This is a genomic window from Kitasatospora sp. NPDC127035 (assembly GCF_042726075.1).
GTDB lineage: Bacteria > Actinomycetota > Actinomycetes > Streptomycetales > Streptomycetaceae > Kitasatospora.
The window spans coordinates 1-110,734 of record NZ_JBHXDN010000013.1 but is presented as its reverse complement, the minus strand read 5'-3'; the positions used below and the strand labels follow the sequence as shown (position 1 = coordinate 110,734).

Below are 110,734 nucleotides of genomic sequence, written 5' to 3'. Positions count from 1 at the left end.
CCGGCCGGGCTGCCCGCAGGGCCGCCGGAGGGGGCGCCGGTCGGGCCGGAATGTCCTTGACCGACGGGCGAGTTGGACGATCCGGGGGAGCCGGGCGCATGGGCGGGGGGCATCGCGGGCTCCGTCCTCCGGTGGGCATTCTGTACAGCGGTCCGGTCGATTCTCCCGCCCCGGAGCACACCTTGACCAGGAGGAAACGGAACAGTTGCGTGGAGGTCGACTCGGCGCCACCCTCCAGCCACAACCCCGTGAGCCGGTCCCCGTACCGGCGGACGGGACCGTCAACCGTGGTCCGTACACCTACCGGGAGGGCCGACATGACCGACACCGCCATCGAACCCGTGCTGCTCACCGCCGGCCTGGGAGAGCCCGAGCTCCTCCCCATGGGCCATGCCGACGCGGTGGTCTTCGCGGTCGGCGACGCCGAGCGGGCGGCCCGCCGGTACGCCGTCGCGCTCGGCCTCCGCTGTACGGCCTACGCAGGACCCGAGACCGGCGAGCCGGAGACCGTCTCCTACGTCCTGCGGGCACCCGGGACGCGGTTCGTGCTCACCTCCCTCGTCCAGGTGATCGGCCCGCGCGGCCGGGAACTGGCCGGGTACCTGGCCCGGCACGGCGACGGCGTCGTCGACCTCGCGGTCTCCGTGCCGGACGTCTGTTACGCGTACGACTTCGCCGTCGACCGGGGCGCGGCCTCGCTGGCCGAGCCCTACGAGGTGCGGGACGCGTACGGCACGGTGGTGCTCGCCGCGATCGGTGTGCCCGGCGGAACCCGGCACACCCTGGTCGACCGGTCCCGGTACGCCGGCCCGTACCTGCCCGGCTACGTCCCCTTCGACCGGTGGTGACGGCTGCCGGGGCGCCCGCGGTCAGCGGGTGACGGTGTCGACCACCGGCGGGTGGCCGTTCCAGTAGACGAACACCGAATTGGCCTGGTTGTCCTTGGTGAAGTCCACCCGGATCCACTGCGGGCCGTTCCAGACCTGCATCTTCCACCCCTGGTCCGGCGCGGCGGAGATCAGCGAGGCGTTGTCCGTCTTGAGGTCCAGGGCGACCTTGCCGCCCGGGACGAGATAGCTGCGCACGGAGGACGTGGTGGAGGTGACCGGCGAGGGTCGGTGCGGGGACGGAGCGGCGGCGGAGGGAGCCGCGGGCGTCGCGGGGGGCGACGGCGCCACGGGGGCGGTGGGCCGCGGGGAGCTCGCCGACGCGGTCGGCGGCGCCGCGGGCGACTCCGACCGGGTCGCCGACTGCTGCTGCGTCACCGTGAGCGTCGGCGTGGGTCTCGCCCCGTCGGCCGACGCCGGGGACGGCAACGGCAGCGCGGTGGGCTGTTCGAAGGCGGCGCCGGTCAGCACCGCGTGCACGCCGAACCAGGACAGCGCCACCGCCGCCCCGGTGGCCGCCGCCCAGGCGCCGAGCTGTACCAGTCCGTTCCGCATCGTGCGCACATCCTGCCGTACTCGCGGGCCGGGCAGACGGGCGCCCCGGTACTTAGGCAGGGAACTTGCACAAACCCCCGGCGGCCCGGCCGAACCGGTGCCGACCTGGCCGGCGGTCCCGTCCGGAGCCACCCCGAGGTACAGACCATTCGGGGGCGATGGCGTACCGTGCAGCCCCATGGCAACAGTGCTCGTGGTCGAGGACGACCCCTTCGTGCGATCCGCCCTCATCCGCCACCTGTCCGACACCGGCCACGCGGTTCGTAGCGTGGGCACGGCACTTGAGGCATTGCGCGAGGTCGCCCAGGTCGGCTGTGACCTGGTGATCCTCGATCTCGGACTGCCGGACCTGGACGGCAGCGAGGCCCTCAAGATGATCCGTGGACTGACCAACGTCCCGGTGATCATCTCCACCGCCCGCGACGACGAGGCCGAGATCGTCCGGCTGCTCAACGACGGCGCCGACGACTACCTGGTGAAGCCGTTCTCCGGGGAACACCTCAGCGCCCGGATGGCCGCCGTGCTGCGCCGGCTCGGCGGCGGCGCGGCGCCGGTCAGCCAGGTGCTGCGGGTCGGCGGGCTGGCCATCGACCTCCAGCGCCGGGAGGCCTCGCTGGACGGCAGACCGCTCGACCTGACCCGTCGGGAGTTCGACCTGCTGGCCTTCCTCGCTGCCAGGCCCGGCGTGGTCGTGCCGCGCAAGGAGATCCTGGCCGAGGTGTGGCGGCAGACCTACGGCGGGGACCAGACCATCGACGTGCACCTCTCGTGGCTGCGGCGCAAGCTCGGCGAGACCGCGTCCAGTCCCCGTTACCTGCACACCGTGCGCGGCGTCGGGGTCCGGCTGGAGGCCGCCGGGCACCCCGCCGGGCCCGGGCCCGTCCCCGGGGAGCGCCGGACATGAGGAGGTTCGGACACTCGCTGCGCTGGGCCCTGATCAAGGCCGCCGTGGCCGGGACCACCATGGTCGCGCTGGCCTTCCTCATCCCGCTCGGCCTGATGGTCCAGCAGACCGCCCGGGACCGGGCGTTCACCGCGGCCGAGCGGCAGGCGGCGGCGCTCGGTCCGGCGCTCGCCATCACCACCGACCAGGACGCCATAGCCCGGGCGGTGGCGTCCACCGACGCGGGTGCGCAGGGGCGGATGGCCGTGCACCTGCCGCCGCCCGAGGGGGCGGGGACCAAGGCGTCCACGGGGTCGGGGCCGGGTGCGACCGCCGGTCCGACGGGCGGTCCGTCAGGCGGAGTTCCGGGCCCGGCGTCCGCCGGTGCGGGCAGCGGCGGCCCGGGCGCGGTCGCGAGCGGGTCGGCGGCGAGCGGGGTGGCCGCGGCGCAGGCCGGGCCGGGTCCCGCGCCGGTGGGATCCGGGGCGGCCGGGCCCGGGCCGTCGGCCGGTGCGACCATCGGCGAGGTCCGCGCCCTGGGCGCCGACGTGACCACCGCGGGCGTCCAGGGACGTTCGTTCACCGTCGAGGTCCCGGGCGGGTACGCGCTGCTCCAGCCGGTTGCGGTGGACACCGTCCGGACCGCCGTGGTCGAGGTGTTCGTGGCCGACGGCGACCTCACCCGGGGTGTCTCGACCGCCTGGCAGGTGCTCTCCGGGGTCGCGCTGGCCCTGGTCGCCATCTCGGTCCTGGTCGCCGACCGGATGGGTGCGCGGATCGTCGCCTCCGCCCGCCGGCTGGCCGCCGCCGCCCGCTCGCTGGGCTCCGGGAACCTCACCGTCCGGGTGCCGGTGGAGGGCAAGCAGGCCGCGGGCAGCCCCGAGGAACTGCGCGAGGCCGCCCACGCGTTCAACGCGATGGCCGATCGTGTCGTGCAACTCCTGGCAGCCGAACGCGAGTTGGCCGCAGATCTGTCGCACCGGCTGCGTACCCCGCTGACCGTGCTGCGGCTCAACGCGGCCTCGCTCGGCGAAGGGGACGCGGCGGACGCCACCCGGCACGCCGTCTCCCAGCTGGAGCGCGAGGTCGACCAGATCATCCGGTCGGCCCGGCGGGCGCCGGAGGACGCGCCCGTCGTCCTGGTCGGCTGCGACGCCGCCGAGGTGATCCGGGAGCGGGTCGGCTTCTGGTCCGCACTCGCCGAGGACGAGGGCCGCCGCTGGCAGCTGGCGGGCGCCGAGCGGGAGACGCCCGTCCCGGTCCAGCGCGGGGACCTCGCCGCCGCCGTCGACGCGCTGCTCGGCAACGTCTTCCGGCACACGGCGATCGGCACCGCCTTCTCGGTGGACGTGATGGCCACCGAGAGCTCGGTGATCGTGCTGGTCGGCGACGCCGGTCCCGGTTTCACCGACCCGGCCGCCGCCCTGAAGCGCGGTGAGGGCCACGGTGGCGAGGGCTCCACGGGTCTGGGCCTGGACATCGTCCGCAAGCTCGCCGAGGCCACCGGGGGCGACCTCGCGCTCGGCAGCTCGTCGGTGCTCGGCGGCGCCGAGATCCGGCTCAGGTTGCAGAGCCGGCAGGACGGCATCGTGCCGGCCCGGACCGGGCGGACCAGCCGGCGTCGCAGCCGCGGGGCGCTGTTCTCGCGCTGATCGCCCGCGCGATGACTTGGCGAAAGGTTTCGGCACCGGTGCGGTGAGACGTCCGCTCCTCTTTCTTAAGCGCACCGTAAGAGAGCTCTACCCCTGGCTCAGCAGGCGGGTTTCGGCCATCCGGCGCCGCTAGCGTCGTCCGCGCCGGTCATCCGACCGTGCCGGTCACCCTCGACCGAGCCGGGTCACGCTCGCCCGCGACGGGTCCACGCACCCACGCGTCCGGCGGACACCCGTGACCCCACCCGGTCCCCACCTGCCTGCCGCGGAGGTACGCCCCCATGACGACCCAGCAGCCCGACCGCCGTCCAGGACGCCGCCGTCGCAGCCGCAAGGGAGCGGTCCTCGCCGCCTCGGCGGTCGCCGCGGCCCTGGTCGCCGGGGGCGTCGTCGTCCTCGCCTCCTCGGCCAGCGCCGCCTCGCTCGGCGCCGTCTACAGCCGCACCAGCAGCTGGGACGCCGGCTACACCGGCCAGTACCTGGTCACCAACCCGGACAGCAGCGCCATCGAGGACTGGACGCTCACCTTCGACCTGCCGGCCGGGGCGAAGATCGACTCGCTCTGGAACGCCGCGTTCACGGTCGAGGGCCAGCACGTCACCGTCAAGCCGGAGTCGTGGAGCAAGCGGCTGGATCCGGGCAAGAGCATCGTGATCGGCTTCGTCGCCCAGGGCGCCGGCGCCGCGCAGGGCGAACCGGGCAACTGCCTGATCAACAAGGTCTCCTGCAAGGCCGGTGACGGGACGGCGCCCACTCCGTCGGGGCGCCCGACCTCCACCGCCTCCGCCACGGCGTCGGCCACCGCGTCGGCGTCGGCGTCCGCCTCTGCCTCGGCTTCGGCGAGCGCCTCGGCCACCGCGACCAAGCCCGGCACGCCGAGCCCGACCGCCACCACGACCAGGCCCACCACCCCGGCGCCGACGCCCACCGCGACCGCGACCACGCCGGTCCCGACGCCCACCGCCACCGCGACGGACACCCCCGTCCCGGTCACCGGCGCCGGCTTCGCCCCGTACGTGGACACCTCGCTGTACCCGCCCTACGACCTGGTCGCCACCGCCAAGGCCACCGGCGTCAAGAACTTCAACCTGGCCTTCGTGGTCTCCGGCGGCGGCTGCACCCCGAAGTGGGGCGGCGTCAGCGACCTCGCCGCCGACGCCGTGGCCGCCCAGATCGGCGCCCTGCGCGCCCTCGGCGGCGACGTCCGGGTCTCCTTCGGCGGTGCCAACGGCAGCGAGCTGGCCCTCGCCTGCTCGTCCACGGCCGACCTGACCGCCGTCTACCAGAAGACCGTGGACACCTTCGGCCTCACCAAGGTCGACTTCGACGTCGAGGGCGGCGCGATCGCCAACGCCGCCGCCAACACCCGCCGCGCCCAGGCCATCGCCCAGCTGCAGAAGAACGCCGCCGCCAAGGGCAAGGCCCTGGACGTCTCCTTCACCCTGCCCGCACTCCCCTCCGGCCTGACCCAGGAGGGCGTCAACCTGGTCGCCGACGCCAAGAACAACGGCGTGGCGATCGGCGCGGTCAACATCATGGCGATGGACTTCGGCGACGGCGTCGCCCCGAACCCGCAGGGCCAGATGGGCAAGTACGCCATCGCCGCGGCCACCGCCACCCAGGCCCAGGTCAAGAGCGTGCTCGGCCTCGACGACGCCGCCGCCTGGCGCAAGGTCGCGGTCACCCCGATGATCGGCGTCAACGACGTGGCCAGCGAGATCTTCACCGTCGCCGACGCCAAGCAGCTCGCCGAGTTCGCCAAGTCCAAGCACCTCGCCTGGCTGGCGATGTGGTCCGGCACCCGCGACAAGGCCTGCGAGGGCGGGGCCAAGGCCTACGCCGACGCCAGCTGCAGCTCGATCGTCCAGCAGCCGCTGGACTTCACCCGGGCCCTCGGCGCCTACACCGGCTGACCTCGCCGGGTACCGGTCCGGTACCCGCCCCCCGGCTCCGGCCGGCCGCGCCCCGACCGCAACAGGGCTCGGCCGGCCGGCACCACCGTCACTCCCCGTCACCGTTCGCGGCCGGGTCCGGTCGACGGGCATCGGGTATCGTCGCTGGTTGGCCGAACGGTGGACGGAGCGAACAGTGACAGCGGTGCAAGACGAGCGCAGCGCGGTGCGAACCGTACCGGAGCAGGCGCCCGCCCCCCTGTCGGAGCGGCTGCGGACCGCCCTCGGCGCGCCCGCCCGCGCCCTGCGCGAGGCCCCGCGCCGGCCGCTGCTGGCCGTCTCCGCACTGGCGCTGTTCTCCCTGATGGCCTACGCGGTCGTCCGGCACTTCGCCCACACCTCGATGGTGGACATGATCGTCTACCGGGCCGAGGGCGCGGCCGTCGCCAACGGCGACGACCTCTACGGGCTGCGCGTCACCCAGTGGAACCTGCCGGCCACCTACCCGCCGTTCGCCGCGATGCTCTTCGTGCCGACGACCTGGTTCCCGGTGCCGTTCCTGCGGGTCGCGATCACGCTCGGCAACCTCGGACTGCTCGCCCTGTTCACCCACCTGTCGTTCAAACTGGTGGGCTGGCCGCGCCGCGAGCTGCGCCCGATCGGCGTGATCCTGGTCACCGGCGCCGGCGTCTGGCTCGAACCCGTCTACACCACGCTGCGCTACGGCCAGATCAACCTCGCCCTCGCCTGCCTGATCCTCTGGGACCTCACCCGGCCCGACGGGCGGCGCAGCAAGGGCATCGCCATCGGCATCGCCGCAGGGATCAAGCTCACCCCCGGGCTGTTCGCCGTCTACCTGCTGATCACCGGCCGGGTCCGCGCCGCCTTCGTCGCCGGCGCGACCTTCCTCGGCACCTTCCTGATCGGTGCCCTGTTCCTGCCCGACGCGACCTGGGGCTTCTGGACCAAGTACCTCTACGACTCCTCGCGGGTCGGCAAAACCGAGATCGTCGACAACCAGGCGCTGAGCGGCGCCGTCGCCCGCCTCCTGCACACCGCCGAGCCGGGTGCGGTGGGCACGCTGGCCTCCGCCGCCGTCGCGGTGGCCGGTCTCGGGATCGCCGCCTGGGCCGCGAACAGCACCCGCTGGCTGCCGCGCGCCGAGGCGTGGGGCGTCTGCTGCGCCGCCGTCACCGCGGTACTGATCTCGCCGATCAGCTGGACCCACCACTGGGTCTGGTGCGTGCCGATGATCGTCCTGCTCGGCTGCGAGGCGGCGGTCGAACACGGCCGTCCGGCCGCCGTCCGGAAGGTTCGCTGGCGGGCCGCCTTCTGGGCCACGCTGGTCGCCTTCGTGTCCTTCGCGATGTGGGCCGCCAAACCGCAGGGCGCGCTGGTGCTGGAGCTCTCGCCGCTCCGCCAGATCCCGACCTCGGTCTACCCGCTGGTCGGGATCTGCTTCCTGCTGGCCGCCGCGCTACGCATAAGGGCCCGGCGGCTGGCCGCCGGCGCGCCGCTCGTGGCGCTGCCCGGCCAGCGGGGCGGCGACCGGCCGGATCCCGCGCGCGAACGTCAGCAGGCCCCCGCGGCCAGCTGAGTCGCCGGCTGCCGCCGGTCCGCCGGGGGCGACCGGGCCGCCGCGCGCGGTCGGGCTGTCCGTGGCGGTCGGGGTGCTCGGGACGGTCGAGGTGTTCGGCGCCGTCGGGGTGCTCGGGGTCGTCGCGCTGTTCGGGCCGGGCCCGGACCGGTGCGCCCGGGCCGTGCGGCTCACGCGAGCAGCTCGGCCAGTGAACCGTCCATGTCGAGCGCGGCCATCTCGCTGCCCGGCGGCACCAGCCGGTGCGCCCGCTCCAGCCAGGCGGCCACCGCCGGCAGCGGCGCCTCCAGCAGTGCGTCCCCGGCCGGCGAGCTCAGCGCCATGCAGAGCACGCTGCGCCGGCCCGAGCGGGTCGGCCAGATCCGGACGTCCCCCTGCCCGCAGGGCCGGAAGGTGCCCTCCACCAGCAGCTCCCGCGCGAACACCCAGGTGACCGGCGAGCCGGTGTCCAGGTGGAAGGTGATGTAGACGGCGTACGGGTCGTGGCTGCCGTAGGAAAGCCGGGCCGGGACGGGGACGCTGTGCTCGGGGGAGAGCACCAGGTTGAGTTCCAGTTCGTGCTCGACCACGCTCGTCGGGCGCTCCATGATCGGTTTCCTCTCTGCCTGCGCTTCATGCCCGGTATCGGGCCCTGTGACCTTGGAGAGCGCGGTCCGGGAGCGCTCTTACACGTGTTTTCGAGATTTCTTGACGGGGGCCCTCGGTGAGGGTTCGGAACCGGGACCGGGGTGGGGGGTTCGGGGCGGGCGTCGGGGAGTGGTGAACGCGGAGAGAACGGGCGCGCGCTCCGGCGTTCGCGCCGTCTTCCTTACCGCGGGCGGGCCGGGGCTGTCCGGTGAACGGCCAACTTCACACCCCGGGTCCGCCGAGGCACTACCCTTGGTGACTGTCCGGCGACTGTCCGCCCACCCGCCGACGCCCCCTCGCGCGCGCCGCCACCGCCGCCACCCGGTGCCGCCCGAGCCACCGTCGCGCGCACCCCTCGCCGGGCGAGCCGCATCGGCCCTGCCAGGAAAGAAGACCCCCATGACGGACCGGCCTCTCGCGGGCGGCAGCACGGAGACGGCCGCGGGCCCCGCGCCGGGCTACTACCCCGACCCCTCCGTGCCCGGTTTCGTCCGCTACTGGGGCGGCACCTCCTGGGTGCCCGGCACGACTCGGCCCGCCCCGGCGGCGGGCGAGGTGCTGGAACCGCCCCGGTACGCGACCCGGCGGTCCGGCGCGGCGGCCGGGGTGGGCGCGCGGTACATGCCGCCGCCGACAGCCGTCGAACCGGCCGCCGACCCGGTCGGGGAGGCTGCGGCGGACTCGGTTTCGGTGCCGACGTCGGAGCCGGTACCGACGTCGGAGCCGGTGTTGATTTCGGAGCCGGTGCCGGTCTCGCCCGGGGACACCGGGCCCGTGTACCTGGACGAGACGTCGGGCGGCGCCTCGTTCACCTTCTCGGTACCGGAGGGCGGGCCGGTGTTCCGGACCGTCGTCCGGTCGGCCTACGCAGCGGCGGCAGACGTGGCGCCGGACCCGATGGTGGAGCCGGCCGGCGAGGGCATGCTCGGGGCGGTCCCGGAACCCCGGCCGCACGGGGCGGTGCCCGTCGCGGCGCCCGGTTCCGTCGCGGCGGTGGAACCGCCCGACCGGCAGGCGGCCCCCCGGGCACCGCGCGGCCCGATGGAGCAGGGCGCCGCACCGCGCTGGGTCTCCTGGGGGGTGGTTCCCGGAGTGGAGGCGCCTGCCGGGGCGGCCGTTCCGGCGCCGGTGGAGAAGCCGGTGCCGCTCCGGGCCTCGGCCCCGGCGGTCGCTCCGGTGGCCGCCCAGGTGGCCGCCCCGACGTCCGCCTCGGCGGAGGGGGAGGCGGCGACGGCGGCGGCGTCGGCCGGGCCGGAGGAGGCGCCGCTGACCGGGCCCACACGGTCCGCCCGGCCGGCCGCTCCCGTACCGGCCGCGCCCGATCCCGCTGCTCCCGTGCCCGCCGCCACCCGTCCGCCCGCGTCCCGCTCCGCGGGGAGTGCGTCGGCCCCGCCCCGATCGTCCGCGACCCGGACGGCGGGGGCCCGGGCGGCGGGGACCCGGCGCCGGACGATCAGGCCCGCGCCGCAGCCGGCCGGGCCCGGCCGGCGGCTCGCCGCCCGACTGGTGGACACCGCCGTCCTGGCCGTCGTCGCCACCGCCGCCGGGATCCCGCTCGGCACGTCCGTCGCGGACCACCTCCAGGAGAAGCTCGCCCAGGCGAGGATGGCCAGCCGGCTCACGCGCCGTCAGGTCGACGTCTGGATGCTGGACGGCGTGGTGGTCGGCAAGGTCGCCGTCCTGATCGGCATCCTCCTCTTCGTCGGCCTGCTCTACGAGGTCCTGCCGACCGCCCGTACCGGCCAGACCTTCGGCAAACGGCTGGCCCGGATCCGGGTGATCGACGCCGCCGCGGCCGTCCCTGCCGCCGCTCCGTCAGCCGCCTCGTCCGCCGCCCGCGCCCGGTTGGGCCTCGGCCGGTCGCTGGTGCGATGGCTCGTCAGGCAGGTTTCGACGCTGCTGCTGGTCGGCCTGGTCTGGCCGCTGTTCGACCGCCCCGCCCGGCGCGGCTGGCACGACCGGGCGGCCCGCACCCGCGTGGTCCGGCTCTGACCCGGGTCCGCCCGAGAGCCAGGTCGGACAAAATCGACCAAATATCCCAAGTTCATAGAATGTGTGATGTTCTACTCGGGGGATGAGCACCCACGACCCCTCAGGCCCCGAGCCGGAGGGGGGCGGCCAGCCCTCCTTCGACAAGAAGCCCCCGCAGCAGGGCGGCGGCACGCCGGAAGGTACGCCGTCGGACCCGTACGGCACCCCGCCGCCGTCCGGCACCCCCTCCGACCGCCCCGGCGCGTACGGCGGCACCTACGGCGGCTCGCCGTACGGACAGGGACAGCCCCCGCCCGGCCGGTCGCCCTACGACCAGCCCCCGCCCGGCCACGGTCCCGCCGGCCACGGCACACCCGGCGCCGGCCCCGTCCCGGGGATGCCGCCGCTCGGCAGCTGGCCCAACCGGATCCTCGCCCAGCTGATCGACTACCTGCTGGTGCAGGCCGTGGCCGTCCTGCTGGTGCTGCCCTTCGCCAGCCTCTCCGACAGCTCCGGCTCCGCCGGTGCCTTCTGGGTCGCCTGCGCCATCTACCTCGTCTACGACGGGGTGATGCTCGGCCGGGACGGCCAGACCCTCGGCAAGAAGGCCATGAAGATCCGGGTCGCCATGCTGATCGACGGCAGCCCGCCGACCCAGTCCGCCGCCTGGACCCGGGCCGCGGTCTTCATCCTGCCCGCCGTCCTCTGCTGCGCCTGGCTCTGGTGGCTGATCGACGGCATGTTCGGCGTCTTCGACAAGCCCTACCGCCAGTGCATCCACGACAAGGCCGCCAAGACCGTGGTGGTCTCCACCGTCTGAGCCCCGCACCGTCTGAGCCCCGCCGCGCGACCGCCCGGCCCGCTCGAACCCGCACCTCGCACCCCGGAACACCCGGTACGCCCGGTGGCGCCGCCTCAGCGCTGCCGGGCGTAGCCGTGCCCGGCAACCGCCCGATCCGCACGACCGGCGGCGGCCCGCAGCGACAGCACCGTCACCAACGTGCCGAGGGCGAGCGAGAAGACCACCACCACCGCCACCTCCGGTACCTCCTCGGCACCGGTGGCGGCCAGCAGCGCCACGGTGGCGGCGACGACGGTGAACACACCGAGGACGAACTGGGCCGGGGTCGGGCGGCGCGGCATGGCGGAGTCCTTCGCACGTCGGGGGGAACGAGCGGGTCGCACCGGAAGCCAGAAGGCCCGCCCGGAAAGGGAGTTCGGGAGGACCGGCCGGTCCTCCGGCATTCCGACCAGGCTAACCCGCCCCACCCGGGGCACAGGGGGCGCACGGGCTCACCCCGGGGTCGTCCGCCCCGCTGGATACGGTGGGCCCGTCCCGCTCGCTCCGTGCGACCGACCGATCCGCTCCGTACTCCCAGGGGGGAACCGCCGTGCCCATCCCCGCCGACTGGCCGACCACCGAGGCCCAGGCGCTCGCCGAACAGGAGCGGCTGCGCCCGCTCGTCCAGCCGTACGGCGCCGCCGACGCCCCTGGCCCGGCCGGCGCCGACGACCGGCTCATCGCGGGCGTCGACGTCGCCTACGACGACGAGCGCGACCTCGTCGTCGCAGCCGCCGTCGTCCTCGACCGCACCACCCTCGACGTCGTCGAGGAGACCACCGCCACCGGCCGGATCGCCTTCCCCTACATCCCCGGTCTGCTCGCCTTCCGCGAACTCCCCGCCGTCCTCGACGCCCTCGCCGCCCTCACCCACCGACCCGGCACCGTCGTCTGCGACGGCTACGGCCTCGCGCACCCGCGCCGCCTCGGCCTCGCCAGCCACCTCGGCGTCCTCACCGGCCTGCGCACCCTCGGCGTCGCCAAGACCCCGTTCACCTTCGACCACCGGGACCCCGGCCCCGCCCGCGGCGACTCGACCCCGCTCACCGATCCGGCCACCGGCGAGGAGGTCGGGCGGGCCCTCCGCACCCGCCCCGGCGTCAAACCCGTCTTCGTCTCCGTCGGCCACCGCATCGGCCTCGCCGAAGCCGTCGACACCACCCTCGCGCTGGCCCCCCGCTACCGGCTCCCCGAGACCACCCGCCACGCCGACTCGCTCTGCCGCCGCGCCCTCACCACAAGGCAGCAGGCGCACATCAGTTGACGGACCGCCAGACGCGTCCGGACGTTCCGCCGAGGACCGTTCTGCTCGCCCGGACCGTGTGTTAGACATGACTCACCGGCCGCCACCCCACGGCGCCGCCGCACCAGCACCGCGCACGACACACCGGACGGACGCACGGGGGAGGCGCCGCACGTGGCAACGGGAACCGGAACGGGCACCGGGTCGACAGGCGGGGGCGGACGCGGCTACCGCGTCGAGGTCGAACAGCTGCGCGCCTTCGCCGCCCAGGTGCGGCTGCTGCTGGCCGAGTTCCAGCACCACGCCGACGGCACCACGACACACGGACGCAGCGGCATCGGCCGGAACGCCCTCGGCACCTTCGCCGAGGCCACCGACCTGCACGGCCGCTACCAGACCATGCGGGACGGCCTGCGCGACGTGCTCGACCAGCTCCAGGACGCGGTCGACGAGGCCCAGAAGAAGGCCGAACTCACCGCCACCAACTACGAGGAGCAGGAGCGCCGCACCCGGAACAAGCTGAAGCTCGGCGACGACGGCTGGTCCGTCGCCAACCCCTCCGCCACCAGCGCCGCCGCCTACGCCCGGACCGTGGCCCCCGCCCGGCACGACGACGGAAAGGGCGTCCGGTGAAGTACACGGACTTCAGGCACTACAGCCACGCCGAACTCCGCACGATGGCCCAGGCCCTCAACCCGGGCGAGGTCATGGCCGCCGCCGACCCCTGGCGCCGCGCCGCCGACACCCTCAAAGCCATCCGCACCACCCTCACCCGCGCCAGCACCGAGGCCGCCACCTCCTGGGAAGGCACCACCAGCGACGCCTTCCACACCCGCATGCTCCACCTCGCCGCCACCATCAACAACGCCGCCTCCTACGCCAACGACGCCGCCATCACCCTCAAGGCGGTCTCCGAGGCCATCGCCAAAGCCAAACGCGACATGCCGGAGGAACCCGGCGGCTGGGACCAGCTCACCGACGGCGTCGGCGACACCTTCTCCGCCCTCTTCGGCGCCGACGACGAGGACAGCCGCACCGCCCTCGCCGACCAGCGGAAACTCGAAGCCGCCACCGTCATGCAGACCCTCGCCATGCACTACCGCACAGCCGCCCCGATGCTGAAGCCCCCGCAGCCGATGGGCGCGCCGACGAAGGGCAAGAGTAATGAGCGTGACGACGCCACAGGGATCGTTTCCGATGAATCGAGTGGGTTTGCGGCGCTGGGAGGGGTATTCGGCGGCACCGGGTTGGGTGGTGCGACTATCGGCAGCCGTCCGGTCGGCAGCGCAGAGTTCGGGAATCGCTATGCTCGGGTGAACCCAGGTCAGGGACCGGACCCAGGATCGATGGCGGGTTCGCAGGTGGTCTCTGGGGCAGTAGCAAGACCCCTAACAGGGCCAGAGGTCGTGCCGGCGCCGTCGGATCCTGGAGTCAAGGGTGGAGTGCCACTTCCGCCACCTACCGCTACAGGCTCGCCCAACTTTGGGGCTGGAACCGCTATTGACGGTGTCAGCCTCCCCCAATCGCGGCCAGCCTCGCACTCCAGCGACGCGATGGGGCCATTGAGCACCAGCCAGCCAAACTCTGGCTTTTCTATAGGTGCAGGGAGTGCCGCTTTGCCCGGCGGAGTCGGCAGATCGGTTCATCAGCCCGAAGTTCCGGGGTCGGGTCGCATGTCAGGCCCTATCGGCGACCGGGGCACGCCGATCCGGCCCGAAGAGCACGGAGCCGGCAGCGGGCGTGGTCCCGCCGGTGCTCGCGGTGTCGCCGCCTTCGGTGCTGACGGCTTCCCGGGGGGCGGTGTGGTTTCAGGAGGCCGGGGTTCTTCGGCTCCTGATGCACGAGGGGCCGGGACGGTCGTAGGGGTGGGGGATCGATCCGGTCCTGGATCCGGTAGCAAGAAGGCTCTACCGGAGGGGGGCTCCGGGGTGGGAGTCTCCCTCAACCGGGTTCGGACCGAGCCTGCGGCGGGCGTGTCGATGCCGTCAGGCCCGGTGGTTCCGCTGGGTAGCGCACAACGGCGGAGAAACGAGGCGGCGGGGTCTGGGCGTCCCGCGTACCTGGTCGAAGATGGCGAAACCTGGGCACCGGAGGAATACGTCAACCCGCCCGTGGTGAAGTGACCGTCGACCTTCAGGCTGACTAGTCGACAGTGCTTCTTGTAGCTGGCAGAACCGTGGACAACCGCTGAGAGTGGAGTGACTGGGCTTGAGGACTTGGCGGCTCAGGTGCGGCACGGTTGTGCTGCTGGCAATGGGGCTCCTCGCGGCCTCGAACGGCGGACCGGCCATGGCGGACAACATCAGGGATTCACAGTGGACGCTTGTCGGCTACCAGGCCGATTTAGCGGTCTGGCCGGTCTCGCAGGGTGAGGGCGTAATCGTCGCAGTCATCGACAGCGGTGTGCTGAAAGAGCACGTCGATCTGATCGGGCAGGTTTTGCCTGGGGCCGATTTCTCAGGAGAGAACACCGACGGCACGGTGGACGGCAGTGGCCATGGAACGGGAATGGCAAGCCTCATTGCCGGACATGGCCATGGCAGCAAGGCCGGGGTCATGGGGCTGGCGCCGAAGGCGAAGGTTCTTCCGATTCGACTCAAGTGGGACGAGGGTGACCCGGCCTTGACCCAGGGAGTGGCCAAAGCCATCAGGTTTGCGGTAGACCACGGCGCCAAGGTTGTGAATATGTCGATTGGCGGCTTCGAGGGAGACGATCCGGACACGCGCGCGGCCGTGAAGTATGCCATCGACAAGGACGTGGTTCTGGTGGCGGCCACCGGAAACGGTGGTGATCGGGTTGAGCCGGTTGAATACCCGGCGGCCTTTCCCGGCGTCGTGGCGGTCGGCGCAGTGGACCGCAACGGTCTTCTCTGGGGGAAATCGACGTACGGGCCAGAAACCACGCTGGTTGCACCGGGTGCCGAGGTCCCGCGAGCGAGTGCGACGTCCTCGGCGGGATATGCGATCGCCAATGGCACGTCCGACTCCACCGCCTACGTGTCCGCCACAGCCGCGCTCATTCGCGCGAAGTACCCCAGCCTCTCGGCCGGCCAGGTCATCAACCGGATGATCCGGAGCGCCACTCGGCCGGCGGATGCCTCGAACCTGCCGAACGAGCGCTACGGGTACGGGATATTGGCCCCGAGCAAAGCGCTGGAACCGAATCCGGTCGTGGACGACGGCCCACGGGCCAATCCCCTGGTCGGGCGACCCGAGTCCCAACGGAGCGCTCCTCCCGCGGTTCCTGCTGCGGAGGAACCGTGGGAGGAGCCTGTGGCGGGGCAGGGGGGCGGGGGGAATGCGGGGGTTGCGTACACGGTGACGGGGGCGGCGGGGCTGGTGGTGGCCGGGGGGGCGGTCGGGGCGGTGCTGGTGGTGCGGGGGCGCCGTCGGCGGCTGGGGTAGTGGCCGTCCGGGCTACAGGGTGCGGTGCATGAGGTGGAGGCCGACGGGGCCTTCGGTGGGGTGGTCGAAGGCGGCGGGGACGGTGGCGAGGACGTCGAAGCCGAACGACTGCCAGAGGGCGACGGCGCGGTGGTTGGTCTCGACGACGGCGTTGAACTGCATGGCGCGGTAGCCGTCGGCGCGGGCCCGGTCGAGGACGTGGGCGCAGAGGGCGCGGGCGACGCCGCGGCCGGCGTGGCGGGGGTCGACCATGAAACCGGCGTTGGCGACGTGGGCGCCGGCGCCGGCCTGGTTGGGGTGGATCTCCGCGGTGCCGAGGACGGTCCCGGCCGTGTCCTCGTCGACGGCGACGAGGACGCGGCCGCCGGGCTTGAACCAGGTGGCGCGGGCGAGGTCCTCGGGGGTGTCGCGGTCCCAGCAGTAGGTCTCGCCGGCGGCGACGATGTCGCGCAGGAACGGCCAGATGGCGGGCCAGTCGTCGGGGGTGGCGTCGCGGATGTGCATGGTGTCCAGCATGGACCGGAGTGCCCCGTTCCGACCAGGGGCGATGTCCCGGTGCGAGGTCTCCCCGAGCGGTCCGGACGGCGGCCGGACCGCCCGGGCTACTCGGCGACGGCGATCTGCTCGCGGTGGCGGGCGGCCGGTCCGGTGAGCTGGTCGGCGACGGCGACGGCGAGGTCGGCCTGGGCGATCCGCCGGCCGAGGACCTGCGGGCCGCCGAGCCGGTAGCGGCCGGTGCCGGCGGCGGTGCGGTCGAGGTCCAGGGGCGGGGTGACGGTGACCCAGTCGAGCGTGGCGGGGGAGGCCCGGAGCAGGTCGAGGGCGGCGGCGTGGCCGAGCGAGAAGGCGCGGTGGGCCTCGGGGAAGGCGGGGTCGTCGTGGACGGCCACGCCGGGGGCGGTCTCCAGGGTGGTGGCCACTCCGACGTGGACCAGCCGGCGGACCCCGGCCGCGGGGAGGCCGGCGACGAGGGCGCGGGCGGCGGCGGGGTAGAACTCGGCGGAGGGCACGTCGGGGGTGTAGACGGTGCTCACGGCGGCGGAGTGGCCGCGGGCCGCGCCGGTGACGGCGGCGGGGTCGGTGACGTCGCAGGACACCAGGGTGACGCCGGGGCCGGTGAGGTCGGCGTGGCGTCCGGGGTCGCGGACGGCGGCGGTGACGGTCAGCCCGCGGCGCCTGGCCTCGGCGACCACGGCGCGGCCGACCTGGCCGCCGGCGCCGAAGACGATGACGTCCACGGGTGCTTCGATCGGGCTGTCGGTGCTGCTCATCGCGGTCTCCGTCCGTTCGTCGGGGGCGTCGTCGCCCGCCGTTGCCGTGACGGTAGACCGGGGGGTGCCGGTTACTTCAACGGTACCGGCGGCCGACGGGGCCTGGCCGGCGGACGGGGGCCTGGCCGCGGACGGGGCCGTAACGCGGCCCGGACCGCGCGGGCGCCGGGTCCGTTACCGTCGGGGCATGACGCAGACCGGGGGAACGACGCGGACCGTGCCCGTACCGCTGCCGGCGGACTTCTTCGACCCGGACTGCCCGGTGCAGACGGTCCCGGTGCTGGGCGGCCGCAAGTGGGCGTGGAAGATCATGCGCTGCCTGGAGGGCGGCCCGCGCCGCTTCTCCGAGCTGCGGGTCCCGCTGGCGGGGATCACCGCGAAGGTGCTCGCCGAGTCGCTGCGCGCGATGGAGTACGAGGGCGTGGTCGTCCGGACCGAGTACGACGAGAACCCGCCGCGGGTCGAGTACGCGCTGACGCCGCTCGGGCGGACGCTGCTGGGGCCGATGGACGCGGTCTGCGACTGGAGCCGCGCGAACCTGGCGGAGCTGCTGGCGGCGCGCGAGGCGTACGAGCGGGAGCCCTCCGCGTAGGGGTCCGCCGGAGCGGCGCCCGGTGGCCGCGGGCGGACGGCGTGGCAGCATTTCGGCGACCGCTGGCGCGGACGCCGCTGGTGGGGCGGGTGCGGGCCCGGCCATGCTGGGGGCATGACCACTTCTGAGCAGGCCGAGGCCGCCGCCGACGGGATCGTTCCGGACTCCAAGGACTGGACCTGGGTCCTGGAGCGCCCCTGCCCGGACTGCGGGCTGGATTCCGGGGCGGTGGACCGCGAGGACGTCGCCGGAATGATCCGGGCCAACGCGGAGGGCTGGACGGCCGTGCTGGCGGGGGACCCGGGGGCGCTGCGCCGTCGGCCGCGTCCGGAGATCTGGTCGGACGTCGAGTACGCGTGCCACGTCCGGGACGTGTTCCGGCTGTTCCGCGTGCGGCTGGACCTGATGCTGGACCGGGAGGACCCGCTGTTCCCGAACTGGGACCAGGACGGGACGGCTGTCGCCGAGCGGTACGGGGAGCAGGAGCCGGCGGTGGTGGCGGTGGAGCTGGCGGAGGCCGCGGAGCTGCTGGCGGTGGCCTTCGAGGGAGTGGTGGGCGCGCAGTGGGCGCGGACCGGAAACCGCAGCGACGGGGCGCGTTTCACGGTGGAGTCGTTCTCCCGCTACCTGATCCACGATCCGGTCCACCACCTGTACGACGTGACGGGCGAGCGGGTCTGAACGGGATCCGGCCGGTCCCTCGGACGGGTCCTTCGGGTGGGTCCTTCCGACGGGTCGCTCCGGCCGGGCCGCCGGGCGGTCGGGCCGGTCGGCCGGTGGTTCGGGTCGGGGTGCGGCGGTGACGGGGGGCGCGACGGGCAGGGCGACGCGCCCCGGGTCACCAGCCGGAGGCCTCGCGCAGCATGGTGCGGCGCAGTCGACCGGCCACGCTGGCGGTGTCGGTGCCGATGACGTCGGCGATCTCGGGTGCGGCGAGTCCGACGACGTAGTGCAGGATGGCGAGGTCGTCATCGGCGGCGTGGCCGGGGCGGTCCGGTGGCGGGCCGCTCTGCCGGGTGTGCTCGCCGACGGTGTTGCGCAGGATCTGCCAGGCGCGCGCGGTGGGGTTGGAGCTTCCCAGTAATTCGCGCCAGTGGACGGCGATTTCGGCGAACGCCTGCTGGACGGCGCCGACCGCCTGGGTGTGGTCGGGCAGCCAGACGTGGGCGTAGCTGAGGTACCGCGGTCGGTGGAGTTCGCAGAACGCCGCGAACTCCAGCGGTACGGCGGGAGGTGCGCCGGGCCCCGGGGGTGGCTCGGCGGTGCTGTCCTGACGATTGGTCATCTCGGCTTCTCGGCAAGTGAGATGGGCATCTGACGGTCGATCATCTGTGCTCACTCTACGGTAGGCGCTCGGTGCGCTGGGTTACCAATCGGATGGAATGCCCGGAAGGCGCCGACGCGCGGCCGGTTCCGGCGGTGGCCGGGTGGGGGCCGGCGGGTGGCGCGGCGGTGGTGAGCGGGGGGTGAGCGGTGCGCAGTGATGTCAGAGGCGTTGCTGCTGGTGCGTCGTGGCCGGTCAGCGGGGTGGCGCGGCCGGGGCGGCGGGCCGGTCGGCGCGCCGTCGCGGACGGTGTGATGTGCCACCGTAAGCGGTTCGGCGGCTCTCGTCCACGCCTGCGGCGCGAAGCTGATTCCGCACCACCGTCCGCACCACCGTTCATGCGCTCGGCGGGCCCGGTGGACTGGGGTGCGGGGCCGGGGGCAGTGGCTCCCCGGGTGGGTTGATCGGTGGGCCGGCCCCGTCGCGCGCGTTCCGCGCGCCCGGCCCGTTGTCGGCCTGTAGCCGCGTACCAGAAGGAAATTGACTGAGCGTCAGTAAGGTTGGCGGGTCTCGGCGGCGGCGACCCGGGCGTCCGCCGCGGTGCTCCGTTCGAGTTGGGCGGGGAACGTCTCGACGACCCGTCGGCGGGCCAGTCGGGCGGCGGAGGCCGCGGCGGCCTCGGCGGCGGCCGCAGCGGCGCCGGCGGCCTCCAGCCGGCCGCGGTCGGCGCGGCCGATCGCGTTGCCGTGGCCGCCGTGGCCGCCACTGACGTCGACGGCGCCGGCGGCGGCGTCGTGGGCGGGTCCGGGTGCCTCGCAGACGGCTCCACCGGGTTCGTGGACGGCTTCGTGGTCCGTCCCGTCGGTGCCGCGCCGGCCGCGTCCGTGGACGGCGCGGGCGGCGTGTTCCTCGGCCGCCTGTCTAGCGGCGAGGTAGGCCTGGACGGCGGCCATCCCGTAGACGGGTTGGATCAGCTGGTGGCCCTTGAAGAAGGGTCTGGCGGGGGCGAACCCGGCGGCGACCACCAGATCGCGGATCTCCGCTATCTCCGCCTCGCTGCGGGCGGTGAAGCGGACCTCCCAGCCCTTCTTGTAGGTATGGCCCTGTTCACCGCTGCGGCGGGCCGGGTCTGGCCGGCGGACGTATCCGGGCAGGCGGCCGAGGCGGAGCTGGGCCGCGCGGAGGCCGGCGGTCTCGTCACGTGACATGCACTAAGGGTAGGCAATGCGGAGGGCGGGAGTGACGCCCGGAGGTGACTTCGGCGTATGTGCTTGGTCACGCACGGTCAGACATACTGGTGACTCGTCGACGAGGACCGGTTCTGACAAGCATATGATCACCCATTCCTCCGAATGGGTGAGGGTATGAGGACTTTAGTGCGGGCTGGTCCCGGTTTCGCGACGGTTGGGTAACAGTGCGTCAGGCGGCCGGTCGACGTTCCGGGCGGTTGGGGATGGTGTCGGCATGAGCTACCGGATTCCCACGCCGCCGCCTTCCCTGGAGGAGCTGGCGCGCCGTCAGCAGAACGTCGTCACCGCAGGCCAGCTGCGCGCCCGGGGCGTGCCGAGCCGGGTCGTCAGTGAACACTGCCGCCGCGGCGGTTCCTGGCAGCGGCTGCTGCCCCGGGTCTACCTGCTGCAGTCCGGCGAGCCCTCGCCGGAGCAGCGGATGTGGGCGGCCCTGCTCTACGCCGCGCAGAACGGCCGCGAGGAGGGGCGCCGCGAGGGGGCGGTGATCACCGGCGCCGCCGCGCTGGCGCTGTACGGCTTCACCGCGGTGCCCCGACTGCCCGCCGTCACCGGTGTGGACGTGCTGGTGCCCCGCCAGCGCCGGCTGAAGGACGCGGGCGAGGTCCGGATCCGGCGCACCGAACGGGAGCTGGTGGCCCGCTCGGTGCACGGCCTGGCCTGCGCGCCGGTCGCCCGGGCGGTCGCGGACGCGCTGCGCGAGTGGACGTCCGGTGCGGGCCCGGCCGGTCCGGTGCCGGTCCGGGAGGTGCTGGGCGAGGCCGTCGGCCGCCCCGAGCTCCGCTGCACCGTGCGGGAGTTGACCGCCGAGCTGGTCGAGTCCGGGCTGGTCGACGACCCCCGGGTGCGGGCGGTGCTGGACGGCTTGCTGGCCGCCGAACGGGACGCGGTGCTGGGCCGGGTCGGCGAACTGGTCGACGAGTGGCTGCTGCCTGCCCCGCTGACCGGCCCGGAGCTGCGGATGCGCGGCGGCACCTACATCGCCGTACCCGACCTGTACTGGCCCGCGGCGGGCGTGGCCGTGGAGGTGGACTCCGAACTGCGCTGCGTCAGCGAGGGGGAGGCGGCCTGGGTGCGCGGCGGCCAGCACCGGATGGAGTACCTCGGGGTCCGGGTGGTCTACGTCTCCGGCACGCGCCTGGCGGACGACGCGGACGCCGTCGGCGCCGAGTTGCGCGAGGCGTTCCGGCTGGGCGGCACCGACGTGGTGGAGCTGCTGATCACCGAGCGCTGAACCCGCAGGGCGGGACGCTCAGCCCCCGACCACGGGCGTTCCGATCAGCTCCACCCCGGCCGCCCGCAGCTCCGCCAGCGCGGCGGTGGTGGTCGGCTCGGAGACCCCGGCCGTCAGGTCGAGCAGGACCCTGGTGGTGAACCCGGCCCGCACCGCGTCCAGGGCGGTGGCCTTGACGCAGTGGTCGGTGGCGAGGCCGACCACGTCCACCTCGGTGACCTGCCGTTCGCGCAGCCACTCGGCCGGCCCGCGGTTGTTCTCGTCCACGCCCTCGAAACCGCTGTACGCGGCCGCGTACGCGCCCTTGTCGAAGACCGCCTCGATCGCGCCGGAGGTGACGGACGGGGCGAAGTTGGGGTGGAAGCCCACCCCCTCCGTGCCCGCCACGCAGTGCACCGGCCAGCTGCGCACGTAGTCGGGCCGGTCGGAGAAGTGGTCACCCGGGTCGATGTGGTTGTCGCGGGTGGCGAGGATGTGCCGGTAGCCGGGGGCGGACTCGGCGATGAGGTCGGTGATCGCGGCGGCCACCTCGGCCCCGCCCGTGACGGCCAGACTGCCGCCCTCGCAGAAGTCGTTCTGCACGTCGACGACGATCAGTGCCCGGTGCATGGCTCGCATTCCTCGGTCTGGTGGGGGCGGCGCGCCGGTTCGGGGCGCGTCCGACAGGTTCGGTGGGCTTCGGCCGGGCGCCGGTGGAGCTTCTCCGGTGCGGGGACTCGGCGGTGGTCGGCGGGGACCGGGCGGGGCTCCGTGCGGGCCCGGCGGTGGGGACTTGGGGGGAACTCTACGGTCGACTGTAGGCAGTGGCATCCGGGGGCGGAAGGCCCGGTGCGGGCCCGACCGTCCGCCCCGTGTGCGAACGGTCGTCAGACCTGCAGTTCGGTCGCCAGCACCGGGTCGCCCTTGGAGAGCTGGGTGGCCGACAGCGGCAGCGCGGCCCGGGCCCGGACGTGCCGTTCCCGCGCGGCGGTGAGCGGCTCGCGGCCGACCACCTCGCCGCCCTTGACCAGCGGCACCTGGACGAGGTGCGGCTCCAGTTCGGCCGGGATCCGCCCGGTGCCGACCACCTCGGCCTCGGCGACGCCGTCCGCGTCGGGCCGCCGGGCCGCCCACTTGCGCCCGCCGGTGCTGGTCTTGCCGCCGGCCGCCCGCTTGGCGACCGGGAGCAGGGGGCCGTCCGGTTCGGTGGCCCGGGCGACCAGCTTGTAGACCATCGCGCAGGTCGGGTGGCCGCTGCCGGTGACCAGGCTGGTGCCGACGCCGTAGCCGTCCACCGGGGCGGCGGCCAGCGCGGCGATCGCGTACTCGTCGAGGTCGGAGGTGACGATGATCCGGGTCTCGGTGGCGCCGAGCTCGTCGAGCTGGCGGCGGACCCGGTGGGCGAGCAGCGTGAGGTCGCCGGAGTCGATCCGGACCGCGCCCAGCTCGGGGCCGGCCACCTCGACGGCGGTGCGGACGGCCTCGCGCAGGTCGTAGGTGTCGACCAGCAGGGTGGTGCCCCGGCCCATCGAGGCGATCTGGGCCCGGAAGGCGTCCCGCTCGCTGTCGTGGACGAGGGTGAAGGCGTGCGCGGCCGTTCCGGTGGTCGGGATGCCGTAGGTGAAGCCGGCCTCCAGGTCGGAGGTGGCCGAGAAGCCGGCCACGTACGCGGCGCGGGCGGCGGCGACGGCGGCCTGCTCGTGGGCGCGCCGGGCGCCCATCTCGATCACCGGGCGTCCGCCGGCGGCGGAGGCCATCCGGGAGGCCGCGGCCGCGATGGCCGAGTCGTGGTTGAGGATCGAGAGGATCACCGTCTCCAGGATCACCCCCTCGGCGAAGCTGCCCTCGACGGTGAGCAGCGGCGATCCGGGGAAGTAGACCTCGCCCTCGGGGTAGCCGTGGATGTCCCCGGTGAACCGGTAGTCGGCGAGGAAGCGCAGGGTCTCCTCGTCGACCACGTGCTGGTCCGACAGCCAGTCGAGCTGGGCGGAGGTGAAGCGGAAGTTCTCGACGGCGTCCAGGACCCGGCCGGTGCCGGCCACCACGCCGTAGCGTCGGCCGCCGGGCAGTCGGCGGGTGAACACCTCGAAGACGGAGCGGCGGTGCGCGGCTCCGCTGCGCAGGGCGGCCTGCAGCATGGTGAGCTCGTAGCGGTCGGTGAGCAGCGCGGTCGAGCCGGCCGCGGGCACGGAAGTGGCGTCCATGAGGATGATGCTACTACCCCTTAGCGTCAGATTGACGATTTCTCGTCGGGGGAGATCGTCCGGCGCGTTGCGGGCGCCGGGGCGGAATCGCCCGCCGGTCCCCCGGATGGCAGCATGGGGGCTGAAGGGGCCCGTGGCGGCCCTGTGGGATCAGAGTCGTGAGGAGGGACCCGTCGGTGAGTGTCGCGCCCGTGGAGATCGAGCGCCCGGAGGTCGAAGGCCTGCCGGTGGTGGAACCCGACACCCCCTGGGTCACCATCGTCCACAACGACCCGGTCAACCTGATGAGCTACGTCCAGTACGTCTTCCAGGCCTACTTCGGCTACCCGAAGGACAAGGCCCGGAAGCTGATGATGGAGGTGCACACCAAGGGCCGGACGGTGGTCTCCAGTGGATCCCGCGAGGAGATGGAACGCGACGTGCAGGCGATGCACGGCTACGGCCTGTGGGCCACGCTGCAGCACGACTGACACCGCCCGACCGCAGTACACCACCAGAGACGACGAAGACGGGCTGACCGATACCGATGGCTGGGTTGTTCGAGAGTGCCGGCGGCGGGAGCGCGGCGATCGCGCTGGACGAGCTGGAGGCCTCCATCCTGCGCTCGCTGGAAGTGCAGATGCTGGAGCTGATCGGCCCCGGCCCGGGCGGGGAGAGCGACGACCCGCTGGCCGCCCTGTTCGCCGAGGGGCCGAGCGAGGCGCCCGACGACCCGGCGCTGGCCCGGCTCTTCCCGGACGCCTACGGCGATCCGGCGAAGCCCGCGGACGACGAGTCCCGGGAGGCCGCCGCCGAGTTCCGCCGCTACACCGAGCTGGACCTGCGGGCCCGCAAGCGCGAGGACGCGCTGCACGTCGTCCGGGCTCTGGACGGGCTCGACGGCGAGGGCGGGGTGCTGAAGCTGGCCGCCGCCGAGTGCCTGCGCTGGCTGGGCGCGCTCAACGACCTGCGGCTCACCCTGGGGGTGCGGCTGGAGATCACCGACGAGGACGAGCAGGGACTCTACGACCTGCCGGACAGCGACGAGCGCAAGCCGCTGGTGATGGCCTACCTCTGGCTCGGCGCCCTCCAGGAGTCGTTGCTGGAGTCGATCTCCGACTGATCCGCGCGACGGCCGGGCGCTCCGGTCGTGTACGCCGGCCGGGTGCTCCGGACCGGCCTCCGGGCTGCCCGCGCGCCCATCCGAAAGGCCCCGACCACCCGTCCAGCATGCGGACGACCGGTCGGGGCCTTTCCGGTTAAAACGGGCGAAACCCTATCGGGACATGCTCAAATATCGCTCAGATGGACACCGCTGTCCGGATCCCGCGTGGTACGACTTCTCCCCACCCCACGAGACCACCCATCCAGGACGGTGCCAGCATGGCCGAGCAGGTTTACGACGAAGTCGTCGACGCCAAACCGGACGAGGAGGGCTATCAGCGGGGGCTCGGCAGCCGCCAGATCCAGATGATCGCGATCGGCGGCGCGATCGGCACCGGCCTCTTCCTCGGCGCCGGCACCGCGATCTCCAAGTCCGGCCCCAGCCTGATCCTGTCCTACGCCGTCGCCGGCGTGGTGATCTTCGCGATCATGCGGGCACTCGGCGAACTGCTCACCTACCGCCCGGTGTCCGGGAGTTTCGCCGAGTACGCGCGGGAGTTCCTCGGCCCGTTCGCGGGTTACGTGACCGGCTGGACGTACTGGCTCTTCTGGGTTGTCACGGGCATGGCGGAAACCACCGCCGCCGCCGTCTACGTGAAGTTCTGGGCGCCCGGCATCCCGCAGTGGCTCAGCGCGCTCACGTTCCTGGTCATCCTCTACGGGGCCAACCTGATCTCGGTGAAGCTCTTCGGCGAGATCGAGTTCTGGTTCTCCATGATCAAGGTGACCGCCATCATCGGCATGATCCTGATCGGCATCGGGGTGCTCACCCTCGGCTTCAGCGACGCCGGTGACACCGCGTCGATCACCCACCTCTGGGAGAACGGCGGCTTCTTCCCCAAGGGCATCGGCGCCACCGTGATGACCCTGCAGATCGTCATGTTCGCCTACCTCGGCGTCGAACTCGTCGGCGTCACCGCCGGCGAGAGCGAGAACCCGAAGAAGACCCTGCCGCGCGCCATCAACACCCTGCCGTGGCGTATCGCGCTCTTCTACATCGGCGCCCTGGTGGTCATCCTCTCGCTGGTCCCGTGGACCGAGTTCCAGCCCGGCGTCAGCCCGTTCGTCGCCGCCTTCGGCAAGATCGGCATCCCCGCCGCCGCCGGCATCATCAACTTCGTGGTGCTCACCGCAGCGCTCTCCTCCTGCAACTCCGGCATGTACTCCACGGGCCGGATGCTCCGCGACCTCGCCCTGCGCGGCCAGGCCCCCGGCCGGCTCACCAAGCTCAACTCCAGCCGCACCCCGGCCGCCGCGATCACCCTCTCCTGCCTGCTGATGGGCGCCGGCGTGGTGCTCAACTACCTCGTCCCGGCCAAGGCGTTCGAGTACATCACCTCGGTCGCCACCGTCTGCGGCCTCTGGACCTGGGCGATGATCCTGATCTGCCAGATCCGCTACCGGAAGGCCTGGAGGGGCGGCCACCTGCCGCCGCCGAGCTTCAAGGCCCCCGGCGGCACCTGGACCAGCTGGGCCGCGCTCGCCTTCCTCGTCCTCGTGGTCGTGCTGATCGCCCTGGACGAGAGCAACCGGATCTCGCTGTACGTCTTCCCGGGCTGGGCCGTGCTCCTGGTGATCGGCTACCAGGTGCTCAAGCGCCGCCGCCCGGAGGCCGTCCACGCCGTCGCGCACGACCACCTGCACGCCCGCAACGGCTCCGGGGGCGGGGCCGGCGGCCCGCACTGACCGGCCCGCGAGACCCCGGCGGCCCAGGCCGTGGACACCACGGCCGACGGCCGCCGGGGCGTGGCTATCCTGGCCGCATGTTGACCATCACCCGAGAACTGCGCGACGCGATCCTCGCCCACGCCCGCGCCGACCACCCGGACGAGGCCTGCGGCGTCGTCGCCGGCCCGGAGGGCAGCGACCGCCCCGAGCGGTTCGTCCCGATGCTCAACGCGGCCCGCTCGCCGACCTTCTACGAGTTCGACTCGGGTGACCTGCTGAAGCTCTACCGCGAGATGGACGACCGGGACGAGGTACCCGTGATCGTCTACCACTCGCACACCGCCACCGAGGCCTACCCGTCGCGCACCGACGTGACCTACGCCTCCGAGCCGAACGCCCACTACGTCCTCGTCTCCACCGCCGACGGCAACGGCCCGGAGGACCCTTACCAGTTCCGCTCGTTCCGCATCGTGGACGGTGAGATCACAGAGGAAGACGTCCAGGTCGTCGAGGCCCACCAGCCCTGACCCGCACCCACCTGGGCGAGGCCCGCCGACTGCCCGTGCGTCGTCGGCGGGCCTTTGCCGTTCCCCGGTAGTCTCAGCATGGGAAACGGAAGCATCCGGATCCCGAGACGGGCATGGATGAGCGGGCCCGGGAATCTATACGATGAGCCCATGCGTTCCGTCGATGTGAGCACCCAGGCCCCGGGCACCCGCCTCGTGGCGCGCCTGCACGTCGACCTGTGCCGGCTCGCCAGTGCGATCTGTCCCGGCACGCCGGCGCGCTCGCGCTGAGCCGCCCGCCCAGGCCCGCCGCAGGTTCCACGCTCCGGGCCCACCATGCCCTGCCGCGCCCGCTGCGGCGTCCACCCCACCTCACGACTCGCACAGGAGCGCACCCATGGCCATCGAGGTCCGCATCCCGACCATCCTCCGCACCTACACCGACGGCGCCAAGGCCGTCGAGGGCACCGGCAGCAACCTCGCGGAGCTCTTCAACGACCTCGACGCCCGTCACCCGGGCATCGCCGCCCGCCTGCTGGACGGCGGCGAACTGCGCCGCTTCGTCAACGTCTACCTGAACGACGAGGACGTCCGCTTCCTGGAGGGCATCTCCACCAACGTCGCCGACGGTGACAGCGTCACCATCCTGCCCGCCGTGGCCGGCGGCGCCCGCTGACCTCCCGCTCGCCCCGCTCCGCCCCGCCACCGCGGTCGGCCGGAGCGGGGCGAGCCGCCCGACCCGACCCTCACCGCCGTTGCCGGAGGCACCCCTTGCGTTACGACAGCCCGCTCGAAGCCGTCGGCAACACCCCGCTGGTCCGCCTGCCCCGGTTCTCCGCCGAGATCCCCGGCAACACCGAGGGCCTGGTCACCCTCTGGGCCAAGCTGGAGGACCGCAACCCCACCGGCTCCATCAAGGACCGCCCGGCGCTGCACATGATCGAGCGCGCCGAGGCCGACGGCCGGCTCACCCCGGGCTGCACCGTCCTGGAGCCCACCAGCGGCAACACCGGCATCGCGCTCGCCATGGCCGCCAAGCTCAAGGGCTACCGGATGGTCTGCGTGATGCCCGAGAACACCAGCGAGGAACGGCGCGAACTGCTCCGCATGTGGGGCGCCGAGATCATCCCCTCGCCGGCCGCCGGCGGCTCCAACACCGCGGTGCGCATCGCCAAGGAGATCGCCGCCGAGCACCCCGACTGGGTCATGCTCTACCAGTACGGAAACCCCGACAACGCCGGCGCCCACTACGCCACCACCGGGCCCGAGATCCTCGCCGACCTGCCCGCCGTCACCCACTTCGTGGCCGGCCTCGGCACCACCGGCACCCTGATGGGCGTCGGCCGGTTCCTGCGCGAGAAGGTCCCCGGCGTGCGGATCGTCGCGGCCGAACCGCGCTACGACGACCTGGTCTACGGCCTGCGCAACCTCGACGAGGGCTTCGTCCCCGAGCTGTACGACGCCGAGGTGCTCACCACCCGCTTCTCGGTCGGCTCCGCCGACGCCGTGCAGCGCACCCGCGAACTCCTCCAGCGGGAGGGCATCTTCGCGGGCGTCTCCACCGGTGCGATCCTGCACGCGGCGATCGGCGTCGGCCGCAAGGCCGCCAAGGCCGGCGAGCGCGCCGACATCGTCTTCGTGGTCGCCGACGGCGGCTGGAAGTACCTCTCCACCGGCATCTACACCGCCGAGTCCACCGAGGCGGCCGTCGAGGCGCTGCAGGGTCAGCTCTGGGCCTGAGGCCGCCCGGCCCGGGCGGCCGGCCGGCCGTGGCGCGCGTCCGCGCGGCGCCCGTCCGCGCGGCCGTTCGCCGGACGGACGACCGTTCGTCCCCGTGACGATCGGGGATTTGTCCGTACCGTGCTCCCGGTCTGTCACGGTACGACCACGGTGTCCGTTCTGCGCTAAAGGTGCCGCCGGGCCCGGAAAAGCTGATCACGCACGTCCCCCCACGCACAGCCGGAGGTGACCCGTGAGCCGCAGCACCGACCTGTGGTCGTACGCCGAGATCGCCCGCCACATCAACGTCCAGCCCGAGACCGTCCGCAACTACCGACGGCACGGCCTGATCCCCGAACCGGACGTGACCGACGGCAGCGGCCACCCCCGCTGGTACCCCGAGACCATCCGCGCCTGGGCCCGCAGGCGTCCCGGCCACCGCTGAACCCACCGCCGAACCACCGCTGAACGACCGTCCGACCGCCCGCCGACCGAGGCACGCCCCCGGCTCCCCGGCGTTCTGGTGATTCCAGCCACAGCACGGCACGGAGACGGGGGCAAAGTGCCCCTCCGCCCTTACCCTCGACACACGCGAAGGGCAGCGCTACCGGCCGGTCGACCCGGCCCGCTCTGTCATGACCAGCGGCTGCCAGGACGTGTCGGGGCGGAGGGGCTCGGATGAAACTGACCGTGGTGGGGTGCTCGGGGAGCTTCCCGTCCGCCGACTCGCCGTGCTCCAGCTACCTCGTGGAGGCCGACGGCTACCGCGTCGTGCTCGACCTCGGCAACGGCGCACTCGGCGCCCTGCAGAAGTACGTGTCGATCTACGAGGTCGACGCCGTCCTGCTCAGCCACCTGCACGCCGACCACTGCGTCGACCTCTGCGCCTACTGGGTCGCCCGCAACTACCGCGCCGAGGGCTGTCCGGACCCGATGCCCGTCTACGGCCCGGCCGGCACCGCCGAACGGATGGCCCGCGCCTACGACATGCCCGAGAACCCGGGCATGAAGGAGGTGTTCGAGTTCCGCACCCTCACCCCCGGACGCTTCGACCTCGGCCCGTTCCGCGTCGAGGTCGCCCAGGTCAACCACCCCGTCGACGCCTTCGCCTTCCGGCTGGAACACGACGGTCGCAGCCTCGTCTACTCCGGCGACACCGGCGAGAGCCCCGAACTCGTCGAACTCGCCCGCGACGCCGACCTCTTCCTCTGCGAGGCCGCCTACATCGACGGCCGCGACACCTACCGGGCCGTCCACCTCAACGGCCGGGAGGCCGGCGAGCACGCCACCGCCGCCCGCGCCCGCCGGCTCGTCCTCACCCACATCCCGCCGTGGACCGACGCCGAGCACAACCTCCGGGACGCCACCGCCGCGTTCGCCGGCCCCGTCGAGATCGCCCGGGCCGGCGCGGTCTACCCGATCTGACCCCGGCCCGCGCGCCCCACGCCGGACCCGCGCCCCCGCGCCCCCGCGCGCCCCACACCCCCGCACGCCCCACGCGCCCAGACGCGTAGGCGCCTACGCGCCCACCGGCGTCAGCCAGTGCCGGTACCGCGGATCCGCGCCCGAGACCGCCGCCTCGTACGCCTCCCGCAACCGCACCGTCAGCGGGCCCGGCGCACACGGCAACGCGCGGTCGTCCAGCGAACCCACCGCCACCACCCCCGCCGCCGTACCGCACAGGAACACCTCGTCCGCCGCGTACAGGTCCGACCGCAGCAGCGCCTCCACCCGCACGTCCACCCCCAGGTCCCGGGCCAGCGTCAGCACCGTGTCCTGGGTGATCCCCTCCAGCGCGCCCGCGCTCGCCGGCGGCGTGCGCAGCACCCCGCCGCGCACCGCGAACACGTTCTCGCCGGTGCACTCGCTCACCGTGCCGTCCGGCCCCAGCAGCAGCGCCTCGTCGTACCCCGCGTCGGTCGCCTCCCGGCGCGCCAGCACCGCGTTCAGGTACGGGCCCGTCGCCTTCGCGGCCGGCGGCACCGAGTTCGGATCGGTCCGCCGCCAACTGCTCGTCTTCAGCCTGATCCCCGCAGCGGCGTCCGGGAGCTGCCCGTGCCACTCCCAGCTCGCGATCGCCGTCGTGGTCGGCGAGAACCGCATGTCCAGACCCATCGCGCCGTACCCCAGGAAGGCGAAGTGCCGCAGGTAGCAGGAGCGATGACCGTTGGCCCGCACCAGGTCCACCGTCGCCACGGCCAAGTCGTCCACGCTGAACGGTAGTTCCATCCGCAGCATGCGCGCACTGCGGTCCAGCCGGTGCAGGTGCTCGGACAGCCGGAAGACCGCCGGACCGTCCGCCGTGGCGAACGCCCGGGTGCCCTCCAACACCCCCGTGCCGTAGTGCAGGCCGTGCGTCAGGACGTGCGTCCGCGCCTGCTGCCAGGGCACCAGCGCGCCGTCCAACCAGATCGTCGAAGCTTCGGGAAGAGCTGCCATGCCGCCCATCCTGACCACCCGCCCGCCGCAGGTCAGCCGCTCCGGCACTGCCGGAACCGGCCATGACCGGGAGCGGAAGCGAGCCGTCTCGCCCCTCGGAAACCCCCCGCCCGACCCGCACCCCCTTCACTAGGCTGCGCCGATGGAGAGCCCCACCGGCGGCGACGCCACCCAGCTCTACGCCCGCCTGCTCGCCGAACCCGGCCGCCCGCCCGCCGCCACCGGCCCCGACTGGGACGAACCGCGACTCGCCGCCGCCACCGCCGAACTGCTGGCCCTCGGCCTGCTCCAGCCCACCGCCGCCGGGGATCCCCCCGGCCACGCCGCCGTCTCCGTCGACACCGCCGTCCGCCAACTGCTGATCGACGCCGACGAACAGGTCACCGCCCTGGTCGGCGCGCTCCACCGGGCCCGCGACTCGGTCGACCGCCTGCACACCCGCTACCTCCCCGTCCAGCACCGGCACCGGACCGGCAGCGCCCTCGAACTGGTCAGCGGCGCCGAACGGATCGCCGCCCTGCTGGAGGACGCCGCCCGCGGCGCCCGCACCGAGGCGCTCTCGCTCCGCCCCGGCCAGGACCTCTCCGGGGCCGCCCTCGCCGGCAAGCTCGCCCGCGAGCGGCTCGCCCTCGCCCACGGGGCCGCGCTGCGCACCATCTACCCGGCCGCGGCGCTGCGCCGGCCGGCCGTGCTCGCGCACGTCCGGGAGCTGACCGCGGCCGGGGCGCGGATCAGGACGGCCCACTCGCTGCCGCTCTGGCTGATCGTGGTCGACGCCCGGCTGGCGATCCTGCCCGCCCCGGGCGCCGGGCCGGGCGGGGACGCCCCCGCCGCCGAGGCGGCGGTGGTGGTGCGCGAGCCGGCGCTGGTCGCGCTGGTGGCCGAACTGTTCGAGTACTTCTGGTCGGCGGCCTGCACGCCGGTCGAACTCGTACCCGGTGCGGAGGAGATGACGGATCGGCACGGCGCGGTGCTGCGGCTGCTGGCGGCCGGGCTGACCGACGTGGCGATCGCCCGGAAGCTGGAGGTGTCCGAGCGGACGGTGCGCCGGCTGGTCGCCGAACTGACCGCCGGCCTGGGTGCGGAGAGCCGCTTCCAGGCCGGCGTGTACGCGGCCCGTCTCGGCCGCGTCTGACCGCCCCGGCCCCGGCCGGAGATACGGCCCGAGACGGCCGGGGCGGGCGGGGGCGGTGCGGCCGGGCGGTCGGACGCGGGCCGGGTCAGCGCCGGTTGGGGACCGGCAGGCCGAGGTGGTCGCGCAGCGTCGTCCCGGAGTACTCGGTGCGGAACACCCCGCGTTCCTGGAGCAGCGGCACCACCCGGTCGACGAACCCGTCGAGCCCGCCCGGGGTGAGGTGCGGGACGAGGATGAAGCCGTCCGCCGCGTCGCTCTGCACGTAGGTGTTGACCTGCTCGGCGATCGCCTCCGGGGTGCCGATGAAGGACTGCCGGCCGGTCACCTCGATCACCAGCTCGCGGCTGGTGAGCTTCTTCTCGGCGGCCACCGCGCGCCACTTGGCGGCGATCTCCAGCGGATCGCCGAGCGTGGTCCGGCCCTTGACGATGCCGGAGTCCGGGAGCGGGTCGACGGTGGGCAGCGGGCCGTCCGGGTCGTGGTCGGAGAGGTCGATGCCCCAGACCTGCTCCAGGTAGCCGATCGTGGTCGCCGGGCTGACCTGGGCGCGCCGGATCTCGGCGGCCCGCTCGACGGCGTCCGCCTGGGTGTCGCCCAGGACGTAGGTGACCCCGGGCATGATCTTGAGCTCGTCCGGCTTGCGCCCGTACGCGGCCAGCCGGCGCTTGACGTCGGCGTGGAACGCCTGGCCGGCGGTGAGGGTGTGGTGCCGGCTGAAGATGACGTCGGCCGTGGCGGCGGCGAACTCGCGGCCCTCGTCGGAGTCGCCGGCCTGGATGACGACCGGGTGCCCCTGCGGCGGGCGGGGCACCGAGAGGGTCCCCTCGACGTCGAACTGCGGGCCCTGGTGGCGGACGGTGCCGCCGTCCGTCGCGTCCCAGAACTCCCGGGCCAGCTGGACGAACTCGGCGGCCCGGGTGTACCGGTCGGCGCGGTCGAGGTAGCCGCCGCGGCGGAAGTTCTCGCCGGTGAAGGCGTCCGAGGAGGTCACCACGTTCCAGGCGGCCCGGCCGCCGGACAGGTGGTCCAGCGAGGCGAACCGGCGGGCCAGTTCGTAGGGCTCGTTGAAGGTGGCGTTGACGGTGGCGGCCAGCCCGAGGTGGGTGGTGACGGCGGCGAGCGCGCCCAGCACGGTGATCGACTCGGGGCGGCCGACCACGTCCAGGTCGTGGATGCGGCCCTTGACCTCGCGCAGCCGCAGGCCCTCGGCGAGGAAGAAGAAGTCGAACCGCCCGCGCTCGGCGGTCTCCGCGAGCCGGCGGAAGGAGCTGAAGTCGATCTGGCTGGCGGACGCGGGGTCGGTCCAGACGGTGGTGTTGTTGACGCCGGGGAAGTGCGCGGCGAGGTGGATCTGCTTGAGCGGGCGGTCCGTCATCGGGTCACCTCGGCGGGAGCGGCGGGGGCGGCGGCGTCGTTGCCGGCGGCGGGGGTGTGGGTGATGGTGGCGGCGACGGCGTAGCGGCCGGCCGGGCGGGCCAGGCCGAGGTGGTCGCGCAGGGTGCGGCCGCTGTACGCGGTGCGGAACAGGCCGCGCTCGCGCAGCGCCGGGACGACGCGGTCGGCGACGGCGGCGAGGTCACGGGCCGGGTCGGCGGGCACCAGGTGGAAGCCGTCCACTCCGCCGCCGCCCTCGGTCACCTCGGTGACCAGCGCGGATGCGGCGGCGTCGTCGGTGAGCACGGCCGGGATCCTGGCCAGGATCCGCAGGGACTCGCCGCCGCGCAGCCGAAGTTCGGTGGCGGCGGTCAGCCGGGCGGCCCGGTCGGGGGCGTCCAGGAGGACGACGTCGGCGTACCGGACGGCCGTGTCGACCCGGGCGCGGCCCCCGGCGGTGGCGTCCGGGGCGAGGTCGGAGGCGGAGACCGTGACGGCGACGACCGGCCGGCCCTGCGGCGGACGCGGGGTGATCGAGGGTCCGCGGACCGAGAAGTGCGGCCCCTCGAAGTCGATGTAGTGCAGCTTTTCGCGGTCGATGAACCGGCCGGTGGCGGTGTCGCGGATCTCCGCGTCGTCCTCCCAGCTGTCCCAGAGCCGGGAGGCGACCTCGGCGGCGTCGGCCGCCTCGGCCCAGAGCTCGTCGGCCGGCGCGGTGCCCTTGCGGCCGAAGGCCTTCGCCTCGGCCTCGGTGTCGGAGACGCCGACCAGCCAGCCGGCGCGGCCCTCGCTCACCCAGTCCAGGGTGTTGACGGATATCGAGGTGTGGAACGGCTCGGTGTGGGTGGTGGTGACGGTCGGCACCAGGCCGAGGCCGCCGGTGACCGGGGCGAGCCTGGCGAAGGTGGCGAGCGCGTCGAGCCGGCGCGGCTCGGGGGTGTAGGAGTCGTCGAGGGTGACGAAGTCGAGGGTGGCCCGTTCGGCGAGGTGGGCGAGGGCCGTGAAGTGACCGGCGTCGACGTGGCCCGGACTGTCGAGGGCGGCGGAAAGATGCAGCTGGCGGGGCATGTGTGGCCTTGACTTTCCTCGTACGGAAGCGGTGCGTGCGGAGGCGGTGCGCCGGGCCGCGAGGTGCGCGGACGCGGTGCGTACGGACGCGTGGTGTGCCGTGCGGGCCCGCCGCGCGCGGGTTCGCGCGCGGTGCGGCCGGGCGGACGGCGGCAGCCCCGGGTCACGGGCGGTACGGGAGGGGGTGCGGCCGGGGCGCGGCGGGGACGTCAGCGGCGCGGCGGCGGGGGGAACGCTCGGGTCAGGCGCAACACGCCGCGGACCACACGCGACCGAAGTCGATGTGGCTGCGGGTGACCAGCATGCGAGGGGCGTTCACCGCTTCAGTTGACCAGCGATCTTCCCGGTTCGTCAACCACCGTCTCACCGGGCGGCCTCCGGTACGAGACACGGGCGGTCTCCGGTACGAGACACGGACGGGACCCGGGCGGGGCCGTGAGCGGCGTCAGGTGGTTCCCGGCGTCAGGCCTTGGTGACGTCCTCGATCTCGTCGTCGTCCTCGCGACCGGGGGTCTTGAGGTCGAACTTGACGATCGCGAAGCGGAAGAGGAAGTAGTACAGGGCGGCGAACGCCAGGCCGAGCGGGATGATCATCCACGGGTCGGTGGCCTTGTTCCAGGCGAGCAGGTAGTCGATCAGACCGCCGGAGAAGGTGAAGCCGTCGTGCACCCCGAGCGCCCAGGTGAGGGCCATCGAGACGGCGGTGAGGAGCGCGTGGATGACGTACAGCAGCGGGGCGATGAAGACGAAGGAGAACTCGATCGGCTCGGTGACACCGGTGACGAAGGAGGTCAGCGCCAGGGACAGCATCATGCCGGTGACGGCCTTGCGGCGGTGCGGCTTGGCGGTGTGGGCGATGGCGAAGGCGGCGGCGGGCAGCGCGAACATCATGATCGGGTAGAAGCCCGACATGAACTGTCCGGCGGTGGGGTCGCCGGCGAAGAAGCGGGTCAGGTCGCCGTGCACGACGGTGCCGTCGGGCTTGGTGAAGTCACCGGTCTGGAACCAGGCGAAGGAGTTCACGAACTGGTGCATGCCGACCGGCAGCAGACCACGGTTGACCAGGCCGAAGGCGCCTGCGCCGAGCGCGCCGGCCCCGATCAGGGTGTCGTTCAGGCTCTTGATGGCGTCGCCGATCGGGCCCCAGGTCAGGGCGAAGAGGACACCGACGGCGGTGCCGACGAAGGCCATGATGATCGGGACGAGACGGCGGCCGTTGAAGAAGCCGAGCCAGTCGACCAGCTTGGTGCGGTGGTACTTCTGCCACAGCACGGCGCTGAGCAGACCGATCACGATACCGCCGAGCACACCCGGGTTCTGGTAGGTCGGGGCGACCCACTTGCCGTCCGTGACGTGGCCCTCGGTGATCGGGAACGCGGTGAGCACGTTCTTGTAGACCAGGAAGCCGACCAGGGCGGCGAGGGCGGTCGAGCCGTCGGCCTTCTTGGCGAAGCCGATGGCGATGCCCACCGCGAAGAGCAGCGGCAGGTTGTCGAAGACACCGTTGCCGGCGGTGGCGAACACCGCGGCGACCTTGTCCCAGCCGAGGCCGTCCTTGCCGAAGACGTCGTCCTGGCCGAGGCGCAGGAGCAGACCGGCGGCCGGGAGCACGGCGATGGGCAGCTGCAGGCTGCGGCCGATCTTCTGCAGACCCTGGATCAGGTTCTGGCCGAACTTCTTGGTGGGGCTTGGCGTGGCCGGAGCCGCGGCGGGCGCCGGTGCCTGCGCAGACTGACTCATGGGGGTGGGTTCCTAACGGCAAGGGCGGGTCGGTCGGGGGACAGGCACAGGGGGCCGAACCGCGAACTGGTCTACACCACACGTGGTGTAGACCAGTTTTGTAGCACGGGTGGAGAAGGGGGGGAACCCCCGAAAGCGCTGCTGATGGGAAGCGCTATGAAATCGAAACCTACTTGCGGATCGACGATCATGATTACCCGCGGTGATTGGGATTTTGGCTATTTGCGCAACAAAAAGCCGGGACCCCCGGCAGGCCCGGCCCGCAGGGCCGTCGGAGGCCGGACGGGAGGCCCCCCGGGAGCCCCGGACGGCCCCGGACGCGGGGGAAGGGCGGGCGAGGGTCCGCCGGAGGACGGCGGGGGATGTGGCCGAGGTCGCGGCGGCCGGGGGAGCCGGGCCCGAGCCGGCCCGCCCCGGACGGTCGCGGCCCTGCGGGGCGCCGGTGTCATGTACCCCCCTCGCCGGGCACCCGGTAATCGTCGTCGGGATTGCTCCCCGGTCCGCCGCCGCGATCTCTTCGCGCGGGAAACCGGAGGCGAAACGGCAGGGCGGCGGTGGTGGCGGATTGCCCGGCGGTGGTTCTCGGCGGGTTGTGATCTTCCCCCCACCCGGACCCCCCGGCCGCGGTCCGCGGGCGCCGTGCCCGCCGGGTGTCCCCCTGCGGCCCACCCGTTGCCCTCCTGTGCGGGCCCCGTTGCCCGTCGACGCCCGCCCGCCGTGCCCGCCGGTGCTGTCCGGGTGCCGCCCGGGCGCAGGCCGGGCGCGGTCGGGGTCGTGGTCCTGTCCCCGAATTTCCGGCCCCGGAATTGTCCGGAGTTTCGTGTCGGGACCAAAGGCCCGCCCCGGATAAGCCGAAAGCCCCCGGACCGGTCGTCCGGGGGCTTTATCGGATAGCTCGTGGTGACGCTCGGTTTATGCCTTGGTCACGTCCTCGACCTCGTCGTCGTCCTCGCGTCCGGGCGTTTTCATGTTGAATTTCACGATGATGAACCGGAACAGCACGTAGTACACGACGGCGAAGCAGAGCCCGATCGGGATGATCATCCAGGGCTTGGTGGCCAGGCTCCAGTTGATCGCGTAGTCGATCAGGCCGGCCGAGAAGCTGAACCCGTCGTGTACCCCCAGCCCCCAGGTGACGGCCATCGACGCGCCCGTCAGCAGCGCGTGCACCGCGTACAGCGCCGGGGCGACGTAGGCGAAGGAGTACTCGATCGGCTCGGTCACGCCGGTGACGAAGGAGGTCAGGCCGACCGAGAGCATCAGGCCGTAGATCTCCTTGCGCCGGTGCGGTTTGGCCGCGTGGGCCATCGCCAGGGCGGCGGCGGGCAGCGCGAACATCATGATGGGGAAGAAACCGGAGGTGAACTGGCCCGCCGTGGGGTCGCCGGCCAGGAAGCGCGGGATGTCGCCGTGGACGACGGCGCCGTCCGGTTTCGTGAAGTCGCCGAACTGGAACCAGACGAAGGTGTTCAGCAACTGGTGCATGCCGATCAGCAGCAGTGCGCGGTTGGCGAGACCGAAGATGCCCGCGCCCCACGCGTCCAGGTCGGCGAGGGTCTGGCTGAAGTCGTTGAAGGCCCGGCCGATCGGCGGCCACGCCCAGACCGCGATGACGGCGACCACCATGCCGACCAGGGCGGTGATCATCGGCACCAGGCGGCGCCCGTTGAAGAAGCCCAGCCAGTCCACCAGTCTGGTGCGGTGGAAACGCACCCAGAGCCACGCCGACAGCAGACCGATCAGGATGCCGCCCAGCACGCCCGGGTTCTGGTATGTCGCCGCGGCCGCCTTGGCGGAGGTGAAGTCCACGCACTGGTTGCCGACCAGCACGGTCGGCAGCTTGCAGTCCTCCGGGAAGGCGTGCAGGACCTGGTAGAAGACGAGGAAGCCGACCACGGCCGCCAGCGCGGTCGAGCCGTCCGCCTTCTTCGCCATGCCGATCGCGACGCCGATGCAGAACAGCATCGGCAGACCGAGCGAGGAGTCCAGCAGCGCGCCGCCCGCCGCCGCGAAGACCTTGGCGACGTTGTCCCAGCCCAGGCCGTCCTTGCCGAAGACGTCCGGCTGACCGAGCCGGTTGAGGATGCCGGCGGCCGGGAGCACCGCGACCGGGAGCTGGAGCGAGCGGCCCATCTTCTGGAGGCCGCCGTAGAAGGTGTGCCACCACGCGGTCTGCGGGGCTGTGGCGCCTGCCGAACTCATCCTTCGCCCTCCGAGAGCAGTTGCCGGCCGCGGGCCCCCGGGGGGACCTTCGGGCAGGGCCAGGAACACCCGGGGCTCTTCCTGCGTTCATCGGAGTACACATATATTGGTGTAGACCACTTCGGGACGCAGGCCGCGAGCACCGGGAGCACGAACCCCGCTGATCGTCATCCTCGGACGGCGGTCCGGGGCATGCGCGCCGGAATGGGCCAAAAGTGGACTAACGTGGCATATCGCTCCGGATCGGGTCATGCTGGTCGCGCTGCCGGGCAGCACGACACGGCATGACGCGGTACGACCGTCGGCTGACCTCGCGTCAGCACCGAACCGGACCCATCACCCCCCGACCTCCGGCCGGGGACGGCAGCACAGCGCACGACGGCACCCGGCAGAGCAGCCGACGGGCCGAGACAGAGGGAGAAAGCAATGGCCAGCAAGGCTGAGAAGATCGTCGCCGGTCTCGGCGGCATCGAAAACATCGAAGAGGTCGAAGGCTGCATCACCCGCCTGCGCACCGAGGTCAAGGACGCCTCCCTCGTCGACGAGGCCGCGCTGAAGGCCGCCGGCGCCCACGGCGTCGTCAAGATGGGCACCGCGATCCAGGTCGTCATCGGCACCGACGCCGACCCGATCGCCGCCGACATCGAGGACATGATGTGAGCTGAGCCCACCAGGCTCACCACCCCTCGGCCCGCCCGCCCCCGTGGCCGGCGGGCCGAGGCACGCCCGGACCCGAACGCGGCCCGGATGCACCCCGGGACACCGCCCGGACGCACCCCGGACACGGGCCGGACGGGCACGGCGCCACCGCCCCTCCGGGCGGCCCCCACCACCCGTTCGGACCCCCGCCACCGCCCGCCCCGCCCCCCGGCCACCGCCCGCCCCGGGCGCACCCGGGACTCCACGGGGCGTACCCGGACCACCCGCCGAAACCGGCTACGCTCGGTGCCTATGTCACGCATCGACGGCCGCACCCCCGACCAGCTCCGCCCCGTCACCATCGAACGGGGCTGGAGCAAGCACGCCGAAGGCTCCGTCCTCATCTCCTACGGCGACACCAAGGTGCTGTGCACCGCCAGCGTCACCGAAGGCGTTCCGCGCTGGCGCAAGGGCAGCGGCGAAGGCTGGGTCACCGCCGAGTACTCCATGCTCCCGCGCGCCACCAACACCCGCGGCGACCGGGAGTCCGTCAAGGGGCGGCTCGGCGGACGCACCCACGAGATCAGCCGGCTCATCGGCCGCTCGCTGCGCGCCGTCGTCGACCACCGGGCGCTCGCCGAGAACACCATCGTCCTCGACTGCGACGTCCTCCAGGCCGACGGGGGCACCCGCACCGCCGCGATCACCGGCGCCTACGTCGCCCTCGTCGACGCCGTCGCCTGGGCGCGTGACAAGAAGATCCTCCGCGCCAAGGGCCAGCCGATCACCAGCGGCGTCAGCGCCGTCAGCGTCGGCATCATCGACGGCGTCCCGATGCTCGACCTCCCGTACGAGGAGGACGTCCGCGCCGAGACCGACATGAACATCGTCTGCACCTCAGACGGCCGCTTCGTCGAGGTCCAGGGCACCGCCGAGGGCGCCCCGTTCGACCGCGCACTGCTCGACCGGCTCCTCGACCTCGGCACCCTCGGCTGCGCCGAACTCGACGAGATCCAGCGCAAGGCCCTCGGCTCCCTCGAAGGCTGAGGTCTCGGTTCCGCTTCGGTTCCCCAAAACCCCCGGGCTCCGGCCTCGGTCGCTGTACAGGCCGGGTCCGGAGCCCGTACGGTTCCCGCAGCACCCGGTTGCGGGAACCGTGCACCCTCGGCGCGCGTCCTTCCCTTCCGGAAACCCGCGCACCGAGGAGGACCGGATGCCCCAGAGCATCGCCCGCCCCACCATGCTCGCCGTGGCCGGCCTGATCGCCATCCTCCCGCTCAGCGCCGTGAGTTGCGCGGCCGCCCAGAAGGCGCTCGACTGCGGCAACACCGCGGTCAAGATCACCGGTGACATCACCGAGGTCAGCAACGCCTACAGCAACGCCAGCAACGACGCGGCCGCCGCCGGGCAGGCGCTGCAGAAGCTCAAGAACGACCTCGACCAGCTCGGGAAGAACTCCAAGGACACCGACGTCTCCCAGGCCATCACCGACCTCTCCACCCAGGTCGACAAGGTCCAGCAGGCCGTCAACAACAAGCAGGTGCCGGACCTCAAGCCGCTCGGCGACGCCGCCTCGAACCTCACCAAGGTCTGCACCGGCTGACGTCCGGTTAGGGTGGTTTCATGACCACCCGACTCATCCTCGCCACCCGTAACCAGAACAAGGTCGTGGAGCTCCGCGACATCCTCGGCAGCGCCGGCCTGGACGTCGAACTGGTCGGCGCCGACGCCTACCCGGAGATCCCCGACGTCCGCGAGACCGGCGTCACCTTCGCGGAGAACGCGCTCCTCAAGGCCCACGCCCTCGCGCAGGCCACCGGCCTGCCCGCCGTCGCCGACGACTCCGGCCTCTGCGTCGACGTCCTCAACGGCGCCCCCGGCATCTTCTCCGCCCGCTGGGCGGGCAAGCACGGCGACGACCGCGCCAACCTCGACCTGCTGCTCGCCCAGCTCTCCGACATCGACGCGGTCCACCGCGGCGCCCACTTCTTCTGCGCCGCCGCCCTCGCCCTCCCCGACGGCACCGAGCGGGTCGTCGAGGGCCGCCTCCTCGGCACCCTCCGCACCGAGCCGTCCGGCGACGGCGGCTTCGGCTACGACCCGATCCTCCAGCCGCTCGGCGAGACCCGCACCTGCGCCGAACTGACGCCGGCGGAGAAGAACGCCATCAGCCACCGCGGCCACGCCTTCCGCGCCCTCGCCCCGGTGGTCCGGGACCTGTTGGGCTGAGTACGGCCGGGAGAACGACAATGTCCCGTTGACCTTCGATTCGAAGGTCAACGGGACATTCTGCTCGGTACGCCCGGTGGGACTCGAACCCACGACAATACGGACCTAAACCGTACCTCTCTAGCCAGCTGGAGTACGGGCGCATACCAGAGCTAGCGTACCGGCTCACCGTCCGGTGGGCCGCACCTTTCTGTCCGGCCTTCCGGCCGATCCTTTCGCCGTGCGGCGCCCGCACCCCCCGGAGCGGCCCGCTCCTTGTTCCGCCCGCAGTAGGTCGGCGTGATGGAGTGACAGTTCGGACAGAGCAGCCGGAGGTTCTCCCGCCTGTTGTCGAGCCAGTCGCCGTTGAGGTGGTCGACCTCCAGCGTCATCGGGAGCCCGAGCCAGACCGGGGGCGTGTCGCACATGTCGCAGCGATCCGGGTGCCCGAGGTGGACGAGCATGGCCCGGAGGCGGTCGCCGGGGACCCGGTGGCTTCCCGGTGGACGCTGGACGAGCAGCTCCTCGGCTCTCTTCCGCGGCCCCGTCCGTTGCCCCCTGTTGTGCGCCTGCCCGGTGAAGTGGCCGGTGTCGATTCGGTGGAAGGCGATGCTCTCCCTGACCAGGGTGCGGGAGTTGCCGCCGTCCACCATGCCGAGCGCGAGTATGACGCCGCGGAAGCTCCGGTTGGTCGCGACTGCCTGTGTCAGGACCTCGCGGGGGATCGCTGCGGCCCTGCGGCCGCCGTCGCCCCGGAAGGTGAAGTGCGAGGTGTCGATGCCGAATTCGGCCAGTCGCTTCTTCAGGTACGAGTACAGGCTGTCGTAGGGCGTCACTCCCAGGTGCACCATCATCGCGTTGATGCTGTCACTGTTCGCAGCGGCCTCGGTCAGGGCTTCGCGCGAGTACCGGCGACGCCCGTAGTCCGGGCGGCCCTCGTTGAAGTGCGAGGTGTCGATCCCGTAGTGCCGCAGCCGCTTGCTCAGGTAGCTGTGCGTGCCACCCGCCATCGGTACGCCGAGCCGCCGCATCATGTCGTTGATGCTGGTCGACTCCGCGGCGACCGAGGCCAGCAGCTCGTGGGTGTATCTGGTGACCGGCATGGTGTTCCCCTTCGGGCGTGTGGGCCCGTCCCCCGTGTGGGCGAACGACCGGCCGGTCGTCCGGTCACGGGCTCACCACCAGTACGTGGGGTAGCGGCGGTTGCGGAGGCGGGCGGCGGCGAGGCCGGTGAGGGTGAGGAGGGCGGCGGCGAGGGCCAGGAGCGGGAGGAAGTGGCGGGGGTCCGGGGAGGTGAGGGTGACGATGACGGCGGTCGCGGCGGCGGGGGAGTGCGGGGTGCGGGCGAGGGTCATGACGCCGAGGGCGAGGCCGCCGGCGATGGCGGCCGACCAGTAGGCGGGGGTGGTGAGGGCGAGGACGGCGTAGCCGGTGAGGGCGGAGAGCAGTTGGCCGCCGATGACGCTGCGGGGTTGGGCGAGGGGGAGGTCGGGGGCGCCGGCGATGAGGGCCATGGAGGCGGCGAGGGGTGGGATGAGCAGGGGGTGTTCGGTGAGGGTGCCGAGGGCGGCGAGGAGGAGCAGGGCGGTGACTGCGGTGGCCGTGGAGGCGAGGACGGCGGTGGCGGCGGGGCGGGCGGGGGCTCGGCTGGGGAGGGGCACGGCGGCGGATTCCTAACGCTTGTTATGGGCTTGTAGCGTTAGTTTGCTCGGCTTGGCTAGCGGATGGCAAGCCGCGTTACCGTTAGGTATGGGTATGGGCAGGGATGTGGTGGAGCACGGTGCGGTCGACGGGATGCCGGTCGACGGTGAGCACGTGGCGCTGGACCTGGTGAACAGCACCTTCGTTCGGGGCGGCCTGCGCGGCCACCTGGTGGACGTGCTGGTGGAGCCGGCGGATCTGGCGGCCTGGGTGGAGCGGCATGCGGACGGGCTGGATCCGGCGAGCGCGCCGGCCGGGGAGCTGGGTCCGGCGGAGCTGGCGGCCTTCCGGGAGCTGCGGCGGGCGTTGCGGGCGGTGCTGACCGCGGTGGTGGCGGGCGGGCCGGCGGCGGAGCCGGACGTCGCGGTGGTGAACGAGGCGCTGCGGGCGGCTCCGGGGTGGGCGGAGCTGCCGCCGGGGGCGGTGGGGCGGGCGGTGCCGCGGAGTCTGGCGGGGGAGCGGGGGAGGGTGCTGCTGGCGCGGGTGGCGCAGGCGTCGGTGGAGTTGCTGACGGGGGAGCGGCGGGAGTCGGTGAAGGCGTGTCCGGCGCCGGGCTGCATCCTCTTCTTCCTGCAGCAGCACGCGCGGCGGGCGTGGTGTTCGACGTCCTGCGGGACACGGGTGCGGGTGGCCCGGCACAGCCGCCGACGTGCGGAGGAGTGAGCGCCGCGGCGATCCGGGACGTGGTCCGGAGGGGGGCCTGGCTGACCGTCGACAATCGGCCGTTCGACCGGCGATGTTGGGGAATTGATTACCAATTGGTACAGACCTATTGACCTATGTGGTTCAGACCACATAGCTTCAGCGCCAATCTGCTTTCCCCCACTGTGCGTGCTCCCCCACAGGCACGCGCCGGCACTCTGCCCGGAGGACCGAGTGTTGATCCGATCCACGGCTGAGCGGCGTCCCACCGCTGCTCGCCGTTCCACGAGCCCGGCGGCCCGCGCCGGCCTGGCCTCGCTGGCTGCCGCCGCCATGGCCGGCCTGCTGGTGGCCACGCTGGGCGCGGCGCCCTCCCAGGCGTCCGCCACCGTCGACAACGCGGCCTGTCGTCCGGACGGTCAGTACGCCACGCCCGGCGTCGACGTTCCGTACTGCAGCGTCTACGACACCAACGGCCGCGAGAAGATGGGCGCCGATCACCAGCGCCGCATCATCGGCTACTTCACCGGCTGGCGTACCGGCAAGGACGGCACCCCGCCGTACCTGGTGAGCGACATCCCCTGGGACAAGGTCACCCACCTCAACTACGCCTTCGGCCACGTCGGTTCCGACAACAAGCTGTCGGTCGGCACGGACAACGACAAGAACGAGGCCACCGGGATCTCCTTCCCCGGCGTGCCCGGCGCGGAGCTGGACCCGTCGCTGCCCTACAAGGGTCACTTCAACCTGCTGACGAAGTACAAGAAGCAGTACCCGAACGTCAAGACCATGATCTCGGTCGGTGGTTGGACCGAGACCGGCGGGTACTTCGGGGACGACGGCAAGCGCGTCAACTCCGGCGGCTTCTACTCGATGACCGTCAACCCGGACGGCAGCGTCAACCAGGCGGGCATCGACTCCTTCGCCACCTCGGCCGTCGACTTCATCAAGAAGTACGGCTTCAACGGCGTCGACGTCGACTACGAGTACCCGACCTCGATGAAGGACGCGGGCAACCCGCTGGACTGGCAGCTCGCCAACAGCAAGCGCGGTTCGCTGGCCAAGGGCTACGCCGCCCTGATGAAGACGCTCCGCGAGAAGCTGGACCGGGCGGGCGCCACCGACGGCAAGCACTACCTGCTCTCGGTCGCGGCCCCGTCGTCCGGCTACCTGCTGCGCGGCATGGAGACGTTCCAGATCGCGCAGTACCTGGACTACGTCAACATCATGTCGTACGACCTGCACGGCGCCTGGAACAAGTACGTCGGCCCGAACGCCTCGCTGTTCGACGACGGCAAGGACGGCGAGCTGGCGGCGGCCAACGTCTACGGCACCGGCCAGTACGGCGGCATCGGTTACCTCAACACCGACTGGTCGTACCACTACTTCCGCGGCGCGATGCCCGGCGGCCGGATCAACGTCGGTCTGCCGTACTACACCCGCGGTTTCAAGAACGTGGTCGGCGGCACCAACGGCCTCTGGGGCACCGCCTCGGCGACCACCTGCCCGGTCGGCTCCGGCCTGACCGCGTGCGGTGACGGCGCGGTCGGCATCGACAACATCTGGAACGACAAGGACGACGCGGGCAAGGAGTCCCCGGCCGGGTCGAACCCGATGTGGCACGCCAAGAACCTGGAGAAGGGCATCCTGCCCGACTACCTCTCCAAGTACGGCGTGAAGGACACCGCGCTGACGGGCACCTACGCCCGCAACTACAGCTCCGCCCTGGTGGCGCCGTGGCTGTGGAACGACGCCAAGAAGGTGTTCCTCTCCACCGAGGACGAGCAGTCGGTGGGCGCCAAGGCCGACTACATCGTCAACCAGGGCGCCGGCGGCGCGATGATCTGGGAGCTGGCCGGCGACTACAAGTGGGACGCGGCCGCGAACGGCGGCAAGGGCCAGTACGTCCCGGGCAACACGCTCACCTCGCTGATGTACGACAAGTTCAAGGCGGCCTCGCCGTACGGCGCGATCCGCTCGACGACGGCGCTGCCGCAGCAGACCCTGCCGATCGACGTGTCGTTCACCAACTTCGCGCTGGGTGACTCGAACTACCCGATCAACCCGAAGATCCACATCGTTAACAACTCGACGCTGACCCTGCCGGGCGGCACCGAGTTCCAGTTCGACTACAGCAACTCGGCCCCGGGCAACGCCAAGGACCAGTCCGGCTTCGGTCTGACGGTCATCAAGCAGGACCACACCGGGTCGGGCAACGTGGGCGGCCTCAAGGGCACCTACAACCGCGTGTCGGTCAAGCTGCCGGGCTGGCAGTCGCTGGCGCCGGGTGCGTCGATCGACATGGACTTCACCTACTACCTGCCGGTCTCGACCCCGTCCAACTGGACGGTCAACGTGGGCGGCACGCTGTACGGCCTCAAGGGTGACCTGACCCGCGGTGCGGTGAACGGCGGCACGCCGACCCCGACCGTGACGCCCACCGTGACGCCGACGGTCACCCCGACCGTGACGCCCACCGTGACCCCGACCGTCACCCCCACGGTGACGCCGACCGTCACGCCCACCGTCACGCCGACCGTGACCCCGACCACCGGCACCTGCGCCGCTGCGCCGAGCTGGGACGCGGCCACCACCTACGCGACGCCGACCAAGGTGTCGTGGAAGGGCCACTACTACCAGAACAAGTGGTGGACCAAGGGCGACGACCCCGCCGCCAGCGGCGCGTGGGGAGTCTGGAGCGACCTCGGGGCCTGCTGATGACAGCGGTCTCCTGAGGTGAGAGACGGCGGTGGCGGTGCACCCGGTCGGGGGGTGCGCCGCCACCGCTGCGTCGTGCCCGGGGGCGCCCCGGGACCCGGCCCCGGCCGCTACTTCTCGATGTCGCCGCGCATCCCGGCGAAGAGGGCCGCGGCCTCGGCGGGGGTGCTCTTCGGGAACAGGGCCACGCCCGCCGTGGAGGCGTCGGACCAGCCGCAGAGGACGTCGGTGGTGGGTGCCGCCGGAAGCTGCAGGCACTCCAGCGAGCCGCCGAGCGGGCCGGCCGCGTACGGGACGCCGGAGGTCGGGTCGCCGGTGGAGCCGTGCTGCTGGGCGTAGTCGATCAGACCGCGCCAGAGGTGCTCGCGGCGCTTGGCCGGGTCCTCGGGGACGTTGTCGACGGCGACCAGCAGGATCCGGCGGCCGGAGGTCTGTCCGGCGCGGTCGTAGTTCGCGACCACCAGGTGCATGCCGTCGCGCATCTCGCCCGGGTCGACGGGGACGTCGGAGACGGCGTCCGGGCCGGTGGTCCTGGCCAGTCCGCCGGCCGTCCGGGCCTCGACGACCTGGCGCTTGCCGGTCGGCGCGGTCGGCGCGGTCGGCGAGGTCGGAGCGGTCGGCTTGGCGGAGGCCGGGGACGGCGCGGTGGGCCGAGCGGTGGTCGACGCGGTCGGGGCGGCGGGCTGCCCGGCAGACGGGGTGCTCACGGGCTCGGTGGTCGGCCTGGTGGGCGGCGGCGGCACGGCACTGTCGTCGTTCTCCGGTCCGCAGGCGCTCAGTGCGAGGACGGCGGCGACCGCGCCGACGACGGCGAGGCGGGTGACGGAACCGGATCTGGCGCTCTGCACGGCTCACTCCAGGGGCGTGGCGGGACCCGGGCGGCGGGCCCGGTGAGCAGCACGCTAGGGCCCGCCGCGGACCGCCCGACAGGGCCTTCGCGGAGTGGGGACAGCACCGGGACGAGGCGGTGACGAAGCGGGCCCCGCCGCGTCCCGGTGCGGTGCGCGGTCTCAGGCGGTCTCGACCTTGAGGTCGCGCAGCAGCTTGGCCACGTGGCCGGTCGCCTTGACGTTGTACAGGGCGTGCTCGACCTTGCCGTGCTCGTCGACGATCACGGTGGAGCGGATCACGCCGGTCACGGTCTTGCCGTACAGCTTCTTCTCGCCGAACGCGCCGTACGCCTCCAGGACCTTCTTCTCCGGGTCGGAGAGCAGGGTGACCTTGAGGTCCTCGGCCTCGCGGAACTTGCCGAGCTTCTCCGGCTTGTCCGGCGAGATGCCGATGACGTCGTACCCCGCGCCGGCGAAGACCTCCAGGTTGTCCGTGAAGTCGCACGCCTGCTTGGTGCAGCCGGGGGTGAGCGCGGCGGGGTAGAAGTAGACGATCACCTTGCGGCCGAGGTGGCCGGCGAGGGACACCTCGTTGCCGTCGGCGTCGGACAGGGTGAAGGCGGGCGCGGTGTCGCCGGGCTGGAGACGCTCACTCACGGGGTTTCTCCTGGTGCTGGACGGGCGGTCGTACCACGGCCAACTTACCCCCGTTGGTGGGTGGGGCCGCGCGGGGCCGCCCGTCAACTGACACACTGGGTCAGTCGTAGGAGCAGGACAACATCAGTGAATGGGGTGGCCCGAGTGGGCGAGGCGAGCAGTACGGACAAGTCGGTGCGGACGACCGCTCAGATCGAGGCGGACATCTCCCGGACCCGCACCCAGCTGGCGGAGACCCTGGACGAGCTCGCCATGCGGGTCCACCCGACCACCATCTCCGCCCAGGTGAAGGCGAAGGCCGTGGCCACGGTCGAGGAGAAGGCCGGCCGGGCGTACGTGGCGGCCAGCGGGCTGGTCGAGCAGGCCCGGGCGCAGTTCGTGGACGAGAAGGGCCGGCCGCGCAAGGAGCGGATCGTCCCGGCCGCGCTGGTCGGCGTCGGCCTGGTGCTGCTGGTCGCCTCGGCCCGCAAGCGCCGCAAGGGCTGAGCGGGGCCGGGAGGCCGATCGACGTGGGCCGGGCACGGTTGTGCCCGGCCTCCCGCCTGTCGGGCTGCCGGCTGCCGGGCCGACCTCACACGGCGCGCCCGGGAGCGGTACCTTCGGGATCGTGAGTACGAACGACGAACCGACCCAGCTGTCCCGTTCCGCCGTGAGCGACGTGCCGCGTCACGACCGGCTGGGCGAGAAGCTGCCGATCAAGATGCTGCACGACCGGGTGCTGGTGAAGACCGAGATCGGCGAGGGCGAGCGGCGCTCGACCGGCGGCATCCTCATCCCGGCCACCGCGGAGCTGTCCAAGCGCTGCGCGTGGGCGGAGGCCGTCGCCGTGGGGCAGAGCGTCCGCTCGGTGGAGCCGGGGGACCGGGTGCTGTACGACCCGGAGGACAAGCTGGAGGTCGAGGTGCGCGGCGCGACCTACGTGCTGCTGCGCGAGCGGGACCTGCACGCGGTGGCCGCGATGCGTTTCGGCGACACCGAGGGATCGACCGGGCTGTACCTGTGAACCCCTGACCTGCGAACTTCTGACGCGGAGCCCCTGACACGGGGTCCGCGGCGCGGGGCTCCGGACGCGGGGCTCCGGGCGGGCCGTCACGCCGTGGGCGTGGCGGCCCGCCGTGCTGTTCGGGGCCGGTTCCCGCCGGAGGGGAGTCGGCCGGAGGAGCGGCCCGTCAGGCGGGTGGCCGGTCGGCGGGCGGCGGGGTGTCGGGCTGGGGCCGGCCGGTCGTGGTGGGGGGACGTCCGGTCGCGGGCGGCGCGGTCGTGGCCGGCCCCTGGGTGGGCGGTGTGGTCGGTTTGGGCTGCTCGGTGGGCCGGTCCGTGGTGGGCCGGGCGGTCGGCGAGGACTGTGACGGCTCGGGTTCCCGGGTGGTCGGGGTGATCATGGTCGGCTGGGCGGGTTCGGTGGTGGGCTGCCCGGGTTCCTCCGTCGGCCGGGTGGTGGCGGTGGGCCGCTTGGGAGGGGTGGGCACGGACTGTCCGGGGCCGGTGCCGCCCGCGCCGCCGGTGCCGCCGCTTCCGCCCGTGGTGTCGGCCCCACCGGTCCCACCGGTCCCACCGGTCCGGCCGGGCGCGGTGTCGGCGGAGGGCGACGGCGAGGCCGAGGCGGTGGCGGTGAAGGTGGGGGTCGGGCTGCCGGTGGGCCTGGTGTTGCCGCCGCTGGGCCGGAGGTCGAAGGACTGGACGACGGTGCCGTCCAGGACCTCGCTCATGTAGGCGGTCCAGATCTCGGTGGGGAAGGCGCCGCCGTTGATCCGGGTGTAGCCGGCGGTGCCGGCCAGGGGTTCCTTGGCGTGGGTCTTCGGGTTCTCCCGGAAGAGGCCGACGGTGGTGGCGAGTTCGGGGGTGTACCCGGCGAACCAGGCGGACAGGTTGGAGTCGGTGGTGCCGGTCTTGCCGGCGGCGGGCCGGCCGAGGTCGAGGGCGGCGGCACCGGTGCCGCGCGGGCTGACGACGTCGCGCAGGACGTCGGTGACGGCGTCGGCGGTGCCCCGGTCGACCGCCGTGGTGGGTGCGTGCTCCGGCATCCTGGGGACGTCGACGGAGCCGGAGCCGGCGTTGACGCGTTCGAGGGCGCTCACCGACCAGGGGGTGTACGCCTCGCCGTGGTTGGCGAGGGCGGCGTAGACGCCGGCCAGGTCGAGGGCGCTGGGGGTGGCGGTGCCGAGGGTCATCGAGGTGTTGGCGGGGTCCAGGCCGGGGACGTCGTCGGGGATGCCGAGTCGCAGGGCGGTGTCCCGGACGTGGGCGAGTCCGGCGTCGACGCCTTCCTGCGCGTACACCGAGTTGACGGACTTGACCATGGCCTGGCGCAGGCTGATGGAGCCGTAGTCGATGTCGTCCTCGTTGGGCGGCGCGTACGGGGTGGGGCCGTCGGTGACGGGGCGTTCGCTGGTGCCGTCGTAGTGGGTCTCGGTGGTGATGGGGAGCCCGTCGTCGCTGCTGCGGCCGGAGGTGAGGCCGGCGGCGAGGTCGATGGGCTTGAAGGTGGAGCCGATCTGGTTGTCCTGGCGCAGCGCGTCGTTGTAGGGCTGTTTGGCGTAGTCGGGCCCGCCGTAGGCGGCGACGACGCGGCCGGTCCCGGGTTCGACGGAGGCGCCGGCGACCCGGACGTCGGTGTCGGTGTCGGGTCGGGCGGTGGGGTCGAGCTCGTCGGTGAGCTGTTCCTGGACGGCCCGCGCGAAGGCGTCCTGCTTCTCCTGGTCGAAGGTGGTGGTGATGCGCCAGCCGCCGGCCTTGAGGGTGGGGGTGTCGATGATGCGGTGGGAGATCAGGTAGTTGTCGGCGACGCCGACGAGGTAGCCGGCCTGGCCGCGGAGTCCGCTGGTGGGCTGGGGGTCGACCGGGTCGGGGAAGACGACGGCGGCGCGGTCGACGGCGGTGAGGAAGCCGAGCTGGACCATGCCGTCGAGGGTGTAGTGCCAGCGGGCGACGGCCCTCTCGCGGTTGGCGGGGGTGGCGGTCTTGACGTCGTAGGCGCTGGGTGCCTGGAGCAGGGCGGCGAGGTAGGCGCTCTGGGGGAGGGTGAGCTGGGAGACGTCGACGCCGTAGTAGGCGCGGGCGGCGCTCTGGATGCCGTAGGCGCCGCGGCCGAAGTAGCTGGTGTTGAGGTAGCCGGTGAGGATCTCGTCCTTGTCGCGCTGCTGGTCGACCTTGAGGGCGATGAAGAGTTCGCGGCCCTTGCGTTCGATGGTCTGGGTCTGGGTGAGGTAGTAGTTCTTGACGTACTGCTGGGTGATGGTGGAGCCGCCCTGCATGCCCTTGCCGGTGAGGGTGTTCCAGCCGGCCCGGACCATGCCCTTCAGGTCGATGCCCCGGTTCTGGTAGAAGGTGCGGTCCTCGGCGGAGACGACGGCGTGCCGGGTGTCGACGGGGATCTGTTCGATCGTCACGTCGGTGCGGTTGACGGCTCCGGTGCGGGCGATCTCGGTGACGCCGTCGGCGTAGAGGTAGATGTTGCTCTGGGCGACGGCGTGGGCGTTGGGGTCGGGCACGGGGACGATGACGTAGAGCGCGGCGAAGGCGCCGACGGCGAGCAGCAGGACGGCGGTGAGGGCGCCGAGGATGACCCGCCAGGTGGGCAGGAGCCGCCGCCAGAACGGCAGGGCGCGGCGGGCCTCGCGGCGGGCGGCCCGTCTGGCCTGGCGGCGGGTGCTCAGGGTCATGCCGAGATTATGTGCTATTTGATCGTCGATCAGGTGCTGACCGGGCGTCGGTCGGGTGCCGGAAAAACCGGGTGCGGCGGGTAGTTCGCGGCGGTACGGTGAAAGGTGCAAGCCATATGGCGCACCTGGTTCCGGCGTACGTGTTCCGCGTTCCGGCCCGGTGCGGTTCCGGTCGAGCTCCGCCGCCCGGCCCGGTACCCCCGGGGGACGGTGGTCGGGGCGGGTTCGGCGTGCGCCGGTGCGGTTCGGCACCGCCCTGCGCTCTGATTTGTCGACAAGGAGACAATATGCAGAAGGCTTTTCCCGTGGCGCCCCGCGCCACCCACCCGCCCGATCCCGACGGCACCCCCGCGGGCGGCGCGGCGCGCCTCTACGCGGCGATCGCCCGCGGCGCGTTCCGCCGCTTCTCCACCTACCGCGCCGCCACGCTGGCCGGCGCCTTCACCAACACCGTCTTCGGCTTCATCCTCGCCTACACCTTCCTCGCCCTCTGGCAGGCCCGGCCCGGCCTCGGCGGCTACGACCAGAGCGCCGCCGTCACCTACATCTGGGTCAGCCAGGCGCTGCTGGTCACGGTCGCCGTCTGGGGCGGCGGCTTCCAGGACGACGTCCAGGAGCGGTTCCGCAGCGGCGACATCGCCGTCGACCTGTACCGTCCGGTGGACTTCCAGGGCTGGTGGCTGGCCACGGACCTCGGCCGGGCCGCCTTCCACCTGCTCGCCCGCGGCGTCCCGCCGCTGCTGGCCGGCGCCCTGGTCTTCCACACCCGGATGCCCGAGGCCCCGCTGACCTGGGTGTTCTTCCTGATCTCGGTCCTGCTCGCGGTGGTGGTCAGCTTCGGGCTGAGGTTCCTCGTCTCGCTCACCGGCTTCTGGCTGCACGACTCCGAAGGGGTGCGCGCGGTGATGCTGGTGGTGGCGATGTTCTTCTCCGGGATGCTGCTGCCGATCGGGCTCTTCCCCGGAGTGCTCGGCGAGGTCGCCCCCGTGCTGCCCTGGGCCGCGCTGGTGCAGGTGCCGACCGACGTCTTCCTGGAACGGTCGACCGGTACCGGCCTGCTCGGCGCGTTCGGCTTCCAGCTGGCCTGGGCGCTGGTGCTGCTCGCGGCCGGCCGGCTGTTCCAGCTGCTCGCGACGCGCAAGGTGGTGGTCCAGGGTGGCTGAGCCGACCACGTCCCTCCCGGGCGCCGCGGCCACGGACACCGTGATCCGGGAGGCAGTGACCCGGGGTGCCGACCTCGGCGACGTCACCCGCGACACCCCGGCCGCCCGTACGGCGTGGGCGCTGCGCTCCTGGTGGCTCACCGCCGCCATGTGGACCAAGGCGATCATGTCCTACCGGGCGTCCTTCGTCCTGATGCTCGGCGCCAACGTCGTGGTCACCTTCCTCGACTTCGCCGTGGTGATCCTGATGTTCCGGCACACCGACACGCTCGGCGGCTGGACCCTGGCCGAACTCGGCTTCCTCTACGGCACCTCCACGCTCGCCCTCGGCCTGGCCAACCTGTTCGTCGGCTCCATCGACGCGCTCGGCGAGCGGATCCGGGCCGGCACGCTGGACACCATGCTCGTCCGGCCCGCGCCCGCGCTGGCCCAGCTCTGCGCCGAGCGGTTCTCGCTGCGCCGGCTCGGCCGGCCGCTCCAGGCGGTGGCGGTGCTCGGCTGGGCGGTGGCCGCGCTGGACGTCCACTGGACCTGGGACCGGATCCTGCTGGTGCCCGTCCTGCTGATCTGCGGCACCCTCATCTTCGCGGCCGTCTTCATCGGCTTCGCCAGCCTCCAGTTCTGGTGGGGCGAGGCCAAGGAGCTGCAGAACTCCTTCACCTACGGCGGCGCCACCCTGCTGCACTACCCGCCGACGATCTTCGCCAAGGAGCTCGTCGCCGGTGTCGTCTTCGGCGTGCCGCTGGCGTTCGTCAACTGGCTGCCCGCGTTGCGGATCCTCGACAAGCCCGATCCGCTCGGCCTGCCGACCGCCTTCCAGTTCGCCTCCCCGCTGGCCGCCGCGCTCGGCCTGGCCGCCGCCGGGCTCGCCTGGCGGGCGGGCCTGCGCGCCTACCGCGGCGCCGGCAGCTGAACCAGGCCGCCGGACCGGGCAGTCGATCCCGTCGGCCGAACGCGCCGAACGCGCCGAACGCGCCGTACGCGCCGGGCCCGGCAGCCGAACCCCACCCCCGTTCTGAGGACATCCCATGGCACTGATCGAACTCGACGACGTCCGCCGCACCTTCACCGTCCGCGCCAAGGTCGGCCGGCTCCGGCGGGAGAAGCGCGAGGTGCGCGCCGTCAACGGGCTGAGCTTCACCGTCCGGGCCGGCGAGTGCGTCGGCTACATCGGCCCCAACGGCGCCGGCAAGTCCACCACCATCAAGATGCTCACCGGCATCCTCGTCCCCACCGCCGGGCGGCTGCGCGTCGCCGGCGTCGACCCGGCCCGCGAGCGGGTCGCCCTGGCCCGCCGGATCGGCGTCGTCTTCGGACAGCGCACCACCCTCTGGTGGGACCTCCCGCTGCGCGACTCCTACGAACTCGCCCGCCGGATCTACCGCATCCCCGAGCACCGATATCGGGCCAACCTGGAACGCTGCGTCGAACTGCTCGACCTCGGGGCGCTGCTCGACACCCCCGTCCGGCAGCTCTCGCTCGGCCAGCGGATGCGCGGCGACCTCGCCGCCGCCCTGCTGCACGACCCGCAGGTGCTCTACCTCGACGAGCCCACCATCGGCCTGGACGTGGTCAGCAAGGGCAAGGTCCGCGAGTTCCTCCGCGAGGTCAACCGCGACCGGGGCACCACCGTGCTGCTCACCACCCACGACCTCACCGACATCGAGCAGCTCTGCGACCGGGTCATGGTCATCGACCACGGCCGGGTGGTGTACGACGGCGGGCTGGACGGGCTGCACGCGGCCGGCGAGAGCGAGCGGACCCTGGTGGTCGACCTCGCCGAGGCCCGTCCGCCGATCGAGGTGGCGGGGGCCCGGGTGGTGCGGGTCGAGGGCCCGCGCCAGTGGCTGGCCTTCCCGGCGCAGCAGAGCGCGGCCCCGATCGTCGCCGCCGTGGCCGAGCGGTACCCGCTGGTCGACCTGTCGGTGCGCGAGCCGGCCATCGAGGACGTGATCGCCCGGATGTACGCGGAGGTCGCGATCGGCTGACCGTGACGTGACCGGCCCGTGGGCCTCCCCACGGGCCGGTTCGCGGGGCGGTCACCGGGGGCGGGCGCTCGACCGTACGTTCCGCCGCCCGTGCGCGCGTTCCCCTCCCGTCACCTGTCCGGGTGGCGGTCGTGACTCCGTGCCGCACAGCCGAGTTGACCTTGCATCGCCGGGCGGACCGTGGTCCGCCCGGCGCATGCTCGGCGATTAGCGCACCGGAGGGGCAGCGCCCGATGACCGTACCCGACGTGACCGTGGTGATCGCGGTCTACAACACCATGCCGTACCTGATCGCCTGCCTGGACTCGTTGGTCCGGCAGACCATCGGGCACGTGCGCATGGAGGTGGTCGCGGTCGACGACGGTTCGACGGACGGCGGAGGCGCCGTGCTCGACGACTACGCGGCCCGCCACCCCGGGCTGTTCCAGGTCGTCCACCAGGCCAACTCCGGCGGCCCGGCGGCCCCGACCAACCGGGGTCTGGCGCTGGCCCGCGGCCGGTACGTGCTCTTCCTCGGCGCCGACGACTGGCTCGGCGGCGAGGCGCTGGAGCGGATGGTGGCCGCCGCGGACGACTGGGAGTCGGACGTGCTGATCCCCAAGCAGATCGGGGTCAACGGGCGGCTGGTGCCGCAGGGAATCTTCGGCGGGACCTCCCCCTCGGTCGGCTTCGAGGACTCCGCGCTGGCCTGGGCGCTCGCCGACACCAAGCTCTTCCGGCTGGACCTGATCCGGCGCCACAACCTGGCCCGCAAGGAGGAGCTCAAGGTCTACTCCGACCAGCCCTTCACCCTCGCCGCGTGCCTGCGGGCCCGCCGGATCTCCGTCCTCGCCGACTACGACTACTACTTCCTGGTGCTGCGCGAGGACCGGGGCAACGTCACCCAGCGGGCCGGCGCGCTGGACCGGATCCGCGGCGTCGCGGCGGTGCAGTGGGTGGCGGCCGAGCTCGCTGCCCCCGGCGGCCAGCTGGACGCGATCAAGGCGCGGCACTTCGGCTGGGAGGTTCCGCAGCTGCTGCAGGACGACTTCCTGCGGCTCGACGAGGGGCTGCAGGGCGAGATCTGCGGCGGCGTGGGCGAACTGGTCCGGCAGTTCGGCGCCCGCGAGGTGTACCACCGGATCACCGTCTCCGACCGGCTGCGCCTCGAACTCGCCGCCGCCGGCCGGGTGGACGCGGTCCGCGAGCTGATCGCGTACGAGGCGGAGCACGGCGATCCGCCGGTGGTGGCGGACGGGCGGCAGCGCTACGCCGGGTACCCGGCGTTCCGGGCCGGCGGTCCGGGACTGCCGGACGACCTGTTCCTGCTCGGGGAGGAGTCCGCGCCCGACGAGGCGCCGCAGCTCCGGCTCGTGCAGCAGCTCTGGCGCGGCGCCGTACCGGTCCAGGTGCGCCGCCGTCTTCGCCGCTACCCGGCCTGGCGCCGGTTCGCCGAGTCGGTGGCCGCCCCGGCCGCGGACCGGCCGGAAGGGGGACGGGGATGAGCCCGCTGGACATCCGCCCGACGGCAGGCGTGCCGCTCGACATCTGCGTGGTCGGCCTCGGCAAGCTCGGGCTGCCGCTCGCCGTCCAGTTCGCCGCCATGGGGCACCGGGTGACCGGAGCCGACGTCGCTCCGCCGGTCGTCGAGGCCGTGAACCTGGGCAGGCCCCCGTTCCCCCGCGAGGCGGGGCTGGACGAGGCGCTCAAGCGGGTGGTGGCCGAGGGTCGGCTGTCCGCCACCACCGACACCACCGCCGCGGTCGCCCGGTCGGAGGCCGTCGTCCTGGTGGTCCCGCTGGTCACCACCGCCGAGGGTGAGCCGGACTTCATGCTGCTGGACGCGGCCACGGACGCCGTCGCCGCCGGGCTGCGCCGGGGCACCCTGGTCAGCTACGAGACCACCCTGCCGGTGGGCGTGACCCGGGGCCGCTGGGCGCCGCGCCTGGCCGCCGGATCGGGGCTGGTCCCGGGTCGGGACTTCGCGCTGGTGTTCAGCCCCGAGCGGGTCCGCACCGGCCGGGTCTTCGCGGACCTGCGCCGCTACCCCAAGCTGGTCGGCGGGATCGACCCGGCCGCCACCCGGCGCGGCGCCGAGTTCTACCGGGCGGTGCTGGACTTCGACCCGCGCCCCGACCTGGCCCGGCCCAACGGCGTCTGGGAGCTGGAGTCGGCCGAGGCCGCCGAGTTCGCCAAGCTCGCCGAGACGACCTACCGGGACGTCAACATCGCGCTCGCCAACCAGTTCGCCCGGTACGCGGACCGGGTCGGGGTGGACTTCGCGGCCGTCGCCGACGCCTGCAACTCCCAGCCGTTCAGCCATCTGCACCGGCCGGGTGTCGCGGTCGGCGGGCACTGCATCCCGGTGTACCCGCGGCTCTACCTGTGGAACGACCCCTCGGCGACGGTGGTCCGGGCGGCGCGGGCGGCCAATCTGGAGATGCCGGAGTACGCGGTCGGCGTGCTGGACGGCGCGCTGGCCGCGGGTGGGGGTGCGGGCGCGCGGCCGGGCGGCGGCGCGGCGCCGGGCGTCGGCGGGGTGGCCGGACAGGGGGTGCTGGTGCTCGGCGCGGCGTACCGGGGCGGCGTCAAGGAGACGGCGTACTCGGGGGTGTTCCCGCTGGTCGAGGCGTTGCGGGCGGCCGGCGCCCACCCGTACGTGTCCGATCCGCTGTACCGGGCGGAGGAGCTGGCCGCGCTCGGTCTGCCTCCCCACGAGGGCGAACCGGTGGTGGCGGCGGTGCTCCAGGCCGACCACCCCGAGTACCGCGAGCTGGCGCCCGCCGACCTGCCGGGCGTCCGGGTGCTGCTGGACGGGCGGCGGTGCACCGATCCGGACCGGTGGGCCGTGGGCGGAGTGCGCCGGATCGTCCTCGGGGGCGCGTGACGAGCTCCCGAGCAGGGGGGTCGCACCACGGACCCGGCGCACGTTTACCGGGCACGCCGTCCGCTCGCGCCGGGTAACGGGCAGACTGGCGGGGTGAGCGACGAAGCCTTGAGCGGGACGGGCCCCGGGGTCCGGTTCACCGCGGCCGACGAAGAGAAGACACGCGGCGTCCGCCGGATGAAGACCATCGCGACCGGCCTGCTGGCCTTCGCGACCCTGGTCTTCGCCCTGGCGACCTGGGCGGAGTCGGCCGGCGCCGGCGCCTGGGCCGGGTACGTGGCGGCCGCCGCCGAGGCGGGCATGGTCGGCGCGCTGGCCGACTGGTTCGCCGTGACCGCGCTGTTCCGGCGGCCGTTCGGCCTGCCGATCCCGCACACCGCGATCATCCCGACCAAGAAGGACGCGTTCGGCCGCTCGCTCGGCGACTTCGTCGGAGAGAACTTCCTCTCCGGCCAGGTCGTGCGCGGCCGGCTCGCGGCGCTCGGCATCGCCCGCCGGCTCGGGGAGTGGCTGGCCGCCCCCGGCAGCGCCGAGCGGGTCACCAAGGAGGCCTCGGCGGCGCTGCGCGGCGTGCTCGCGGTGCTCCGCGACGACGACGTGCAGGCGGTCGTCGCCGAGGCGGTGACCAGACGCGCGGCGGCCACCTCGGTCGCCGAGCCCGCCGGCCGGATGCTCGGCAAGGTGGTCGCGGACGGCGGGCACCACGGGGTGGTCGACCTGATCGCGGTCCGGGCGCACGACTGGCTGGCCGAGAACCACGCCGAGGTGGTCGACCGGGTGACCCAGAAGACCCCCGGCTGGACGCCGAAGTTCATCGACCATCAGGTCGGCGAGCGGGTCTACAAGGAGCTGATGCGGTTCGTCACCGACATCCGGGACGACCAGGAGCATCCGGCGCGCGGCGCGATCGACAACTTCCTCGCCGACTTCGCCACCGAGCTGCAGACCGACCCGGAGACCATCGCCCGGGTCGAGCGGGCCAAGGCCGACCTGCTGGCCCGCCCCGAGGTCCAGGACCTGATCGCCTCCACCTGGGCCGCCGTCCGCTCGCTGGTGATGAACGCCGCCGAGGACGAGGAGAGCGAGCTGCGCCGGCGCATCCGCGAGGGCGTGCGGACCTTCGGTGCGCGCCTCGCGACGGACGCGAAGCTCCAGGCCAAGGTGGACGGCTGGCTCCAGGACGCCGCCCAGTACCTGGTCGACACCTACCGGACCGAGATCACGTCGATCATCTCCGAGACGGTGGCGGGCTGGGACGCGGACGACGCCTCCCGCAAGATCGAGGCGAACGTCGGCCGGGACCTCCAGTTCATCCGGATCAACGGCACGGTGGTCGGCGCCCTGGCCGGCCTGGTGATCCACACGGCCGCGGTGGCCCTCGGCGGGTGAGCCGGGCGCGGCGTCCGACGGCGCGCGGGGTGGCGGGGCGGCTCGCCGTCGCCCGGGCGGGCCGGCCGCCGCGCCCCGCCGGGCCCGGCGGGGGAAGCCTGCCGGGCACCCGCCGCGGTGCTCTGCCTATCCTTGCGTGCACCGCTTGATACACGCGTAGAGGAAGAAGGGCACCACCGTGGTCCAGCCGGACGGAAGTCGGATCGGAACCCCCAGCAACACGGGCGGAGGACGCTCGATCGAAGCGTTCATCGCCGGAATGCCCAAGGCGGAGCTGCACGTCCACCACGTCGGGTCGGCCTCGCCGCGCGTGGTCGCCGAGCTGGCCGCCCGCCACCGCGGCCAGGCGAAGGTGCCGACCGACCCCGAGGCCCTCGCCGAGTACTTCACCTTCACCGACTTCGCGCACTTCATCGAGGTCTACCTGAGCGTCGTGGACCTGATCCGCGACGCCGAGGACGTCCGCGCCCTGACCTACGGCGTCGCCGAGGACATGGCCCGGCAGAACATCCGGTACGCCGAGCTGACCGTCACCCCGTACTCCTCGGTCAGCCGGGGCATCCCCGACGTCGCCTTCATGGAGGCCATCGAGGACGCCCGGGTGCGCGCCGAGAAGGACCTCGGCGTGGTGCTCCGCTGGTGCTTCGACATCCCCGGCGAGGCCGGTCTGGCCGCCGCCGAGGAGACCGCCCGGCTCGCCGTCGACCTGGCCCCCGAGGGCCTGGTCAGCTTCGGCCTCGGCGGCCCGGAGATCGGGGTGCCGCGCCCGCAGTTCAAGCCGTACTTCGACCGGGCGCGCGCGGCCGGCCTGCGCAGCGTCCCGCACGCGGGGGAGACCACCGGTCCGGAGACGGTGTGGGACGCGCTGCGGGAGCTCGGCGCCGAGCGGATCGGCCACGGCACCCAGGCGGTCGGGGACCAGGCGCTGCTCGACCACCTCGGCGAGCACCGGATCGCGCTGGAGGTCTGCCCGACCTCCAACATCGCCACCCGGGCGGTGGCGCGGATCGAGGAGCACCCGATCAGGCGGATGGTCGACGCGGGCCTGCTGGTCACCGTCAACAGCGACGACCCGCCGATGTTCGGCACCGACCTGAACACGGAGTACGCGGTGGCGGCCCGGCTGCTCGGACTGGACGAGGGCGGGGTCGCCGGGCTGGCGCGGAACGCGGTGGAGGCCTCCTTCCTGGACCCGGCCGGCAAGGCCCGGCTGACCGGTGAGATCGACTCCTACCTCGCAGGCTGGCGCCGGGGCTGACCCGCGCGCCCCCGCTCTCCGAGGCCCCGCCGGCGACCCGCCGGCGGGGCCTTCCGCGTCGTCACCCTCCCCGGTGGACGGTGAATGGTGCCACGGAGTGGCGCCAAAACACCTCGACATGGCGCCATCGATGTGCCATTCTCGTGCCATGGACCTCACGCCGTACGTCGACGACCTCCGGCGCGAGCTCGCCGCCGCCGCGGGTGCGGGCGGGGACGAAGCCCGGGCTCTGGCCGAGCGCCTGACCCTGCCGCTGGAGTCGGCCGCCCGGCTCACCCTGCTCCACGCCCTCTCCGCCGCCATGGGGGAGGTCACCCGGGAGCTGGCGCCGGGCTCGGTGGACGTCCGGCTGCGCGGACTGGACCCGGAGTTCGTCGTGACGGCGCCGTCGGCGGCGGAGCCCTTCCACGGGCCCGGGCCGGAGGGGCCGCTTCCGCCCGTGCCGCCGGCCGTCGCGGCCGGGGGTCCGTCCGGCGCCGCGGCGCCGGATCCGGCAGACGACGCCGGCACCGCCCGGATCAACTTCCGGCTCCCGGCCCACCTCAAGGCCCGGGTGGAGGAGGCCGCCGGACAGGAGGCCCTCTCGGTCAACGCCTGGCTGGTGCGGGCCGTCGCCGCCGCGCTGGAGCCGGGGCGGCCGGCCCGGCCCGAGGGGCAGAGCCGGCGCGACACCGGCCAGGCCTTCACCGGCTGGGTCCGCTAGCCGCCGGCCGCCAACCGCGGGCCGCCGGCGGTCCGTCACCCACCACCGGTCCACCCGCCGTCACCCGTCACCCGTCACCCACCATCCATCACCCGCCGCCCGCCGCCCGTCACCGGTCCACGCGTCGCCGTCGCCCGGTGCTGCCCGGTGCTGCCCGGTGCCGGCGTCGAGTCGGCCCGCAGCGTCGTCCGGACCGTCGAACCGGTCCGTGACCGGGTCGCCCCGCCGGACCGCCGTGGGCGACCGCACGATCCGACCGTCCCTGACCCGCCGCCACCGTCCCTGATGCGGAGAGAGCGTGACCGCCATGCCCTTAACGTCCACCGAGTCCGCGCCGCCCCCCGCGATCGCCGCGGTCGGCCTGACCAAGGCCTACGGAGGGAGGACCGTCCTCGACGGCATCGACCTGACCGTGCCGGAGGGCACCGTGTTCGCCCTGCTCGGGCCGAACGGCGCCGGCAAGACCACCGTGGTGGAGATCCTCTCCACCCTCGTCCCGGCCGACGCCGGGGCCGTCCGGGTGGCCGGCCACGACCTGGTCCGGGAGTCCGACGGGGTCCGCGCCGCGATCGGTGTCACCGGCCAGTTCTCGGCGGTGGACAACCTGCTCACGGCCGAGGAGAACCTGCTGCTGATGGCCGACCTGCACCACCTCCGCCGTCGGGAGGGGCGGGGGCGGGCGGCCGGGCTGTTGCGGCGCTTCGACCTCACGGAGGTGGCCGGGAAGCCGGTCGCCACCTTCTCCGGCGGCATGCGCCGCAAGCTCGACCTCGCCATGACCCTGGTCGGCGACCCCCGGATCATCTTCCTCGACGAGCCGACCACCGGGCTCGACCCGCGCAGTCGCCGGACCATGTGGGAGCTGATCGAGGGGCTGGTCCAGGAGCAGGGGGTCACCGTCCTCCTGACCACCCAGTACCTGGAGGAGGCCGACCGGCTCGCCGGTCGGATCGCCCTCCTCGACGGCGGTCGGATCGTCGCCGAGGGCACCGCCGAGGAGCTCAAGCGGCGCATCCCCGGCGGCCACCTGCGCCTGCGCTTCGCGGCCCCGTCCGACCTCAGGGCGGCAGCGGCCCTGTTCGACTACGCCAGCCCCGACGCCGAGGCGCTCACGCTCTCGATCCCCGGTGACAACTCGGTCGTCACGGTGAAGGCCGTCCTCGACATCCTGGACAGCGCCTCCGTCCGCGCCGAGTCGCTCACCGTCCACACCCCCGACCTCGACGACGTCTTCCTCACCCTCACCGCGGAGGGCGCCCGATGAGCACGACCTCCTACGCCGTCAGCGACTCCCTGACGATGCTGCGGCGCAACCTCAAGCACGCGCGGCGGTACCCGTCGCTGACCTTCGCGGTCGTGCTGATGCCGGTGATGATGCTGCTGCTCTTCAACTACGCCTACGGCGGTGCGCTGGGCGTCGGCATCGGCGGCGGCGAGTACATCGACTACGTGACGCCCGGCATCGTGCTGATGGCGGCGACGTCCGGGGCGCTGGTGACGGCGGTCGGCGTCTGTGTCGACAAGACCGAGGGCATCGTCAACCGGTTCCGGACGATGGCGATCTCGCGGGCGGCGTTCCTGACCGGGCACGTGGTCGGCAGCCTGATCCAGACCGTGCTGGGCCTGCTGCTCGTCCTCGCCGCCGCCTTCGCGATGGGCTTCCGGCCCGACGCCACCCCGGTGGAGTGGCTGGCCGCGGGCGGACTGCTGGTCTTCGTCATCCTCGCCCTGACCTGGTTGGCGGCCGGGATCGGTCTGGTCGCCAAGACGCCCGAGAGCGCGAGCAACCTGCCGATGCCGCTCCAGTTCCTGCCTTTCGTGGGCAGCGCCATCGTCCCGCCGGAGTCGATGCCCGCGGCCCTGCGGTGGTTCGCCGAGTACCAGCCGTTCACCCCGGTCATCGAGACCCTGAGGGGTCTGCTGATGGGTACCGCCATCGGTGCGAGCGCGCTCGTGGCCCTGGCCTGGTGCGTCGCCCTCACCGGGGTCGGCTACCTCTGGGCGCGCGCCACCTTCCGCCGGCCGCCGAGGCGGTAGCGCGGCCCCGGCGGTGCCCGGCCGGGGCCGGAGCGGCCGGGTCGGGAGCGGCCGGGCCCGGTGCCGCTTCGCCGGCGGGCCGGCCCGGGCGTCAGCGCGGGAGGCGGAGGGCGAGTCCGTCGAGGATGATCTCCAGGCCGTAGTCGAACTTGGCGTCGCGCATCTCGGTGGGGTCCGTGATGGCGGCGGTGGCCGCGGCGGCGGCGTAGGAGTCGGAGAGGAGGTCGTGGCCGGCCACGGCCTTCTGGGCGGTGGGCATCAGCCGGGCGACGAACTCGGCCTCGCTCTCGCCGCTGCGGGCCACCGCGGTCAGCCAGGCGGCCTCGGTGGTGCTCATGCCGATGACGTAGGCGAGGACGGTGTCCAGGCCGCGCGAGGCGTCGGGGAAGCCGGCCGAGGTGAAGAGCTCGGCGAGCCGTTCGGAGACGGCGACCAGGTTGGGGCCGAGGTAGGCGAGTCCGGCCTGGCCCAGGACGGACGCCAGCCAGCGGTGGCGCAGCGTGGCGGACCGGAAGGACCCGCAGGTCTCGATGACGGCGGCCCGCCATTCGGCGGGGTCGGTGGCCGGCACGGTGATCTCGCCGAAGACCTCGTCCACGGCGAGTTCCATCAGCTCGTCCTTGGTGGCGACGTGCCGGTAGAGGGAGGTCGCGCCCGCGTTGAGGCGGGCGCCGAGCTTGCGCATGGAGAGCGCCTCGATGCCGTCGGCGTCCAGCATGGTGATCGCCTCGCGGACGATCACGGCTCGGCTGAGCGCCGGCTGTTCGGGTTCGCGCTGCTGGCGGGCCCATACGGACGGGATCGGATTCGTCTTCGCGGCCATCGGCCGGTCCTCCCTCGGTGGGTCGGCGAGTTGTCCCTGCGTACACCGTGCGCATTCAGCGTACAGGGTTCGAACACTGCACACGGCGTTCGCAATTGCGCACGGCGTTAAAGGGTTGCGCACACCGTTCCATAATGCGTACAGTGTGCGCAACGGCGGAACAATGTACGCACCTCGGAGGGGAACATCCATGGAAGCCCGCAACCCACGTCGCTGGTGGATCCTGATCGTGCTGTGCCTCAGCACGCTCGTCCTGGTGGTCGACAGCATGGCGCTGACGGTGGCGGTGCCGTCGATGACCGAGGACCTGAAGGCCACCGCGCAGGACACGCAGTGGATCCTCGACTCCTACATCCTGGTCTTCGCGGGCCTGCTGCTGACCTCCGGAAGCCTGGGGGACCGGTTCGGCAGGCGGAAGGTGATGATCATCGGACTGCTGCTCTTCGGAGCGGCGTCGCTGGCGGCGACGCTCTGCAGCAACCCGGGTGAGGTCATCGCGAGCCGGGTGGCCATGGGTGTGGGTGGCGCGCTGATCATGCCGTCGACGCTGTCGATCCTGATCACGGTGTTCGAGGAGGACGAGCGCGGCAAGGCGATGGCGGCCTGGGGTTCCGTCTCCATGCTGGGCCTGGTCGGTAGCCCGGTGCTCGGTGGCGTGCTGATCGACCACTTCTCGTGGCACTCGATCTTCTTCATCAACGTGCCCGTCGTCGTGCTCGCCATCACCGCCGCGCTGGTCCTGATGCCGGAGTCCAGGGGCCCGTGGCAGAAGCCGGACCCGCTGGGCGCGGTGCTGTCGGCGGTCGGCATGACCGCGATGATCTGGTGGATCATCGAGATCCCGAAGCACGGCGCGTTCGGCGGCACCTCGCTGGTGACCCTCGCGGTCGCGGTCCTGGCGCTCGGCGGGTTCGTGGTCTGGCAGAACGTGGCGGCGGAGCCGATGGTGCCGCTGATGCTCTTCAAGAAGCGCAACTTCAGTGGTGGTTCGCTCTCCCTGACGCTGGTCCAGATCGGCAACGGCGGTCTGCTGCTGGTCCTCACCCAGTACCTCCAGTTCGTGCTGGACTACTCGCCGGTCAAGGCGGGCCTGGCCTTCGTGCCGATGGCGATCGCGGCCCTGGTCGGCAACGGCCTGGGCGCCGGTCTGGCGGCGAAGATCGGCAACCGGATGCTGGTGCTGGTCGGCATGCTGATGATGGCCGGGGCGTTCGTCCTGTTCAGCACGGTGGACGCGGCGACCGGGTTCGCCGTCCCGGCGACCGCCCTGGGGATCCTGGGATTCGGCGCCGGTCTGGCGATGCCGGCCGCGGTCGGTGCGTTGATGGGCGAGATCCCGGCGGACAAGGCGGGCGTCGGCTCCGCGCTGAACGACACCATCCAGCAGGCGGGTACGGCGCTGGGCATCGCGATCCTCGGGTCGATGCTGGCCAGCGGCTACGCGGACAGGATGCCGAAGGGCTCCTCGGAGCAGGCGAAGCAGTCGATCGTCGGCGCCCTGGCCGAGGCCAAGGGGGACGCGGGCCTGGCGCACGCCGCCCGGGAGGCCTTCACCTCCGCCATGTCGACCACCTTCACGGTGAGCGCGGTGGGCGTGCTGGCGGCGGCCCTGGTGGCGACGATCGTGATGCGGGACAAGAAGACGGCCGAGCAGGCTCCGGCGGAGGACGCGGCCGAGCTGGCGGCCTGACCCCGCAGGAACCCGGGCCCGCAGGAACCCGGGCCCGCAGGAACCCGGAAACGCAGGACGAAGGCCGAGGGCCGGCACCCGGAAGATCGGGTGACCGGCCCTCGGCCTTCTCCGTGCGGTGGTGCCGGGTCAGTTGACCGTGAGGTAGTCGACCCGGTCGTTCCAGCTGCCGCCGTAGGGGTAGCCCTGGGCGGAGAGGTCGTAGCAGCCCCATCCGAGGTAGAGCGACGGGTCCGGCTGGAGGGCGCGGTCGTCGTAGAGGGTCGCGCCGCTCGCGTTGTAGGCGCAGGCGGAGCTGGCCCGGTCCCGGAAACCCCAGTCGGACAGGTACTTGGTGCCGAACTGCGACCAGCGCAGGGCGGCACCCGTGTAGTTGGAGTGCTCCCAGATGCAGACCCAGCCCGAGGAGCAGTCCGCGTCGGTCAGTGAGGCTCCGGCGGCAGGCGCCTTCCGCGAGGTCTGGGCCGAAGCGGGATCGATGGTGGCGAGTGCCTGGTCGGCCTCGGCGATGCTGTCGTGGCAGTAGACGGCACCACCGGTCACCTCGGTGCAGACGCGGGCGCCGCCCCAACCCTGGGAAAGGTCGATCTTCTTGCCTCTATAGGTGGCGATCACGGGCTTGGACGGCCTTGCGTCCGTCGGATCCGCGGACTGCCTGACGTCGGTGGCCTGCGCAGACGCGTCTGCGGGTGCGGCCACGGCCGTCGGAGCCGCCAGCGCGAGTGCGCCGGCGACCGTGGTGACGGCAGCGAGCGTGCGGAATGTACGCACGGTCAACTTCCCCCCTGCTCGGTTGTGTCGGTTCGGTGCTGACACGACCCAACGCGGGATTCGCCGATCACACAATAGCTGCAGCGCAGTCCGGTCAATGGCTGACCGAATCGACTCAGGGGGTTGCTTCCTGGGGTGCTGCCTCACCGGGGGTGTCCACGATGCCCCAGGCGACGAGGGCCGCGGAGTCCACCTCGTCCCCGGATTTGCCCCACGGGCCGTCCTTGATCAGGACCGTGCGGGTACCGAGCAGACGCATCGTCTGGCGGTCGAAGATCCACTCGAAGCGTTCGCCGTTGTGGACGCGGGCCACGGCCACCCCGCGGCGGCCGGCGGCGTCGACGGCGTCGTCGACCGCCACCACACCGGGGATGCGGGCCGCCGCACGGTAGAGGGCGGCGCTCAGTCGCGGCGGCACGACCGTGCTGCGCAGGAGGTCGCCGATCGCGACGAAGGACTCCTGGTCGGGCCCGGTGGTCGAGTCGGAACCGCGTCCGTGATCGCGCACGGCGTCGGCGTGGATCTTCCTGAGCAGCAACTCGGGGTCGGTCGGAAGGGTGGCCAGCAGGCGGTAGGAGGAGGACGTCAGGAGGGAGCCGTCGAGGGCGGAGAGCGGTTCGTCGGCGCCGGCGTGACGGGTCAGCCCGGGCCGGCTGCCGTCGACGGAGGCCCACTTCTCGGTTTCGGTGGTGGTGGTGCCGCGCCGCATCGTGCCGTCGGCGGACTCGCTGAGCGAGGTGGAGTGGCTGACGGTCCTGAGGTAGGTGTACTGGGCGTCCCGGACCGAGGGCTCGGGGCCGGACCAGGCGACCCGGGCGGCCCGGTCGAGAAGTTCGACGGAGGCCGCGGTGGCGGGGGGCGTCCGGTTCGCCGAGGCTCCGGTGCCCTGGGTGAGGGTCACCGCCATGAGGGTGGCGGCGGTGCCGACGGCGGCCACCAGGGCGAGGCCCCGCCAGCGGGAGGTCAGGGCGGCGAAGGGACGTGACCGGTCGAACTCGTCCAGCAGGAACTCGCGGCGGGCGGCCATCTGGTCGAGGGACGGGACCGGATGCGGGGGCGGGGGCAACAGGCGGGCCAGTTCGCGGCGCTCGCCGTGCTCGTCCCACCTGTCGTGGTCGGTGGATGCGGTGTTCATGGCCGGCTCTCCTGGTGGTGCCCCACGGGCTGACGGCTGGCGGCGAGGTGGTGGGCGCGGTCGTGCGGTGGCTCCGGCGGGTCCTCGGTGTCGACGATCCGGCGCAGCTTGTCCCGCACGCGGGAGAGTCGGGAGCGGACGGTGCCCACGGGTATGCCCAGGGCGCGGGCGGCCTCCGCGTAGCCCAGCCCGGACCAGACGACGAGGGTGAACACCTCGCGCTCGGGGGCGCCCAGCTGGTCGAGGGCGCGCACGGCGGCGGCGGCCGTGTTGGCGTCCGTGATCCGGCCGACCACCTCGTCGGCGAAGTCGGGGATCGGGTCGCGGCGGGGGAGGCGGGACATCGCCTCGCGGTGACGGCGCGCGGTGCGGGCCGTGTTGCGCAGGACGTTGGTGGCGATCGCCAGCAGCCAGGCACGGGGGTGCAGGACCTCGTCGCGGAGCTTCTTCCGCAGCCGCCAGGCTTCGAGGAAGGTCAGGGAGACGATGTCGTCCGCGAGGTCGCGGTCCCCGGTGGATCTGTAGGCGTGCGCGAAGACCGTGCGCGCGTGCTGATCGTAGAGCTCGGCGAAGACCTGGCGGTCGCCGGGCTGCGCCTGCTTACTGGACAAGGAGGACTCCACGCAGATCTGGTGTCCGCAGCGGGGGAGTGGTTCCAGGGAATGTTGAGGAGATGTGGACGACCGGTGCCTCCCGGGAGGCACCGGTCGCGCCGAAGCAGCTCAGACGTCGAACTCGCCGTTGCGGATGCCGGCGAGGAGGTCACGCCACTCGGCGAGGGTCAGCTCGGCTATGGAGGAGGGTTGGAGACTGCTCCGGACGTACACGGCCTCGGAGGTCACCGCCACCTCGGGGCAGTTGTTGGCGTTGGCGCACGACGCGGGGCGCATCCAGGAGAGTTCCTCCACGGGTTAGAGCTCCTTCTTGATCTGCGTGATCAGATTGCGAGAGTCATCGACGGAGAGTGACCGCTCGGCCATCACTTCTATGATCCTGCGGTACTTGTCGAGGTGTTCTGTCGTGTGCAGGAAGGTGGGCCCTTCGACGGTGTCGTACTGCAGGGTGTCGAGGCGTGGCACCGGGCCGCTCATGTAGACGAGTGCTTGGCCTGACCCTTTGAAACCGCCTGCTGCGAAGCTGATCACGCGTAGCGTCACATGTGGACGCTCGGACAGCTCAAGCATCCACTCCAACTGCTCTCGCAGCGAATCGCGACCTCCGAACTGCATACGGAGCGCGGCTTCATGCACGACGGCGGTGTAGGGCGGTGCGCCCTCAGCCATCAGGACCTCGGCACGCCGCATACGGTGCTCGATACGCGTTTCCACTGTCCGTGGAGTCAGCGGTGTTTGGGCGTCCCGGAAGATTGCCCTGCTGTACCGCTCGTTCTGCATAGGGCCTGGTGGGTGACAGATCTGATAGGACTGCGTCGCCCTCGCGTAGTACTCATGCTCGGCGAGGTCGAGAAACCCGATCGGCACTGCTCCTCGATACTCTTCCCACCACCCCTTGGAGCGGTCGCCTGCCATCGTCGCAAGGGCAGTGACGAACTCGCTGTTGGTTTCGCCGTATTTGTGGGCGAGAGCCACCACTCTCTCCGGCGTCACCGCGTAGAGCGCCTGCTCGATGAGTGTGATCTTCGTGCGGTCCACGCCGAGGATCGTCGCGGCCTCGGCGGTTGTCGTGCCGGCGGCATCTCGCATCTTTCGTAGCTCGATGCCAACCCGCTGCCTTCGTGCGCTGGGGGTAGGTGGCATGTGACCAAGCATCCACCGGGACCGTTGTGCGAGTCCAGCCGCATCTGACGGTACAAGTATCGGATCAGCTGGTACATGTACCGCCGAATGCTCTACAGTCTGTGATGCACCGCTCACCGGACGGATTGTCATCAACGTCCCGGATCAGGGCAGTTGGTACCTGCTGCCCGGGCACCGAAGAGCACTCGTGCGCGGCGTCGCCATCGCCGCCGCGACCTTGCTCACGGCGACGCACCCCGTTTCGGTGTGCCCCACCTGCACCGCTGGGAGACTCCCCATGTGTAACCTCAACTCCCCTTCCCTCGCCATCGCCCGAGCCGCGCTCCGGGACGCCATGGTCCGCAGCGGGTTCCACCCCGAGGCCATCGCCGACGCCGAGCTCGCCCTCGCCGAACTGATCGTCAACGCCTGGCGGCACGGCCGGACCACGTCGCCCGTCGTCCTCGTCCTCGTTCTCGACCGGACGCTCCGCGTCTCGGTCGGCGACGACTCCTCCGACTTCCCCGAACGGCGAACGCCCGCCGGCCTCGCCGAGTGCGGCCGGGGACTCCAGCTCGTCGACGGCCTCACCCACCGCTGGGGGACCGAACCGCAGAAGCGCGGCAAGATCGTCTGGTTCGAACTGGATGCCGCCGCGTGAACCTCCCCACCGTTCGCGAGGGTTGGCCGCCGTGCTCGGGCTGCTGATCCTCGTCATCGCGGCAGCCGTCGTCGGCGCCGTCTGCCAGGTCCGCACCCAGGCCCTCCGTGATCGCCACCACGACCAGGACGCCTCCGCCCCCGAGCGGACCCGCATACCCGACTGACCTGCCGACCCGCCACGTCCTGCGGCGCGTCCGGTTCACGCGCCCCCGCCGTCGGGCGGGGGCGCGAACGGCGGCTGCGGCCTGGCGGATCGCGGCAGTCGCTTGATCGGGTGGAAACCCGGGTGCGGCGAAGTGCAGCCCCATCGCATGGCCGTGCATGCGCGGCCGTCACCGCCGGTTCTGCCGGACAGGCCCGTTGGTACCGTTCCGGTATGACGCGACCTGCCAAGTTCGGTGCGCTCCTCCTCGCGGCGGTGACCGTGACGGCGGCCCTTGGCGCCTACCTCGTGGTCCGGTACCTGGACGCCACCGGACCGCCGCCGAGCCCGGTCGGGCGCTGGTCCGGCGACAGCATCAGCCTGGTCTTCGACGAGAGCGGACGGCTCGGCCCGTCCGTGGTGCCTGCCGAGGCATGCCCCACACACAACCCCTTGGCGGCGGACGGCCCGTTGGAGGTTTCCTCCGGCACCTGGGCGGAGACGTCCGACGCGGACGCCGGCTACCTGGTGAGGGTGCAGTTCACCCAGCCCGAGGAGTGTCTGCTTGTCCTGACCAGTCGGGGAGGGAAGCGCGAGAGGCCCACCCTGTGGTGGAGTTCCGGCGAGCGTTCCTGGATTCTGACCAGAACGTGAGGCCCGACCGCCGGCGACCGGGACCGGTGTTCTCGTAGGTCCGCGCTGATGACCCCCGAATTGGTGAAACTCATTCAGCCGGGATCGAGCCCCCATGCTGCAGCGTTCCACGTTGTCGGGGGCTGTCCGGCGCTGGACGTCGTCTTGGCGTCGATCAGTAGTCGTGCGCACTGGGATGATTGCGCAACGGCTCTGGCTCGGCCGATCCCGGAGGCGCGTCTCAGGAGGGTTCTCGATGTCCTTTCAACCGGATGACGCAGCCCGCCGCAGTCTGGAGGGTGCACACGCCAGGGCTGCCGCCTTCCTCGGCCTCGCTTGTACCGGTCCATCCGTCTTCGGCACCTCCGGGTCGACCGTCGGCCGCCGCGCAGGGCAGCTCTGGCTCCGCGTTTCCAGCAGCCGGCGCCGGTTCGCCCCCCGGCCGTCCGGTCAAGGGCCCCTTGGAGCCGAGCAGTGCATTCCGGAGTCTGTCCCGCGTCCACGGCTGCACGACACCATGGACTGGACGGACGACGACCGGTTCTACCAGGCCGACGTGTTCGACCTCACCGGTCCGGCGGTTTCCTCGACACCCGACCTCCGGGAGGACCCGGTACTGGAGGACGGATGGTGGAGCGGTCTGAGGACCGCGTTGGCCGGGATCGCCAAGTCCTCCGGCACGAAGATCACCTTGCGCCAGGAATGGATCGAGGAGGTCTTCCCGAAGTACCCCGGTATCCCGGCCCCCTCGACGGTCGAGCGCACCACCGGGCACGGAGACTTGCAGTGGGCCAACCTGACCGGCCGGCCGCTCGCCATTCTGGACTGGGAGCGCTGGGGACTCGTGCCCGTGGGCTACGATCCCGCGGTCCTGTGGGTCAGCAGTCTCCGGGTGCCCCCGGTCGCGGTCCGTGTCCGGGCAGAGTTCTCCGATGTCCTCGACTCCCCGGCGGGCCGCGTGGGCCAGTTGATCGCCCTCGCGGAAATGCTCCAAGCCGTTGACCGCGGGCACTATCCCGAACTGGCGCCGCTCGTCGCCGCAGCAGCAGCCGACCTCACCGGTGTCCGGCCCGGTTGCTGACCGCGGATGCCCGGGCGTGGTGCGGATTGTGCCGGGAACGACCGGCGCGCCCCCGCCGTCGGGCGGGGGCGCGTCGGTCGTTCAGCGGTGGCCGCCGGGTTCGGCGTCCGGGTGTGCCGTCGGATCAGGGGGTCGTGCAGACGGCGTACGCCCTGATGGACTCGTCGACGTTGTTGGTGTTGGTCCCACGGACGATCCAGGCGCTGCCGCTCGGGTAGGAGTCGGTGAGGAAGATCCTGAAGGCGCTGGTCGTGCCGCCCCCACCGGTGGGCACCTGGCCGGACGGACAGAGCACGGCCGCCGACAGGTTCTGCCCCGGGTGCACGACGACCGAGTCGCCGGTGACCTGCGTGTGCGCGGACAGTAGGGACGCGTCGGCGGCGGCCTGGTTCCCGGGGACGACGACGGTCGGCTTCTCCTTCGGGCGGGCGGCCCCGCGGTCGTCGGCGGTGGCGATCGCGGCGCCTCCGACCAGGATTCCGACGGCGCCGAGCGCAGTCAGGGCGAGGGGGATCGTGCGGGCCATTCCGGCCTCCTGAGGTGTGGGCTTCGACCTGTGCCGACGAGGGCGGTGGCACCCTGCGCCGACTGCGATCAGTACCCGACCCGCTCCCGCCGCCGCCGTCGGGCGCGGCGACCGGCTACCCGAGCGGAGGAACACCGCCCCTCGGCCGGTCTAAGAACTCCTCACACAAGGAGCCACCGGACATGACTGCCCGCCATGTCGCGCTCGCCTCGGCATCGGCGAGGTGTGGGGGCGTGCGACTGCCCCCGAGGTGGTGCGGCGCGAGCTGTGGGAGGTCGAGGACGGGTGTGGGCGCGGATTCGAACCGCCGCCCTTCGAGGTCACGCAATGCCGGCTTTGCGTTCCGTCAGTTCGTAGAGCTCACGGTCCGGAGCCCGAAAGTGCAGGTACCGCTCACGTTCGTTCTCGCCGATCGGCCCTACCTCGACGCCCGCTTCGCGCAGATCCGCCGCCGCAGCGTCGAGATCGTCCACGAGGAAGCCGACGGACCGGGGCGCCCCCATCCCGCCGGGCGAGGCCACGGCGAAGGTCGACCCGTCGGGAAGTTCGAACAAGTCGGCCTCAACGCCGCCCACCTCAACACGGGGCAGGCCCAAGGTGTCGCCGAGGAAGTCGGCCATCTGAGAGCGGTGGGGTGTGGACGTGCCCGCGAAGACGAGGCCGAGGATGCGCATGCCGTCATACTCTCCCAACTCAACTACCCCAACGAATCATTTGGTTGAGCCCTCACAGCCGCCTCGCCGTGGCGGAGGGCTTCGGGCCCACCGCCACGGGCGTCGAACGGCGTCGGCACGTGGAGGCGGGCGGCCGACGGTCCGGCGACACCTGCGCCGCGCGCTTCAGCTCTCCTCCAGCACCGCCCGGATCACGTGCCGGGCGTTGGCCGCCATCAGCGGGTTGGTCTCCCGGTAGTACGGCAGCGCCCCCAGTGCCTGCGCGAGTGTCCGCCCCCTGCCGCGCCGCCAGGTCGCGTCGTCCACGTCGAGCGCCTTGCGGAAGACCTCCCGCCCCTCGGCGGGCAGCAGGTTCCAGGCCGGGAACATGTCGCAGGCCGGATCGCCGACGCCCGCGCACCCGAAGTCGATCACCGCCGTGAGCCGGCCCCCGGCGTCCACCAGCAGGTTGCCCGGCATCAGGTCCGAGTGCAGCCACACCGGCGGCCCGTCCCACACCGGAGCCCGCAGCGCGTCCTCCCAGACGGCGGCCGCGGCGTCGCAGTCGACGCCCTCCTCGGGGAGGCCGCGTAGTTCCTCGATCGCCTCCCGGGTCGACTCGTCGAGCAGCCGGACCGGCCCGCCCCGGTAGGCGGCGGGCCCGCCCGGGAGGGTGATGCTCCGCATCGCCGACACGAACCCGGCCAGGTCCTCGGCCAGCGGGACCGGCGCGGTCAGCGCGCCGGCCTCCGGGTTCCTCCCGTCCAGCCAGCGGTACACCGACCACGCCCACGGATACCCCTCGGCGGGCCCGCCGAGGGCGATCGCCGCCGGGATGGCCGTGGGCAGGAGCGGTGCCAGGCGCGGCAGCCACTCCTGCTCCGTGGCGACGTCCACCTCGCCCCAGTCGACGAGCGGCAGCCGGACCACCATGTCGTCGCCCAGCCGGTACATGGCGTTGACAGTGCCGCCGGACGGGAAGCCCCGCACCGGCAGCCCCGCCCACTGCGGGAACCGACCGGCGACCAGTCGCCGTACGAGGTCCTCGTCGATGGCGTGCTGACCGGGGTGCAACTGCCCTGTGCTCATGGGACACCATCCGACCGGCGGGCGGCGACGGGCGTCAACCGCTTTTCCCCCCGCCCCGTCCGGTTCCGCCCCCGCTCGGTTCCGGGGGCCGGTCAGCGGGTGGCCGGGCCGAGCTCCACGCGAAGCTCCGGCCCGGTGCCCGGGATCGCTCCCACGAGCGGGGGAACCCCGGCGCCCGGGGCCACACCGGCGCCGACACCGGCGCCCGCGACCGGGCCGCACAGCGTCTTGGCCAGGAGCGAGCCGATCGCCTCGCCGCTCGCCGAACTGTCCGTGCCCAGGTACGGGTTGTGCGACAACGCCAGCTGCCGCCGCCCGTCCCCGGTGCCGACCAGCAGGGTGCTCCACCCGGGAAGGCCGCCGTCGTGGCCCCAGGCCGCCTCGCACCCCGGGCCCAGATCGATCCGGAACACACCGAGGCCGTAGCGCAACTCCGGCGTCGAGGTTTCCACCGTGTCCGTCAGCGCGGCCAGTTGGGCCGGCCGCAGCAGCTTCCCGCCGAACAGGGCGGCGTGGAACCGGTTGAGGTCGGCGGTGGTGGAGATGCCGTTGCCGGCCGCGTCCACGACGGTCGTGTTGTACCGGGTGACGTCGGCCGGTCCGGCCGGCATCGCGGCGTAGGCGTGGGCGTGCGGGCCGCCGAGGCCGGTCTCGGATCCCGGGAAGGAGGTGTCCTCCAGGTGCAGGGGCCGGACGATCCGCCGTTCGACCTCGCGCTGCCAGGTGTGGCCGGTGACCTTCCTGATGATCATCCCGGCGAGGACGTAGTTGGTGTTGGAGTAGTGCCAGCCCTGGCCGGGCGCGAAGTACGGCGGGTGCTCGGCGGAGACCGCGGCCAGCTGCTGCGGCCGGTAGTTCCGGTAACGCCACGTCCCGTACACGAAGTCCTGCAGTTCGGCCTCGGTCTTGACCAGGAACCGGTCGTCCTCCGTGAAGTTGAACAGGCCGCTGGTGTGGTTCAGCAGCTGTCGGACGGTGATCGCGCCGCCGTTCGGGACGACGCCCGGAAGGTGGCGCTCGACCGGGTCGTCCAGCCGGATCCGGCCCTCCCCGACGAGCTGGAGCACGACCGTCGACACGAACGACTTGGTCACGCTGCCGATGCGGAACCGGCCGTCCGACCTGGCCGGCTGCCCGTCGGCCAGGTCGGCGGTCCCGGCGGCGCCCCGCCACAGGGGGCGGCCGGCGTCGCGGATCTCCGCGAGCGCGGCGGTCATCCCGCCGTGCTCCACGAGGTGCCGCAGTTCCTGCTGTCCGTCGACGCGGGGCCGACGTTCCTGCGCGGACCCGGTCGCGGATCCTGATGCCCCCGCCGCCGCCACCGCTGCGGTAGGAGCGAGCGTGACGACGGTGGCCCCGGCCAGGGCGACGGCTGCGAGCCGCAGCCCCGCCCGGCGTCGCCGGTACGGAGATCGAGCCTGAACGATGGTCATGGTGCCCCGCCCCTTCCGGCCCGGCCCCGGGCCGTCCGCACCACGATCGCACCGAACGGAACACCGGCGCGTCGTCCTGAGGGGGTCATCGACCGTGCGTCCCGAGGACCGGACGCCCGGCCGAAGGGAGGGTGTGACGCACGGTCAAATCATCGTCAAGGCGCTTGACTTGTCGAGGCCTGCCGTATCAGCGCAGCGTCTTGAAGGTCGTCGACGGCGGGCCGCCGTCCGCTCCCTTCGCCGCGGGGGTCCCCGGGGCCGCCGCCGTGTCCGGGCCGCAGGCGGCCCTCAGGATGAACGTGTTCAGCGTGGTCTCGGTCTCCTCGGTCTCGGTGCCCTCCAGCAGGTTGAACGAGAGGGCGAACTGCCGCGAGCCGTCCCGCACCCCCAGCAGCACCGAGTTGAACCCCGGGATGCCCCCGGTGTGGCCCCAGACCTCGCCGCACGGCAGGTCGTAGCGGATCAGGCCCAGCCCGTAGTGCGCGCCGATCATCGGCGCCGGGACGGCCGTGGTCATCTCGGCCAGCCGGGCGGCCGACAGCAACTTGCCGCCGAACAGGGCGGCGTGGAAGCGGTCGAGGTCGCTGGTGGTGGAGATGCCGTTGCCGGCCGCGTCCCCGACGGTCGGGTTGATCAGGGTGACGTCCGCCGGACCCTCCGGCAGCTTGACGTACCCGTGGGCGTGCGGGCCGGGGATCCCGGGCCACGAGCCCGGGAAGGAGGTGTTGTCGAGGTTCAGCGGCTCGACGATCCGCTTCTCGACCTCGCGCTGCCAGGTGTGGCCGGTGACCTTCTTGATGATCATCCCGGTGAGGATGTAGTTGGTGTTGGAGTAGTGCCAGCCCTGGCCGGGCGCGAAGTACGGCGCGTGCTGCACGCCGACCGTGACCAGCTGCTCCGGGCGGTAGTTCGTCCAGCGCCCCTGGGCGAGGAACGCGCGCAGGCTCGCCTCGTCGTGGAAGAGGAACTGCGGGTCCTCCAGGTAGTCGTACAGACCGCTGGTGTGGTTCAGCACCTGCCGCAGCGTGATCGCGCCGCCGTTCGGCACGACCCCCGGCAGGTAGCGGTCGACCGGGTCGTCCAGCCGGAGCCGGCCCTCGTCGGCCAGCTGCAGCACCACGGTGGAGACGAAGGTCTTGGTGATGCTGCCGATCCGGAACCGGCCGTCGGCGCGCGCCGGACGCCCGGAGTCCAGGTCGGTGACGCCGGCCGCGTCGCGCCAGGTCCGGCGGCCGTTCTCGCGCGTCTCGCCGAGCGCGGCGGTCGAGGAGCCCCGCGAGACGATGTCCCGCAGCTCCGGGCCCAGGTCGACGGACGGGCGGTGTCGGTCGGACGAGGCCGAGGAGTCGGCGGAGTCGGTGGCGGTGCCGGCCCCCGCCGCCACCGCCGTCGGGGCCAGCGAGACGACGGTCGCCCCGGCCAGCGCGGCGGCGGCGAACCGCAGGGCGAGCCTGCTGCGGCGGCGCGGCCGAACGAAGTGGTTGGCGTGCATGGTGATCCCTCCCGGGCCCGACCTCCGGGCCCCGGCCACCACGTTCGCATCCGCACCGCGCCGCCCGCGTCGTCCTGCGGAGGGTGCCGCGGTGCGTCCTGCGGGTACCCCTCCGGAGCCGAACGGCGGGGGACGTTCGTCGTCAAATACTCTGCGGGTGGCTTGACTTGATGTCCGGGATGGGCGCATCGGGGCCCGCCGTGCCACCGCTGCTGCCGGTGGGGCGGACCGTGCTGTCGGTGAGGTTGGTGGAGCCGCTCAGCGCAGGCGGGAGGACGAGAGGATCGACGCCAGGTGGGCGACGACCATCCCCCAGGTGATCACCGCGATCGCCGCGACCGTCCCCTGCGTCGGATCGGTGGAACCCACCACCGCGTCCGCGACCGCCGCGGCCAGCAGCACCAGCGACGCCTCGATGCCGTTGGTCACCCGGTGGATCTTGAGGATCGAGCCCAGCCGCCGCGCCGTCGCGATGCCCTGCGACCGCGGCTGCGTCGACTCCTCGTCCGCCGGGGCCAGCCCGCTGCGCGCCCGCGCCACGTCGACCAGGTCCGTGGACGCCTTCAGCAGCACCACGCCCAGCGCGGCCGCCAGCCCCACCGACACCCACAGCTCCGACCCGCCCCGGGCCGCCCGGACGCCCGCACCGATCATCAGTGCGGCGTCCGCCAGGTAGGCGCCGAGCCGGTCCACGTACACCCCGGCCGTGCTGAACCGGCGCGTCCAGCGCGCCACCTCGCCGTCCACGCAGTCGAAGAACAGGAACCCCTGGAACAGCACCGCCGCCAGCGCGGCCCCCGCCAACCCCGGGATCAACAGCGCCGCCCCGGCCCCGACCCCGCACACCACCATCAGCCAGGTGAGGGTGTTCGGCGAGACCGACGTCCGCACCAGGTGCCGGGTCGCCCGCAGGGAGAGCCGCCGCATGTAGAGCCGGCCCGCCCAGTGCTCCCCGTTGCGGCTCGCCAGCTTCGCCTGCGGCTGGCAGACCTCCCGCAACTCGGCCAACGCCGGAGCAGCGACCACCATGACGACATCCCTCCACCTGTCCGTCGGCCGGGGACCCGTGTGGTCGGCGGACGACGAAAACGATCAGCTCAGGCTAGAGCAGCGCCACCCGCCGGTCGGCTCCCGGTCAGGGGCGGGGGACGGGTGGTCGGCACGGGGCCGGGGCGGCTCACCGGGGCGGCTCACCGGGGCGGCGGCCGGGCGGCGCGCCGCCCCGGTCGGCCGCCGTCAGACCAGCGCCACGCCCGCGCCCACCGGCACCGGCGCGTTACGGTGCAACCACGCCCGCTCGGCGGCCGACCACGCGGTGGTCGTCAGCAGGTAGACCCCGGCGGCCAGCGGCACCAGTGCGGCGAACAGCACCGTGCCGAACGACAGGTACGGCAACAGCGCGAGCGCCGGCTGCGGCAACGCGGTCTCGGCCGCCGGACCGCCCTTCGCCCCGCCCTTCGCCCGGCCGCCCCGAGCCTTCCTCGCCTGCTCCGCCTGCAACGCCTGCTGCTCCTTCTGCGCGGCCTGCGCCCGACGGGCCCGCCGGAAGCCGACGTACGCCACCGCCGCCAACCCGGCGTACAGCGCGCCGAACACCACCCACTGCGCCACGCCCTGCGCGCTCCCCGCGTGCAGGCCCAGCGGGACGCCGAACAGGGTGTGGCCGAGCAGGTCGTTCGGCGTCGTGAACAGCCGGTACATCACCGAGAAGAACGGAATCTGCACCAGCATCGGCAGACATCCGGCGAGCGGCGAGGACTTCTCCTGCGCGTACAGCGCGGCAAGGGCCTCCCGGAGCTTCTCCGGCCGGTCCTTGTGCCTCCGGTTCAGCTCGGCGACCTGCGGCGCCAACCGGGTCCGGGTCTGCTCGCCCCGCGCCGCGGCCCGCGCCAGCGGGTGCAGCGCCAACCGGACGCAGACGGTGAACAGGACGATCGCGAGCGCCGTCGGCACGACCTGGGCCAGCGCGGCGACGACGTCGTGGGCCAGGCCGACGGCCGGGTCGAGAAATGCGAAAACGGACATGGTGGAGCGAGCCCTCCGGGGGTCTCGGCGCGCTGCGGCAAGCGGCATGCGGCGCGTACGACACGGCGTACGGGGCATGCGCGGCGGAAGGCCGGCGGCGCGCGGAAATGAGTGGTCGGCGGAGGACGGCCGCGTCAACGGCCCAGCAGTCGTGCGGGGGGTTACGCGGCCGCCGGGGCCGCCCCCGGCGCCCTGGGGCGTCGCCGGCCCCGGGCATCCGGATCACGCTGCGGAAGGAACGCCGTCCTGAACGCGCGTCTGCGCAACACCCCGGCCCTGACGGCGGCGGGAGCCCGCGCCCCCAACAGCCGCGAGACGACCAGCGCCCCCGCGACCGCTCCGGTCACCAGCACCACGGCCGCTGCGGCCGCCACCGAGGCCAGCGACCCGCCACCCTCGACGAGCCACTCCCCACTCAGCACCCGGAACACCCCGAGCAGCATCGCGACCAGCGCCACGGCGTGCTCCTTCCTGTGCTCCGGACCAGTGCTCCAGCCCAGGATACGGCCGGGCTGCCACAGAGGTTCCCGACTCGGTTCAGGGAACGTTCATCGCGTACACCCACACCTGGACGGGGTCGATCCCGGTCCGGCTTCCCAGCCAGACCTGGCTCTCCACCCGTTTGGTGTGTCCGGGCTGGTGCGATACGAAGATGCCGCGCCGCAGCGTGAGCACGCCGGAAGGATCGGGTGCCCCGATGTGCCGGAGGTCCCGCAGGGCGCTGTTCCTGGGAGCAGGGGCGGCGTCCTTCCACTGCGCACCGCCGAGTCCGGCCGCGAAGCTGTCCACCGCGTCGGCCGACAGCCGGAACGCCATGACGGCCGTGTCGTCCTGGAAGCCCTCGACATACCCCCACCGGACGTCGCTCGCTCCGGCCGGGATCGGCACCTGGGCGAAGTCGGAGATCTCGGCGGACGTCATCGTCGTCACCCAGGAGCCCGGCCGCCCGCTGTCCGCCGTCGGGTTCCGATCCTGCTCGACCAGCCAGTACAGGCCCCCGGCGGCGCCTGCGGGGAGAACCACCAGGAGGAGGACCAACGCCGCGATCAGCCATCGGCGCCGACGCGGAGCGGAGGCCGTTCGGTGTTCGTTCGTCGCCACTACCGTGTCTCTCGGCCCATGTCGCCGGGCCCGCCTTCGCGGTCGTCTCCTGCCACCTTGCCGGTTCCGGGCGGCGGGGTGGCAGTGTTCCCGTCGAGGACCACGGTGGTGGGAGTGCTATTGCCCGTGATGTCGAACTCCTGGGCCAGGCCGGTCTGGTGCAGCGTCGCCAGGTCGCTGTCGCTGACCGACGTCCCGGCAATCGGAGTGGATTTCCCGGGGTCCCAGTTGTAGCGGTCCCAGAGGTTGACCTGGTACTCGACGGTGACCACGGGCCGGCCGTCCGGACCGGGCCTCGCCGTCGCCACGCCTGATGCCGAGTAGGCGTGGCTTCCGATGGCCAGGTACCAGTTCTCGGTACTCGGCCTGTCGATCGTCCGGTGGAGGCCGGGAGTCTCGATCGGGACGGCCACCGGTGCGCCGCCCGACTTCTGGTAGGCGTCGAGTGCCGTCTGTCGCCACTGTTCCCCGCTGGACGACACCGCCTCGGCGACGTCGTCGCGGAACGTCGGGTCGTCGCGGAGCAACCGGTCGACATCGACGGCGAGTGGCTTTCCGGATCCCTCCAGGAAGTGCTGCATGTGACGACCGGCGTCCGTTTTGCCCTCCAGGCTGCCCAGACCGACCATGCCCTCGGTCTGCCACCAGCTCGTCAGCTCGGCCATGCTCGGGTTCCGGGCGGCGAACGGTCCGGCCCCATCGTCGGGCTGCTCCCACTCGTAGACGGTCGGCCCGAGAAGCCCGGCGTTCACCAGCGCGGCCCGTTCGGAGGAGAGGAGACCGGCCCGGACCGCAGGGTCGAGCGCGGCCCACCACGCTGTGCGGGCCTTCGGATCGCTCGGCATCCCCGCAGCCCGTGCGAGGTCGTCACGCGCGTCCTGAACGGCGCCCGGGCGGGTTGCCGGGTCGACCTGGGTGGGGTCGAGGGCGCGCAGGGCCGCGGCGGCCGTGGTGTCGGCCTCGGTGGCCGTGGTCACGGCCTTGCGCATGGCCTCGATGTGCTGCTGTACCTCGTCCCACTTCCGCTTCTGGTAGGCGATCGAGTCCGGGTCGTTGCGCTCCTCGGCGGGGAGGGGCGGCAGGGTGACGGTGCCGTCGTCCGAGACGGTCGCGCCGAGCCCCTCGGCGTCGCCGACGGCGCGCAGCAGGTCCTGCCTGGCCCGGGCGAACGCGGACTCGGCCCGGCGCAGGGCGGCCGTGACGGCGAGTGCCTCGTAGCGGAACGCGGTCAGCTCGTCGGCCAGCAGGCCGATCTCCCGGGCGGCCTCGTCGGCCGCGAGGCCGGTCCACGCGCGGCTCCCCGGGGCCGAGAACGCGTGCGGTCCGACTCCGGTCAGCGGTTGCAGGACGCCCGACCGCAGCCGGCCGGCGATCTGTTCGACGTGTCCGGAGACGCCGTTCCAGGTGTCTCCGGCCTTGCCCAGCGGTTCGAAGGAGCTGTGGCGGAGCTGCGCGAAGGTCACCACGGCTCACGGCGCCTTGAACGTGGAGGCGGAGGACCCGTCGGTCGACCGGTAGGCGCCGGCGGTGGCTTCCAGCCGGTCGGCGGTCAGGCCGAGGCGGTTGTCCATGCTGGTCCAGCGGGCCTTCCACCAGGTGAGGACCTGGGAGAGCGCGGCCCCCGTGCTCCAGCAGTCGGCGGACAGCGCCCGGGCCGCCGCGCCGGTGTCCGGCTCGATGTGGAGGACCGAGTTCCTCAGCTCGCCCTGGAGGCGTCGGGACACCCCGGCCGCCTGCCGGAGGGCGGCCGGTTCGACGTGGACCGGGGCGCTCCCGGAGGTGCCGGTGGCCCACGGGCCCGGGCCGGTGGCCTGGGCGGGGATGCCGGCCGGTGGGCCGTCCTGGCCGTAGAGCCAGGGGTTGTGTTGTGCCTCGGTGGTGTCGGTCATGGCCAGAGCCCCCTCTGTCCGCCGTGCGCTGCGTCGACGGTCGGACGTTAGCGCACCGACGGTCCGGGTGTGGGGCGTTTCCGGAGGGCGGTGCAGGGGTGTAGCCGCCGGTGCTACACGGGGCTACCTTGGAAAGCATGAAGACGATTACCCAGCGGGAGTTCCGGAACAACTCCGCAGCGGTGATGGACGCGGTGGAGGCGGGGGAGACCTTCCACATCACGAGGAACGGGGTCGAGGTCGCGGAGCTGCGGCCGGTGTCGGGCCGGCGGCGGCTCACGGCGGAGGAACTGGTGGCGCGGCACGTGAAGCTGCCGCGGGTCGACTACCAGCAGATGCGCAAGGAGGCCGAGGAGTACTTCGGTCCCGAGGAACTGGTGGGCGACGAGGACGGCGACCCGTTCGAGCGGCGGCGTGGCTGAGCGGCGGAGAGCACCCCGTCGCCGGCGGCCGGCCGGGGTGCTGGACACCTGCGTCTACATCGACCTCGCGCTGCTCGGCGCGGCCGACCTGCCCGCGGTGCCGGAGCTGACCGCGATCACCTTCGCCGAACTCCAGCAGGGCGTCTCGATGGCCCGCGACCCGGTCAGCCGGGCGGCGCGGCTGGAGGTGCTGGGCGCGGCGATGGCCGACTTCGAGCCGCTGCCGTTCGACGCGGCGGCGGCGGCCCGGTACGGGACGCTGGTCACCCTGACGATCGCCGCCGGCCGCCAGCCGCGCCCGCGCCGGATCGACCTGATGATCGCCGCGATCGCCTCCGCCCACGGCCTGCCGCTGTACACGCGCAACCTGGCGGACTTCAAGGGGCTGGGTCCGGCGGTCGAGGTCATCGGGATCTGAGGGTCGCCCCTCTCCTCCCCCTCCCCGCTCCGGTCCTCCGTTCGCCTGAGGAAGCCTGAGGAAGCCGGAGGGGGCGGGGGAGGCGTGGTGCCGTGGGGCTCCGGGGTTCAGCCGAGCCGGACGGCGGTGCCGGTGGCGGCGGAGGCGCGGGCGGCCTCCAGGACGGCGAGGGTGGCGACGGCGTCGCGGGGGTCGACCGGGGGCGGGGTGCCGGGGTCGGCGAGGGCGGCGGCGACGCCCGCGTAGAAGGCCGGGTAGTCGCCCGGGTCGGTCGGCAGCGGGGCGGCGGTCTCGTCGGTGCCGAGGGTGCCGTAGGACGCGGGGTCGTCGGCGCCCCACGGGGCGGTGCCGTCGGGGCGGCGGCCGGCCCGGAGGTCGGCCTCCTGCGGGTCCATGCCCGACTTGACGTAGCCGGCCCTGTCGCCGAGCACCCGTAGGCGGGGGCCGACGAGCGGGGTGACGGCGCTGGTCCACAGGTGCGAGCGGGTGCCGTCGGCGTGGGTGAGGGCGAGGAAGGCGTCGTCGTCGACGACCGCGCCGTCCCGGCGGACGTCGATCTCCGCGTACACCGTCTCGACCGGCCCGAACAGGGCGAGCGCCTGGTCGACCAGGTGGCTGCCCAGGTCGTACAGGGTGCCGCCGACCTCGGCGGGGTCGGCCAGCTCGCGCCAGCCCGGCTTCGGCTTGGGCCGGAACCGTTCGAAGCGGGACTCGAACCGGTGGACCCGCCCGAGTGCGCCCTCGCGGACCAGACGGGCGGCGGTGAGGAAGTCGCCGTCCCAGCGACGGTTCTGGAAGACGGTGAGCAGGGTGCCGTGCGACTCGGCCAGCTCGCAGAGCTCCAGCGCCTCGGCGGCGGTGGCGGCGAGCGGCTTGTCGACCACGGTGGCCAGACCGGCTTCCAGGGCGGCCCGGGCGAGCGGGACGTGGGTGCGGTTGGGGGAGGCGATGACGACCAGGTCGAGTGCGTCCGGGTCGGCGAGCAGCTGCTCGGGGGTGTCGACGGCGCGGGCGTCGGGGTGCTCCCGGTGCAGCTGGGCGCGGCGGTCGGGGTTGGCGGTGACCACCGCGTCCAGTCGGAGCCCGGGGGTGGTGGCGATCAGCGGGGCGTGGAACGCGGAGCCGGCCAGGCCGTAGCCGATCAGGCCCACGCGGAACGGGCGGGCCGGGTCGGCGTTCCGGGAGACGGGGCGCGTGGAGGGGGTCATGGGCCCTACTCAACCACGGGGTGTCCGGTCTGCCCCGGTTCCTGCGTCACGGGGACCCTCCGGGGCGCCCGGGGAGGGGGGCGCGCCCCGGAGGGCTGTCTGCGGCGGTAGCTGTCGCCGCCGCGGTGGGGGTCGCGGCGGCAGCAGCTACCGCAGCGCCGAGGGGGTCCGTCCGGGCCCCTGGTCGGCGTGCCGTTCACGCTAACCGTGCCGGGCGGTTCTGCTGAGGGGTCATCACTGCGGTTAGGGGTGGGTTAAGGACTCGTTGAGACGGGGCGGGGCGGGGGAGCGGTGCGGAGGGACGGTCCTGCGGTGATCCTTCTCCGGCCCGTCCCGCACTCGTCCCGTACTCGACCTGTGCCCGTTCCCCGCGCGTCCCGTGCCCGTCCCGCTGGGCGGGACATGCTGCCGTCGGCCTGGTGTGCGGATTAGGCTGTGCCCCGTTGGGGCAGCCAGCAGTACCCCCGGCGGTCCGGTGTCCCGAGGAGGGTCCGGCCGGTGGGAGGCGCAACGGTGACGACGGTGCGCCGCAGTTTCGTATGACCATCGCACTACATGGCAAGACTTCGGGAGACACGCACGTGGCAGACCGCAAGCCCATCGAGTCCTGGCTGACCGACATGGACGGCGTCCTCATCCACGAGGGCACGCCGATCCCCGGCGCGGAGGAGTTCCTTCGTCGGCTGCGGGAGTCCGGCAAGCCGTTCCTGGTCCTCACCAACAACTCCATCTACACCCCGCGCGACCTCAGCGCCCGCCTGGCCGGCATGGGCCTGGAGGTGCCGGAGGAGTGCATCTGGACCTCGGCCCTGGCCACCGCCAGCTTCCTGAAGGGCCAGCGTCCGAACGGCACCGCCTACGTGATCGGCGAGGCCGGCCTGACCACCGCGCTCTACCAGGCCGGCTACGTGCTGACCGACAACCACCCGGACTACGTCGTCCTCGGTGAGACCCGCACCTACAGCTTCGAGGCGCTCACCAAGGCGATCCGCCTGATCAACCAGGGCGCCCGGTTCATCTGCACCAACCCGGACGAGACCGGCCCCTCCACCGAGGGCGTGCTGCCGGCCACCGGCTCGGTCGCCGCGCTGATCACCAAGGCGACCGGCGTCGAGCCGTACTTCGTCGGCAAGCCCAACCCGCTGATGATGCGCGAGGCGCTCAACACGGCCGGCGCCCACTCGGAGACCGCCGTCATGATCGGCGACCGGATGGACACCGACATCGTGGCCGGCATGGAGGCGGGCATGGAGACCATCCTGGTGCTCACCGGCCTCACCGCCGCCGCCGACGTGGAGCGTTTCCCGTACCGGCCGACCCGCGTGTTCAACTCCATCGCGGACCTCGTCGAGCTGGTCTAGCCTCGGCACTGCTGTTGCGGGCTCCGCCGCCCCGGCCGACGGTCGGGCGGCGGGGCCCGTTCGCTGTGCGCCGAGGAGGGGCGGATGGGTACTACGGGGGAATCACCGGTGGCGGTCGAGGAGAAACGGGTCACCTGGGCGGAGCTCTACTTCGACCTGGTCTTCGTCTTCGCCATCACCCAGGTCTCCGGTCTGCTGCACCACCACCACGACTGGGCCGGCGTCGGCCGGGCCCTGGTGGTGTTCGTGCCGGTCTACTGGTGCTGGGTCGGCACCACGGTCCAGGCCAACATCCGGGACGTGGACAACCCGCGCGACCGGCTCGGCATCCTCGCCGTCGGGCTGACCGGCCTGGTCATGGCGCTGGCCGTGCCCGGCGCGTACGGGGGCCGGGGCGTCCTGCTCGGCGCCGGGTACTGGGCGGCCCGGGTGGTCCTGCTGCTGCTGGTCGTCCGCGTCCCGGGCGTGTGGCGCGGACCGTACGGGGTCGGTGTGCTGGTCAGCGGACCGCTGCTGTTCGCCGGCGGGCTGCTGCCGGAGGGGCCGCGGACGGTGCTCTGGGCGCTGGCGGCGCTCTGCGACCTGTCCGCGCCGGTGCTCCTGCGCCGCCGGCTCGCCGCGGTGGCCTACCACCCCGTGCACATGCCGGAACGGTTCGCGCTCTTCCTGCTGGTCGCGCTGGGCGAGTCCATCGTCGGGATCGGCGCCACCGCGGCGGGGGTGCCCCTCGACGCGGCCGAACTCGTCGCCGTCACCGCCGCGTTCACCATCTCGGCGGGGCTCTGGTGGCAGTACTTCGTCCACGCGGCCGACGCCATGCGGCACGCGGTCACGGTCGCCGAGTCGCGCCGGGACGTCATCCGGCGCGTCTTCCAGTACGGGCACCTGGCGCTGGTGGCCGGGGTGATCGCGGTGGCGGTCGGCTTCGGCGAGACGGTGGCCGACCCGCGCCGGGCGCTCGGCGCGGGCACGGTGGCCCTGCTCTACGGGGGCTGCGGGCTGTACCTGCTCGCCTTCGGCTACACCCGGTGGATGATGTTCCGGAGGGTGGCGACCACCCGGATCGTGGCGGCGGCGGTGGTGCTGGCCCTGGCCCCGGCGATGGTGCGGTGGCCGGCGATCACGGCGCTGGTGGCGCTGGCGGTGGTGCTGGTGGTGCTGAACGTGGTCGAGCACCTCCGCGTGGCGCGGGCGGGGACCGCGGCGCCCGGCGGGGCGGCCCCCGGCGAACCGGTGGCCGCGGGTGCCGTCGTGGGCCCTGCGGCCCCGGTTGCCCCGGTGGCACCCGTGGCACCGGTGGCACCTGCGGCACCTGCGGCACCTGCGGCTCCGGCGGAGTGAACTGTCAGTGGGCCTGTGTAGCGTTCGGTGTGGAAAGAGGGCGTGCGGCGCAAGGGCCGCAGGGCGTCCGAGGGTCGGGGCGGTGCGGCGGTGAGCGGCCGTCCGGTGGGAGGTTGATGTCGTGACGGACACGGTCGAGGCGGGCGTGACGGAGCCGGGTACGCCGGAGGCGGGCGCCGGGCTGGAACTGCCCGAGTCCTGGCACACGGTGCTGGGCGCCGAGACGGAGAAGCCGTACTTCGCCGAGCTGGCGGCCTTCGTGGCGTCCGAGCGCGCGGAGCAGCAGGTCTTCCCGCCGAGCGGGCAGGAGTTCTCCGCGCTGGAGGCCACGCCGTACGACAAGGTCCGGGTGCTCGTCCTCGGCCAGGACCCGTACCACGACGACGGCCAGGCCCACGGCATGAGTTTCTCTGTGCTGCCCGGTACGAAGACGCCGCCGTCGCTGCGCAACATCTTCAAGGAGCTGGACGCCGACCTCGGCATCCCGGCGCCCGACAACGGCTACCTGATGCACTGGGCCGAGCAGGGCGTGCTGCTGCTCAACGCGGTGCTCACGGTCCGTGCGCACGAGGCCAACTCGCACAAGGCCAAGGGCTGGGAGAAGTTCACCGACGCGGTGATCAAGGCGGTGAGCGCGCGCGAGGAGCCGGTGGTCTTCGTGCTCTGGGGCAACTACGCCAAGAAGAAGCTGCCGCTGATCGACACCGAGAAGCACGTGGTGGTCCAGGGCGCCCACCCGTCGCCGCTCTCCGCCAAGCTGTTCTTCGGCAGCCGGCCGTTCTCCCAGATCAACACGGCGCTGGAGGGCTTCGGCGTCGACCCGATCGACTGGCGGGTGCCGGACCTCAAGCAGGGCTGATCCGCCGGCGGCCGCCGGGGCGCCCGGCCGTCCGCCCGGAAGGCCCTCCGGGGCATCTGACGTGCAGTCCACTCGGCGTCGGCCGCCCGCTGTTCACCGGCTGGTGAACAGCGGGCGGCACCCGGTATGCGAAGCTGGGGACCGACCGGTCGCCCGACCGGGTCTGGGAGGGGCGGTACGTGCGCCGAGCAGGGCGAAGAGTGGGTTTCCGGCTGGCCGCGGGGGCGGCGATGCTGGGGCTGGTGACGGGCGTCGCGGGGTGCGCCGGAGGCAGCGCCGGGGCGGTCAAGGGGCCTTCCGGCGGCGGGAGTTCGAACAGCACCGCGTCGACGGGCGCCTCGGCGGTCCCCGCACCGCCCGGCGGTGCACCCGCCGGGGGAGCGGGCGTGCTGCCGCAGCTTCCCGGTCAGGCCTTCTACGTCTCCGACCAGACCTCCGCCGCCCGTCAACTGTCCGCCCTGCGCGGCCAGGGCCGCACGGCCGAGGCCGACACCCTGCTCCGGATCGCCGCCCAGCCCTCCTCGCAGTGGCTCGGCGACCAGGCGGCCCGGGGCATCGCCGAACAGGTGAGCCGGCGGGCCGCGGCAGCGGACCGCACGCCGGTCTTCGTCGCCTACAACATCCCGCACCGGGACTGCGGCCTGTACTCGGCGGGCGGTGCGCCCGACGCCGCCGCGTACCGGTCCTGGATCACCGGCCTGGCCGAGGCGCTGGGTGACCGCCGGGCCTGGGTGGTCCTGGAGCCGGACGCGGTGGCGCACACCCTGGACACCTGCGGGGTCAAGGGCGACGCGGCGGCCGAGCGGTACGGCCTGCTCGCCTTCGCCGTCCAGGAGTTGAAGAAGCGCCCGCAGGTGCGGGTCTACCTGGACGCGGGAAATCCCGGTTGGGTGCAGGACCCCTCCGCGCTGGCCGAGGCGCTGCGCAAGTCCGGTGTCGCCTCGGCGGACGGTTTCGCGGTGAACGTCTCCAACTTCTCGACCACGGACCGGAACGCCACGTACGGTGCCCAGCTCTCCGCCCTGCTGGACGGCAAGCACTTCGTCATCGACACCAGTCGCAACGGCAACGGCCCGCTGAGCGGCGAGGCGTGGTGCAACCCGCCCGGCCGCGCGCTCGGGGCGCCGCCCACCGCCGACACCGGGCGGCCGGGCGTCGACGCCTACCTCTGGATCAAGAACCCCGGCGAGTCCGACGGCGAGTGCGGGCGCGGCGAGCCCCGGGCGGGCGAGTTCTGGCTGCCGTACGCACTCGGGCTGGCCCAGGCCGCCGGCTAGCCCGGGCCCGGCCCGGCTCTGCCCCACACCGGCCCGGCCCTGTCCGGGCCGGCTCCGCTCGGCGCTGCCCGGGCCGGACCGGGTGTCTGTCCCCGGTCCCGCCCGCTCGCCCGTCCGCCCGTCCGCCCGTCCGTCGGAAGAAGGGGGGCGCCGCAGCGGGACGTCAGCCGGCCGTGCCGAGGAAGGACTCCCAGCCGCCGGCCGGCGCCTGGCCGACACCGAGGGTGCGGAGCTTGCGGAGGGTGGACTGGTCCTGCGCCTCCAACCACTCGACCAGCTGCTTGAAGGAGACCAGCCGGACCTCGGGCCTGCCCGCCACGGCCTTGATCGTCTGCTCCACGGCGTCCATGTAGATCCCGCCGTTCCACTGCTCGAAGTGGTTGCCGATGAAGAACGGCGCGCGGTTGCCGTTGTAGGCGCGGTCGAACCCCGCGACGTAGGAGTCGCGGGCCTGCGCGCGCCACTCGTCGTACTTCGCCGGGTCGCCCTTGGTGCTGCCGGCCGACTGGTTGGCCAGGATGTTGTAGTCCATGGAGAGCACCTGGAACGAGTGCCCGGGGAACGGGATGCTCTGCAGCGGGAAGTCCCAGACCTTGCCGTCCTGCACCTTCTGCGGCCAGATCTGCTGGCCGCCGGGGGAGCTGGCGTCGTACTTCCACCCCAGCTTGGCGGCGGTCGGCAGCAGGGCCTTCTGCCCCTCCAAGCACGGGGTGCGGCCGCCGATGAGCTCCTTGCGGTAGTCGAAGGGGAGCGGGTCGACGTCGGTGAAGCCGGTGTTGGTCCGCCACTGGGTCACGAAGCCGACGGCCTGGGATATCTCGCTCTCCCAGTCCTCGGGGGTCCACTTGTTGACGCCGTTGCCGTCCGAGCGGCTCGCGCAGAAGTGGCCGTTGAAGTGGGTGCCTATCTCGTGACCGGCCAGCCAGGCCTGGCTGATGATCTTGATCGTGTTCTTCACCCCGGCGTCCGAGAGGTACGGGATGTCGGAGGCGCCGACCGAGTGCTTCGGCGGCTGGTACTGGTTCGCCTTGCCCTTCGGCAGGGTGTAGATGCCGGAGAGGAAGAAGGTCATCGAGGCCTTGTGCTCCTCGGCGAGCTTGAGGAAGCGGGGGAACTGGCCGTCCTCGGTCGCGCCGGCGCCGTCCCAGGAGAGGACCACGAACTGCGGCGGGCGCTCGCCGGGCTTGAGCTTCTCCGCCTTCGGCTGGTTCGGCTGCGGGCCGGTGTCGGAGGTGGAGCCGTCCCCGATCGGGGTGCCCTTGGGGCCGTTCGTGGTGGGGGCGCCGCTCGTCGGTCCGTTGCTTCCGCTGCTCCCGGTGGGGGCCGGGGCGGAGCCCGATGTCGGGCCGGACGTCGAGCCCGAGCCCGACCCGCTGCCGGAACAGGCGGTCACCGCACCGAGGGCCGCGGTGGCGGCGCCGGCTGCGAGCACGGTCCTGCGAGAGATGATGCTCATGGTCTCCCCTGGTGCCCCGGGCCGGGGGTCGCGGCCGTGGCCGTGGCCGCTCCGGCCAAATCGGACAATTGATCGATTTTCGTCTTCAGCATGGCATACGGACGCGGGGGCACCCAAGGTGCCGGGGTCCGTCGACACTGAACACGCATGGCACAGGTGTGCGGGATGCGCGCAGGTGTCGTCTGTTGCCGTCCTGTGACGATTCGCCCGTTTCGACGGATTGGTCGCGTCGATGCCCGATGCCCGATGCGTGGCACTCGATGCCCGGTACTCGATGCCCGGTACTCGGGGCTCGGTGCCGGTGCCCGGCGGTGGTCGCGGCGTCGCGGTGCCGGGGCGTCAGCCGAGGGAGAGGCGGCGGTTGCGCCGCACGACCCGTGCGATGGCCGTGCTGATCGCGGTGGCCGCCGTGCAGGAGACCGCGAGGCTCAGCCAGGCGGTGTCGAACCAGTGGCTGTTGAGCCAGCCCAGGGTCACGATGTAGGTCGCCCAGATCATCGCGGCCAGCGCCGACCACCGGAGGAACCGGTGAGGGTGCGCGGGAGAGTGGCCGATGGCCAGGTCGAGCACGGTCCGCCCGGCCGGTACGAACCGGGCGATCACCACCATCGCGGCGGCGGCCCGGGTGGTCCGCCCGTCCAGTGCCTGCTGGACCCGTTCCACGCTGGCGGCCAGCTGCGGCCGGTGTTCGAGGCGCCGCCGGACCATGGGTGCCCCGCTCCGGGCGACCCGGAGCAGCAGGAGGTCGCCGAGGAAGGAGGCCATCGCCACCCCGAGCCCGAGCATCAGCGGCGCGCCGTCTATCTGTGCCGTCTTGAGCACGGCCAGGATGACGAGTGTCCCGCTGGGGATGAAGGGGAGGAACGCGTCGCCGAGGACGGCGCAGAGCGCCAGGGCGCAGATCCACGAGGATCCGACCAGCGTCGCGATGTCCATATCCGAAATCTCCCTCCAGACCGCCCGGGGGAGCAGGTGGCTGCAGAGGACAACGCTAGCGCCTCGACTTTTCATGCCATGAAGCACCCCGGCGTGCTGCGGGTCACAGGGCCCACCATGGCGCGAGCCCCCGGAGCGGGGTGCCGCTCCGGGGGCTCGCGGGGATCGATCGGCGCTGGTCCAGCCCGACGATCTTGCTGGTGAGTGCGGATCCGGTTGGGTGATCCGCTCCTGGCCCATAGCCTGCCGGACGCCGACCGCCGACCGCGAGCCCTGGGGCTGGCGACTTCCCGCGCTGGCGTGAAGTCGCCACGGGTGTTCGGCTGCTGGCGGAGCGTCAGCCGCGCGCCCGCCGGTCCGGCGCGGGTCCCCGGATGCGGCGCAGGCGGGGCCGGGACCGGGCGGGGAACAGCGGACCCCGCCGCGTGGTTGACCATCCTCGGCACCGGCGACGGCACTGACCGCCGAGACCGGTGAGCGACACCGGTGGACACCACCGGCGCACGGCAGCGACCACGGCCAGGAGGACGGACGGCATGACCACCGAGGACCGGCACGAGAACCAGCGGGACCACCGGACGGACCCACGCGTCGACGAGGTGGTCCGCGGTACGGCCCGGGGCACGGCGCCGGCGCCGCTGTCGATCCTCGACCTGGCCACCGTCGGCGTCGGCTACACGCCCGCGCAGGCCCTGTCCGCGACCACCACCCTGGCCCGCAGCGCCGAGGAGTGGGGCTACCACCGCTTCTGGGTGGCCGAGCACCACGGCATGCCCGGTGTCGCCAGCTCCACGCCCGCGGTCCTGCTGGCCCACCTCGGCGCCCACACCAGCACCCTGCGGCTCGGCTCGGGCGGGGTCATGCTGCCCAACCACGCCCCGCTGGCGATCGCCGAGCAGTTCGGCCTGCTGGAGGCCCTGCACCCCGGGCGGATCGACCTCGGCCTCGGGCGCGCCCCCGGCACCGACCCCGCCACCGCCCGCGCGCTGCGCCGCGGCCTGGCGGAGGGCGCCGACGACTTCCCCCGGCAGCTCGCCGAGCTGACCCACTTCCTGGACGGCACCTTCCCGCCCGACCACGCGTACGCGCGGCTGACCGCCGTGCCCAAGGGGGAGGGACGGCCGCCGGTCTGGCTGCTCGGTTCCTCGGGCTTCAGCGCCCAGCTGGCCGGCAGCCTCGGCCTGCCGTTCGCGTTCGCGCACCACTTCAGCAGCGTGAACACCGTCCCGGCCCTCGACCTCTACCGCGCCGCGTTCCGCCCCTCGGCGGTCCTCGACGAGCCGTACGCGCTGATCGGGGTGAGCGCGGTCGCGGCGGACGACGAGGCCACCGCCCGCCGGCTCGCCCGGTCCGCGGCGCTCGGCATGCTCCGGCTGCGCCGGGGCAACCCGGGCCCGATCCCCACGCCCGAGGAGGCGGAGTCCTACCCGTACAGCCCGGTGGAGGCGGACTTCATCGACGAATGGCTGGGCAACGTCGTCCTGGGTTCGCCGGGCGAGGTGGCCGACGGCCTGGAGGCGCTCCGCAAGCGGACCGGGGTGGACGAGCTGATGGTCACCTCGCACATCCACGGCCACGAGGCGCGGTACCGCTCCTACGGGCTGATCGCCGAGGCGTACGGCCTGACCGGGGCGAAGTCCGCCGACGCCTGAGAACCCCCTCGGGGGCGGCCGCCGGCAGGACGGCCGTCCTCGGGCCTCCTACTCGACGGGGCCGACGGCGCCGCCCGGGCCGACCGCGCTGCCCGGGCCGACCGGTCCTCCCTGGGCGTCGCGACCGTCGCGGCCGTCACGGAGTATCGCCGCGACGAGTTCCGCGTCGCCGGGGCGGGCGAAGTACCACCCCTGGGCGGTGTCGCAGCCGGTCAGCCGGAGCCGTTCGGCCTGGGCCGCGCTCTCGATGCCCTCGGCGGTGACGGTCAGGCCGAGGGTGTGGGCCAGCTGCACCATCGCGCCGACGATCTGCTCGTCGGCGTCGCTCCGGCGCGCGTCCCGGCCGGCGAGCCCGGTGCGGGTGCCCGTCGGGGCCGGGTCGCGGAACCCCTCGATGAAGGTGCCGTCCAGCTTCAGTACATGCACCGGCAGGCGGGAGAGGTAGGCCAGGTTCGAGTAGCCGGTCCCGAAGTCGTCGATCGCGATCCGGACGCCCATGTCGGCGAGTGCCTGGAGCGCCTGCAGCGGGCGTCCGCCGGGGCCGAGCAGCGCGCTCTCGGTGATCTCCAGCTGCAGCAGCCGGGCCGGCAGGCCGGTGCTCTCGAGCGCCTGGGCGACGTCGGCGACCACGTCGGAGTCCCAGATCTGGCGGGCGGCCAGGTTCACGCTCACGAAGGTCTCGGTCTCGGGGAACTCGGTGAGCCAGCGCCGGGCCTGGCGGCAGGACTCCTCCAGGACCCACTTGCCGAGCGGCACGATGGCGCCGGACTCCTCGGCGAGCGGGATGAAACGGTCCGGCGAGAGCGTCCCGTAGCGGGGGTGGCGCCAGCGCACCAGCGCCTCGGCCCCGTGCACCGTGCCGTCGGCCAGGCCGACCAGTGGCTGGTACTCGATGGTGAACTCGCCGCGCTCCAGCGCCGGGCGCAGTGCGGTGGAGAGCAGTTGGCGGGTCAGCTGGTGGGCGCCCCGGTCGGGGTCGTAGAGGGTCCAGCGGGCCCGGCCGTCGGCCTTGGACCAGTAGAGCGTGGAGTCGGCGTCCTTGACCAGGTCGGTGGGGGTGGTCTCGTGGACGGACCGTTCGACGACGCCGACGCTGGCGGTCACCGCCAGCCGGTGACCGGCCACGTCGAAGGGGCGTTCCAGGGCTTCGAGGATCCGGGCGGCCAGGTCGGTCAGCTGGTGGCTGCCCTTGCTGTCGGTCACCAGGACGGCGAACTCGTCGCCGCCCATCCGGGCCACCAGCTGGGTCTCGCGTGCGGAGAAGCCGCGCCGCAGGCGGGTCGCGACGGCGATCAGCAGCTGGTCGCCGATGTGGTGGCCGAGGGTCTCGTTGATCGCGGCGAATCCGTCGAGGTCCAGGTAGCAGACGCCGACCCGGCGTTCGTCCGTCGTCGCCGAGCCGGCCGCCGGGCCCGCCGGGCCCACCCAGGCCGTCCCCGTCCCGGTGACGGTCCGGGCCGGTGACCCGGCGGTCGACCCCGTGGCCGACCCGGCCGGGCGGGCGGTCGTCCGGTCGGGGGTGAGGCAGGCGGCGTCGAGGCGCTCGAAGAAGAAGGTCCGGTTGGGCAGCCGGGTCAGCGGGTCGTGCAGGGCCTGGTACTCCAGGCGGTCGCCGAGCCTCCGCTGTTCGGTGATGTCCTCGACCAGGGCGAGCGTGTAGAGGGGGCTGCCCGCGCCGTCCCGGATGAGGGAGATGGTCACCTTGCTCCAGACCGTGCGTCCCTCACGGTGCTTGAGCTGCTTCTCCACCCGGAGCCGGTCGCGCTCGCCGTGGACGAGGGCGGGGAACAGGCGGTGCGGCATGCCCTCGGGGTCGAGGATCTCGTGGATGTGGGTCCGGGCCAGCTCGCCGACCGTGCGGCCGGTCAGGGCGGCGAAGGCGGGGTTGACCTCGATGATCCGGTCCTCGGGGTCGATCAGTGCCATGCCGATGCCGGCGTCGCAGAAGGCGGCCCGGAAGCGGGACTCGCTCGCCCGGAGCGCGGCCGAGAGCCGTTCCGCCTCCAGGGGTGACGCTTCGGCGGCCCCGTCCTCGGCCGGCCGGTGGGCCCCGTCGCCGAGCGGTGCCGAACAGGTCGGGCAGCGGTGGGGGCCGCCGTCGGCGGCGGGGGCGCGGGGGTCGGTCAGAACGGCGTGGGCGGCCCCGTTGGGGGCTTCGCCCTCGAGTGCGGTGCCGTTGAGCGCGACGCCGTTGGCCGGGCGGACGCCGGGTGGCGGGGGGAGAGGGTGTCGGTGCCGTGGCTCCTCGTGCCGCACGCCCGGGTAGTGTGCGTCGGCCCCCTCGTTCTGGCCCGGCACGGCATGCTCCCGTCCGCTGCTGCAGCTTGACGCTTGACGCTGGTCCGGCCGGTCACCCGACTGGCGGCGGCCGACTCCGCACTCTTCCGGGGCCCTCGGGGCCGGGGTCCGGTGCGGAACGCTCGGGGTGGAGCGGCCGTGCGGAAGCCCGCGTGAGGAACCGTGAGGAACAGGGCGCTGCGGCCGATCATAGGACGCGTCGGCAACGCGCGGTGACCGCCGCCAGGGTGATTCGTCGGCTTTGGGGGCAAGTGCGGCGATACATGCGGACGCCCCCGGTACACATCACATGACGTGTACCGGGGGCGTGTGCTCCGGTAGTGCGCTCTCGGGCGCCGGTCGAGCGCGGTGCGTGCGCCCGCCGGGCCCGAGGACCGCAGGTCGGAGCGTCAGCCCGCCAGCGTGGCGGTGAGGGTGATGGTGGTGCCGGTCAGGGCCTGGCTCACCGGGCAGTTCGCCTTGGCGTCCTCGGCGGCCTTCGCGAAGCCGTCCGCGTCCAGGCCGGGAACCTCGCCGACGACGGTGAGGTGGATCCCGGTGATGCCGGTACCCGGCTGGAAGGTGACGTCGGCCTGGGTGTCGAGCTTGGTCGGCGGGTTGCCCGCGCCGGCCAGGCCGTGCGAGAGGGCCATCGAGAAGCACGCGGAGTGCGCGGCCGCGATGAGCTCCTCCGGGCTGGTCTTGCCGTTCGCCGCCTCGGCCCGGGCCGGCCAGGACACCGGGTACTCGCCGATGCCGGACGACGCGAAGGTCACCTGGCCCTTGCCGTCGAGCAGGTTGCCTTCCCACGCGGTGCGGGCGGTGCGGGTGGTTGCCACGATCGGTACCTCCAGTAATGAGGAACTGCTGAGTCGTCACGTCCGGTCATGCCGCGCTTAGCCTACGTGCAGGTCGGGGGCCTGCCACAAGTAGCGCATCGGGCACGTGCGTCCGAAAACGCCTCGGCCGTCCGGGTGACGGTGCCGGTGAGGGGGCGTGCCCCGCCAGCTCGGAGCCCCGCCGGGGGATCACTCCGTGTGCCGTCCATATCGTGGACGGATAGGCCAAATGGTGCGGGCCCGTGCGGGGTGCCCTGTTAGATTGACCCGGGCCCGAGCCCGGCCGGTGCACGACCGGTGCACGACCGGGTGCCCATTGCGAGAGAGCCGCGGAGCCGCCCCGATGACGGACCACCCCACGACCCCCGACGCCGGACTGCACGAGGGGATCGACGACACCGTGCGGGCCGAGCTGACCAGCCTGCGCGAGAGCATCGACAACATCGACGCCGCGGTGGTCCACATGCTGGCCGAGCGCTTCAAGGCGACCCAGCGGGTCGGGCGGCTCAAGGCCGAGCACAAGCTCCCGCCGGCCGACCCGGCGCGCGAGCGCACCCAGATCAAGCGCCTGCGCGAGCTGGCCGCCGGTGCGCACCTGGACCCGGTGTTCGCCGAGAAGTTCCTCACCTTCATCATCGCCGAGGTCATCCGCCACCACGAGGCCATCGCCAGTGATGCCGTGACCGGCGGGAACGATTCCGTCTGACCCCGGGCCCGGCCCGACCCGCGGGCCGGGCGGGGGATTCCGGGAGAGCACCCGGAGGTCCGTTCCCGGGAGGACGGGTGCCCCGGCCCCCTCCGGCGGTGTCGGGCGGGGGTAAACGCCCGATTTCGCCAGGCTCCCCGGGTGGCGTAGCGTGCAGGTTCCCCCGCAGCCGGAGAGTGGAGCAGCGACGATGGCGGTGAACCTGCCCGGTACGCACGGCGACGCCGGGGCCGCTCCCTCCGGGGCCGTCGGTTCCGGCGGCGGTGCGTACGGCGCCCCCGGTACTCCCGGGGCCGGCGGTGGTCCCGGTGCGCCGGGGTACCCCGGCAGGCCGGAAACTTCCGAGACCCCCGCCGTGCCGTCCGGCGGCCGGGCCGAGGCCCGGCGGGCCCGGCGCGCTGCCGAGGGACGCCGGACTCCGAAGCCCCGCCGGCAGCGTCCGTGGTGGATCGAGATCCCCGCGATGGCGGCGGTCGGCCTGGTGGTCGCGCTGCTGATCAAGACCTGCCTGTTCCAGGTGTTCACCATCCCCTCCGGGTCGATGGAGAACACGCTGCGGATCGGCGACCGGGTCGGGGTGAACAAGCTGGCCCCGCTGACCGGCTGGGAGCCCGAGGCCGGTCAGCCGGTGGTGTTCAAGGACCCGGGGGACTGGCTGCCTCCGCAGCCGACCGGCGGGAACCCGGTCGCCAACGCGCTGGGCTCCGCGCTCGGCTTCGTCGGGCTGATTCCGCCCAAGGACGACAACTACCTGGTCAAGCGGGTCATCGCAACGGGCGGGCAGACCGTCCAGTGTGCGGGTACCACGCTGACCGTCAACGGCACGAAGGTGGACGAGCCCTACCTCCACCCCGGGGACGACTCCTGCGCGGGGCTGGACTTCGGCCCGGTGACGGTGCCCCAGGGCTACGTCTGGGTCGAGGGCGACCACCGCAGTGACTCGGCGGACTCGCGCTACCACCAGCGCGGCCCCGGTGGCGGGGCCGTGCCGGTGGACAACGTGGTCGGCCCGGTGTCGGCCGTCGTGTGGCCGCTCAATCACCTCGACTGGTTCGGCTGGGTCGGTCGCTGACCCCGGCCCGGTCGGCCGTCGCGTCGGCCTCGGCCGCCGCCCCGGCCAGCCGCTCGCCGAGTGCCGTCGCTCCCGCCGGCACCGCGTCCGGACCTCGCGTCACCCGGTCCGTTCCCGGCGGAGCGTTCTCCCGCCCCACCGAGGCCGCAGCCCCAGTCCCGGCCCCAGCCGCAGTCCCAGCCTGAGCCGCAGTCGTAGTCCCAGCCCGAGCCGCAGTCGTGGCCGTCTCCGGCGCGGTACCGGGCTTGCTCGCCTGGGCGGCGAAGGCGCCGGCCAGCACCAGCAGACCGCCGGTCACCTGCGGCAGCCCGAGGTGCTCGCCGAGCAGGACCCAGGCCAGCACGGTGGCGACGACCGCCTCCAGGTTGGCCACCACCCCGGCGATCGGGGGCGACAGGTGCCGCACGGCGATCACGCCGGTCAGGTACGCGAGCACGGTCGCGATCAGGACCATCCACGCGGCCGGGAGCAGCGCGGGAACGGTGCGCCCGTTCATCACCACGTCCCCGCCGAGCAGGCTCCAGTCGGCCTCCCAGGGGCGGGTGAGGGCGGTGAGCACGATCGCGCCGATCAGCAGTCCGTACGCGCTGACCGCGATCGGGTCGACCGGCCGGTCGCCCCGGCTGCCGGCGTCGGCCAGCACGAAGTAGCCCACCTGGCAGCAGGCCGCCCCGAGGGCGAACAGGACGCCGAGCGCGTCGAAGCTCAGGCCGTTCCAGATCTCGACCACGCAGGCCAGACCGGCGACGGCCACCCCGGCGCCGACCGCCGCGCCCCGGCTGATCGGGCGTCGCTGGACGAACCGCACGTAGCCGATGAGCAGCGGCGGACCGAGGTACTCGATCAGCAGCGCCACGCCGACCGGGATCCGGGAGATCGCGGCGAAGTAGCAGGCCTGGACGCCGGCCACGGCGAGCAGGCCGAAGCCGATGAGCAGGCCGGGCCGCCGCAGGACGGCGGCGCGGTGGCGGTAGGCGAGCGGCAGGAGGACGACGGCGGCGCCGGTGACCCGGAGCCAGACCACGTGCAGCGGTGAGAGCCCGGCGGCGATCAGCGGCTTGGCGGCGGTGCCGGAGCCGCCGAAGGCGATGGCGGAGACGAGCGCGAGGGTGAGACCGAGGGTCCGGGCGGAGGAACCGCCGAGCAGGTGTTTTGAGCTGTGCACCGACGAATTGTGACAGTCGTACCGGCACTTCGGTAAGGGGTCATTCCGCTATTCGGTCCTGCCGGGGGCCGTGTGCGGCGACGGGCCCACCGCTCCGTGCGGTGGACCCGGCTGTTCCGGGCCGGCGCTACTGTGCCGCGCCGGCGCCCGCCAGGGCGTTCGCGCCCGCGTCCGCCCCGGAGCCGGTGGCGCCGCCGGTGTTCGCACCGCCCGCACCGCCCGTACCACCGCTGCCGCCGGATCCCGACCCGCCGGTGCCGCCGGTGGGCTGCGGGCTGGGCGTCGGTGCGGTGGTCGGACCCGTCGTCGGGGCGGTGGTCGGCGCCGGCGTCCTGGTCGGCCGGCCGGTCGGCGAGGACGTCGCCGGCTGGCTGGGAGCCGTGGTCGCGCCGCCGGATCCGGCACCGCCGGTGCCGCCGCCCGTGGGCTGCGGTGCGGTGGTCGGACCGCCGGTGGGCGCGGTGCCCGGCGTCGTGGCCGAGCCGTCCGAGGCCCCCGACCCGCCGCCGCCGGTGGTCGCCGGCGAGGACGGTGCGCCGGACGGCGTGGCCGACCCGTCCGGCCCGCCCGAGGGCGAGGCGGAGGAGCTCGGGGAGTTCGCGGAACCGCTGCGCGAGGAGGAGTCCTCGGCGCCCGACGGGGCGGGGAAGTCGGCGACCGGCTGCCCCTTCAGCGCGCTCTTCATGTAGGTGGTCCAGATCTGCGCCGGGTACTGGCCGCCCGCCGCGCCCTCGATCCCGCCGGTGCCGCTCAGGCTGACCTGCGCGCCGGTGGCCGGGTCCTGCCCGAACAGCGCCACCGAGGTGACCAGCTCCGGGGTGTAGCCGATGAACCAGACCGACTTCTGGTCGTCGGTGGTGCCGGTCTTGCCCGCGGCGGGGCGGCCGAGCGCCTTGGCGCGCCAGCCGGTGCCGCCCTGGTCGCTCACCACGCCCTCCAGCATCGAGGTGACCTCGCGCGCGGTCTGCTCGCTGACCGCCTGCGTGGTCTTGTGGGCCGGCAGCGGGAGCGCCTCGCCCTCGTGGTCGACCGACTGCACCAGCCAGGGGGTGATCTGCCGGCCGTCGTTGTCCAGCGTGGCGTACACCCCGGCCAGGTCGAGCACGCTCGGGGTGGCGGTGCCGAGCGGGATGGACGCCACCGGGTCGAGCCCGGGGGTGGTGCCGGGCAGGCCGAGCGCGATCGCGGTGTCCCGGACCTTCGACAGCCCGGTGTCCTGGGCGAGCTGGGCGAACGCCGAGTTCACCGACCAGTCGGTGGCCTGCTGGAGGGTGATCTGGCCGTAGCTCTTGTCGCCCTCGTTCGGCGGCGCGTACGGGGTGCCCTTCCCGCCGCGGACCTTGCGGCCACTGGTGCCGTCGTAGACGGTGCGCGGGGTGACGGTCTGGCCGGACTGGGTCCTGGCGTCGTTCTCCAGCGCCGCGGCCAGGCCGATGGCCTTGAAGGTGGAGCCCGCCTGGTAGTCCCGCCGGGTCGCGTTGTCGATGTAGTGCCTGGTGTAGTCGACGCCGCCGTACAGGGCGACCACGGCACCGGACTTCGGGTCGACCGAGACGGCGCCGGGCTGGACGTTGGCGTCCTTCTTCCGCTTGTCCGGGTCGAGGGTGTCGTGCAGCTGGACCTGGACCGCGTCCTGGAGGGCCTGCTGGCGCGCCGGGTCGACGGTCAGCTTGATGGTGTAGCCGCCCTTGGCCAGCTCGGACTCGGTGATGATCTGGTTGGTGGTGAGGTACTCGGTCGCGGCGTTGACCAGGTAGCCGGCCTGACCGGAGAGGCCGAGCTGCGACTGCGGGTTCCTGACCTCGGGGAAGGCGGTGGCGGCGCGCTCCTCGGCGGAGAGCCAGCCCTCCTTCACCATGCCGTCCAGCACGTAGTTCCAGCGGTTCACGGCGTTCTGCCTGCCCGCCGGGGTGGCGGTGGCGACGTCGTAGGCGCTCGGGGCGTTCAGCAGGGCGGCCAGGTAGGCGCCCTGGGCGGCGTCGAGCGCGGCGGCGTCGACGCCGAAGTACTGCTGGGCGGCGGCCTGGATGCCGTACGCGCCGCGCCCGTAGTACGAGGTGTTGAGGTAGCTGGAGAGGATCTCGTCCTTGCTCTCGGTGGCGTCCACCTTGATGGCGATGAAGAGTTCCTTCACCTTGCGGGTGATCGACTGCTTCTGGCTCAGGTACGTGTTCTTCACGTACTGCTGGGTGATGGTGGAGCCGCCCTGGGTGCCCTCGCCCTGGGCGGTCTTGACGGCGGCGCGGACCAGGCCGGGTATGTTGACGGCGCCCTCGTGGTAGAAGTTCCGGTCCTCGGCGGCCAGGGTGGCGTGCTGCGCGGCGGGGGAGACCTTGTCGAGGGCGACGTTCTGCCGGTTGGTCTGGCCGGTCCGGGCGATCACCGAGCCGTCCTGGTAGAGCCAGGTGTTGCTCTGCGCGGTCGCGGCGGCGTGCGCGTCCGGCACCTTCACCAGGGTGATGCCGAGGGCGAACAGGCCGACGCCGAGCACCAGGGCCGCGGCGAAGCCGGTCAGCGTCATCCGCCAGGTGGGCACCAGCCGGCGCCAGCCGGTGCGCCGGGGGCGGCGGGACTTCCTGCCGCCCCGCCCGGTACCCGGCCCGGTGTTCTGTTTCGCGGTGCGCTGGATGCCGCTCTGGGCGTCTCGGGACAAAGCGGCGGCCTTTCCTGCGGGCGGGCGTCCGGGCGGGGCAGGCCGTGCGGGCCTGCTCGGACGGGATCGTCGGCGATAGGGGACCTTTGTCCCTTTTCCGGTGTACAGCCCAAAACGCGTCCAACGGGCCGGTTGGATCCACTGGGAGGACAAGCGAGACCGACATCACACACAAATCGGACGTCGATGGGCAGCAAAAAGCCGGAGAGCCCCTCGCGATGGCGAGAGGCTCCCCGATGTCGGTGCGCCGCCAGGGACTCGAACCCCGGACCCGCTGATTAAGAGTCAGCTGCTCTAACCAACTGAGCTAGCGGCGCCTGCTGACGTGGAAAACAATACACGGTCCCGGCGAGTGCCTCGAACCGCTTGCGGCGGCACCCGCTCCGGCCTGCCCGTTTCCGCCCGGTTGGGGTGGAGTTTGCCGCCGGTTAGGGTGGAATCGTGCCCAGCTCCCACCCCGGCCGCCGGAAGACTCGGCTCACCGCCGCGCTGCTGCTCAGTGCGGTGGCCTGCACCGCCTGGGTCCTGGAGGTCGTGCTCAGCACCCGACACGACCCGGTCCGGGCCCGCGTCGGCGAGCTCGCCGCCGAGGACCTGCCGCTGGGCGGCCTCTCCCGGGCCGCCGGGGCGGCGGGCGCGGACCCGTCCCGGGAGAGCGGGCCGGGATGACCGGCCCCGGGCAGGGCGCCTCCCCGCACCGCCGGGCCGCCGGGGACACCGCGGCCTTCCTGCGCGTCGACGGCGTCCCCCTGCACGTCCGCGTCGAGGGCGACGGTCCGCTCTGCCTGCTCACCGGCGGGCTCGGCAGCAGCTGGTTCGACTGGGACCTGGTCGTCCCCTTCCTCACCCCGTACCGGACGGTGGTCCGCTTCGACCGCCCCGGCTACGGGCTGAGCGCGCCCGAGCCCGCGACCCGGGCGCTCCCGACGGCCGCACGTGAGGCCCACCGGATCCGTGCGGTGCTGGAGGCGCTGGGCCGGGAGGAGCCGTGCACCGTGGCCGGTCACTCGCTCGCCGGCTTCCACGTCGAGACCTTCGCCCGGCTGTACCCGGACCGGACCGCCGGGCTGGTGCTGCTGGACGGCAGCGCCGAGGCGGACCCGCGTCCGCGTCCGGCCCCGGAGCTGCGGGACCTGACGGCCCGCGCGGCTGCCGGGGCGGCCACCGCGGTCGCGGTGCCGTACCTGCTCGGGCCCACCGCGCGCCGGTGGGTGGCCCGCGCCTCGACGGTCCGCCGTGAGGACCTCGCCCCCGTGTCGCTGGTCCGGCACTGCTACCGGACCGGCCGCTCACTGCGCGCGCTGCTCCGGGAGAACACCCACTACCTGGACATGGCCGCCGAGCTCGCCGCACTGCGCCGCACCACGCCACTGCCGGACGGCCTGCCGGTCACCGTGCTCGCCGCCGACGACGGCCTCCGCAGCCGCCGGACCGAGGAGTGGCTGGCCGTCCAGCGCGAGCTGGCCGCGCTGCTCGGCGCCGAGTTCCGGACCACCGCCCCGGCCGGGCACCTGCTGATGTTCGACCGTCCGGACGCCGTGGCCTCGGCGATCCTGGAGACCCGCTGACCCCGCCCGAGGCGTCCGGACGGCGCCGGCCTCAGCCGCCGCTGGCGTTGTCCGCGTCGACGAGGCGGCGCACGGCCCGGGCCACCGGCAGTTCCTTGACGAGCCGCCGTGCGGCCTTGCGGACCTCGGTGTTCTCCGGGCCGGGGAAGATCCGCCGGTCCAGTCGGGCCGCCCCGATCAGCCCCGCCAGTTGCAGGTCGGGCCCGTCCGGTCCGCAGGCCCCGACGGGGGAGGCGCCCGTGAGCGCCCGGTAGAAGGCCGCGGCCGGGACGGGCATCCGGCCGTGGACCGGATCGGTGCAGAGCAGCACCAGTTCCTCGGGCATCGGGCGCCGGCCGTGCGGTCCGGAGTCGGGCGGAGCCATGGCGACAGCACCTCCGGTGGGGCCGTGCGAGCGCGCGTCGCGCGCGGTGGGGGCAGCGCCCCCAAGCTATCCGGCACGACGCTGCGGGCGTGCCGGAACCGGGAACGAAGGTGCCCGGACGGGCCGGGCAGGGGTGTGCGGGGAACGCCGAAGGGCCCCTCGCTCTCGCGAGGGGCCCTTCGGCTGTCGGTGCGCCGCCAGGGACTCGAACCCCGGACCCGCTGATTAAGAGTCAGCTGCTCTAACCAACTGAGCTAGCGGCGCCTGCTGACCTGGAAGACATTACACGCAGTCGGCCCGATCCGCCGAATCGCCACCGGCCGGACACGCACCGTGGCGACCGGCACAACCGCCGGAGGCGCTACCCCTCCGGGAAGTGGCACGCCGCCCGGTGGTCGGTGTCCGGCGCGGGCCCGGTCGGCAGCGGGGCCTCGGTCTCGCAGCGGGTGCGCGCGGCCGGGCCGCCGAGCCGCGCGTAGACGGGGCAGCGGGTGCGGAACGCGCAGCCGGTGCGCCGGGCGGTGGGGGAGGGCGGGTCGCCGGCGAGCAGGATGCGGGCCCGGGCCCGTTCGGCGGCCGGGTCCGGCAGCGGGACGGCGGACAGCAGTGCGCGGGTGTAGGGGTGGCGCGGACGGTCGAAGACGGCGGAGACCTCGCCCTCCTCGACCGTCCGTCCCAGGTACATGACGCTGACCCGGTCGGCGAGGTGGCGGATGACCGAGAGGTCGTGCGAGACGAAGAGGTAGGAGAGGCCCAGCTCCGCCTTGAGGGCCTGGAGCAGGTTGAGCACGCCGGCCTGGATGGAGACGTCGAGTGCGGAGACCGGTTCGTCGAGCACCAGCAGCTTCGGCCGGACGGCCAGCGCACGGGCGATCGAGATCCGCTGGCGCTGCCCGCCGGAGAACTGGTGCGGGTAGCGGACGGCGTGGGCCGGGTCGAGGCCCACCTGCCGGAGCAGCTCGGGGACCCTGCCGGCGATCTCGCCCCCGGAGGCCCGCTGGGCGCGCAGCGGTTCGGCCACGATGTCGCCGACCGGCATCCGGGGATCGAGGCTGGCCATCGGGTCCTGGAAGACGATCTGCAGCCGGGCCCGCATCCGGTGGGCCTCGGCGCGGGAGAGCCCTGCGGCGTCCCGGCCGAGCAGCTCGATCCGGCCGGACTCGGGGGCGGCGAGGCGCAGCAGTTCGAACAGGGTGGTGGACTTGCCGGAGCCGGACTCGCCGACCAGGCCGAGCGTCTCGCCCTCCCGGATCGACAGGTCGACGCCGTCCACCGCGTACACCGAGCCGATCCGGCGCTTGAACACGGTGCCCTTGAGGAGGGGGAAGGTCTTGGTGAGCCCGGTGACGTCGAGGACCGGGGTGCGCTCCTCCCTCGGGACGGGGCCCGCCGCGGGCGGGGGGAGGGCGGGTACCGGGTAGACCTCGGCGGGCGCGGGCCGCCGTTCGGCCAGCTCGCCCGCGCGGACGCAGGCGGCGAGATGCCCCTCGACCGGCGCCGGCCCGTCCGCCTCCCCGGCGGCCCCGTCGACGCCGGTCCCGTCCGCGGCCCCGGCCGTCCGGCCCGCCACCGCCGTGGCCGGTCCGCCCGTCCCCGCGAGCGGCGGCTCCGTGCTCCGGCAGCGGTCCTCGGCCAGCGGGCAGCGCGCCGCGAACGGGCACCCGGCCGGCAGCTCGGCCATCGGCGCGGGCACGCCGGGGATCGGCACCAGCGGCCCGCCGCGTCCGTCCAGCCGGGGCACCGCGCCGATCAGCCCGAGCGTGTACGGGTGCCGGGGGGCGGCGAACAGTTCGTCGACGCCGGTCGTCTCGACCACCCGGCCCGCGTACATGACCGCGACCCGGTCGGCCATCCCGGCGATCACGCCGAGGTCGTGGCTGACCAGGACGAGCGCGGCGCCGGTCTCGCGCCGGGCGGTGCGCAGCACGTCGAGGACCTGGGCCTGGATGGTGACGTCGAGGGCGGTGGTGGGTTCGTCGGCGAGCAGGACGTCGGGGTCGTTGGCGACGGCCATGGCGATCATGGCGCGCTGCCGCATGCCGCCGGAGAACTCGTGCGGGAAGCTGTCGAGGGCGCGGTCGGGTGCGGGGATGCCGACGAGGTCGAGGAGTTCGGCGGCCCGTTTGCGGGCGGCGGCCCGGTCGAGGGGCTGGTGGATGCGGAGCGCCTCGACGATCTGGTCGCCGATCCGGTAGACGGGGGTGAAGGCGGAGAGCGGGTCCTGGAAGACCATGGCGATCCGCCGGCCGCGGACGGCGGCGAGCTCGCGCCCGGGCAGGCCGACGAGTTCGCGCCCGTCCAGTCGGACCGAGCCCCGGACGCGGGCGGTGCCGGGCAGCAGGCCGAGCACGGCCAGGGCGGTGACCGACTTGCCGGAGCCGGACTCGCCGACGATGCCGAGGGTCTCGCCGCGCCGCAGGGTGAGGTCGACGCCGCGGACGGCGGGGACGGGGGCGCTGCCGCGCGGTCCGGTGAAGTCGACGTGGAGGTCCCGGACGGTCAGCAGCGGGTCGGCGGGTGGGGGTGCGGGCGCGCCGGGCGGCGGGGTCTCGACGGTGGTGGTCACGTGCGGGCCTTCTTCCTGCGGGCGGAGCGACGGGGGCGCCGGGCGGCCTCGGAGGTCGGGTCGAGGGCGTCGCGCAGTCCGTCCCCGATCAGGTTGACGGCGAGGACGAAGAGGACCAGCAGCCCGGCCGCGAAGTAGAACAGCCAGGGGAAGACGGGCGCCTCGCTGGTGCCGGCGGCGAGCAGGGTGCCGAGCGAGACGTCGGGCGCCTTGACGCCGAAGCCGAAGTAGGAGAGCGCCGTCTCGCTCATCACGGCGCCGCCGACGGCGATGGTGGCGTCGATGATGAGGAAGGAGGCGACGTTCGGGAGGATGTGCCGGGTGATGATCCGCAGCGGGTGGACGCCCATGAACCGGGCGGCGCGGACGAACTCCCGCTCGCGCAGGGAGACGGTCATCGAGCGGACCACCCGGGCGGTGATCATCCAGTTGAACAGGGCGAGCAGCAGGACGAAGGCGAGCCAGCCGGCGCCCCTGAGGCGCGGCGAGATGATCGTGACGACCAGGAACGCCGGGAAGACCAGCATCAGGTCGACCAGGAACATCAGGATCCGGTCCGTCCAGCCGCCGAAGTAGCCGGCGCAGGCGCCGACCAGGGAGGCCAGCACGGTCGAGAAGAGGGCGACCAGCAGGCCGATGACGAGTGACTTCTGCAGGCCGCGGACGGTCTGGGCGAAGACGTCCTGGCCGACCCCGTTGGTGCCGAACCAGTGGGTCGCGGACGGGGGTTGACGCAGCGCCGTGTAGTCGGGGGCGGCGTAGTCCCAGGGGGTGAGGAGCTGGCCGCCGAAGGCGAGGGCGAACAGCAGCACGACGACGACGGCGCCGGCCACCGCCCAGCGGGCGGCGAGCAGGCGGGCGAGGACGAGCCGGCCCCGGCCGGTCACCCCGGGAGCGGCTGCGGTGGTGGCGCCGGCGGCCGGGGCGGGCTCCACGGGCCCGGCGGGCTCGACGATCACAGTGGTCACGGGGCTCTCCTCCGGTCAGGTCCGCACGCGCGGGTCGAGGGCGGCGTGCAGGGTGTCGGCGAGGAAGCCGGAGGCGAGGACCACGACGGCGGCGAACAGGTTGACCGCGACGACCGCGTTGACGTCCTGCTGGTTGATGGACTGGATGAACCATTCGCCCATGCCGTGCCAGCCGAAGATGGTCTCGGTGAAGGCGGCGCCGGTGAAGATGCCGAGGAAGCTGTAGGCGAACATCGTCGACATCGGGATCACCGCGGTCCGCAGTCCGTGCCTGAGCAGGGCGCGGCCGCGGGTGAGGCCCTTGGCCTCGGCGGTGCGCAGGTAGTCGGAGCCGAGCACGTCGAGCATCGTGCCGCGCTGGTAGCGGCTGTAGGTGGCGAGGCCGCCGAGCGCCAGCGAGAGGGTGGGCAGCAGCAGGTGCAGCGCCCAGTCGGCGAGGTGGGTGCCGAGCCCGCCGGTGAGCCCGGGGGTCTCGTAGCCGGTGAACGGCACGACCTCGTGGCCGACGGCCTCCTTGGCGGCGATGGCGCCGTTCTTCAGGAAGAGGGCGACCAGGAAGACCGGGGTGGAGAGCAGGACGAAGGAGACGAGGGTGAGCAGCCGGTCGGAGATCCGGTACTGGCGGACCGCGCTCCAGGCCCCGGCGGCGACGCCGAGCACCATGCCGAGCAGGCTGCCGATCAGCAGCAGCCGCAGCGAGACCCAGACCCGGCGGCGGAAGTCGTCGATCACCGGGGTGTCGTGGATGGTGCGGCCGAGGTCGCCGTGGAGCACCAGGTCGCCGGCCCACCGGCCGAACCGCTCGACGACCGGGGTGTGGTCGTTCAGGTTCAGGTCGGTGAGCTGCCGCTCGACCGAGGCGGCGGCGGGGCGCGGCACCTTGGCCTCGAAGTAGGTGCGCGGCTGGAGGGCGGCGGCGGAGAGCGCGTACGCCAGGAAGACGGCGGCGGCGAGCAGGACCGCGTAGTAGGCCAGCCGCTTCGTCAGGTAGCGGAGCATCAACGGCTGCCCGGGGTGGGGGCGGGGCCGACGCGTCGGGTGGGCATCGGGTGGGTGGCCTTCGGTCGGTGGGCCCGGTAGCGGCCCGGTGAGGGGGTGGGTGGGGGAGGTCGGGGCGCGGGATCCCGGGGGTGGTCGGGAAACCGCAGGTCAGAGTGTTGCACCGGCGGGCGGCCGGGGTGTTGCGGCGGTGTTGCGCCGTGTTTCGGTTGGGTCAGGTGTGAACCAGGCCCCCTGGTACTGGTTCTGATCGACTGTTACCTTCGCTCCGCCGGCACCGACTTGGCTGCCCACGCTCAAGCCTCGCCACACCTCGCGACGCTCAACTCTCACCACTCGCCGGACATCACGGGGGGAACCCTCATGGACGCTCTCGCCACGCCCGCACGCCGCCGACTCGGCCGTGCCGCCGTGCTCGCCCTCGCCGTCACCCTCGCCGCCGCGGCGTGCACCTCGGGCGGCGGCGGCTCCGCCGACACCGCGGTCAGGAGCGGGGCGCCGGCCCAGGGCGCCATCGACATCAACGCCAAGGCGGCGGACCTGGTCCGCGACGGCGGTGAGGTCCGGTTCCCGCTCTACCAGTGGATCACCCAGTGGAACCCGTTCCAGGTGGACGGCCGGTACGGTGACGCGGTCGAGATCATGCGGGCCCTGGAGCCGAACCTCTTCACGACCGACGAGGCCGGCGCGTTCAAGCCCTCCCCCGACTACCTGGTGGACGCCAAGGTCACCTCGACCTCCCCGCAGGTGGTCACCTACAAGCTCAACCCGAAGGCCAAGTGGTCCGACGGCAAGCCGCTGAGCTACCTGGACTTCAAGGCCGACTGGGAGGCCAGCAACGGCAAGAAGGACGGCTACAACATCGCCGACTCCTCCGGCTACGAGCTGATCTCCGCGGTCGAGCAGGGGGCCGACCCGGCCGAGGTCAAGGTGACCTTCGCGGACACGTACGCGGACTGGCAGAACCTCTTCCGCCCGCTGATCCCGGCCGCCGGGATCGCCACCGCGGACGACTTCAACAAGGGCTGGGTCGAGAAGATCCCGATCACGGCCGGCGCGCTGAAGATCGGGACGGCGGACAAGACCGCGCAGACCATCACGCTGGTCCCGGACCCGGCCTGGTGGGGCGCCAAGCCCAAGGCGGAGAAGATCACCTTCCGGGTGATGTCGCAGTCGGCGACCACCCAGTCCTTCCTCAACAACGAGATCGACTCCGCGACGGCGGGTACCGCCACCGCGTACGGGCAGCTCAAGGACGCCAAGGACACGGTGATCCGGTCGGCCAGCCCGTGGGACGAGGTGCACATCTCCTTCGGCGGCGGCGGTCCGCTGGAGGACCTGAAGGTCCGCCAGGCGCTCGGCAAGGCGCTGGACCGCAACTCGCTGATCAAGATCGCCAACAACGGCGTCCCGGTCGAGTTCAAGCCGCTCGGCAACCACATCTTCATGCCCAACCAGACCGGCTACCAGGACAACTCGGGCGAGTGGGCCAGGTTCGACGTGCCCGCGGCGAAGAAGCTGCTCGACGAGGCGGGGTGGAAGGAGTCCGGCAGCGGCCAGCCGCGCACCAGGGACGGCAAGCCGCTGACCCTGCACTGGGTGGTCAACGAGGCCACCACGCAGGCCCAGCTCGACCTCGCCACCGCCGCCCAGGCGATGTGGCTGGCGGCGGGCGTCAAGGTGGAGCTGGACAAGGTCCCGTCGAACGACTTCTTCACCAAGTACGTCAACCCGGGCAAGTTCGACATCGCCAGCTGGCGCAACACCGACTCGTTCCCGCTCTCCACCAGCCTGCTGAACTTCCGGCTGCCGCAGGGGGACAACGTCTTCGGGAACTACTCCAAGCTCGGCACCGAGGAGATCGACGGGCTGCTGAAGAAGGCGGCCGGCACCATCGACCCGGTGGAGGCCGCGAAGTTCTACAACCAGGCGGACGCCAAGATCTGGGAGCTCGGCCACACCGTCGAGCTGTACCAGCGGCCGACCGTGCTGGCGACCCGCAAGGGCCTCGCCAACTACGGTGCCTTCGGCCTGGCGAGCCTGGACTACGCCAAGGTCGGCTGGGAGAAGTAGCCGCCGGGGCCGGTGCGACCGTACGGCGGGCGCGGACGAGTGCGCGGGCGCCGAGACGGGCGCCGAGACGGGTGCGGAGGCGACGTGCGATGCGGAGGTCGTGAGCCGCACGGCAGGCGCTAACGAGCAGCGCGGTGATCACGAGGCCGGTGGTGGGGACACGGGAGGAACGGCTCTGCCGCCCCCGCTGTCCTGCCACCGGCCTTGACCTTCCGCGATGCCCGCAGGCCGCCCGTGTCGTGGGTCCGCCCGGACCCGCCCGCTTCCAACCGGGGAAGAATCTAGCGGGGTGTTCGGGGCCGCCGTGCCGTACGGCGCTGGCGCGCCCGGAAACCCGCCGTGCTGTCACCCGGTTCGCGCACCGCAGCGTCAACTCTGGCTGACGACACGGCACATCGGACCGTCCGGTGCCGTCCCGGGCCCTGCGCGCCGGGCGCCAGGGCGGGACGCCGGCCGTACGGCGGTGTCGCCGACCGCCGTACGGCGCCGCGCCGGTGCGTGCGTGCCGACCGGGCCGCTGCCAGGATGCGACGGGTACCTGCCAGCCCGCCCGTCCGGAGCCCGGAGACCGCCGATGACCAGCGATTCCGCCGCATCACCCCACCCGCACCACACCGACCCGCGCGCGGTGCGCCGGATGGTCCCGCGCAGCCGGGACGAGCCGCACCGGGTGGCCACCCCGCTGGAGCTCTTCTTCGACCTCTGCTTCGTGGTCGCGGTCGGCCAGGCGGGTCGGGAGCTCGCCCACGACCTCGCCGCCGGCCACTGGGGCGACGGCCGTGCGACACGAAGTTGCACGAATTTGAGTGGGCTGACCGAATGGAGAGGCGGCTGATGGTGGGGCCGTAGGTGCAGTCACGGGTCCGTGTCCGT

The 110,734-nt window shown here is 73.0% G+C and carries 106 protein-coding genes, 3 tRNA genes and 1 pseudogene; 60 read left to right on the top strand and 50 right to left on the bottom strand.

What is annotated here, in order from left to right; genetic code table 11:
* Window positions 1-317: 317 nt before the first annotated feature.
* On the top strand, window positions 318-848 hold the full coding sequence (locus ACFWIC_RS11740; protein WP_355399135.1) for a VOC family protein: 531 nt from the start codon (window positions 318-320) through the stop codon (window positions 846-848).
* 21 nt (window positions 849-869) lie between these two features.
* Here the strand turns inward: ACFWIC_RS11740 and ACFWIC_RS11735 are convergent, their stop codons facing one another.
* Window positions 870-1,442 carry a hypothetical protein gene (locus ACFWIC_RS11735; protein ID WP_329883597.1) on the bottom strand — a complete coding sequence of 191 codons (573 nt, stop codon included), beginning with the start codon at window positions 1,440-1,442 and terminating at the stop codon, window positions 870-872.
* A 178-nt stretch (window positions 1,443-1,620) separates the two neighbouring features.
* On the opposite strand from ACFWIC_RS11735, the gene ACFWIC_RS11730 reads away from it, so the two are divergent.
* From ACFWIC_RS11730 to ACFWIC_RS11715, 4 genes are all read left to right on the top strand, one after another.
* Window positions 1,621-2,346, top strand: a complete 726-nt coding sequence (locus tag ACFWIC_RS11730) for a response regulator transcription factor (RefSeq protein WP_329883598.1) — start codon at window positions 1,621-1,623, stop codon at window positions 2,344-2,346.
* Window positions 2,343-3,977 carry an ATP-binding protein gene (locus tag ACFWIC_RS11725; RefSeq protein ID WP_380517981.1) on the top strand — a complete coding sequence of 545 codons (1,635 nt, stop codon included), beginning with the start codon at window positions 2,343-2,345 and terminating at the stop codon, window positions 3,975-3,977. The genes ACFWIC_RS11730 and ACFWIC_RS11725 overlap by 4 nt, the downstream gene beginning before the upstream one ends.
* Window positions 3,978-4,258: 281 nt before the next feature.
* On the top strand, window positions 4,259-5,890 hold the full coding sequence (locus ACFWIC_RS11720) for a cellulose binding domain-containing protein (RefSeq protein WP_380517978.1): 1,632 nt from the start codon (window positions 4,259-4,261) through the stop codon (window positions 5,888-5,890).
* A 175-nt stretch (window positions 5,891-6,065) separates the two neighbouring features.
* Window positions 6,066-7,466 carry a glycosyltransferase 87 family protein gene (locus tag ACFWIC_RS11715; protein WP_329952499.1) on the top strand — a complete coding sequence of 467 codons (1,401 nt, stop codon included), beginning with the start codon at window positions 6,066-6,068 and terminating at the stop codon, window positions 7,464-7,466.
* A 170-nt stretch (window positions 7,467-7,636) separates the two neighbouring features.
* Here ACFWIC_RS11715 and ACFWIC_RS11710 read toward each other — a convergent pair whose 3' ends face one another.
* Window positions 7,637-8,053: an SsgA family sporulation/cell division regulator gene (locus ACFWIC_RS11710; RefSeq protein WP_329883603.1), complete on the bottom strand. Its 417-nt coding sequence runs from the start codon at window positions 8,051-8,053 to the stop codon at window positions 7,637-7,639.
* 439 nt (window positions 8,054-8,492) lie between these two features.
* On the opposite strand from ACFWIC_RS11710, the gene ACFWIC_RS11705 reads away from it, so the two are divergent.
* Window positions 8,493-10,085 (top strand): RDD family protein, encoded by a 1,593-nt coding sequence (locus ACFWIC_RS11705; RefSeq protein ID WP_380517974.1) that lies wholly within the window; start codon window positions 8,493-8,495, stop codon window positions 10,083-10,085.
* A gap of 82 nt (window positions 10,086-10,167) precedes the next feature.
* A complete protein-coding gene (locus ACFWIC_RS11700) occupies window positions 10,168-10,884 on the top strand; it encodes an RDD family protein (RefSeq protein WP_329952496.1) in 717 nt (238 codons plus the stop codon).
* Between the two features lie 95 nt (window positions 10,885-10,979).
* Here ACFWIC_RS11700 and ACFWIC_RS11695 read toward each other — a convergent pair whose 3' ends face one another.
* Window positions 10,980-11,207, bottom strand: coding sequence for a hypothetical protein (locus ACFWIC_RS11695; protein ID WP_380517971.1), 228 nt, complete (start codon window positions 11,205-11,207; stop codon window positions 10,980-10,982).
* A gap of 248 nt (window positions 11,208-11,455) precedes the next feature.
* Between ACFWIC_RS11695 and ACFWIC_RS11690 the strand changes: the two genes are divergently transcribed.
* From ACFWIC_RS11690 to ACFWIC_RS11675, 4 genes are all read left to right on the top strand, one after another.
* Window positions 11,456-12,169, top strand: coding sequence for an endonuclease V (locus ACFWIC_RS11690; RefSeq protein WP_380517968.1), 714 nt, complete (start codon window positions 11,456-11,458; stop codon window positions 12,167-12,169).
* Window positions 12,170-12,322: 153 nt separating this feature from the next.
* On the top strand, window positions 12,323-12,781 hold the full coding sequence (locus tag ACFWIC_RS11685) for a hypothetical protein (RefSeq protein WP_329883607.1): 459 nt from the start codon (window positions 12,323-12,325) through the stop codon (window positions 12,779-12,781).
* Window positions 12,778-14,271, top strand: a complete 1,494-nt coding sequence (locus ACFWIC_RS11680) for a hypothetical protein (protein WP_380517965.1) — start codon at window positions 12,778-12,780, stop codon at window positions 14,269-14,271. The genes ACFWIC_RS11685 and ACFWIC_RS11680 overlap by 4 nt, the downstream gene beginning before the upstream one ends.
* A gap of 118 nt (window positions 14,272-14,389) precedes the next feature.
* On the top strand, window positions 14,390-15,553 hold the full coding sequence (locus tag ACFWIC_RS11675) for a S8 family serine peptidase (protein ID WP_380517964.1): 1,164 nt from the start codon (window positions 14,390-14,392) through the stop codon (window positions 15,551-15,553).
* A 12-nt stretch (window positions 15,554-15,565) separates the two neighbouring features.
* On the opposite strand, the gene ACFWIC_RS11670 is transcribed toward ACFWIC_RS11675, so the two are convergent.
* Window positions 15,566-16,057 carry a GNAT family N-acetyltransferase gene (locus ACFWIC_RS11670; RefSeq protein WP_329952529.1) on the bottom strand — a complete coding sequence of 164 codons (492 nt, stop codon included), beginning with the start codon at window positions 16,055-16,057 and terminating at the stop codon, window positions 15,566-15,568.
* Window positions 16,058-16,155: 98 nt separating this feature from the next.
* Window positions 16,156-16,824 carry an NAD(P)-dependent oxidoreductase gene (locus ACFWIC_RS11665; protein ID WP_380517961.1) on the bottom strand — a complete coding sequence of 223 codons (669 nt, stop codon included), beginning with the start codon at window positions 16,822-16,824 and terminating at the stop codon, window positions 16,156-16,158.
* A 187-nt stretch (window positions 16,825-17,011) separates the two neighbouring features.
* On the opposite strand from ACFWIC_RS11665, the gene ACFWIC_RS11660 reads away from it, so the two are divergent.
* Entirely contained in the window at window positions 17,012-17,416 is a 405-nt protein-coding gene (locus ACFWIC_RS11660; RefSeq protein ID WP_329952490.1) for a helix-turn-helix domain-containing protein, read from the top strand.
* A gap of 114 nt (window positions 17,417-17,530) precedes the next feature.
* Complete coding sequence (locus ACFWIC_RS11655) at window positions 17,531-18,097, top strand: DinB family protein (protein WP_329952489.1); 567 nt, start codon at window positions 17,531-17,533, stop codon at window positions 18,095-18,097.
* A 157-nt stretch (window positions 18,098-18,254) separates the two neighbouring features.
* On the opposite strand, the gene ACFWIC_RS11650 is transcribed toward ACFWIC_RS11655, so the two are convergent.
* Window positions 18,255-18,701: a hypothetical protein gene (locus tag ACFWIC_RS11650; RefSeq protein WP_329952488.1), complete on the bottom strand. Its 447-nt coding sequence runs from the start codon at window positions 18,699-18,701 to the stop codon at window positions 18,255-18,257.
* Window positions 18,702-19,231: 530 nt separating this feature from the next.
* Complete coding sequence (locus tag ACFWIC_RS11645; protein ID WP_329952487.1) at window positions 19,232-19,888, bottom strand: hypothetical protein; 657 nt, start codon at window positions 19,886-19,888, stop codon at window positions 19,232-19,234.
* Between the two features lie 256 nt (window positions 19,889-20,144).
* Here ACFWIC_RS11645 and ACFWIC_RS11640 point away from each other — a divergent pair, with 256 nt between their 5' ends.
* Complete coding sequence (locus ACFWIC_RS11640; RefSeq protein WP_380517957.1) at window positions 20,145-21,161, top strand: hypothetical protein; 1,017 nt, start codon at window positions 20,145-20,147, stop codon at window positions 21,159-21,161.
* Window positions 21,162-21,179: 18 nt separating this feature from the next.
* Here the strand turns inward: ACFWIC_RS11640 and ACFWIC_RS11635 are convergent, their stop codons facing one another.
* Together ACFWIC_RS11635 and ACFWIC_RS11630 are read right to left on the bottom strand one after the other, a co-directional pair.
* Window positions 21,180-21,770 (bottom strand): nicotinamidase, encoded by a 591-nt coding sequence (locus ACFWIC_RS11635; RefSeq protein ID WP_329952486.1) that lies wholly within the window; start codon window positions 21,768-21,770, stop codon window positions 21,180-21,182.
* A gap of 257 nt (window positions 21,771-22,027) precedes the next feature.
* Window positions 22,028-23,344 carry a nicotinate phosphoribosyltransferase gene (locus ACFWIC_RS11630; protein WP_329952485.1) on the bottom strand — a complete coding sequence of 439 codons (1,317 nt, stop codon included), beginning with the start codon at window positions 23,342-23,344 and terminating at the stop codon, window positions 22,028-22,030.
* Window positions 23,345-23,520: 176 nt separating this feature from the next.
* Between ACFWIC_RS11630 and clpS the strand changes: the two genes are divergently transcribed.
* The 9 genes from clpS to ACFWIC_RS11585 all read left to right on the top strand — a co-directional run bounded on the left by clpS (window position 23,521) and on the right by ACFWIC_RS11585 (window position 29,805).
* Complete coding sequence (gene clpS / locus ACFWIC_RS11625; RefSeq protein ID WP_063351371.1) at window positions 23,521-23,814, top strand: ATP-dependent Clp protease adapter ClpS; 294 nt, start codon at window positions 23,521-23,523, stop codon at window positions 23,812-23,814.
* 56 nt (window positions 23,815-23,870) lie between these two features.
* Window positions 23,871-24,446 carry a DUF2017 domain-containing protein gene (locus ACFWIC_RS11620; protein WP_380517953.1) on the top strand — a complete coding sequence of 192 codons (576 nt, stop codon included), beginning with the start codon at window positions 23,871-23,873 and terminating at the stop codon, window positions 24,444-24,446.
* Between the two features lie 260 nt (window positions 24,447-24,706).
* Complete coding sequence (locus ACFWIC_RS11615; RefSeq protein ID WP_380517950.1) at window positions 24,707-26,173, top strand: amino acid permease; 1,467 nt, start codon at window positions 24,707-24,709, stop codon at window positions 26,171-26,173.
* 77 nt (window positions 26,174-26,250) lie between these two features.
* Complete coding sequence (locus ACFWIC_RS11610; protein WP_329952484.1) at window positions 26,251-26,682, top strand: M67 family metallopeptidase; 432 nt, start codon at window positions 26,251-26,253, stop codon at window positions 26,680-26,682.
* Window positions 26,683-26,832: 150 nt separating this feature from the next.
* Window positions 26,833-26,952, top strand: coding sequence for a putative leader peptide (locus tag ACFWIC_RS11605; RefSeq protein ID WP_327677307.1), 120 nt, complete (start codon window positions 26,833-26,835; stop codon window positions 26,950-26,952).
* A gap of 106 nt (window positions 26,953-27,058) precedes the next feature.
* The gene (locus ACFWIC_RS11600) at window positions 27,059-27,337 is read left to right on the top strand and encodes a MoaD/ThiS family protein (protein WP_329883622.1); all 279 of its coding nucleotides are present in this window, start codon (window positions 27,059-27,061) and stop codon (window positions 27,335-27,337) included.
* A gap of 95 nt (window positions 27,338-27,432) precedes the next feature.
* Window positions 27,433-28,401, top strand: coding sequence for a PLP-dependent cysteine synthase family protein (locus ACFWIC_RS11595; protein WP_380517947.1), 969 nt, complete (start codon window positions 27,433-27,435; stop codon window positions 28,399-28,401).
* Between the two features lie 232 nt (window positions 28,402-28,633).
* Window positions 28,634-28,825 carry a MerR family transcriptional regulator gene (locus ACFWIC_RS11590; protein WP_329883625.1) on the top strand — a complete coding sequence of 64 codons (192 nt, stop codon included), beginning with the start codon at window positions 28,634-28,636 and terminating at the stop codon, window positions 28,823-28,825.
* 233 nt (window positions 28,826-29,058) lie between these two features.
* Entirely contained in the window at window positions 29,059-29,805 is a 747-nt protein-coding gene (locus ACFWIC_RS11585) for an MBL fold metallo-hydrolase (RefSeq protein WP_329883626.1), read from the top strand.
* Window positions 29,806-29,898: 93 nt separating this feature from the next.
* Here ACFWIC_RS11585 and ACFWIC_RS11580 read toward each other — a convergent pair whose 3' ends face one another.
* The gene (locus ACFWIC_RS11580) at window positions 29,899-30,819 is read right to left on the bottom strand and encodes a branched-chain amino acid transaminase (protein WP_380517943.1); all 921 of its coding nucleotides are present in this window, start codon (window positions 30,817-30,819) and stop codon (window positions 29,899-29,901) included.
* Between the two features lie 142 nt (window positions 30,820-30,961).
* Between ACFWIC_RS11580 and ACFWIC_RS11575 the strand changes: the two genes are divergently transcribed.
* Complete coding sequence (locus ACFWIC_RS11575) at window positions 30,962-31,954, top strand: helix-turn-helix transcriptional regulator (protein WP_329952482.1); 993 nt, start codon at window positions 30,962-30,964, stop codon at window positions 31,952-31,954.
* An 85-nt stretch (window positions 31,955-32,039) separates the two neighbouring features.
* Here ACFWIC_RS11575 and ACFWIC_RS11570 read toward each other — a convergent pair whose 3' ends face one another.
* The 4 genes from ACFWIC_RS11570 to ACFWIC_RS11555 form a co-directional block, all read right to left on the bottom strand.
* Window positions 32,040-33,329, bottom strand: coding sequence for an LLM class flavin-dependent oxidoreductase (locus ACFWIC_RS11570; RefSeq protein WP_329952481.1), 1,290 nt, complete (start codon window positions 33,327-33,329; stop codon window positions 32,040-32,042).
* Complete coding sequence (locus ACFWIC_RS11565) at window positions 33,326-34,396, bottom strand: LLM class flavin-dependent oxidoreductase (protein ID WP_380517940.1); 1,071 nt, start codon at window positions 34,394-34,396, stop codon at window positions 33,326-33,328. Before ACFWIC_RS11565 ends, ACFWIC_RS11570 begins: the two co-directional genes overlap by 4 nt.
* 462 nt (window positions 34,397-34,858) lie before the next feature.
* Window positions 34,859-36,136 (bottom strand): PTS transporter subunit EIIC, encoded by a 1,278-nt coding sequence (locus ACFWIC_RS11560; protein ID WP_329883631.1) that lies wholly within the window; start codon window positions 36,134-36,136, stop codon window positions 34,859-34,861.
* A 912-nt stretch (window positions 36,137-37,048) separates the two neighbouring features.
* Window positions 37,049-38,338: a PTS transporter subunit EIIC gene (locus ACFWIC_RS11555; RefSeq protein ID WP_329952479.1), complete on the bottom strand. Its 1,290-nt coding sequence runs from the start codon at window positions 38,336-38,338 to the stop codon at window positions 37,049-37,051.
* A 426-nt stretch (window positions 38,339-38,764) separates the two neighbouring features.
* Here ACFWIC_RS11555 and ACFWIC_RS11550 point away from each other — a divergent pair, with 426 nt between their 5' ends.
* From ACFWIC_RS11550 to rdgB, 4 genes are all read left to right on the top strand, one after another.
* Window positions 38,765-38,998, top strand: a complete 234-nt coding sequence (locus ACFWIC_RS11550) for a glucose PTS transporter subunit EIIB (RefSeq protein WP_238862766.1) — start codon at window positions 38,765-38,767, stop codon at window positions 38,996-38,998.
* A gap of 291 nt (window positions 38,999-39,289) precedes the next feature.
* On the top strand, window positions 39,290-40,024 hold the full coding sequence (rph, locus tag ACFWIC_RS11545; RefSeq protein WP_329952478.1) for a ribonuclease PH: 735 nt from the start codon (window positions 39,290-39,292) through the stop codon (window positions 40,022-40,024).
* Between the two features lie 166 nt (window positions 40,025-40,190).
* A complete protein-coding gene (locus ACFWIC_RS11540; protein ID WP_329883635.1) occupies window positions 40,191-40,580 on the top strand; it encodes a hypothetical protein in 390 nt (129 codons plus the stop codon).
* 20 nt (window positions 40,581-40,600) lie between these two features.
* Window positions 40,601-41,206 (top strand): RdgB/HAM1 family non-canonical purine NTP pyrophosphatase, encoded by a 606-nt coding sequence (rdgB, locus tag ACFWIC_RS11535; RefSeq protein ID WP_355399174.1) that lies wholly within the window; start codon window positions 40,601-40,603, stop codon window positions 41,204-41,206.
* A gap of 68 nt (window positions 41,207-41,274) precedes the next feature.
* On the opposite strand, the gene ACFWIC_RS11530 is transcribed toward rdgB, so the two are convergent.
* From ACFWIC_RS11530 to ACFWIC_RS11520, 3 genes are all read right to left on the bottom strand, one after another.
* Window positions 41,275-41,349: transfer RNA gene (locus ACFWIC_RS11530), tRNA-Leu, on the bottom strand.
* Between the two features lie 9 nt (window positions 41,350-41,358).
* The gene (locus tag ACFWIC_RS11525; RefSeq protein WP_380517935.1) at window positions 41,359-42,288 is read right to left on the bottom strand and encodes an HNH endonuclease; all 930 of its coding nucleotides are present in this window, start codon (window positions 42,286-42,288) and stop codon (window positions 41,359-41,361) included.
* Window positions 42,289-42,360: 72 nt separating this feature from the next.
* Window positions 42,361-42,846, bottom strand: coding sequence for an HPP family protein (locus ACFWIC_RS11520; protein WP_329952477.1), 486 nt, complete (start codon window positions 42,844-42,846; stop codon window positions 42,361-42,363).
* A gap of 94 nt (window positions 42,847-42,940) precedes the next feature.
* On the opposite strand from ACFWIC_RS11520, the gene ACFWIC_RS11515 reads away from it, so the two are divergent.
* The gene (locus ACFWIC_RS11515; RefSeq protein WP_380517932.1) at window positions 42,941-43,549 is read left to right on the top strand and encodes a CGNR zinc finger domain-containing protein; all 609 of its coding nucleotides are present in this window, start codon (window positions 42,941-42,943) and stop codon (window positions 43,547-43,549) included.
* 312 nt (window positions 43,550-43,861) lie between these two features.
* Window positions 43,862-46,246, top strand: a complete 2,385-nt coding sequence (locus ACFWIC_RS11510; protein ID WP_329952528.1) for a chitinase C-terminal domain-containing protein — start codon at window positions 43,862-43,864, stop codon at window positions 46,244-46,246.
* Between the two features lie 110 nt (window positions 46,247-46,356).
* Here ACFWIC_RS11510 and ACFWIC_RS11505 read toward each other — a convergent pair whose 3' ends face one another.
* Together ACFWIC_RS11505 and bcp are read right to left on the bottom strand one after the other, a co-directional pair.
* On the bottom strand, window positions 46,357-47,094 hold the full coding sequence (locus ACFWIC_RS11505; RefSeq protein ID WP_380517929.1) for a hypothetical protein: 738 nt from the start codon (window positions 47,092-47,094) through the stop codon (window positions 46,357-46,359).
* 162 nt (window positions 47,095-47,256) lie between these two features.
* Window positions 47,257-47,733, bottom strand: coding sequence for a thioredoxin-dependent thiol peroxidase (gene bcp, locus ACFWIC_RS11500; protein WP_329883641.1), 477 nt, complete (start codon window positions 47,731-47,733; stop codon window positions 47,257-47,259).
* A 144-nt stretch (window positions 47,734-47,877) separates the two neighbouring features.
* Here bcp and ACFWIC_RS11495 point away from each other — a divergent pair, with 144 nt between their 5' ends.
* Window positions 47,878-48,219: a DUF3618 domain-containing protein gene (locus ACFWIC_RS11495; protein WP_380517926.1), complete on the top strand. Its 342-nt coding sequence runs from the start codon at window positions 47,878-47,880 to the stop codon at window positions 48,217-48,219.
* Window positions 48,220-48,433: 214 nt separating this feature from the next.
* Complete coding sequence (locus ACFWIC_RS11490) at window positions 48,434-48,736, top strand: co-chaperone GroES (RefSeq protein ID WP_329883752.1); 303 nt, start codon at window positions 48,434-48,436, stop codon at window positions 48,734-48,736.
* 166 nt (window positions 48,737-48,902) lie between these two features.
* On the opposite strand, the gene ACFWIC_RS11485 is transcribed toward ACFWIC_RS11490, so the two are convergent.
* A complete protein-coding gene (locus ACFWIC_RS11485) occupies window positions 48,903-51,395 on the bottom strand; it encodes a transglycosylase domain-containing protein (RefSeq protein WP_380517923.1) in 2,493 nt (830 codons plus the stop codon).
* A 287-nt stretch (window positions 51,396-51,682) separates the two neighbouring features.
* Between ACFWIC_RS11485 and ACFWIC_RS11480 the strand changes: the two genes are divergently transcribed.
* The 10 genes from ACFWIC_RS11480 (at window position 51,683) to ACFWIC_RS11435 (ending at window position 62,799) form a co-directional block, all read left to right on the top strand.
* A complete protein-coding gene (locus ACFWIC_RS11480) occupies window positions 51,683-52,558 on the top strand; it encodes an ABC transporter permease (protein ID WP_380517920.1) in 876 nt (291 codons plus the stop codon).
* Between the two features lie 148 nt (window positions 52,559-52,706).
* The gene (locus tag ACFWIC_RS11475) at window positions 52,707-53,471 is read left to right on the top strand and encodes an ABC transporter permease (protein WP_380358534.1); all 765 of its coding nucleotides are present in this window, start codon (window positions 52,707-52,709) and stop codon (window positions 53,469-53,471) included.
* 115 nt (window positions 53,472-53,586) lie between these two features.
* Window positions 53,587-54,546 carry an ATP-binding cassette domain-containing protein gene (locus tag ACFWIC_RS11470; RefSeq protein ID WP_380517918.1) on the top strand — a complete coding sequence of 320 codons (960 nt, stop codon included), beginning with the start codon at window positions 53,587-53,589 and terminating at the stop codon, window positions 54,544-54,546.
* 233 nt (window positions 54,547-54,779) lie between these two features.
* Window positions 54,780-56,030 carry a glycosyltransferase family 2 protein gene (locus ACFWIC_RS11465; protein WP_380517916.1) on the top strand — a complete coding sequence of 417 codons (1,251 nt, stop codon included), beginning with the start codon at window positions 54,780-54,782 and terminating at the stop codon, window positions 56,028-56,030.
* On the top strand, window positions 56,027-57,412 hold the full coding sequence (locus ACFWIC_RS11460) for a nucleotide sugar dehydrogenase (protein WP_380517913.1): 1,386 nt from the start codon (window positions 56,027-56,029) through the stop codon (window positions 57,410-57,412). Before ACFWIC_RS11465 ends, ACFWIC_RS11460 begins: the two co-directional genes overlap by 4 nt.
* Before the next feature lie 93 nt (window positions 57,413-57,505).
* Window positions 57,506-58,801, top strand: coding sequence for a DUF445 domain-containing protein (locus tag ACFWIC_RS11455; RefSeq protein WP_329952470.1), 1,296 nt, complete (start codon window positions 57,506-57,508; stop codon window positions 58,799-58,801).
* A 238-nt stretch (window positions 58,802-59,039) separates the two neighbouring features.
* The gene (locus ACFWIC_RS11450; protein ID WP_329883754.1) at window positions 59,040-60,059 is read left to right on the top strand and encodes an adenosine deaminase; all 1,020 of its coding nucleotides are present in this window, start codon (window positions 59,040-59,042) and stop codon (window positions 60,057-60,059) included.
* Window positions 60,060-60,207: 148 nt separating this feature from the next.
* Window positions 60,208-60,762 (top strand): hypothetical protein, encoded by a 555-nt coding sequence (locus ACFWIC_RS11445; RefSeq protein ID WP_380358487.1) that lies wholly within the window; start codon window positions 60,208-60,210, stop codon window positions 60,760-60,762.
* Window positions 60,763-61,069: 307 nt separating this feature from the next.
* Complete coding sequence (locus ACFWIC_RS11440; protein ID WP_329883755.1) at window positions 61,070-62,026, top strand: ATP-binding cassette domain-containing protein; 957 nt, start codon at window positions 61,070-61,072, stop codon at window positions 62,024-62,026.
* Window positions 62,023-62,799: an ABC transporter permease gene (locus tag ACFWIC_RS11435; RefSeq protein WP_329952468.1), complete on the top strand. Its 777-nt coding sequence runs from the start codon at window positions 62,023-62,025 to the stop codon at window positions 62,797-62,799. The genes ACFWIC_RS11440 and ACFWIC_RS11435 overlap by 4 nt, the downstream gene beginning before the upstream one ends.
* Window positions 62,800-62,890: 91 nt before the next feature.
* On the opposite strand, the gene ACFWIC_RS11430 is transcribed toward ACFWIC_RS11435, so the two are convergent.
* Complete coding sequence (locus ACFWIC_RS11430; protein ID WP_329883652.1) at window positions 62,891-63,622, bottom strand: TetR/AcrR family transcriptional regulator C-terminal domain-containing protein; 732 nt, start codon at window positions 63,620-63,622, stop codon at window positions 62,891-62,893.
* Between the two features lie 190 nt (window positions 63,623-63,812).
* On the opposite strand from ACFWIC_RS11430, the gene ACFWIC_RS11425 reads away from it, so the two are divergent.
* Window positions 63,813-65,312, top strand: coding sequence for an MFS transporter (locus ACFWIC_RS11425; protein WP_380358491.1), 1,500 nt, complete (start codon window positions 63,813-63,815; stop codon window positions 65,310-65,312).
* A 129-nt stretch (window positions 65,313-65,441) separates the two neighbouring features.
* On the opposite strand, the gene ACFWIC_RS11420 is transcribed toward ACFWIC_RS11425, so the two are convergent.
* The 5 genes from ACFWIC_RS11420 to ACFWIC_RS11400 form a co-directional block, all read right to left on the bottom strand.
* Window positions 65,442-66,083: a peptidase inhibitor family I36 protein gene (locus tag ACFWIC_RS11420; RefSeq protein ID WP_329883654.1), complete on the bottom strand. Its 642-nt coding sequence runs from the start codon at window positions 66,081-66,083 to the stop codon at window positions 65,442-65,444.
* A 115-nt stretch (window positions 66,084-66,198) separates the two neighbouring features.
* Window positions 66,199-67,218, bottom strand: coding sequence for a CU044_5270 family protein (locus ACFWIC_RS11415; RefSeq protein ID WP_380517906.1), 1,020 nt, complete (start codon window positions 67,216-67,218; stop codon window positions 66,199-66,201).
* A complete protein-coding gene (locus tag ACFWIC_RS11410) occupies window positions 67,215-67,829 on the bottom strand; it encodes an RNA polymerase sigma factor (protein WP_329952464.1) in 615 nt (204 codons plus the stop codon). The genes ACFWIC_RS11415 and ACFWIC_RS11410 overlap by 4 nt, the downstream gene beginning before the upstream one ends.
* Window positions 67,830-67,940: 111 nt before the next feature.
* Window positions 67,941-68,126 (bottom strand): DUF397 domain-containing protein, encoded by a 186-nt coding sequence (locus ACFWIC_RS11405; protein ID WP_380517903.1) that lies wholly within the window; start codon window positions 68,124-68,126, stop codon window positions 67,941-67,943.
* 3 nt (window positions 68,127-68,129) lie between these two features.
* Window positions 68,130-68,975 (bottom strand): DUF5753 domain-containing protein, encoded by an 846-nt coding sequence (locus tag ACFWIC_RS11400; protein WP_380517900.1) that lies wholly within the window; start codon window positions 68,973-68,975, stop codon window positions 68,130-68,132.
* Window positions 68,976-69,252: 277 nt separating this feature from the next.
* Here ACFWIC_RS11400 and ACFWIC_RS11395 point away from each other — a divergent pair, with 277 nt between their 5' ends.
* The 4 genes from ACFWIC_RS11395 (at window position 69,253) to ACFWIC_RS11380 (ending at window position 71,473) form a co-directional block, all read left to right on the top strand.
* A complete protein-coding gene (locus tag ACFWIC_RS11395) occupies window positions 69,253-69,615 on the top strand; it encodes an ATP-binding protein (protein ID WP_329883659.1) in 363 nt (120 codons plus the stop codon).
* A 22-nt stretch (window positions 69,616-69,637) separates the two neighbouring features.
* Window positions 69,638-69,781, top strand: a complete 144-nt coding sequence (locus ACFWIC_RS11390; RefSeq protein WP_355399206.1) for a hypothetical protein — start codon at window positions 69,638-69,640, stop codon at window positions 69,779-69,781.
* 212 nt (window positions 69,782-69,993) lie between these two features.
* Complete coding sequence (locus tag ACFWIC_RS11385; RefSeq protein WP_380517897.1) at window positions 69,994-70,413, top strand: hypothetical protein; 420 nt, start codon at window positions 69,994-69,996, stop codon at window positions 70,411-70,413.
* Between the two features lie 535 nt (window positions 70,414-70,948).
* Window positions 70,949-71,473, top strand: coding sequence for a hypothetical protein (locus ACFWIC_RS11380; RefSeq protein ID WP_380517895.1), 525 nt, complete (start codon window positions 70,949-70,951; stop codon window positions 71,471-71,473).
* Between the two features lie 124 nt (window positions 71,474-71,597).
* On the opposite strand, the gene ACFWIC_RS11375 is transcribed toward ACFWIC_RS11380, so the two are convergent.
* From ACFWIC_RS11375 to ACFWIC_RS11325, 11 genes are all read right to left on the bottom strand, one after another.
* The gene (locus ACFWIC_RS11375) at window positions 71,598-71,999 is read right to left on the bottom strand and encodes a hypothetical protein (protein WP_329952461.1); all 402 of its coding nucleotides are present in this window, start codon (window positions 71,997-71,999) and stop codon (window positions 71,598-71,600) included.
* A 320-nt stretch (window positions 72,000-72,319) separates the two neighbouring features.
* On the bottom strand, window positions 72,320-72,673 hold the full coding sequence (locus ACFWIC_RS11370) for a hypothetical protein (RefSeq protein WP_380358505.1): 354 nt from the start codon (window positions 72,671-72,673) through the stop codon (window positions 72,320-72,322).
* A gap of 165 nt (window positions 72,674-72,838) precedes the next feature.
* Window positions 72,839-73,741, bottom strand: coding sequence for an aminoglycoside phosphotransferase family protein (locus tag ACFWIC_RS11365; RefSeq protein ID WP_380358508.1), 903 nt, complete (start codon window positions 73,739-73,741; stop codon window positions 72,839-72,841).
* A 92-nt stretch (window positions 73,742-73,833) separates the two neighbouring features.
* Complete coding sequence (locus ACFWIC_RS11360) at window positions 73,834-75,174, bottom strand: serine hydrolase domain-containing protein (protein WP_380517892.1); 1,341 nt, start codon at window positions 75,172-75,174, stop codon at window positions 73,834-73,836.
* A 187-nt stretch (window positions 75,175-75,361) separates the two neighbouring features.
* Window positions 75,362-76,666 (bottom strand): serine hydrolase domain-containing protein, encoded by a 1,305-nt coding sequence (locus tag ACFWIC_RS11355; RefSeq protein WP_380517889.1) that lies wholly within the window; start codon window positions 76,664-76,666, stop codon window positions 75,362-75,364.
* A 258-nt stretch (window positions 76,667-76,924) separates the two neighbouring features.
* Window positions 76,925-77,695: a CDP-alcohol phosphatidyltransferase family protein gene (locus ACFWIC_RS11350; RefSeq protein WP_329883665.1), complete on the bottom strand. Its 771-nt coding sequence runs from the start codon at window positions 77,693-77,695 to the stop codon at window positions 76,925-76,927.
* Between the two features lie 207 nt (window positions 77,696-77,902).
* A complete protein-coding gene (locus tag ACFWIC_RS11345; RefSeq protein ID WP_380358518.1) occupies window positions 77,903-78,691 on the bottom strand; it encodes a YidC/Oxa1 family membrane protein insertase in 789 nt (262 codons plus the stop codon).
* 161 nt (window positions 78,692-78,852) lie between these two features.
* The gene (locus ACFWIC_RS11340; protein ID WP_329952455.1) at window positions 78,853-79,149 is read right to left on the bottom strand and encodes a DUF6412 domain-containing protein; all 297 of its coding nucleotides are present in this window, start codon (window positions 79,147-79,149) and stop codon (window positions 78,853-78,855) included.
* Between the two features lie 79 nt (window positions 79,150-79,228).
* The gene (locus ACFWIC_RS11335; RefSeq protein WP_380517884.1) at window positions 79,229-79,792 is read right to left on the bottom strand and encodes a hypothetical protein; all 564 of its coding nucleotides are present in this window, start codon (window positions 79,790-79,792) and stop codon (window positions 79,229-79,231) included.
* On the bottom strand, window positions 79,792-81,258 hold the full coding sequence (locus ACFWIC_RS11330) for a hypothetical protein (protein WP_380517881.1): 1,467 nt from the start codon (window positions 81,256-81,258) through the stop codon (window positions 79,792-79,794). The genes ACFWIC_RS11335 and ACFWIC_RS11330 overlap by 1 nt, the downstream gene beginning before the upstream one ends.
* A 3-nt stretch (window positions 81,259-81,261) precedes the next feature.
* The gene (locus ACFWIC_RS11325; protein WP_380517878.1) at window positions 81,262-81,681 is read right to left on the bottom strand and encodes a hypothetical protein; all 420 of its coding nucleotides are present in this window, start codon (window positions 81,679-81,681) and stop codon (window positions 81,262-81,264) included.
* Window positions 81,682-81,818: 137 nt separating this feature from the next.
* Between ACFWIC_RS11325 and ACFWIC_RS11320 the strand changes: the two genes are divergently transcribed.
* Entirely contained in the window at window positions 81,819-82,103 is a 285-nt protein-coding gene (locus ACFWIC_RS11320; protein ID WP_188295332.1) for a type II toxin-antitoxin system Phd/YefM family antitoxin, read from the top strand.
* Complete coding sequence (locus ACFWIC_RS11315; protein WP_329952452.1) at window positions 82,096-82,521, top strand: type II toxin-antitoxin system VapC family toxin; 426 nt, start codon at window positions 82,096-82,098, stop codon at window positions 82,519-82,521. Before ACFWIC_RS11320 ends, ACFWIC_RS11315 begins: the two co-directional genes overlap by 8 nt.
* 107 nt (window positions 82,522-82,628) lie before the next feature.
* Here the strand turns inward: ACFWIC_RS11315 and ACFWIC_RS11310 are convergent, their stop codons facing one another.
* Window positions 82,629-83,729, bottom strand: a complete 1,101-nt coding sequence (locus ACFWIC_RS11310; protein ID WP_380517874.1) for a Gfo/Idh/MocA family oxidoreductase — start codon at window positions 83,727-83,729, stop codon at window positions 82,629-82,631.
* 581 nt (window positions 83,730-84,310) lie between these two features.
* Between ACFWIC_RS11310 and ACFWIC_RS11305 the strand changes: the two genes are divergently transcribed.
* From ACFWIC_RS11305 to ACFWIC_RS11290, 4 genes are all read left to right on the top strand, one after another.
* A complete protein-coding gene (locus ACFWIC_RS11305) occupies window positions 84,311-85,090 on the top strand; it encodes an HAD-IIA family hydrolase (RefSeq protein ID WP_329883673.1) in 780 nt (259 codons plus the stop codon).
* An 84-nt stretch (window positions 85,091-85,174) separates the two neighbouring features.
* Entirely contained in the window at window positions 85,175-86,431 is a 1,257-nt protein-coding gene (locus tag ACFWIC_RS11300; RefSeq protein WP_380517871.1) for a low temperature requirement protein A, read from the top strand.
* A 181-nt stretch (window positions 86,432-86,612) separates the two neighbouring features.
* Entirely contained in the window at window positions 86,613-87,290 is a 678-nt protein-coding gene (locus ACFWIC_RS11295; protein ID WP_329883756.1) for a uracil-DNA glycosylase, read from the top strand.
* A 386-nt stretch (window positions 87,291-87,676) separates the two neighbouring features.
* Window positions 87,677-88,567 (top strand): glycoside hydrolase family 6 protein, encoded by an 891-nt coding sequence (locus tag ACFWIC_RS11290; protein ID WP_329883676.1) that lies wholly within the window; start codon window positions 87,677-87,679, stop codon window positions 88,565-88,567.
* 163 nt (window positions 88,568-88,730) lie between these two features.
* Here ACFWIC_RS11290 and ACFWIC_RS11285 read toward each other — a convergent pair whose 3' ends face one another.
* Together ACFWIC_RS11285 and ACFWIC_RS11280 are read right to left on the bottom strand one after the other, a co-directional pair.
* On the bottom strand, window positions 88,731-90,023 hold the full coding sequence (locus tag ACFWIC_RS11285; protein WP_329951025.1) for a hypothetical protein: 1,293 nt from the start codon (window positions 90,021-90,023) through the stop codon (window positions 88,731-88,733).
* Window positions 90,024-90,362: 339 nt separating this feature from the next.
* Window positions 90,363-90,959 (bottom strand): VTT domain-containing protein, encoded by a 597-nt coding sequence (locus tag ACFWIC_RS11280; RefSeq protein ID WP_329883678.1) that lies wholly within the window; start codon window positions 90,957-90,959, stop codon window positions 90,363-90,365.
* Between the two features lie 536 nt (window positions 90,960-91,495).
* Here ACFWIC_RS11280 and ACFWIC_RS11275 point away from each other — a divergent pair.
* Entirely contained in the window at window positions 91,496-92,611 is a 1,116-nt protein-coding gene (locus tag ACFWIC_RS11275) for an LLM class flavin-dependent oxidoreductase (RefSeq protein ID WP_355399236.1), read from the top strand.
* A 48-nt stretch (window positions 92,612-92,659) separates the two neighbouring features.
* Here the strand turns inward: ACFWIC_RS11275 and ACFWIC_RS11270 are convergent, their stop codons facing one another.
* Together ACFWIC_RS11270 and ACFWIC_RS11265 are read right to left on the bottom strand one after the other, a co-directional pair.
* Window positions 92,660-94,909, bottom strand: a complete 2,250-nt coding sequence (locus tag ACFWIC_RS11270; RefSeq protein ID WP_380517866.1) for a putative bifunctional diguanylate cyclase/phosphodiesterase — start codon at window positions 94,907-94,909, stop codon at window positions 92,660-92,662.
* Window positions 94,910-95,298: 389 nt separating this feature from the next.
* Window positions 95,299-95,727, bottom strand: coding sequence for an OsmC family protein (locus tag ACFWIC_RS11265; protein ID WP_329883681.1), 429 nt, complete (start codon window positions 95,725-95,727; stop codon window positions 95,299-95,301).
* A 343-nt stretch (window positions 95,728-96,070) separates the two neighbouring features.
* On the opposite strand from ACFWIC_RS11265, the gene ACFWIC_RS11260 reads away from it, so the two are divergent.
* Together ACFWIC_RS11260 and lepB are read left to right on the top strand one after the other, a co-directional pair.
* Window positions 96,071-96,433, top strand: coding sequence for a chorismate mutase (locus tag ACFWIC_RS11260; protein ID WP_329883682.1), 363 nt, complete (start codon window positions 96,071-96,073; stop codon window positions 96,431-96,433).
* A gap of 190 nt (window positions 96,434-96,623) precedes the next feature.
* A complete protein-coding gene (gene lepB, locus ACFWIC_RS11255) occupies window positions 96,624-97,505 on the top strand; it encodes a signal peptidase I (RefSeq protein ID WP_380517863.1) in 882 nt (293 codons plus the stop codon).
* Here the strand turns inward: lepB and ACFWIC_RS11250 are convergent.
* The 3 genes from ACFWIC_RS11250 to ACFWIC_RS11240 form a co-directional block, all read right to left on the bottom strand.
* The gene (locus ACFWIC_RS11250) at window positions 97,468-98,670 is read right to left on the bottom strand and encodes a DMT family transporter (RefSeq protein ID WP_380517860.1); all 1,203 of its coding nucleotides are present in this window, start codon (window positions 98,668-98,670) and stop codon (window positions 97,468-97,470) included. The two genes, lepB and ACFWIC_RS11250, sit on opposite strands and share 38 nt — an antisense overlap.
* 127 nt (window positions 98,671-98,797) lie before the next feature.
* Window positions 98,798-101,323, bottom strand: a complete 2,526-nt coding sequence (locus ACFWIC_RS11245; protein WP_329951030.1) for a transglycosylase domain-containing protein — start codon at window positions 101,321-101,323, stop codon at window positions 98,798-98,800.
* A gap of 243 nt (window positions 101,324-101,566) precedes the next feature.
* Window positions 101,567-101,640, bottom strand: a tRNA-Lys gene (locus tag ACFWIC_RS11240).
* Window positions 101,641-101,764: 124 nt separating this feature from the next.
* Here ACFWIC_RS11240 and ACFWIC_RS11235 point away from each other — a divergent pair.
* Complete coding sequence (locus tag ACFWIC_RS11235; protein ID WP_380517857.1) at window positions 101,765-101,992, top strand: hypothetical protein; 228 nt, start codon at window positions 101,765-101,767, stop codon at window positions 101,990-101,992.
* Window positions 101,989-102,891 carry an alpha/beta fold hydrolase gene (locus ACFWIC_RS11230; RefSeq protein ID WP_380357741.1) on the top strand — a complete coding sequence of 301 codons (903 nt, stop codon included), beginning with the start codon at window positions 101,989-101,991 and terminating at the stop codon, window positions 102,889-102,891. The genes ACFWIC_RS11235 and ACFWIC_RS11230 overlap by 4 nt, the downstream gene beginning before the upstream one ends.
* Window positions 102,892-102,922: 31 nt before the next feature.
* Here the strand turns inward: ACFWIC_RS11230 and ACFWIC_RS11225 are convergent, their stop codons facing one another.
* The 5 genes from ACFWIC_RS11225 to ACFWIC_RS11205 form a co-directional block, all read right to left on the bottom strand.
* On the bottom strand, window positions 102,923-103,255 hold the full coding sequence (locus ACFWIC_RS11225; protein WP_380517854.1) for a hypothetical protein: 333 nt from the start codon (window positions 103,253-103,255) through the stop codon (window positions 102,923-102,925).
* A gap of 190 nt (window positions 103,256-103,445) precedes the next feature.
* A tRNA-Lys gene (locus ACFWIC_RS11220) sits at window positions 103,446-103,519 on the bottom strand.
* Between the two features lie 97 nt (window positions 103,520-103,616).
* Window positions 103,617-105,821 (bottom strand): dipeptide ABC transporter ATP-binding protein, encoded by a 2,205-nt coding sequence (locus tag ACFWIC_RS11215; protein ID WP_380517852.1) that lies wholly within the window; start codon window positions 105,819-105,821, stop codon window positions 103,617-103,619.
* Window positions 105,818-106,780: an ABC transporter permease gene (locus tag ACFWIC_RS11210; protein WP_380357788.1), complete on the bottom strand. Its 963-nt coding sequence runs from the start codon at window positions 106,778-106,780 to the stop codon at window positions 105,818-105,820. Before ACFWIC_RS11210 ends, ACFWIC_RS11215 begins: the two co-directional genes overlap by 4 nt.
* 24 nt (window positions 106,781-106,804) lie before the next feature.
* The gene (locus ACFWIC_RS11205; protein WP_329883690.1) at window positions 106,805-107,788 is read right to left on the bottom strand and encodes an ABC transporter permease; all 984 of its coding nucleotides are present in this window, start codon (window positions 107,786-107,788) and stop codon (window positions 106,805-106,807) included.
* 363 nt (window positions 107,789-108,151) lie between these two features.
* On the opposite strand from ACFWIC_RS11205, the gene ACFWIC_RS11200 reads away from it, so the two are divergent.
* Complete coding sequence (locus ACFWIC_RS11200; RefSeq protein WP_355399254.1) at window positions 108,152-109,861, top strand: ABC transporter family substrate-binding protein; 1,710 nt, start codon at window positions 108,152-108,154, stop codon at window positions 109,859-109,861.
* Between the two features lie 574 nt (window positions 109,862-110,435).
* Window positions 110,436-110,639: pseudogene (locus ACFWIC_RS11195) on the top strand (low temperature requirement protein A); the annotation flags it as partial.
* Window positions 110,640-110,734 lie beyond the last annotated feature (95 nt).

What these genes read in the sequence shown, in the direction of transcription:
- ACFWIC_RS11485 (WP_380517923.1), bottom strand. Translation starts at nt 51,395, where the DNA reads ATGACCCTGAGCACCCGCCGCCAGGCCAGACGGGCCGCCCGCCGCGAG.
- ACFWIC_RS11435 (WP_329952468.1), top strand. Translation starts at nt 62,023, where the DNA reads ATGAGCACGACCTCCTACGCCGTCAGCGACTCCCTGACGATGCTGCGG.
- ACFWIC_RS11320 (WP_188295332.1), top strand. Translation starts at nt 81,819, where the DNA reads ATGAAGACGATTACCCAGCGGGAGTTCCGGAACAACTCCGCAGCGGTG.
- ACFWIC_RS11415 (WP_380517906.1), bottom strand. Translation starts at nt 67,218, where the DNA reads ATGAACACCGCATCCACCGACCACGACAGGTGGGACGAGCACGGCGAG.
- ACFWIC_RS11445 (WP_380358487.1), top strand. Translation starts at nt 60,208, where the DNA reads ATGGACCTCACGCCGTACGTCGACGACCTCCGGCGCGAGCTCGCCGCC.
- ACFWIC_RS11490 (WP_329883752.1), top strand. Translation starts at nt 48,434, where the DNA reads ATGCTGCACGACCGGGTGCTGGTGAAGACCGAGATCGGCGAGGGCGAG.
- ACFWIC_RS11225 (WP_380517854.1), bottom strand. Translation starts at nt 103,255, where the DNA reads ATGGCTCCGCCCGACTCCGGACCGCACGGCCGGCGCCCGATGCCCGAG.
- ACFWIC_RS11480 (WP_380517920.1), top strand. Translation starts at nt 51,683, where the DNA reads ATGCAGAAGGCTTTTCCCGTGGCGCCCCGCGCCACCCACCCGCCCGAT.
- ACFWIC_RS11565 (WP_380517940.1), bottom strand. Translation starts at nt 34,396, where the DNA reads ATGCCCCGCCAGCTGCATCTTTCCGCCGCCCTCGACAGTCCGGGCCAC.
- ACFWIC_RS11375 (WP_329952461.1), bottom strand. Translation starts at nt 71,999, where the DNA reads ATGGCCCGCACGATCCCCCTCGCCCTGACTGCGCTCGGCGCCGTCGGA.
- ACFWIC_RS11645 (WP_329952487.1), bottom strand. Translation starts at nt 19,888, where the DNA reads ATGTCACGTGACGAGACCGCCGGCCTCCGCGCGGCCCAGCTCCGCCTC.
- ACFWIC_RS11350 (WP_329883665.1), bottom strand. Translation starts at nt 77,695, where the DNA reads ATGGTGGTCGCTGCTCCGGCGTTGGCCGAGTTGCGGGAGGTCTGCCAG.
- ACFWIC_RS11310 (WP_380517874.1), bottom strand. Translation starts at nt 83,729, where the DNA reads ATGACCCCCTCCACGCGCCCCGTCTCCCGGAACGCCGACCCGGCCCGC.
- ACFWIC_RS11200 (WP_355399254.1), top strand. Translation starts at nt 108,152, where the DNA reads ATGGACGCTCTCGCCACGCCCGCACGCCGCCGACTCGGCCGTGCCGCC.
- ACFWIC_RS11555 (WP_329952479.1), bottom strand. Translation starts at nt 38,338, where the DNA reads ATGAGTTCGGCAGGCGCCACAGCCCCGCAGACCGCGTGGTGGCACACC.
- ACFWIC_RS11430 (WP_329883652.1), bottom strand. Translation starts at nt 63,622, where the DNA reads ATGGCCGCGAAGACGAATCCGATCCCGTCCGTATGGGCCCGCCAGCAG.
- ACFWIC_RS11615 (WP_380517950.1), top strand. Translation starts at nt 24,707, where the DNA reads ATGGCCGAGCAGGTTTACGACGAAGTCGTCGACGCCAAACCGGACGAG.
- ACFWIC_RS11510 (WP_329952528.1), top strand. Translation starts at nt 43,862, where the DNA reads ATGGCCGGCCTGCTGGTGGCCACGCTGGGCGCGGCGCCCTCCCAGGCG.
- ACFWIC_RS11275 (WP_355399236.1), top strand. Translation starts at nt 91,496, where the DNA reads ATGACCACCGAGGACCGGCACGAGAACCAGCGGGACCACCGGACGGAC.
- ACFWIC_RS11660 (WP_329952490.1), top strand. Translation starts at nt 17,012, where the DNA reads ATGACGCAGACCGGGGGAACGACGCGGACCGTGCCCGTACCGCTGCCG.
- ACFWIC_RS11360 (WP_380517892.1), bottom strand. Translation starts at nt 75,174, where the DNA reads ATGACCATCGTTCAGGCTCGATCTCCGTACCGGCGACGCCGGGCGGGG.
- ACFWIC_RS11610 (WP_329952484.1), top strand. Translation starts at nt 26,251, where the DNA reads ATGTTGACCATCACCCGAGAACTGCGCGACGCGATCCTCGCCCACGCC.
- ACFWIC_RS11735 (WP_329883597.1), bottom strand. Translation starts at nt 1,442, where the DNA reads ATGCGGAACGGACTGGTACAGCTCGGCGCCTGGGCGGCGGCCACCGGG.
- ACFWIC_RS11640 (WP_380517957.1), top strand. Translation starts at nt 20,145, where the DNA reads ATGAGCTACCGGATTCCCACGCCGCCGCCTTCCCTGGAGGAGCTGGCG.
- ACFWIC_RS11205 (WP_329883690.1), bottom strand. Translation starts at nt 107,788, where the DNA reads ATGCTCCGCTACCTGACGAAGCGGCTGGCCTACTACGCGGTCCTGCTC.
- ACFWIC_RS11580 (WP_380517943.1), bottom strand. Translation starts at nt 30,819, where the DNA reads ATGGCAGCTCTTCCCGAAGCTTCGACGATCTGGTTGGACGGCGCGCTG.
- ACFWIC_RS11465 (WP_380517916.1), top strand. Translation starts at nt 54,780, where the DNA reads ATGACCGTACCCGACGTGACCGTGGTGATCGCGGTCTACAACACCATG.
- ACFWIC_RS11355 (WP_380517889.1), bottom strand. Translation starts at nt 76,666, where the DNA reads ATGCACGCCAACCACTTCGTTCGGCCGCGCCGCCGCAGCAGGCTCGCC.
- ACFWIC_RS11575 (WP_329952482.1), top strand. Translation starts at nt 30,962, where the DNA reads ATGGAGAGCCCCACCGGCGGCGACGCCACCCAGCTCTACGCCCGCCTG.
- rdgB (WP_355399174.1), top strand. Translation starts at nt 40,601, where the DNA reads ATGACCACCCGACTCATCCTCGCCACCCGTAACCAGAACAAGGTCGTG.
- ACFWIC_RS11475 (WP_380358534.1), top strand. Translation starts at nt 52,707, where the DNA reads ATGTGGACCAAGGCGATCATGTCCTACCGGGCGTCCTTCGTCCTGATG.
- ACFWIC_RS11620 (WP_380517953.1), top strand. Translation starts at nt 23,871, where the DNA reads ATGGCTGGGTTGTTCGAGAGTGCCGGCGGCGGGAGCGCGGCGATCGCG.
- ACFWIC_RS11470 (WP_380517918.1), top strand. Translation starts at nt 53,587, where the DNA reads ATGGCACTGATCGAACTCGACGACGTCCGCCGCACCTTCACCGTCCGC.
- ACFWIC_RS11670 (WP_329952529.1), bottom strand. Translation starts at nt 16,057, where the DNA reads ATGCACATCCGCGACGCCACCCCCGACGACTGGCCCGCCATCTGGCCG.
- ACFWIC_RS11440 (WP_329883755.1), top strand. Translation starts at nt 61,070, where the DNA reads ATGCCCTTAACGTCCACCGAGTCCGCGCCGCCCCCCGCGATCGCCGCG.
- ACFWIC_RS11365 (WP_380358508.1), bottom strand. Translation starts at nt 73,741, where the DNA reads ATGAGCACAGGGCAGTTGCACCCCGGTCAGCACGCCATCGACGAGGAC.
- ACFWIC_RS11570 (WP_329952481.1), bottom strand. Translation starts at nt 33,329, where the DNA reads ATGACGGACCGCCCGCTCAAGCAGATCCACCTCGCCGCGCACTTCCCC.
- ACFWIC_RS11400 (WP_380517900.1), bottom strand. Translation starts at nt 68,975, where the DNA reads ATGCCACCTACCCCCAGCGCACGAAGGCAGCGGGTTGGCATCGAGCTA.
- ACFWIC_RS11710 (WP_329883603.1), bottom strand. Translation starts at nt 8,053, where the DNA reads ATGGAGCGCCCGACGAGCGTGGTCGAGCACGAACTGGAACTCAACCTG.
- ACFWIC_RS11730 (WP_329883598.1), top strand. Translation starts at nt 1,621, where the DNA reads ATGGCAACAGTGCTCGTGGTCGAGGACGACCCCTTCGTGCGATCCGCC.
- ACFWIC_RS11370 (WP_380358505.1), bottom strand. Translation starts at nt 72,673, where the DNA reads ATGCGCATCCTCGGCCTCGTCTTCGCGGGCACGTCCACACCCCACCGC.
- ACFWIC_RS11630 (WP_329952485.1), bottom strand. Translation starts at nt 23,344, where the DNA reads ATGGACGCCACTTCCGTGCCCGCGGCCGGCTCGACCGCGCTGCTCACC.
- ACFWIC_RS11600 (WP_329883622.1), top strand. Translation starts at nt 27,059, where the DNA reads ATGGCCATCGAGGTCCGCATCCCGACCATCCTCCGCACCTACACCGAC.
- ACFWIC_RS11300 (WP_380517871.1), top strand. Translation starts at nt 85,175, where the DNA reads ATGGGTACTACGGGGGAATCACCGGTGGCGGTCGAGGAGAAACGGGTC.
- ACFWIC_RS11720 (WP_380517978.1), top strand. Translation starts at nt 4,259, where the DNA reads ATGACGACCCAGCAGCCCGACCGCCGTCCAGGACGCCGCCGTCGCAGC.
- ACFWIC_RS11515 (WP_380517932.1), top strand. Translation starts at nt 42,941, where the DNA reads ATGGGCAGGGATGTGGTGGAGCACGGTGCGGTCGACGGGATGCCGGTC.
- ACFWIC_RS11325 (WP_380517878.1), bottom strand. Translation starts at nt 81,681, where the DNA reads ATGACCGACACCACCGAGGCACAACACAACCCCTGGCTCTACGGCCAG.
- ACFWIC_RS11605 (WP_327677307.1), top strand. Translation starts at nt 26,833, where the DNA reads ATGCGTTCCGTCGATGTGAGCACCCAGGCCCCGGGCACCCGCCTCGTG.
- rph (WP_329952478.1), top strand. Translation starts at nt 39,290, where the DNA reads ATGTCACGCATCGACGGCCGCACCCCCGACCAGCTCCGCCCCGTCACC.
- ACFWIC_RS11425 (WP_380358491.1), top strand. Translation starts at nt 63,813, where the DNA reads ATGGAAGCCCGCAACCCACGTCGCTGGTGGATCCTGATCGTGCTGTGC.
- ACFWIC_RS11560 (WP_329883631.1), bottom strand. Translation starts at nt 36,136, where the DNA reads ATGAGTCAGTCTGCGCAGGCACCGGCGCCCGCCGCGGCTCCGGCCACG.
- ACFWIC_RS11540 (WP_329883635.1), top strand. Translation starts at nt 40,191, where the DNA reads ATGCCCCAGAGCATCGCCCGCCCCACCATGCTCGCCGTGGCCGGCCTG.
- ACFWIC_RS11385 (WP_380517897.1), top strand. Translation starts at nt 69,994, where the DNA reads ATGACGCGACCTGCCAAGTTCGGTGCGCTCCTCCTCGCGGCGGTGACC.
- ACFWIC_RS11280 (WP_329883678.1), bottom strand. Translation starts at nt 90,959, where the DNA reads ATGGACATCGCGACGCTGGTCGGATCCTCGTGGATCTGCGCCCTGGCG.
- ACFWIC_RS11650 (WP_329952488.1), bottom strand. Translation starts at nt 18,701, where the DNA reads ATGACCAATCGTCAGGACAGCACCGCCGAGCCACCCCCGGGGCCCGGC.
- ACFWIC_RS11740 (WP_355399135.1), top strand. Translation starts at nt 318, where the DNA reads ATGACCGACACCGCCATCGAACCCGTGCTGCTCACCGCCGGCCTGGGA.
- ACFWIC_RS11230 (WP_380357741.1), top strand. Translation starts at nt 101,989, where the DNA reads ATGACCGGCCCCGGGCAGGGCGCCTCCCCGCACCGCCGGGCCGCCGGG.
- ACFWIC_RS11525 (WP_380517935.1), bottom strand. Translation starts at nt 42,288, where the DNA reads ATGCCGGTCACCAGATACACCCACGAGCTGCTGGCCTCGGTCGCCGCG.
- ACFWIC_RS11655 (WP_329952489.1), top strand. Translation starts at nt 17,531, where the DNA reads ATGACCACTTCTGAGCAGGCCGAGGCCGCCGCCGACGGGATCGTTCCG.
- lepB (WP_380517863.1), top strand. Translation starts at nt 96,624, where the DNA reads ATGGCGGTGAACCTGCCCGGTACGCACGGCGACGCCGGGGCCGCTCCC.
- ACFWIC_RS11705 (WP_380517974.1), top strand. Translation starts at nt 8,493, where the DNA reads ATGACGGACCGGCCTCTCGCGGGCGGCAGCACGGAGACGGCCGCGGGC.
- ACFWIC_RS11700 (WP_329952496.1), top strand. Translation starts at nt 10,168, where the DNA reads ATGAGCACCCACGACCCCTCAGGCCCCGAGCCGGAGGGGGGCGGCCAG.
- ACFWIC_RS11285 (WP_329951025.1), bottom strand. Translation starts at nt 90,023, where the DNA reads ATGAGCATCATCTCTCGCAGGACCGTGCTCGCAGCCGGCGCCGCCACC.
- ACFWIC_RS11585 (WP_329883626.1), top strand. Translation starts at nt 29,059, where the DNA reads ATGAAACTGACCGTGGTGGGGTGCTCGGGGAGCTTCCCGTCCGCCGAC.
- ACFWIC_RS11665 (WP_380517961.1), bottom strand. Translation starts at nt 16,824, where the DNA reads ATGAGCAGCACCGACAGCCCGATCGAAGCACCCGTGGACGTCATCGTC.
- ACFWIC_RS11725 (WP_380517981.1), top strand. Translation starts at nt 2,343, where the DNA reads ATGAGGAGGTTCGGACACTCGCTGCGCTGGGCCCTGATCAAGGCCGCC.
- ACFWIC_RS11345 (WP_380358518.1), bottom strand. Translation starts at nt 78,691, where the DNA reads ATGTCCGTTTTCGCATTTCTCGACCCGGCCGTCGGCCTGGCCCACGAC.
- ACFWIC_RS11260 (WP_329883682.1), top strand. Translation starts at nt 96,071, where the DNA reads ATGACGGACCACCCCACGACCCCCGACGCCGGACTGCACGAGGGGATC.
- ACFWIC_RS11395 (WP_329883659.1), top strand. Translation starts at nt 69,253, where the DNA reads ATGTGTAACCTCAACTCCCCTTCCCTCGCCATCGCCCGAGCCGCGCTC.
- ACFWIC_RS11635 (WP_329952486.1), bottom strand. Translation starts at nt 21,770, where the DNA reads ATGCACCGGGCACTGATCGTCGTCGACGTGCAGAACGACTTCTGCGAG.
- ACFWIC_RS11550 (WP_238862766.1), top strand. Translation starts at nt 38,765, where the DNA reads ATGGCCAGCAAGGCTGAGAAGATCGTCGCCGGTCTCGGCGGCATCGAA.
- ACFWIC_RS11460 (WP_380517913.1), top strand. Translation starts at nt 56,027, where the DNA reads ATGAGCCCGCTGGACATCCGCCCGACGGCAGGCGTGCCGCTCGACATC.
- ACFWIC_RS11695 (WP_380517971.1), bottom strand. Translation starts at nt 11,207, where the DNA reads ATGCCGCGCCGCCCGACCCCGGCCCAGTTCGTCCTCGGTGTGTTCACC.